The following is a 115343-nucleotide window of genomic DNA, read 5'->3' as shown; positions in this document are numbered from 1 at the left end:
CGGCGGGCCAGCACCTCGATCGCGGAGCGCTCGAGCACCCGGCGGGGCCGGGGCGCGTACGAGAAGATCCGAAACCACTCGATCCGGTCACCGCTGTACCGGGCGACGCCGTACACCCACCCCTTGCCGGAAGCATCGTGATCCTCCACGAGGTTCCAGCGCAGACTGCAGTCGAACGTACCGCCGGAGCGCTGGATCAGCCTCCTGCGCAGTCCGAAGACGAACAGTCCGATCAGCACCAGTGCGACGACAGAACCGCTCACAAGCAGAGCGAGGAACATCTCCACCGACCTCCTCGCATCGTCCCGTAACCGAATATCACGTGCACCTGCATCGCCTCAGCCGCGGCACGGCCCGAAGGAGATCCGGGCCGGCCGCGGCTGAGGGACAAACTTCTCGTGGGGCGCGACTAGCGCACCGCCACCGCACGCAGACGGACGTCGGCGCGCCGCTCGGCGGCGGCGTCCGTGTCCGACTTGGCGCGCTCCAGCGCCCGCTCGGCACGCTGGACGTCGATCTCGTCCGCCAGCTCGGCGATCTCCGCCAGCAGCGACAGCTTGTTGTCCGCGAACGAGATGAAACCACCGTGCACCGCGGCGACGACGGTCCCACCCTCGCTCGTGCGAATGGTCACCGGGCCCGATTCCAGCACACCCAGCAGCGGCTGGTGACCGGGCATGACGCCGATGTCGCCGGACGTGGTGCGCGCGACGACCAGGGTGGCCTCGCCGGACCAGACACTACGGTCGGCGGCGACCAGCTCGACGTGCAGCTCAGCAGCCAAGGTTGGCTCCTCGGGTCACCACCCGGCGGTCATGCCGGGTGTTGGGTCAATTCTAAGGGGCGTGAAGAAGGGGGCGGGACGTGCCCGCCCCCTTCAGCGAGTCATGCGACTCAGGAGACGCCGAGCTCCTTGGCGTTGGCCTTGAGGTCCTCGATGCCACCGCACATGAAGAACGCCTGCTCGGGGAAGTGGTCGTACTCACCGTCGCAGATCGCGTTGAACGCGGCGATCGACTCGTCGAGCGGCACGTCCGAGCCGTCCACGCCGGTGAACTGCTTGGCGACGTGGGTGTTCTGGGACAGGAAGCGCTCCACGCGACGGGCACGGTGGACAACCAGCTTGTCCTCCTCGCCCAGCTCGTCGATACCGAGAATCGCGATGATGTCCTGGAGGTCCTTGTACTTCTGCAGGATCCCCTTGACGCGCGTGGCGGCGTCGTAGTGCTCCTGCGTGATGTAGCGCGGGTCCAGGATGCGGGACGTGGAGTCCAGCGGGTCCACGGCCGGGTAGATGCCCTTCTCGGAGATCGGACGGGAGAGAACCGTCGTCGCGTCGAGGTGGGCGAAGGTGGTGGCCGGGGCCGGGTCGGTCAGGTCGTCCGCGGGGACGTAGATCGCCTGCATCGACGTGATCGAGTGACCACGCGTCGAGGTGATGCGCTCCTGCAGCAGACCCATCTCGTCGGCCAGGTTCGGCTGGTAACCCACCGCGGACGGCATACGGCCGAGCAGGGTGGACACCTCGGAGCCGGCCTGGGTGTACCGGAAGATGTTGTCGATGAAGAAGAGCACGTCCTGCTTCTGCACATCGCGGAAGTACTCCGCCATGGTCAGACCGGCCAGGGCGACACGGAGACGGGTGCCCGGGGGCTCGTCCATCTGACCGAAGACCAGCGCGGTCTTGTCGATGACGCCGGACTCGGACATCTCCTCGATGAGGTCGTTGCCCTCACGGGTACGCTCACCGACGCCCGCGAACACCGACACACCGTCGTGGTTGTTGGCGACGCGGTAGATCATTTCCTGGATCAGAACGGTCTTGCCGACGCCGGCACCACCGAACAGACCGATCTTTCCACCCTTGACGTACGGGGTGAGAAGGTCGATGACCTTGACGCCGGTCTCGAACATCTCGGTCTTCGACTCGAGCTGGTCGAAGTTCGGAGCCTTGCGGTGGATGGGCCACCGCTCACCGATGTTGGCGTTCTCCTCGGGGACGTTCAGCACCTCACCGAGCGTGTTGAACACCTTGCCCTTGGTGAAGTCACCGACGGGGACGGTGATGCCGTTGCCCGTGTCGGTCACCGGGGCCTGGCGGACCAGACCGTCGGTGGGCTGCATCGAGATCGCGCGGACCAGGCCGTCACCCAGGTGCTGGGCGACCTCGAGGGTCAGCGTCTTGAGCGCGCCCTCCAGAGCCGGGTCGGCGACCTGAACGGTCAGCGCGTTGTAGATCTCCGGCATCGCGTCGACGGGGAACTCCACGTCGACGACCGGGCCGATGACCCGGGCGACGCGGCCCGTGGCAGCGGCCGTCTCAACTGTCGTCGTCATTACTTGTCACTCCCCGCGGTCGCGTCGGCCAGGGCGCTGGCTCCACCGACGATCTCGCTGATTTCCTGGGTGATTTCGGCCTGGCGGGCCGCGTTGGCAAGCCGGGAGAGGCTCTTGATGAGCTCCCCGGCGTTGTCGGTCGCCGACTTCATCGCGCGGCGGGTGGCGGCGTGCTTGGAGGCAGCCGCCTGGAGCAGCGCGTTGTAGATCCGGCTCTCGACGTAGCGCGGCAGCAGGGCGTCGAGGACGTCCTCGGCCGACGGCTCGAAGTCGAACAGCGGAAGGATCTCGCCCTTCGTCGCCGTCTCCTCCTTCGCCTTCTCGAGGCTGAGAGGCAGCAGCCGCTTCTGAACCGGCGTCTGCGTCAGCATCGAGATGAACTCGGTGAAGACGATGTGGAGCTCGTCCACACCACCCTCGGCCGTGTCCTTCTCGATCGCCGCGATCAGCGGGGCCGCGACCATCTTGGCGTCCGCGTACGTCGGGTTGTCGGTGAAGCCCGTCCACGACTCCGTGACCTTGCGCTCACGGAAGCCGTAGTACGCCACACCCTTGCGGCCGACGATGTACGCGTCGACCTCCTTGCCCTCGCCGCGGAGCCGCTCGGTGAGCTGCTCCGCCGCCTTGAGGGCGTTGGCGGAGTAGCCGCCGGCCAGACCGCGGTCGCTCGTGATGAGCAGGATCGCGGCCCGGGTCGGGTTGTCCACCTCGGTGGTCAGGGCGTGGTTCGTCGTCGACCCCGTCGCCACCGCGGTCACCGCGCGGGTGAGCTCGGTCGCGTACGGCGTGGAGGCGGCCACCTGGCGCTGCGCCTTGACGATGCGCGAGGCGGCGATCATCTCCATCGCCTTGGTGATCTTCTTGGTCGCGGTGACGGATTTGATGCGACGCTTGTAGACCCGGAGCTGGGCTCCCATGAGTCAGGTCCCTTCCGTCGTCTACTTGGCGGTGCTGACCGGAACGTCCTCGCCCAGAAGCTTGCCGTCCGAGGTCTCGAACTGCTTCTTGAACGCGGCGATGGCGTCAGCGACGGACTGGAGGGTGTCGTCCGACATCTTGCCGCCCTCGGCGATGCTGGTCAGGAGCTCCTTGCGCTCACGGCGCAGGTACTCCAGCAGCTCGACCTCGAAGCGACGGATGTCCGCGACCGGGACGTCGTCCATCTTGCCGGTGGTGCCGGCCCAGACGGAGACGACCTGCTCCTCGACGGGCATCGGCTGGTACTGAGCCTGCTTCAGCAGCTCGACCATCCGCTTACCGCGCTCCATCTGCGCCTTGGAGGCCGCGTCCAGGTCGGAACCGAAGGCGGCGAACGCCTCCAGCTCGCGGTACTGGGCGAGGTCCACACGCAGACGGCCGGAGACCTGCTTCATGGCCTTGTGCTGGGCGGAACCACCCACACGGGAGACCGAGATACCGACGTTCAGGGCCGGACGCTGGCCGGCGTTGAACAGGTCGGACTCCAGGAAGCACTGGCCGTCGGTGATGGAGATGACGTTGGTCGGGATGAACGCCGACACGTCGTTCGCCTTGGTCTCGACGATCGGCAGACCGGTCATCGAACCGGCGCCCATGTCGTCGGAGAGCTTGGCGCAGCGCTCCAGCAGACGCGAGTGCAGGTAGAAGACGTCACCGGGGTAGGCCTCACGGCCCGGCGGGCGGCGCAGCAGCAGGGACACGGCGCGGTAGGCGTCGGCCTGCTTCGAGAGGTCGTCGAAGATGATGAGGACGTGCTTGCCGTCGTACATCCAGTGCTGGCCGATGGCCGAGCCGGTGTACGGGGCCAGGTACTTGAAGCCGGCCGGGTCGGACGCCGGGGCGGCGACGATCGTCGTGTACTCGAGCGCGCCGGCCTCTTCCAGGGCGCCGCGAACGGACGCGATGGTCGAGCCCTTCTGGCCGATGGCGACGTAGATGCAGCGGACCTGCTTCTTCGGGTCGCCGGAACGCCAGTTGTCACGCTGGTTGATGATCGTGTCGACAGCCAGAGCGGTCTTGCCGGTCTGACGGTCACCAATGATCAGCTGACGCTGGCCGCGGCCGATCGGCACCATCGCGTCGACGGCCTTGTAGCCGGTCTGCATCGGCTCGTGCACCGACTTACGGGCCATGACGCCCGGGGCCTGCAGTTCAAGGGCGCGCCGGCCATCGGTCGCGATCTCGCCGAGGCCGTCGATCGGGTTGCCGAGCGGGTCGACGACCCGGCCCAGGTAGCCCTCGCCGACACCGACCGAGAGGACCTCACCGGTGCGGGTGACCGGCTGACCCTCCTCGATACCGTTGAACTCGCCGAGGACGATCGCACCGATCTCGCGCTCCTCGAGGTTGAGGGCGAGACCGAGGGTGCCGTCCTCGAACTTCAGCAGCTCGTTCGCCATGGCCGAGGGAAGACCCTCGACCTTCGCGATACCGTCGCCGGCCAGGCTGACCGTGCCGACCTCCTCGCGCGAGGCCGCGTCCGGCTGGTACGACTGGACATAGTTCTCCAGCGCGTCCCGGATCTCCTCCGGCCGGATCGTGAGCTCCGCCATCTGGGTTCCCTGCTCTCCTTGTTGGGCCCGAAGTTTCTTTGGGGGTCTGGGGGCCGACCCCCAGGAATCTTCTGCAATCTCTGCACGGCCCAACCGGGCCGCTGGTCTTGCTGTTCTGTTCTGCGCTGCGCCGTCAGCCGGCCATGCGACGGGTCGCCTCTTCGAGGCGCTCCGCGATGGTGCCGTTGATGATCTCGTCACCGACCCGCACCGAGATCCCGCCGAGGACCGTGGGGTCCACTTCGAGGTTGAGGTGCATGTCACGGCCGTACATCCGCGCCAGACCCGCGCCGAGACGCTGCTTCTGCGCCTCGGTCAGCGGCACCGCCGAGGTGACGACGGCGACCATCCGGTCCCGCCGCGCCGCGGCGAGCTTGGACAGGGACTCGAGTCCCGACTCCAGGCTACGTCCCCGCGGGTGCGTGGCGAGACGGACGACCAGACGCTCGGTGATCGGGTCGGCCTTGCCGCCGAGCAGGCTGCTGAGCAGCTCGCCCTTGGCGGTCGCCGTGCCCGACCGGTCGGTCAGCGCCGACCGCAGGTCGTTGCTGGACGAAAGGATCCGGCCGAAGCGGAACAGCTCGTCCTCGACGTTGTCGAGCACACCGGTCTTCTGCGCCGCGGTGAGGTCGGCGGTGTTCGCCAGTTCCTCGAGCGAGTCGACCAGGTCGCGGGACTGCGACCAGCGGGACCGGACCATGCCCTTGACCAGGTCGGCGGTCTCGCCGCTGATCTGACCGGCGAAGATGCGTCCGGCCAGCTCGGCCTTGGCCCCGGCGGCCTGCGCCGGGTCGGTGAGGACCCGACGCAGCGACACCTCTCGGTCGAGCAGCGCGGTGACGGCGGCCAGCTCGCCGGCGAGCTTCGCCGCGTCGACCGACGTGTTGTCGGTCAGCGCGTCGAGCGACTCGTGCGCGGCGGCCAGCGCCTCGCGGCTGGCTCCGTTCATCGGGTGGCCTCGGCCTTCGAAGCGCCGTCCTCGAGCGAGTCGAGGAAGCGGTCGATGGTGCGGCTCTGGCGGGCGTGGTCCTCGAGGGACTCACCGACCAGCTTGCCGGCCAGGTCGGTGGCGAGCTTGCCCACGTCCTGACGCAGCGCCGCGGCCGCGGCCTTGCGGTCGGCCTCGATCTGGGCGTGGCCGGCCGCGATGATCTCCTCACGCTGCCGCTGGCCTTCCGCCTTCATCTCCTGGATGATCGCGGTGCCCTGCTCGGTCGCCTCCTGGCGCAGCCGAGCGGCCTCGTGACGGGCCTCGGCGAGCTGCGCCTTGTACTGCTCAAGGACGCTCTCAGCCTCGGTCTTGGCGGCGTCGGCCTTCTCGATACCGCCTTCGATGGCCTCGCGACGCTCTTCCAGAACCTTGTTGATGTTCGGGAGGAGCTTCTTGGCGAGGAAGCCGAAGACGATGACAAAGGCGATCAGACCGATGACAAGCTCGGGAATCGGCGGGATGAGCGGGTTTTCCGCACCTTCCTGCGCGAGCTGAACCAGGGGGTTCACATCAGTGCCTTTCGTCTGTTTCTACTGGACGGCCCGAGAATCAGGAGCCGTAGACGAACGGCATGACCAGGCCGATCAGGGCGAGCGCCTCACAGAAGGCGAAGCCGAGGATCTGGTTGGCGCGGATCAGACCGGCAGCCTCGGGCTGACGGGCAAGAGCCTGGGTGCCGTTTCCGAAGATGATGCCGACGCCGACGCCGGGACCGATGGCCGCGAGGCCGTAGCCGATGGAGCCGAGGGCCTTGAGGTCACCGGTGACGGCGGCAAGAGTCTGGGACATGCCAGTTCTTCCTTCTCTTTCAAGAACCGGTGGGGGTTGGCCACCGGCAGTCTGCGGGATACGGGGCGAGCGGAGCTCAGTGGTGCTCGGCGAGCGCGCCCTGGATGTAGGTGCAGGTCAGGAGGACGAAGACGTACGCCTGAACCGCCTGGATGAAGAGCTCGAAAGCCGTCATGACGACGACCATCACGAACGAGACGCCGGCGTAGGCGAAACCGATGCCGTTCAGCAGGTACCAGCTGGCGATCGTGAAGAGCAGCAGCAGGGTGTGACCCGCGAACATGTTCGCGAAGAGACGGACCGCGTGAGTGAACGGGCGGACCAGGAGGTTCGAGAACAGCTCGATCGTCGCGGCCAGGTAGGCAACCGGGCCGAGCGACTTGTCGAAGCCGGTGATGTTCTTCCACGCTCCGCCCCAGCCGTGGCGCTTGAACGTGAGGCTGACCCACAGGATGTAGACGATCAGCGCCAGGACCATCGGGTACGCGATGATCGACGTCACCGGGAACTGTGCCAGCGGGATGATCGACCAGAGGTTCATCACCCAGACGAAGAAGAACAGCGAGACCACGAGCGGAACGTACTTCTCGCCCTCACGCTTGCCGATCGTCTCGTAGACAATGCCACGGCGGATGAAGTCGTAGCCGGCTTCGGCGACCATCTGCAGCTTGCCGGGGACGACCTGGGGCTTGCGGAATGCAGCCCAGAAGAAGCCGACGATGATGATCGAACCGAGCAGGGCGAGCAACATCGTCTTGTTGAAGTACAGGTTGCTGTCCGCGTCGCCCCAAAGGGGCTCGAACAGGAACGAGTGCAGGCCCGGTGCCGGAAAGCCACAACCGTCAAAGATGTGGCAGTCGGTCTCGAAGGCGAGCACCTGCGTCGGGTCAGCACTCACCGCGGGCTCCTTCAGCGTGGCGCATAGGTACGGCAACCTCGTTGTGTCGGCGCGGCACGAAACCGCGGGTCGGCACTGGACTGGTGTTTCGAATGGTGGGGCGGCAGTGGGGCATCAAGCCTCGCGAATAAGCAGGCGTCAGCTCAGATGCCCGCGCCCGCGATGCCGCAGTTGGCACCGGACGATAGCAGGATCCCGAACGCGCCCTTATACCGGCCCTACCCCTCACGACGACGGCCCCTTGTTTCCGGGCTTGCTGCCGGCAGAGGAGTCGGGTTCGACGTAAAGGATCTTGGCCTTCATGTGTGCACGGGTCTGTGCACCGATCCAGACGAGGGTCAGCGCGACCAGCGTGATGGCGAAGGCCTTGGGGTTGAACAACGTGGTGTTCTTGAACATCGCAACAAAGATGAACAGCAACAGCAACTGTGCCGTATAGAGCATCAGACCCATGGCCTGGAACAGCTGCGGCAACGACTTCGCCACACGCTGCAGGACGTACAGCCCGATGCCCATGAAGAGGATCACCACCAGCGTGGCCACGATCGCCCCGAGCGCGCCCTTGCCACCCGCGACCACTGCGCTGACAACGGCGGCAACAGCGCCGGCGGCTGCGGTGGGTACGGCGGCATGAATAAGGATGCGTGCGTCGTTGGACGGCATGGCGGCATCTCCGCTTGCTGGTGGGGGCAAAGTGGTGTCGTCATGGACGAGCGTAGGCCCGGTCCCGAGATGGGCCTCGGGGGCCAACGAACCGTCGCACTACGGTCCTTCGGCGCTGTCTCCGGGTCTCGTGAACGGTATCACAAACTATTTGATGAGGTCTTTACCCAGTGGTGTGCCAACTCTCACACATGAGAGTGAACCCGCCCGTGTGTGCACGACAACCGTGCAGTTCGTCTGGTAATGAGCAGTTTGTCGGTCACTACTTCGGTTCCTGGCAGCCGTCAGCCCCAACTATTGGACGCCGCTCTCGAGGGTTGCCCGGTTGACGAGGCAAGCACGATTCTCCCCGAGCCCCGGCCCTCAGGGCAAAAAGGTGCGCCCCGCCGACAGGCAGGGCGCACCGAGATGATCTTGTGCGGACGGCTCAGTTGTGCACGGTGGCACAGGCCAGGTGACTCGTGAAGCTCCACCCCGTGCACAGCTTCGTGCCGTTCGGGTACCTCTTGGCGTAGCCGCCCCAGTCCTGGCTCACCGGACGACCCTGACGGGCGCTGTTGTTCGCCCAGTAGGTCCTCGCGGCCTGGCCGGGGACCTCCACCTTCAGCTTGGCGATCCGCCCCGACACCGTGCGAGGCGCCGGCGTGTAGCTGGCGGAGATGTCCGTGACATTGAGCCCGGACCCGTCAACGGTGATGCAGTTGCCCCCGCCCTCCGTGCAGTTGTGGGCGCGCGCGAAAGCAGGTCCCGCCCCCAGCGTGCCGATCACCAAGGCGGTGACTCCGACTACGCCAACACGCTTCAAAACAGGCGTCATTGCCATGAGAGTTCCCCATCTCTTCATCGAGCGGTTGGTCTGGCCGCTCAAGATCAGAGACTAGTGAGACCACACCTGTTCGTCATTGTGATTCTCCAAGTACGGACAGTGAAGCCGATCACGGCGATTACCCGCCAGGCAGGCGTGGCTCAATCGACGTGGGAACGGTGGCCGCGGTCCACCGCGGCCGCCGGCGCCTCGTAAACCTCGCGGCCGGACGGCCCAATCCGGCCGGCGCACGGCCGGGCGGCCCAGATCCGGTCAGCGGGCGGAGTCCGCCCTGCTCCGCTCCGGGAAACGGGCCCGTGCTCCCACGGCTGTCGCGCCGTTGACGCCGCTGACGCCCACGCCGACCGGGATCCGCGGACCCTCCTCGTGGTCGGGAGCCGCCGTGCCGTGCTGCTCCGAAGCGCCGGCCGTGGCCGCCGCGGACCTCGAACGGCGGCGGTAGCGCGGCGGCACGAGGCTCTCCGCCCACCGCGGCGCCCTCGGCGTGAAGCGCGGCAGCAGCAACAGCACCAGGCCGATCGCGCTCAGCACCACCACCGCCAGCACGATCCACATGGACTTCGAGTGGATGGAGTAAGCGACGACGCCGAAGGCGATCAGCGCCGACCAGAAGTACATGATCAGCACGGCCCGGCTGTGCGAGTGGCCGACCTCGAGGAGGCGGTGGTGGAGGTGGCCGCGGTCCGCCGCGAACGGCGACTGGCCCTTCCAGGTACGGCGGACGATCGCCAGCAGCAGGTCCGCGACCGGGATCGCGATGATGGTCAGCGGCAGCAGCAGCGGGATGAACACCGGCAGCGCCGCGTGCGTGGCCTGGCGGGTGCCGCCCTCGAAGATCCGCAGGGCGTCCATGTCCACCTGGCCGGTCACGGAGATCGCGGCCGCCGCGAGGACGAGTCCGATCAGCATCGAGCCGGAGTCGCCCATGAAGATCCTGGCGGGGTGCATGTTGTGGGGCAGGAAGCCCAGGCACATGCCCATCAGGATCGCGGTGAACAGGGTGGCGGGGGACGCCGCCTCGATGCCGTAGCTGAACCAGATCCGGTAGGCGTAGAGGAAGAACGCCGCGGCCGCGATGCACACCATGCCGGCCGCGAGACCGTCGAGGCCGTCGACGAAGTTCACCGCGTTGATGGTGATGACGACGAGGGCGACGGTGAGCAGGGTCCCCTGCCAGCTCGTCAGCGAGACGGTTCCCACACCCGGGACCGGGATCCAAAGGATCGTCAGGCCCTGTACGACCATGACGCCCGCGGCGATCATCTGGCCGCCCAGTTTGATCAGGGCGTCGATCTCGAACTTGTCGTCCAGGACGCCGATGATCCAGATCAGGGCGGCGCCGGAGAGCAGCGCACGTGGTTCGTTCGACAGCTCGAAGACGCTGTTCAGGTTCTCCAGATGGTCGGCGACCAGCAGCCCGGCGCACAGGCCGAAGAACATCGCGATGCCGCCCAGCCGGGGCGTCGGTTCGCGGTGTACGTCACGGGCGCGGATCTCCGGCATCGCGCCGGTGGCGATGGCGAACTTCCTCACCGGCCCGGTGAGCAGATACGTCACCGCGGCCGTGACACATAGCGTCAGCAGGTAATCACGCACGGGCTGCCCCACAGGAATCGCTGGCCATCTCAGCCCCACACCTTAGCTGTGGTAGCCACATGCTTGAGGACACGCGGGGCTCTGTGATGGTTGCACGGCGACGGCACAGCAATGCTGCTACCCCGCGAACGGCGGGAATCCCGCGACGAGACCCTGTACCTTTCCGCGGATGTCGTGCGGCTCGCTCTGCTCCCGCAGCGCCGCCGTGAACAAGGTCGCGATCCGGTCCATCTCCTTGCGGCCCATGCCCTGCGTCGTGACGGCGGCGGTGCCGAGCCGGATGCCCCGGCCGTCCCCGTACGGCAGCGCGCAGGTGTCCAGGACGATGCCCGCGGCTGCGAGCCGGCCACGGGCGACCCTGCCGTCGACGCCCAGGGGTGCCGGATCCGCGCCGACGATGTGGGTGTCCGTGCCGTCCGTCAGCACGGCGAAGCCCTCCGCCGCGAGCGCCCCCGCAAGTTCGCGCGCGTTGGCGACGACCTGATGCGCGTACGCGGTGAACGCGGGCGTCGCCGCCTCCCCGAATGCGACGGCCTTCGCGGCGATGGTGTGCATCTGGGCCCCGCCCTGCGTGAACGGGAACACCGCCCGGTCGATGCGCTCCGCCAGCTCGGAGCCGCACAAAATCATCCCGCCGCGCGGTCCGCGCAGGACCTTGTGGGTGGTGGCGCACACCACGTCCGCGTACGGCACCGGATTCGGCGCCGCGCCGCCGGCGACCAGACCGATGGGGTGCGCGGCGTCCGCGATCAGATAGGCGCCGACCTCGTCCGCGATGTCGCGGAACGCCTCGTAGTCGGGGTGGCGGGGATAGGAGATCGACCCGCAGACGATCGCCTTCGGCCGGTGCTGCCGGGCCAGATGGCGCACCTGGTGGTAGTCGATGAGCCCGGTCTCCGCGTCCACGCCGTAGGCGACGAAGTCGAACCACCGGCCGGAGAAGTTCGCCGGCGAACCGTGCGTGAGGTGTCCGCCGTACGGGAGCCCCATGGCGAGCACCGTGTCACCGGGCCGCAGCAGGGCCGCGTACGCCGCGAGGACCGCGGAGGAGCCGGAGTGCGGCTGCACATTGGCGTGGTCGGCGCCGAACAGGGCCGTCGCCCGCTCGATCGCGATGCGCTCGGCGGCGTCGACGAGCTCGCAGCCACCGTGGTGGCGGGCGCCCGGATAGCCCTCCGCGTACTTGTTCGCGAGCGGCGACCCGAGAGCTGCGAGCACCGCGGGAGAAGTGAAGTTCTCCGCGGCGATGAGCTGGAGGGTGGTCGCCTGCCGCTGCGACTCCCCGAAGAGGATGTCCGCGATCTGGGGATCCTGGCGGCGCAGTGCCTCGAACGACGTCGACGGCACGGAAGGCACTGCGCGGGCTGCATCGGTGACGGACATGACGGCTCCGGGGCCTCGGGGGGAGCTGCGGCACATCCAATGTAGAACCGGCGGGCCGTGGCCGCGCGGTGCGTGCGCAACACGGTTACGGGCGGGTTGTTCCGCTGCGCGGGCCCGTTCCCCACCCCGCCCCTTCCCGCTGTACCGATGTGCGGCTCCGCCGCGTGGGGCTCCGCCCGGACCCGAACACCGCGCTCTGCGCGGGGTTTCCGGGGGCTCTGCCACCGCACCCCCGCGCCTCACACGCCGGCGAGGCTGAAGTTGTCAGGACCGCGCCCGGACCCCCGTCAGCGCCGTGACCACCGGGTCCAGCGCCTGATGGATCTCGTCGCCGATCGAGCGGAAGAACGTGATCGGCGCCCCGTACGGATCGAACACCTCGTCCGCGTCCGGGCTCGGCGCCAGCAGCCATCCCCGCAGCGCCGCCGCGGCCCGCACCAGCGCGCGCGCACGTTCGACGACGCCGTCCTCGCGGGGGTCGGGCAGGGTCGCCGGATCTATGGCGCGTACGAGGCGGGTGAACTCCTTGAGCGTGAAGGTCCGCAGGCCCGCCGAGTGGCCCATCGAGATGACCTGCGCACGGTGGTCACGCGTGGCCGTCAGGACGAGGTCCGCGCGGATGACGTGCTCGTCGAGCAGCTCACGCCCGACGAACCCGCTCGCGTCCGCTCCGAAGTCCGCGAGGACGATCTCGGCGTTGGCCTCCATCGGGGCGCCCTCGTGGCCCCACGTGCCCGCGCTCTCCACGATCAGGCCGCCCGTGAGGGGATCGCCGAGGCGGTCGCTCAGGGCATGGCGGGTCAGCCGCTCGGTGATGGGCGAGCGGCAGACGTTGCCGGTGCTGACGTGGAGGATGCGGAAGGCCTGGCCCGTGCTGCTGGTTTCCGCTATGCCACGCCCCTCAGGGGCGGTCAATTGGCCACCTCGAGGTCTGGTACGACCTTGCGCAGCTCGTCCGCGGACAGGGCGCCCTCACGCAGCAGGACCGGCACCTTGCCGGTGACGTCGACGATCGACGACGGCACGATGCCGGGCGTCGGGCCGCCGTCGAGGTAGACGGAGACGGAGTCGCCGAGCATCCCCTGGGCGGCGTCGCAGTCCTCGGGCGAGGGGTGTCCCGTGAGGTTGGCGCTGGAGACGGCCATCGGGCCGACCTCGGTGAGCAGTTCGATGGCGACGGGGTGCAGCGGCATCCGGATCGCGACGGTGCCACGGGTGTCCCCGAGGTTCCACTGCAGGGACGGCTGGTGCTTGGTGACCAGGGTCAGCGCGCCGGGCCAGTAGGCATCGACGAGCTCCCAGGCCTGCTCGGAGAAGTCGGTGACGAGCCCGTGCAGGGTGTTGGGCGAGCCGATGAGGACAGGGGTGGGCATGTTCCGGCCGCGCCCCTTCGCCTCGAGCAGGTCGGCGACGGCCTCGGGGCTGAAGGCGTCCGCACCGATGCCGTACACGGTGTCGGTGGGCAGCACGACGAGCTCTCCGCGGCGGACGGCCGATGCGGCCTCGCGCAGACCGGTGGTGCGATCCGTCGCGTCGTTGCAGTCGTATCGCCGAGCCATCAGCGGGCCTCCTCGTACACGTGCTTGGTCATGGCATGGCCTTGCGGGCGGTGGCGAACCGCGGCCGCTTGTTCAGGTCGGGGTGGTCGGCTGCGTCGGCCCAGCCGGATTCCTCGTTGAAGATCCACGGCACCTGCCCGCCCTGGGTGTCGGCGTGCTCGATGACGACGAGGCCGCCGGGCCGCAGCAGCCGGTGCGCGGTGCGTTCGATGCCGCGGATGGTGTCCAGACCGTCCTCGCCGGAGAACAGGGCCATCTGCGGGTCGTGGTCGCGCGCCTCGGGCGCGACGTACTCCCACTCGGTGAGCGGGATGTACGGCGGGTTGGAGATGACCAGGTCGACCTGGCCGTCGAGCTCGGGCAGCGCGGTGAGGGCGTCGCCGTGGTGGACGGTGACGCGGGAACCCTCGGCGTTCTTGCGGGTCCACTTCAGGGCGTCCTCGGACAGCTCCACGGCGTGCACGCGCGAACGCGGGACTTCCTGGGCCATCGCGAGGGCGATGGCGCCGGAGCCGGAGCACAGGTCGACGATGAGCGGCTCGACGACGTCCATGGCGCGTACGGCTTCTATCGCCCAGCCGACGACCGACTCGGTCTCGGGGCGCGGCACGAACACCCCGGGGCCGACCTGGAGCTCCAGGTAGCGGAAGAAGGCGCGCCCGGTGATGTGCTGGAGCGGCTCGCGTGCCTCTCGGCGGGCGACGGCCTCCCAGTAGCGGGCGTCGAAGTCCGCGTCCTTGACATTGTGGAGCTCTCCCCGCTTCACGCCGTGCACGAACGCGGCGAGCTCCTCCGCGTCGAACCGCGGTGACGGCACGCCGGCGTCGGCCAGCCGCTGGGTGGCTTGGGCCACCTCGGCAAGCAGCAGGTTCACGTGCCTACCCTTCCTGTGACGCTCGTGCGGACGATTCTCTGACCTACGGGACTACGGGAACTGCACCGGCTTCGCCGGGTCGCGGGCTACTGGGCAGCCGCGAGCTTGGCGGCGGAGTCGGCGTCGACGCACGCCTGGATCACTGCGTCCAGGTCACCGTCGAGCACCTGGTCCAAGTTGTACGCCTTGAAGCCGACGCGGTGGTCCGAGATCCGGTTTTCCGGGAAGTTGTACGTACGGATCTTCTCCGACCGGTCGACCGTTCGGACCTGGCTGCGGCGGGCGTCCGCGGCCTTGCTCTCGGCCTCCTCCTGGGCTGCGGCGAGCAGCCTGGAGCGCAGGATACGCATGGCCTGCTCCTTGTTCTGGAGCTGGCTCTTCTCGTTCTGGCAGGAGGCGACGATGCCGGTCGGCAGGTGCGTGATGCGGACGGCGGAGTCGGTCGTGTTGACGGACTGGCCGCCGGGTCCGGACGAGCGGTAGACGTCGATGCGCAGGTCGTTGGCGTGGATCTCGACGTCGATCTCCTCGGCCTCCGGCGTGACCAGCACACCGGCCGCGGAGGTGTGGATACGGCCCTGCGACTCGGTGGCGGGCACGCGCTGCACGCGGTGCACCCCGCCCTCGTACTTCAGCCGTGCCCAGACACCCTGGCCCGGCTCGGTCGCGCCCTGGCCGCCCTTGGTCTTGACGGCGACCTGGACGTCCTTGTAGCCGCCGAGCTCGGACTCGGTCGAGTCGATGATCTCGGTCTTCCAGCCGACGCGCTCCGCGTAACGCAGGTACATCCGCAGCAGGTCGCCCGCGAACAGGGCGGACTCGTCGCCGCCAGCGCCGGCCTTGACCTCGAGGATGACGTCCTTGTCGTCGCTGGGGTCGCGCGGGACGAGCAGCAGCCGCAGCTTCTCGGTGAGCCCCTCGCGCTGCTTCTCCAGGTCCTTCACCTCGGCGGCGAACTCCGGGTCGTCCTGGGCCAGTTCACGGGCCGTCCCGATGTCCTCGCCGGTCTGCTTCCAGGCTCGGTAGGTGCCGACGATGGGCGTCAGCTCGGCGTAGCGCTTGTTCAGCTTGCGCGCGTTCGCCTGGTCGGCGTGGACCGAAGGGTCGGCGAGCTGCTTCTCGAGATCGGCGTGCTCGCCGATCAGTTCCTCGACCGCTTCGAACATCGATGGCTCCTGGTTTCGTACGCGAAGGGGTGGCTGCGGTGGCTGCTCAGAACGGACAAAGCGCCGGTCCCGGCCACCCTGGAGGGGGCGGCCGAGGACCGGCGCAGTGGCTCGCTACTTCTTGGCGGAGCCGGCAGCCTTGCCGAAGCGGGCCTCGAAGCGGGCCACGCGGCCACCGGTGTCGAGGATCTTCTGCTTGCCCGTGTAGAACGGGTGGCACTCGGAGCAGACCTCGGCGCGGATGTTGCCGCTCTGGATCGTGCTACGCGTGGTGAATGCCGCACCACAGGTGCAGCTGACCTGGGTCTCGACGTACTCGGGGTGGATGTCGCGCTTCAAGGTGTCTCCTAGGTTCGGGAGGGCGCCGGGTCGCACGGGCGGGGATGCTCGTACGTGAACCGGGGCCGACGTACCAGTCTGCCAGGACCGGCCGTATCTCCCAAAACCGGGGTGGTCGCCGAAGTATTCCTGGCGGTCGAAGTGGGTATTACGGGCTCTTCACGACGGTGGCGGCATCGCCCTTGTCGCCCGCCGAGTCCCGCACCGCGGAGGCAGGGATCGGCCTGTCCTGCTTGAGCGCCGTCCACACCTGCCGCGCGCCGGTCTCGACGGGCACGACGCGGTTGGGGTCTGCGGGGTCGTACTCCACCGGCATCGTGATCATGTGGACGTCCTCCGCGCCGAGGGCGCCGAGCCCTCTGGCGAAGCCCATCAGCTCGTTCACCGAGTCCAGCTCGGAGTCGGGCGTGATCGCCTTGGTGCCGGCGTCGGCGAGGTCGAGGAGCTTCTTCGGGCTGCTGAACACGCCCACGTCCTTGACCTGCTCGATGAACGCCTTCATGAAGGCCTGCTGGAGCTGGATGCGGCCGAGGTCGCTGCCGTCGCCGACGCTCTTGCGGGTGCGTACGAGGCCGAGCGCCTGCTCCCCGTCCAGGCGGTGGGTGCCGGGCCGGAGGCTCAGGTGGCTCTTGCTGTCGTCGATCGGCTGCGTGGTGGTGATGTCGACGCCGCCGAGCTCGTCGACGAGCTTCTTGAAGCCCGTGAAGTCGACCTCGATGTAGTGGTCCATGCGGATGCCGGACATCGCCTCGACCGTCTTCACGGCGCAGGCGGGTCCGCCGATCTCGTAGGCGCTGTTGAACATCGCCCGCTCGTCGCCGGGGACGTCGGTGCCGTCCCGGCCGGTGCAGTCGGGCCGCCCCACCATGGTGTCGCGCGGTACGGACACGACGCTCGCGGTCCTGTGACCCTGATGGACGTGGACGACCATCGCGGTGTCGGAGCGGGCGGCACCGTCGTCGTCGCCGTACCCGGAGTTCTCGCCGGAGCGTGAGTCGGAGCCGAGCACCAGGATGTCCATGGAGCCGTTGTCGACGTTCTTCGGGCGGTCCTCGCCCAGTGCCGTCTTGATGTCGACGCCCTGGAGGTTCCCGTTGAGCTTGAAGTAGAGAAGGCCGAGACCTGAGCCGCCCACGAGCACCAGGGTGGCCGCCACCCATGCCACGACCGTCCAGGTCCGGCGGGCCTTCGTGGGAGGCTTGCGGCGTCTGCCGCTCGGGGGTCCCCCCACGCCCCCTGGGCGTAGGGGGACTATTCGGCCGCCACGGCCGTTCCGCTCGCTCATGCTCTCCTCGGCTCTCGCTGCTCCCGCTACCCCCGCTGGTGGTGTTCAGGCGCGGTTTGTCGTAGTTGCTCAGACGTCGGAGCAGCGAGAAGCGTTGCACGGCCCGGTGAGAACTCCCTGAGAACGCCTCGGGCCCACCGCGCGGTACGCGGTGGGCCCGAGGGACAGCTCGAGGGACCTGGCCCGCCCTGTCACCAGCGGTTTCTGCCGGTGGCGGAGGGGGACCGGTGGTCCCGCGACGGGCCCGTGACGGGCCCGGCGGCTGTGGCGAAGCTCTCTCAGTCGTTGCCGTTGCCGGCGGACGGAGTCGTCTTCTGGATCTGAAGCAGGAACTCGCCGTTCGACTTGGTCTGCTTCATCTTGTCGAGCAGCAGCTCGATCGCCTGCTGCTGGTCGAGTGCGTGCAGCACACGACGCAGCTTCCAGGTGACGGCGAGCTCGTCGCTGCCGAGCAGGATCTCTTCCTTACGGGTGCCGGACGCGTCGACGTCCACCGCCGGGAAGATGCGCTTGTCGGCGAGCTTCCGGTCGAGCTTGAGCTCCGCGTTGCCGGTGCCCTTGAACTCCTCGAAGATCACCTCGTCCATCCGCGAGCCGGTGTCGACCAGCGCGGTGGCCAGGATGGTCAGCGAGCCGCCGTCCTCGATGTTGCGCGCGGCACCGAAGAAGCGCTTCGGCGGGTAGAGCGCGGTCGAGTCGACACCACCGGACAGGATGCGTCCGGAGGCCGGGGCCGCCAGGTTGTAGGCGCGGCCGAGGCGGGTGATCGAGTCCAGCAGGACGACCACGTCGTGACCCAGCTCGACGAGACGCTTGGCGCGCTCGATGGCCAGCTCGGCGACGGTGGTGTGGTCCTCCGCGGGACGGTCGAAGGTCGAGGAGATGACCTCGCCCTTCACCGACCGCTGCATGTCGGTGACCTCTTCCGGACGCTCGTCGACCAGGACGACCATCAGGTGGCACTCGGGGTTGTTGTGGGTGATCGCGTTGGCGATCGCCTGCATGATCATGGTCTTACCGGTCTTCGGCGGGGCCACGATCAGGCCTCGCTGGCCCTTGCCGATCGGCGCGACGAGGTCGATGATCCGGGTCGTCAGCACGCCCGGGTCGGTCTCGAGACGCAGCCGGTCCTGCGGGTACAGCGGGGTCAGCTTGTTGAACTCGGGGCGGCCGCGGCCCGATTCGGGCGCCATGCCGTTGACCGAGTCGAGGCGGACCAGCGCGTTGAACTTCTCGCGGCGCTCGCCTTCCTTGGGCTGGCGCACGGCGCCGGTGACGTGGTCACCCTTGCGCAGGCCGTTCTTGCGGACCTGGGCGAGGGAGACGTACACGTCGTTCGGGCCGGGCAGGTAGCCGGAGGTCCGGATGAACGCGTAGTTGTCGAGGATGTCCAGGATGCCCGCGACGGGGATCAGGACGTCGTCGTCGGAGACCTGCGGCTCGCCGGCCTGGAAGTCGTCACGGCCACGGCGGCCACGGCGGTCGCGGTAGCGGCCGCGGCGTCCGCGACGGCCACCGGCCTCGTCGTCGAAGTCGTCCTGGGGGCCGGTGCTCTGCTGGGCGCCCTGACGCTGCTGGCGCTGGCCGCCCTGCTGCTGGTCGTCGCCCTTGCCGCGGCGGTCACGCTGACGCTCACGGCGCTCGCCGCGGTCCCCGCGCTCGCCGCCCCGGTCGCCACGCTCGGCGCGGTCGCCGCGCTGGCGGTCACGACGGCCTTCGGCGGTGTCCACGGCGGTGTCCGCCTTGGCCTCGGGGCGCTCGTCGGTCTTGACGTCGGTCTTGACCTCGACGGCGGTGTCCCCGCGGGCCTCGGTGCGGGTGTCCGGGCTGCCCGCCTGCGCCGTGGCGCGACGGCGACGGCGCTCACCGGCCGGCTGGTCGTCTCCCCCAGAGCCTGCGGCCTGGGAGGGGCCGCCACCCGGCTGTCCCGGGATGTCGATCTGCTGCTGGGCGACAGCCTTCTCGGGCTTGTCGGCCTTCTCCGCCTTCTCAGCGGCGGGGGCAGCGGCCTCGTCACCCGTGCGGGTCTTGGACGTGGCGCGGCGCTTGGGCTTGGCGGGGGCCTCGGCGGCGCCCGCGTCGGCGCTCTTCGCCGGGGAGGTCCCTCCGGCCTGCGCCTCCTTGATGACCTCGATCAGCTGGCTCTTGCGCATACGCGCGGTGCCCCTGATGCCGAGGCCGGACGCGACCTGCTGCAGCTCGGCCAGGACCATGCCCTCGAGGCCGGTGCCGGAGCGGCGGCGCCGTGAGGTGGTGCCCGAGGCAGCACCTGTGGCGGGCGCGGCGTTGTCGACGTTGCTGTCGGCAGTCACGCCCATCAGATCGGTGGTGTCGCTCACGAAGGGTCCTTCCCTGGAGCGGACGTCGGCCTTCTGGCTCGGCGACCGGTTGTGCTGTCCGGCTTCGGTCCCGGGTGTGGGCCGTGCCGGAGCGGTGGTCCCGCCGGAGAATTGACGGCGGAGAGAGATACATGCATACGTGCAAGGTCCGGCCCGAGGTCCCCCTGCTCGGCCCACTCCTGGAAAAAGCGAGGGGTGTCGTGCCGGTTCCGGAGCGTGCTCGAAACTGCTCAGGCAGGCTGCTCAGGCAGTTTGGGGAGGCTCCCGGAAGAATGGTGGTCCCTATGAGGGACGCAAAGCGCCGCGTCGTGAGGACGACGACCGCTGACTTGAGGTTAACACTACCGGCTCCAACAAACATTCCCCCTCTCTCTCACCGGCAATCGTGTGGCAATCGTGTGTCCCTAGGGCGCGAGCGGCAGAACGCTCGCACCCGCGGCGTCGAAGGCGAGCCGGTTGGCCGCCCACCCCTCGCCCGCCAGCCGTGCGACCTTGTCGGCCGCACTGTCCTCGGCCAGCGCGAGCACCGTGGGGCCCGCGCCGGAGATGACTGCGGGGACGCCGTCGGCGCGCAGTCGGTTCACCAGATCGACGCTCTGCGGCATCGCCGGGGCCCGGTACTCCTGGTGGAGACGGTCCTCCGTGGCGGGCAGCAGCAGCTCAGGACGCCTGGTCAGGGCCTCGACGAGGAGAGCGGCCCGGCCGGCGTTGGCGGCGGCGTCGACATGCGGAACGGTGCGCGGGAGAAGCCCGCGGGCCGTCTCCGTGAGCACCGGCTTGGACGGAACGAAAACCACCGGAACGACGGAATCGGCGGGATCCATCCTGATCGCGCGCGCCGCTCCCGATTCGGTCCAGGCGAGGGTGAAACCGCCGAGCAGACAGGCGGCGACATTGTCCGGGTGGCCCTCGATCTCGGTCGCGAGCTCGAGCAGCGCCCCGTCGTCGAGCTTCGCGTCGCCCCCTATCGTCACGGCGCGGGCGGCGACGATACCGGCGCAGATCGCGGCCGAGGAGGAGCCGAGACCGCGGCCGTGCGGGATGCGGTTGGCGCAGACGACCTCGAGGCCGCGCGGCTGACCGCCGAGCAGGTCGAAGGCCGTGCGCAGGGCCCGTACCAGCAGGTGGTTCTCGTCCCGGGGCAGGGTCGACGCGCCCTCACCGGCGATGTCGATGTGCAGACCGGAGTCCGCGACCCGGACGACCACGTCGTCGTACAGACCGAGCGACAGCCCCAGGGCATCGAAGCCCGGACCGAGATTGGCGCTGGTTGCGGGGACGCGCACCCGGACGGCGGCGGCGCGGAACGCTGGACCGGCCATCGCTCGACGACTCTCCTTGGTTCTGAACTGCGGGATGTACACGATTGGTTCGAGAGGCAGGAATACCCGTGGGCCTCGGCGGTGGAAACACCGCGACGGCAACGACACCGCGCATATGCGGCGGGCCGGGTTCGGGTACAGCCTATCGAAGGAAGGTTCACCTGCGACATAGGGCGCACAGGAGGCGCACGATGCGTGTCGCGAGCCTCCTGTGCCTCTACGTGTGACGTTGTCCGGGTTGCCATACTTTCCAGTAGGGCAACCGGACGGGCGCAAGCGGTCTTCCGGCCGGATCAGGGCCGCGAGCAGCCCCGTTCACGCCAGGCGCCGCGCCGGACGGCTACGCGAGACCGAGGCGCTCCGCCGCGGCGGCCGCGTCGACCGGGACGGTGACCGGCTGGGGCGCTCCGGCGACCGCCCAGTCGGGGTCCTTCAGACCGTTGCCGGTGACCGTGCACACGATCTTCTGGCCCGGGTCGACCTTGCCCTGCTCGGCGGCCTTCAGCAGACCGGCGACGGACGCGGCCGAAGCGGGCTCGACGAAGACACCCTCCTGCGACGCCAACAGGCGGTAGGCGCGCAGGATCTCACGGTCCGTCACCTCATCGATGAAGCCGCCGGACTCGTCGCGTGCGGCGATCGCCTGCGTCCAGGACGCGGGGTTGCCGATCCGGATCGCGGTGGCGATCGTCGACGGGTCCTTCACGACCTCGCCGCGCACGATCGGCGCCGAACCGGACGCCTGGAAGCCCCACATGCGGGGAGTCCGGGAGGCCATCGCGTCCGCGGAGTACTCCTTGTACCCCTTCCAGTACGCCGTGATGTTGCCGGCGTTGCCGACGGGCAGCACATGGATGTCGGGGGCGTCGCCGAGCGCGTCGACGATCTCGAAGGAGGCGGTCTTCTGACCCTCGATCCGGTACGGGTTGACCGAATTGACCAGCGCCACGGGGTAGTTCTCCGAGAGGCTGCGGGCCAGGTTCAGGCAGTCGTCGAAGTTGCCGTCGACCTGAAGGATCTTCGACCCGTACACGAGGGCCTGGCCCATCTTGCCGAGGGCGATCTTGCCCTGCGGCACGAGGACCGCGCAGACCATCCCGGCGCGCACCGCGTACGCGGCGGCGGAGGCGGAGGTGTTGCCGGTGGAGGCGCAGATGACGGCCTGCGCGCCCTCCTCCTTGGCCCGGGTGATGGCCATCGTCATACCGCGGTCCTTGAAGGACCCGGTGGGGTTGGCGCCCTCGACCTTGAGGTGCACCTCGCAGCCCGTGCGCTCGGAGAGGACCTGCGCCGGGACGAGCGGCGTGCCACCCTCACGGAGCGTGACGACCGGCGTCGTGTCCGTGACCGGAAGACGGTCCCGGTACTCCTCGATGATGCCGCGCCACTGGTGGGTGCCGTTGGTGGTCATGGGTCCCTTACTCCCCTTCAACACGCATGATGCTGGCGACACCGCGCACGGTGTCGAGCTTGCGCAGCGCCTCGACGGTCCCGGAAAGGGCGGCGTCGGGCGCGCGGTGGGTGACGACGACGAGAGAGGCCTCGCCGTCCTTGCCCTGCTGGCGCACCGTATCGATGGATACGCCGTGCTCGGCGAAGACCGTCGCGACCTGGGCGAGGACGCCCGGCTTGTCGGCCACGTCGAGGCTGATGTGGTAGCGCGTCACCACGTCGCCCATGGGGCTCACGGGCAGTTGGGTGTACGCCGACTCGCCGGGCCCCGTTGCCTCGGCGAGCTTGTTGCGGCACACGGCGACGAGGTCGCCGAGCACGGCGGACGCGGTGGGCGAACCGCCGGCGCCGGGGCCGTAGAACATCAGCTGCCCGGCGGCCTCGGCCTCGACGAAGACGGCGTTGTACGCCTCGCGGACCGATGCCAGCGGGTGGCTGAGCGGGATCATCGCGGGGTGCACGCGGGCCGTCACCGACTGCCCGTCCGCCGCCCGCTCGCAGATCGCGAGGAGCTTGACGGTGCAGCCCATGCGGCGGGCGGAGGCCATGTCGGCGGCGGTGACCTCGGTGAGGCCCTCGCGGTAGACGTCGTCGAGCCGTACCCGGGTGTGGAAGGCGATCCCGGCGAGGATGGCAGCCTTGGCGGCCGCGTCGAAGCCCTCGACGTCGGCGGTCGGGTCGGCCTCGGCGTATCCGAGGGCGGTCGCCTCGTCCAGCGCCTCCGAGTACCCCGCCCCGGAGCTGTCCATCTTGTCGAGGATGAAGTTGGTCGTGCCGTTGACGATGCCGAGCACGCGGTTGACCTTGTCGCCGGCGAGGGACTCGCGCAGCGGCCTGATCAGCGGGATCGCGCCGGCGACGGCGGCCTCGAAGTACAGGTCGCGGCCGTGCTGCTCGGCGGCGGCGTACAGCGTCGCGCCGTCCTCGGCGAGCAGCGCCTTGTTGGCGGAGACCACGGAGGCGCCGTGCTCGAACGCGGTGGTGATGAGGGTGCGGGCCGGCTCGATGCCGCCGATGACCTCGATGACGACGTCGATGTCGCCGCGTTTGACGAGCGCGGTCGCGTCCGTGGTGATGAGCGCCGGGTCGATGCCCTCGCGCACCTTGGACGGCCGGCGAACGGCGACCCCGGCGAGCTCCACCGGGGCGCCGATACGCGCGGCGAGGTCGTCGGCGTGCGTCGTCATGATGCGCGCCACCTCTGAGCCGACCACTCCACAGCCCAGCAGCGCCACCTTCAGCGGACGCGTACGCATCATCCGACCTCGCTTCTCATTACTTCTTGGATGTGGACCAGTCTCACCCACCGAACCGGAGTTTCTGCCCTCCGTCCGGCATGCGAGACATCTATCTCAACTATCCGACGTCGAGACGCAGGAGATCTTCCTCCGTCTCACGCCGGACGATCACCCGTGCCTCGCCGTCCGCGACGGCGACGACAGGCGGGCGAAGTGCGTGGTTGTAGTTGCTGGCCATGGAACGGCAGTACGCGCCGGTGGCCGGCACGGCGATCAGATCGCCGGGCGCGAGGTCGGCCGGCAGGAACGCGTCCTTGACCACGATGTCGCCACTCTCACAGTGCTTGCCGACGACCCGGCTCAGCATCGGAGCGGCTTCGGAGGTCCGCGACACCAGGGCGACGCTGTACTCGGCGTCGTACAGCGCGGTGCGGATGTTGTCCGACATGCCACCGTCGACGCTGACGTACGTACGCAGTCCCTCGAGCGGCTTGACGGTGCCGACCTCGTACAGGGTGAAGGCGGTGGGCCCGACGATCGCACGGCCCGGCTCGACGGAGATGCGGGGCGAGCGCAGCCCGGCGGCCTCACACTCACGGGTGACGATCTCGGTCAGGGACTTCGCGATCTCGTGCGGCTCACGCGGATCGTCCTCGGAGGTGTACGCGATACCGAGGCCGCCACCGAGGTCGATCTCGGGCAGCTCGACGCCGTGCTCGTCCCGCACCTCGGCGAGCAGCTGCACGACCCGGCGGGCGGAGACCTCGAAGCCGGCCATGTCGAAGATCTGTGAACCGATGTGGGAGTGGATGCCGATCAGCTCGAGCCCGTCCAGCCTCAGCGCCCGCCGCACGGCTTCCGCGGCCTGACCGCCGGCCAGCGCGATGCCGAACTTCTGGTCCTCGTGGGCGGTGGCGATGAACTCGTGCGTGTGGGCCTCGACGCCGACGGTCACCCGGATCTGCACCCGCTGCCGCTTGCCCATGCTCTGGGCGATGTGCGCGACCCGGACGATCTCCTGGAACGAGTCGAGCACGATCCGCCCGACGCCGGCGCTCACCGCGCGCTCGATCTCCTCCACCGACTTGTTGTTGCCGTGGAAGGCGATGCGCTCCGCGGGCATCCCGGCGGCCAGCGCCGTCGCCAGCTCACCGCCCGAGCACACGTCGAGGTTGAGCCCCTCCTCCTTCAGCCACCTGACGACCGCCCGGGACAGGAACGCCTTGCCCGCGTAGAACACGTCCGCGTCCTTGCCGAAGGCGTCGGCCCAGGCGCGGCAGCGGGCACGGAAGTCGGCCTCGTCGAGGAAGTAGGCCGGGGTGCCGAACTCCTCCGCCAGCCTGGTCACTTCGATCCCGCCGACGGACACGACACCGTCGGCGTTACGGGTGACGGTGTCGGCCCACACCTTCGGGTCGAGGGCGTTCAGGTCGGTGGGCGGTGCCGTGTAGTGCCCCTCGGGGAGGACATCGGCATGACGGGGACCGGCGGGGTGTGCGGATCGGCTCATCGGAATCTGGTCTCTCTCACGTCTCACAGATGGTCGGGCGCGCTGATACCGAGCAGGGACAGGCCACCGGCGAGCACCGTCCCGGCGGCTTCGGCAAGAGCGAGCCGGGAACGGTGGGCGGCCGAGGGTTTCTCGTCACCGACGGGCAGCACGCTGTGCCGGCCGCTGCTCTGGAAGGAGAGAAGAGCGTCGGCGGTGACTTCCAGATGCCGGGCAAGCCGGTCGGGCGCCCTGAGCCGGGCGGCGTCCGCGAGAACGGCGGGGTGATCGCCGATGGCGGCGGTGAGAGCGGGGGCGTCCACATGCTCGTCCGGGCTGCCGGCGAACCCGAGCTGCGCGGCGTTGCGGGAGAGGGCGCGGGCGCGGGCGTGGGCGTAGCGCACGCGGAAGAGGGGGTTGCGCTCGTGCTGGAGGAGGAGGGGGTGAGGGGTGGGTCCGGCGGCCCTGCCGGCGTCGCGGTCGGCCGGGGTGGGGCGGTCGGCCGGGGACCCGTCTGTGGTGGGGCGGTGGGTCGGGAGGCGGTCCGCAGAGGACCCGTCCGCGGTGGGGCGGTCGGGGGTGGGGCTGTCGGTCAAGGGCCGGTCGTGGGCCGCGGGGGCGAGCAGTCCCCATCGGGTGGCGTCCACGCCGAGTCGCCGCAGGAGCGTGGCCGCGTCGTCGGCGGCGGGAACGGGCGCGACGTCTGTACGGAGCCGCCTCTGCGCGTGCTGGGCCTCGATACGGACGCCGAGGTCGGCCCAGACGGGGTCGGCGGCGCCCTCGCAGAAGGTCCGGCTCAGGGTGCCCTGCGAGAGCAGGATCCGGCGCAGAGTGTCGGCCATGACGGCTGCTCGTACGTCGGCGCGGTAGGTGGGCTGCTCGACGGCACCGGTCAGGTCGGTCCAGCCGTACTTCTCGCCGCGCTCCAGGACGTCCCGTACGAGCCGCTGCTGGGTGTCGGACTCGAGGGTGATGTTGAGGAAGCCGGGCCCGGTGATGTCGACCGCGGCGATTCCGGGGGTGGCGGCGATGCGGTGTCCCAGCTCCGCGGCCACTTCGGCGGCCGGCCGTCCCGCCTGCCGCGCCAGCCTCAGCGCGATCCCGGTGGCGTAGTCTCCGCGCCCACCGGGCCGGGGCCGCTCGATCTTGACGACTCCGGGGGCGTCGACGTGCAGCGCACCGTCCTCCACGGCACGGCACACGGCGTGCCGCACGGTACGGGAGAGCTCTGCGGGGGTCACGGGACAAGCGTATGGGAGGAAGGGGGGCACTCCGCGAACCGGTTTCGCGATGCGGTCACTGCGGGGGCGGGCGCGGTAGCGCGGACGGTGGTCGCGGGCGCGGAGGTGCGGGCGGCAGTCGCTGGCGCCGCCGGTCTCCGGAACGCCGTGGTCACGGGCGCGGTCAACCTCTGGCGCTCTCCGTCCGCCCGGCTTCGTGCCTTCCGTCGACGGCCGGCGGGCCACCCTCCCCGGACTCGCGGGCATCCCGGGGTCCCCTGGGGGCCCTGGGCTCCCGGTGCATCAACTGCCGCACGACCCGCACGAGCTCGGCCGGCTCGAAGGGCTTGGCGAGGAAGGCGTCGACCCCGGCGGCGACACCGCAGTCGACCTCGTACTGCGTACAGGCGCTGATGATCGCGAGGGGGATGTGCCGGGTGCGCGGGTCGTCCCGCAGCAGGGCGGCGGTCCGCAGGCCGTCGAGCCTGGGCATGACGACGTCCAGCGTGATGACGTCCGGCTGCACCTGATGCACCACATCCAGACACTCGGCACCATCGGCCGCGGTCACGACCTCGAAGCCCTCCAGCTCGAGGTTGACCCTGATCAGCTGCCGAATCACCCGGTTGTCATCGACAACGAGCACTCGGCCGGACACGCCGGACACAACTCGAGAGTAGGTCCGCGGACAGGGCTGCGTCCGGGTTTTGCCCACTTCCGACCCGTGCGGGCGAAGGGCGGGAAGGAGGGAGGCGGGTGGACGGTTGATCGTGTACGGGGGCGGGGCTCCACGCGGCAGGTCCGCAGGCGGATCGGATCGGGCTGCGGGAGGGCGCTGGGGGCGCTGCCCGGCCAGCCGGCCCGGACCGGGGAAACCCGTTCCGCGGCCCCTCGGAAACCTGTTCCCCAGGACCCGAAATACCTGTTCACGATGACCCTTCGGGAGCTGGTAGGGTTCTACCCGTCGCCACGCAGCAGCGCGGCGCACGCCCCCGTAGCTCAGGGGATAGAGCAACGGCCTCCGGAGCCGTGTGCGCAGGTTCGAATCCTGCCGGGGGCACCCTGTATGAGGTGCCCAAAGACCCCGTCACCAGCGGAAACGCTGAGGCCGGGGTCTTCTTGCGTGTGCAGCCGTATGCCGCTCGGAGCGGGCGTATGTCGGGGTCCGTGGACTATTCGTGGACAGGATCTTGCGGCATCGGCGCAGGTCATGCCCGGAAACGGCGAAGGCCCCCGGACAGGTCCAGGGGCCTCGATCCGTACCGCGCTGAGCGTGTCACTCGTACCAAGAGATCCTCAACGTGGAAGTCGCTCAGCCAGTGGCCTTGGCGATGATGCGGTCCATCTCCTCCCGGCCGAAGGCTCGCAGGGTCGTGCTACGAACGTTGCCCAACGCGCCGACCTGTAGGAGCACCGCGGTGGCAGTCTCGTCGTCTGGCGCCTCTACGACAGCCACGATGTCGTACGGGCCGACGGTCCAGAAGAGGTTCAGGACCTTCACCCCGAGCTTCTGCGCCGCTGCCGTGAAGGCTTCAGCGCGTTGCGGGGTGTCCTTGTAGCCGCGGACCCCCTGGTCGGTCCAGTTCAGCAGCGCAACAAACGTCGGCATGATCCTTTACCCCTGTGAGTAGACGCAACAAGTCGTGGTCAACTCTGAGCACCATGCGCGTAATGCGCATGAGAGGCGCATCTGAACGAGTGATAGAAGCCGGCCTGTTTTAAGGCATGGCGATGCCCCCGGAACAAGTCCGGGGGCATCGGAGCTCCCGTCGTCTGCGATCACTCGTATTCGCGCAACAGATCCTCAATACGCCGGTTGGCGACGTCTTGCCGTCCGTCGAGACACTTCGCGTAGCGGCTCAGCAGGACCTCAACGCTGTTGCCAGCGCGCTCGGCAACCTCGGTGGGGTCAACACCCGCGTTGAGCCGCGTCGAGAGCGCCGAGTGTCGAAGGTCGTACGGCCGACTCGCGAGCGGCGAGGCCGCGACGGCCGGCGGAAGCGCGAGGAGCCGGACCTCCTGCCACACGCGGTAGTAGGTCGAGGACGGGACGACCGAGCCCTTCTCGCTGAAGAAGAGCCGCCCGTCGTCCGCCGTACCGAAGGTGGCCAAGTGCTCACTGAACATGGCGACGAGATGGGGCGGGATAGGCACCCGCCTGACGTCCTCGGTCGGACGGTTCTTCAACCCGCGATCATCGTGGGTCTCCCCCGAGTCGGTCCACTGCTTGCCGACCGATGGACGCGTCCGGTGGAGCAGCGCCGAGCCCCAGCCTTGTCCGGGAAGGTTCAGGTCCGTCTCGACGAGGCCGACCGCTTCCGCCGGCCGAAGACCGCCGAAGCACATGGCGTTCTTTCACGACAAAAAGGATTCCGCTCACGGAAGAAACGCGGTCAGACCTTCCAGGCGCCGTCCATGGAGAACGACACCATCGTGCCCCCGAGAGGACTCGGCTCAGCACTCCACGAGCTGGCGAGCTCGTTCACCAGGCCCAGCCCCCGCCCATGCGCCTCGTCTGCGGCGGGCTGCCGCATGCGGACGTTCGCGGGGAATCCTGGGTTGTGCACATCCACCCGCAGAGACGCACCCACTCGCCACCACTCCACCCGCACCCGCCATGCCTCCTCCGCTTCCCCGTAAAGGATGGCGTTGGTGACCAGCTCCGAGATCATCAGCACACAGTCGTCCAGCGAGCAAGACAGGTCATACGGCTCCAAGAACTTCCGAAACCATCGGCGCGCCCGCGCGACCGACTCCGCTTCCGGGTAGAGGGTCATGCGGCCGACCGACACGGCCCGGGCCGCCGGCTCATCGCGTCGAGCTTCTGCTCCAGTCATGCGCTCCCTACTCCCTACCGGTGCCGTCACACTCGAGACAGCGCCGCTTGGATGTAGCGCGAGCACGACCCGCGGCCGCAGAGAGCGCCAAGGCGGAGCGGGAACTGACGCGCTTCCAGCCCCGCCCTCGACACCCACCACACGGCGCATGCGCAATGCGCCGTAACCCTGCGCCATCTCGGATCACGCTCGTGCCCCCTTTCCAAGTGGCCTTAGCCAGTTACTGGATAGTGGCATTGGCCACTTGGGCACGCAAGCGGTTCGGCGACAGAGCCTCGACTTTCTACGTGATCGGGTAACCCTGCCCGAAGGCCCAGCGCTCAGGGGGATAGGTCGCTTCGGCGAACTCCAGCGGACGATCCTGCAGGTCATAGACCACGTGGTGCACGATCAACACCGCAGATGCCGCTGGCAACTTGAGGTCATCGGCTTCATCGGCGGTGGCGGTACGCGCGCACATGCGGTCCTCGGCGTAACTGCCTTGACGCCCCGTCATGTTCTCCACGTACATCAGCGTGCCCTCGCGGATCCGGTCCGGCTCCAGGAGCTTCGGCGCTCGCTCCCCGACCTCAGCGCCGAACCAGGACGTAGACAGCGTGATCGGTCCTGACTCGTTGTTGGTCACGCGCCGGCGATGGACGGCCCTGCCGCCCGGCGCCAGGTTCAACGCCTCGGCAACATGCTCCGGAGCATCCAGCCAGCCCGCGGAAGTGATCACCGCGTACTCACCGGGGGTGTAGATCTTGCCCGTCTGCTTGGCGCGGCCGTACAACTCGCGGGCTCGTCTGTTCACTTCCAGGCCACGCACGTAGGTGCCTGACCCCTGCCGCTTCTCTACCAAGCCTTGATGGCTGAGCGCCTCCAGGGACCGCGCTGCCGTGGGCCGCGACACATTCCAGTCGGCCGCCAGCTGCCTTTCGGACGGAACCTCATCACCCGGCCGCAAGTCACCCCGCAAGATCTGATCGCGGATGTGATGCGCGATCTGCAGGTACTTGGGCTGGGTCTCTTCAATCTTCGGCATCCGAGCCCCTTGCCTAAGTGGCTATTACCTCTAGCCACTATAGGGTGAGTGGCTACGCCCGGAACCCGTACGCTGACGCGGGTGACGCGCTTGATCGTGGCTGCAGGTGGAGGAGGCGACGCTGTCGCCGCCGCAATGCTCGACGCTGCCCTTTACGGCGACGAGAGTCCAGCGCTCGTTCTCACGTACGCGTGGGACAGACTGCTGATCGACCCCGTACCAGGTCCACGAGGCCCGGCCGGCTTCAAGGGCCTTCGCCCCATCACCCGAAGCGTCCAGGCCGTGCCGGCTGATGCGGCGGCAATCGCCCCCGCAGGATCTACGCTTCCTCGACTCGCCGCAGAGCTTCCGCAGCCTCTCGCCTTGATCGACCCGCACCATGGCGCCGAGGGCATCACGCGCCAGCTCGAAGAGCTCGTCCAGCACCTGGCCCCCGAGTCCATCGACCTTCTGGACGTCGGCGGAGACATCCTCGCCAAGGGTGACGAGCCAACGCTCCGCAGCCCACTCGCGGACGCCCTCACTCTCGCCGCATGCTGCCAACTCAATGCGCCGGTACGGCTCCTGGTCGCCGGCCCCGGCCTGGACGGTGAAGTCCCAGCCGAGGATCTGCGCGACCGCCTGGGCGCGTCAGTCCTGACGCTCACTGCGGAGCACGTCCAGCCGGTTAACTCCGTACTGGAGTGGCATCCCTCCGAAGCCACGGCGATGCTCGCGGCGACGGCCCGAGGCATCCGCGGTCTATGCGAAGTCAGGGACGCCGGCCTTCCAGTGCCCCTCACCAGCGAGGGGCCCACCGTCCACGAAGCGGACCTGGACGACGCCCTCGAACGGAACGAACTCGCACGCGCCCTTCTCTCGACGGAAACTCTCGACGAGGCCGAGCAGTACAGCCGCGAGATCTGCGGGTACTCGGAGATCGACTACGAGCGCAACAAGGCAAGTTGGCTGGCCAGCCAAGCTGAGCAAGAGCTCGATCCGGAAGCCACGCTCCGCCGACTCGACCAGTTCGAGGCCGAAGCCCGATCCCGCGGAGTCAGCCACACAACGTTCCGCCGGATCACGGAGGCCCTTGGGCTCAGCGGCAAGCAGCGCGAGGACTTGAGAGCTCTCCTGATCAACTGCCGCCCGGAGCAGTACGCAGCACCACTTTGGCGCATCCCATCCGAGGTTGAGTAACAACTTTCTTTACGGGTTCAAGGCGGCTCGCTCCGCTCACCGCGCGCGGCCCGGGCGCCGGCCGGGCCTGCGCTCCTGTCTCCGCCCCGCTCCAGCCCGGCCGGCGCCCGTGCCGCGCTCAAAGCAATCAGTCGTCTGATGCCAGAGAATGGGTACGTCGTGGCTGGGGCGGTCGGCTCCACGGCTTTACGGAGCCACTTTGGCGCGAGCCTCGAAGATCATGGCCCCAACGTCGTGCTTTACCGGGCAGGTCCACAGACTGCCCGACGCGCCGGAAGCTTACGGGGCCATGATCACTCGCGCCAAAGCAGCGCCACCCCAAAGCCGTTCCACCGACCTCAGCTTGCGACGTATCCGCGTTCAAAATCACGGCAGGCGGCGCCGTCGCCGTCACATGCCGAGAGCCTGACTAAGCGCAGCTGCCGCCACCGATGTCCCGATCTGGCTAGCTACGTCGAGGGCCCACCGGCCCGCATTGGCCAGGTGCCGGCCGACACGGCCCTCGTCTCCCTCATCTGCAGCTTCCCTTGCGGCTTGAATTTCAGCTACGGCTTGGTAATCCGATGAACTGCTTGCCACGAGGACAAGCTGTTGCTTCAGCCTCTCAAGCTCTAGGGCCAATGCTGGCATGTCAACAGCCAGCTGACGCTGATCTGCCTGCTGAGTGAAACCTTCGGCTTTTGCATTAGGCCCTTGAGCGCCCACCTGATTCTGGGTGTTCTGAAAGTATCCGCCCGAATATTCGTTCGCCATGACAACCTTTCCTATGTTTACCGGGAAGCCCTGACTGATGAGCTGCTCAAGCTTCTCTATCCGATCGACCAGCTCTGGCTCTCCCCGAGCACTTAGCTCTCCAGAGATGCTAGCCATTTCCTTTTTCATGTTACTGGCCAGCCGACGCATTTGCGCCAGAGTGGCTTCACGCTCCTCCAAGAGTGACTCGTTTTCCCGTACAAGCTCCTCCTGGATCATCCGCTCAAATGCTCCGTCCCGCCTATCGGCGTCTTTCACTCGTGACATAAGCAAATCATTTGCAAGAAGCTTTGTCGCGGTCTCCTCTGGCAAGTCTGCATAGGTTGCAAGATAGGCGGCAACTCTGCTAACGATCTCGTTTCGGTCCTGCCCAATTCCGCGAAACTCCGGCATGGCGAAAATTTGGGAAAACGCAGCATCAGACTGTCGACTGGAAGCCAGAAACAGACGCAGCGCCCGCGCCAATGTGTCGGGCCGCGTGACGACCCACGTACCCGATCCGTACACTGACGAGAGGATATCCCGATCAAATCTACGGAACATATTGTCTGCGCTAACGAGGAGTGCACCCGAGAATATCGGACCCTTACCCTTAGGCTTTTGCCGATTAGCTGTTGCTAGCCAAATAGCGACGTCATGGTCCAGAGTGGCGTATGGCTTCTCTCTGTGGGATGGGTACTTATCGGCAATGTAGGCCTTGTACTCCGCCACTAGCTCGGCCCGCTTGCGACTTTCTTCCTGCGACGTGTCCGACTCGCGAAAGATAGTGAATCCCTGCTGCGCCAGAAGAAGAGGAAGGTTCGAATAACGCCCGAGGAAAATATCTACGGAGGTGGCGACTTCACTGTTGAGCTGATGGTACCTCATCTCGATACTAGACATTGCTCGCGGGTAGCTCAGGCGCGCCCGACTGAGAGCGGGAGTGTAATGCAGTTGGCGCAGCCGATCCCCGGCGGCCGACATGGTCTTTTCCAGTTCATTCAGCGTCTTTTCGTGATAGAACACCTTGAATGGGAGTTCATTTTCTTGGAGCAGGCTAAATAGCTCTGCCGAAATTGCATCATGGGGATTCGCATGCGCCCCAATTATGCTGTAGATCACATTGGTGTCTACGAAAATAGTCAGCGCGGGAACATTCTCAATAAGGCTTCCGCGCGTCTCATCATCAAGACCGAGCGCCAAAAAACTAAACGTACTGTTTACAAGTTCTGAGACGTAATCCACGCGATCAGAATTACGCCCGTCAAAGAATACTGCAATCGCTTGAGATATCTCTGGAAGAAGACTGTCGGCTAGGCCAGATTCGGATAGTGCCACCTTAAGCAGGGCTTCTGGTGCATCGCCGCCTGTTAAATCGGCAAATTCACCAGCAGATGGGTCGAGGAGTTTCACGGCGTCCATTCCGTGGCTCAAAAATGCTTTCCCCGCGTACGCGAGCAGGCAAGACCACAGAGCATCGCTCGACTGATCTGAAACAAAATGTTCCACCTCTGCAAGCCAGGATGCCTGTGCTCTACGTTCCAGATTTTCGCCCGACTGGATCTGGTCCATCGTGGCACTCTGCGCCTGCGAGCTCAGCACGTATTGGCTGCGAAAGGTGTTGTAGCTCAAAATCTTTGTTTGGACGGCACGATCGCGCGCAGCCAAAACATCAGCCTCTGATAGAGACAAACCAAACAGCGACTCAATGGCGCTGATCCAGTCTTCCGGCTCCCGCCATGGCCCGTCGCCATAGACCATGGCAACGGGTAGGAGGCCATCCACCACCTGCTGGCTTCGTCCGGTTCCGGATATGGCAGCAACTTGGCACAAGCGACGAAAACGTTTAGTAAAGCGCGGGGCAACGAGCGGTGCCACTTCAGTCGCGCCTCCCCTCGTATGCACCTATGAGACACGGCTGCAACCTATGTCCACCCAGTCCCAGTCTAGGGCTTAAGTGAACGGCCGTCAGCTGGACTGCCGCGTTTCGATGACCGTTGAGCGCGATGGGACACGGAGCTGTGCCGCCCGGCCGAGAGTTCGGGACGGAAAGCCGTGCCAGAGTTGCGGGGAAGCACGGGAACGCCGAGGAACCAGTCAACCGTCCACCAGCCCCCAGCCCCGCTCGGCCTCAGGTCAGCCCTGGAGCAAGCCGCAGTTGCCATTAGCTTTCCAGGCTGAGGGCCCCGGCCCATCGTCACAAGCCGGCCGTCGCGGCTTGCTCTGGTCGACGGCAACAGCAGCGTGGCTGAGGTCGGTGGGGTGCAGCGAGGCACACGCGCACCTGATGGGTCGACGCACCCGCCGTCGTGGCTGACTGTCGTGGCTCGAGTTCAGACGGGTCGCATTGAAAGCGCGAGCACCAGCCCGAACGCCGAGCTGGGCCGTCTCTGGGCCGTCTAGGCAACTCGCGGCGGCCGTTGACGAAGTACGACGACCACCAGGGGGCACGAGCCAACCGCTCCTGAGCGGGGAGGACGCGGGTCACCAAGGGGCTCCGACAAGACGCAGGGCGAGAAGACTGGTCTGAATCGCCCATTGAGACTTCGAGGACCGCTCGGAAAACCTAACGTTCGTCCACATCAGCGGCCGAACACGACAAGCGAACGTCATGACATGGGAAGTAGAATCTCATCGATGGGCCGGAAGCCGACTGGATTCTCAACTACCAATCTCCTTCCAGTGCCGTGATTCACCTCTCCATCCACGATGACCACTCGGCGAGCACGGTGCCAAATGACGGCCTCTTGGTAAGCTTCATAGGGAAGACGAACCCGGATTTCTGACCTCCTCCCCCTGCGTACTGTTGCTTGACGGACGTGTGGACTGGCGAGGTCGCCGCTGAAGTCTAAGAGTTTGAGTGGAGGGGTCTGATGTCTGCGGGTGTCGACCCGGTCGTCAGTGCGCGTATGTCCCGAATCCGGGGGCGCGACACCGCACCCGAGATAAAAGTGCGCCGAGAGTTGCATCGGCGCGGTCTCCGGTACCGGGTGAACTTCAAGCCCGTGTCCACATTGAAGCGGACAGTCGACGTTGCCTTCACAAGGCAGCGAGTCGTTGTCCTGATCGACGGGTGCTTCTGGCATGGCTGTCCGGAGCACTTTCGGCCGGCAAAGGGGGACCGGAAGGAGTTTTGGGCGGCCAAGATCGCTGAGAATCAACGCCGTGATCAGGACTCCACCAGGGAGTTCACGTTGGCGGGATGGACCGTTCTTCGTTTTTGGGAGCACGCTGACCCGGTCGAGGTAGCCGACAAGATCGAGGACGAAGTGATCAGACGGTCCGTGAGTCGGCGGTCGCCTTCCGAGATACCGCGTAGGTGATCTGCTCGCATCGTGCTCTCAAAATGGTGGCTAGCGAGAGCGAGAGGCGCCAATCGTCGTCGGGCAGCGGTGCGGTGTTGGGCTTGGTGACGGCGATGGTGATCAATTGCGACTCGGACTCCGCCCGGCGTAGGCAAGCGTGCCAGACCATGCCCTGCAGGCTGCTCATTGGGCCCCAGGTGATGAAGGCCGACTCACTATCGGGGCCATCGGCGAGGCAACGCATCGGTTTCACGTCCAGTGTCTGCGCGCGGAGGGTCCACCCCGAGCCCATGGCGAGCCGAACGACCGACTGCGGACCGGGGTACTCGCGTGTCGTCATCTGAGCCATCGGCCCGACACCTTCGAGCGCCCGACGGTACTGCTTCGCCGGTCCGTCCTTGATCCACGGGCGTATCTTCTCCGTGGGCATGAACCTAGCGAGTCGCCCGCCGATCTTGGGATCCTTGACGAACCGGTCGTACATCTCCGTCGCTGCCTGCGAAGAGACCTCCTCCCAACGCATGGCGTCGAAGTGGCGGGCTAGCTCCGCGAAGATCTCCAAGCGGATCGGTTCCGGCAGGGTCGCCATCAGCCCCCCTCGACGGGCGGGAACTCCAAACGGACGCTGTCGTCGGCTCCCCCGAGGTCACCCACGTCGGCCATCCATTGGTCCAGGAGTCCCTTTACCCTCAGGTCCTCGAACTCGAACTGGTTCCGTCCGACTGATACCTGCTCGATCTCGCCCTCGGATACCTGTTCTCGCATGTCGTATACCTCGGCCAACCGTCGGATGTCGCTGACGAAGTCCAGTACCTCCACGTGGGTCTTTCCCTTGCGAAGGCGGAGTCCGCGGCCGAGCTGCTGCACGAAGATGCGTCGACTGTGGGTCACCCTGGCGAAGCAGAGAATGTTGACGTCGGGCACGTCGACGCCTTCGTTGAGGATGTCCACGGCGACGAGGATAGGCACTTCTCCTGTACGGAAGTTGAGCAGCCGTGCCCGCCGCTCCCGTGTTTTCAGCCTGGCGTGCAGCGTCTCGGACCGCTCCCAGCCGGGCCGTCGGGCGAGCAGGTCGCGCATCCGCTCGGCGTGCTCGATCGTCTGGCAGAAGACGATGGCCCGCGGGTTCGTGGTCTGGTCCCAGACCTTCTCGAGGTGTCCCCGAACCGACTCATCCCGCTCGGGGATGAAGAGACGCTTGTTCAGGTCCTTGATGGAATAGCCGTGCTCGGAGGCGTGGCGGACGAAGTCCCAGTCAATGTTGTCGGCGAACACGCGGTACTTCACGTCAGCGAGGTAGCCCAGTCTCATGCCCTCCGAGATGGACACCCGCTCAACTGGTTCGCCGAAGGTCCGCTCAATATCGTACCGGTCGCCTCGCCAGGGCGTGGCCGTCACACCCATCCGTTTGGCCTTGGGTAGCAGACCCATCATCGTGGCGTAGTTCCCGGTCTCCCCCACGTGGTGCGCCTCGTCCACGATCACCAGCTCGGGGGCGTAGCCCGCTTGGATGTAGTCACGTGCTGTGTTCGATACGCCGAAGGTGACGCCTGGCAGGGAATCGGGTTTCGAATCGCCGTGCAGCAGACGGGTCGGTACGTCCTTGGGGATGTCCCGCCACATCGCCCGTTCGAGTTGTTCCACGAGGTCGATCATGTGCGCGGTGACCAGCACCTTGGCTCCTGGGTTGGCGAGGAGGAATCGTCGCAGCAACCTGCCGGCGACGACCGTCTTGCCAAGGCCCGTAGCGAGGTAGATGAGTGCCTCACCGGTGTCCTCTAGGGCGGCCCAGGCCGCTTCCACGGAACGGTCCTGATAGGGGTGGAGGTCGAACGGTGTGACTCTCTCCGGAGCGCGATCGTAGATCGTCGCCAGCCGTCGGCCGTCCCAGAGGGTCACGTTGACTCCGACGTCCCTCAGTGCGTCCGCCCGGTTCTTGGCCTTCTGGGTGAACGCCCGATTGGTGACCACGACCGCTCGGTGTATCGCGTAATGCCGCATCGCCGCGTGGGTTTCGTCCACGGCATCGCGATCCACATTGCCCGACTTCTTCCATTTCGACTGGAAGATCCAATCCTCACCGTTGAGTCGGCCAAGGAGGTCAGCACCTTTATCCCCGGGACCATCGATGTTGACCACATCCGTGAACGAGATCAGGCCGAGCAACCGCTCCAGCTGGCGCGTGAAGCCCTTCGGGCCTTCCTCAACGAGGAAGGCCGGCTCTAGGAATGATCTGTTCATGCCTGGACGATCTCCGCGTCCAGTAGGTCCGCGGTAAGGAGCAGGCGGGACAGTTCCAAGGTGTTCTGCAGGGGTGGGCCCATCACCATCCGCTTAAGGTCGGTGAGGAAGGCGCTAACACGGGCCACTTGGTCCGCCTGCGTCTCCTCGCCGAGCGCAGAGTAAGTGGTGCGGAACAACCCGCCGTCCAGTACCAGTTCGGGACCGCTCGTAACGAGGTCGAGGACGCCCTCGACTCCCAGGTAGCGCGCGAATTCTCCGTTTTCCACCGCTGCCTTCCAATCGACGTCCGGTGCCACCGCGATGGCGTACGACTCGGCGGCCCGCTTCGACTGACCGGACAGGGCGGACCAGAACGTGGCCGCGTCCTTCGAGGTGAGATCGGCGAGCCGATCTCGCAAGCCCTCCAGCAGCATCTCCGCGCGACTACGCACCGCGCTGGAGTCCACCCGCCGGTCCGGGAACTGCTCGAGGATCGAGGTCACCAATCCGTCAATGGAGCCCGATACGGAGTACACGCTCTTCAACTGCGGTGCCGCGCAGACGAGCGCGACGTTCAGTGGGGACCACCCGTACCGCGCGATCAGCGTGGTAGCGGAGTCCACGTAGATCTCTACCTCGCCAGCTACGATCCGAACCACGGCCGGCTGCCGGTGGCCGTCCTTGAGCAGTTCGACTCCGGAGGTGACGTAGACGCGAAAGACCGCCTGAGCGGTACCAAGGCGAACTTCGCGGTCAGTGTCGGGAAGCAGCGTCGCGTGCTCCCTGTACCTCGCGAAGCGCTGCTCCTCGGTCTCCGGCCGTGTCTCTGCGGCTGGCTCCGGCTGCTTCTGATCTTGGGACGATGAGTGGCCGTCGGCCGCCCCCGTCCCCAGATGTCCAAGCCCCTCCCCGTTGAGCCAGTCATCCTCGTCGGACGGCGGTGCCGGCTCCGGCGGTGGCCCATTCTTGACCCGATCATGATCGGCCGCAGCCTCGTACCACTTCTCGTCGGTCTGATACTCCGGATCCCCGCTGCGGAACTTCTGTGCCCATCTCTTCGCCTCATTGTGGATGGCGGTACTGCCGTTGCCCGGCATGAGGTACCGGAGACCCGGTTTGTTCTCCCGGAAGGCGTTGAAGAACCTACTCATCGGAGAGTCGTTCTCGCGATTGAACAGGCGCTTGGCGAGCTGCGGACGCAAGGGCAGGTCGCCTCGCACCTTCTCGACCATGTATCGCCACTCCGGCGACGACGTGTCGAAATTGGTCTTGCGGACGTTGACCGGCGCGTGGTCGAGATGGATCTCGCCGACGATGCGGCCCATACCGAGTTCGATCGGATACTCCAGCTCAATGTCTCCGTCTGGCCCCTCCCAGTCGAACAGAGACCTGTCCCTTGTCGTAATCGCGCGCCCGCTCCGGAGAAACGTCAGACCGAAGTCGGACTTATCAGCGAACCTCTGCACGCCCAGCCAGCCCACGATCCGGCGCTCTCGCTCCTGGATGTCAGTGCTCTCACAATCGACGCATCGGTCATACCTTGAGGTGTACCAGCGCCCACAGTTCATACAGGCGAAGGCGTTGGTGAGTGGCACGTGGATTTGTTTCGCAGCAGGCGCCTCCGCAGCCTTGTACATGACCGACCGGGTCGGGTCCCAGATACACGGAACGAGAGGGGGCACCTGGCGGGAGTTGACGTACAGGCGCTGGTTCAAACCGCCCATCAGCTGCGCCCCCGAATGAGGGCCATCGGGATCACGCAGCATGTACGTGTAGATCCGCCCTAGGTTCTTGCTGACCTCCCGGATCGAACTCGCCGACTTCAACTTGACGACTACGTCTTCGCGGAGGTTCGTCACCGAGACGAGAGTGCCGTGCTCGTCGGGATCCTTCCGCTCGTAACGAAGGGGCACCTCATACGACGACCGTCGCTGCATCTCTCTGAGATCGATGGTGGCAGTGATCCATTGGTCGTCGCCACGCCGTCCCGAACGGACCTCCGTTACCGTGCCAAGGCGGGCCGTGGCGATGTTGAAGCCCATGCCGAACAGGCCGAGGCTGCCGAACCGTTGCTTACCCGACGTGCCGGCGCTCAGGGCATACCGCAACTCCGCCGGAGACATCCCCCGGCCGTTGTCGCTCACAACAACCTTGGCAGCCCGGTTCACCTTGCCCGCCGTGGGCAGGGTGATGTCTATTCGAGGTTCCAACGTTTCATCGACACGGGTGGCCTCGACGAGTTCGTCGAGACAGTTGTCGATCAACTCGCATAGGCACTGGTGAAGTTGGAGGTCGACCTCCGCGATCATCTCCAAGATCCGGGGGGAGGGCGTCAAATTGAGGGTGCCGGGTCGCGTCTCCGTCTCCGTCATGCTTCGGATCCCTCCGCGCGCAGGGCGGCGTGGACGCTGTCGGCCACGACCCGCGCCAACTCGACTGGGACCGCGTTGCCGAGCTGGCGCATCGCCTTGCCCCAAGGGCCATGCAGCTCGTAGTCATCCGGGAAGGTCTGCAAGCGAGCACTTTCCCTGACCGTGAAGTAGCGAATGGAGCCATCCGCCTCACGCAGCATGTTCTCGCCGCCGGGGACCCCGTGATGCCCTGCTTTCAACGTCTTCGCCGGCCAGTCCATCGGGCTACCAGTGTGACCAGGGTAGGAACGAGCTCCGGGTTGAAAGACGTGGTTGAGGACGCCCGCAGTACCTGTCAGCTTTGGCTCGGGAAGTCCGGCCAGCGCGTCGCGTATGGTGCGCCAGCGCTCATGGACCTCGTCCGGCCGCAGTTCCGCAGGTATGGGGACGTTAGGCCGTTCCGGGCGTTTCGCCTTGGGCACTTCATGTTCCTGCCAGTACTCGCCAGTTGTCCACTGAGCATGCAGAAGCGCGCGCCTCGAATGTGTAACATGCGGGAATTCCCAGGTCACGTCCAGATCGTTTCGGAAACCGACCAGGAAGACGCGCTGGCGCTGCTGCGGCACGCCGTAGTCCGCCGCGTTAGCGAAGGCGGGGGTGACCCGATAGGCCAACTCTTGGTTGCTGACGTCCTTGCCTGCCGCCCGGAGCCGCAGCAGGTGATCCCCCCACAGTTCGTCAGGTTTCGCGGCGAGGAGGGGCAGCGAAAGCCTGGCCTGGATGTACTGGAAATAATCGGCGAACCTCGGGCGCGCCAGACCCCTCACGTTCTCGATGATGAACGCACGGGGCCTCAGATGGGCGATCGCCTCCGCCGTGGCCGGGAACATGTCACGCTCATCGTCGTCCGCCTTACCGCGGCCGCCAATGGAGAACGGCTGGCACGGCGGGCCAGCGGCGACGAGATCCACCTCGTCAGTGATGCGGGACCAGTTGAAGTCCCGCACGTCGCCCTCCTCAACGTGCCAGTTCGCGACGAGCTCGTTCCCCCGGGCCTGGTTCTGTCGCACCGTGTCACAGGCCCACTTGTCCAACTCCAGGGTCGCCAGCGGGTCGAAACCGGCCTCCTGACAACCCAGCGCGAGCCCGCCAGCGCCAGCGAACAACTCCACGCTCGCGAGCCGGGCGGGCGTGTTCCTCATCAATAAGAGGGAGGGGTGGCGAACGGTAACGCTCGCAGGAACGACCGCAGTCTCAGACATGCACTTCTTTCCAACCATAGCCCTAGTCCGAACATCATGATGCCGCACAATCCGACGACCTCGCCAGGACCTACGGGTCTCTTGATCGCCTTCCGGGCTGTGGCTACTTGGCGCCACGGTTGAGGCGACGTCGCCGAGATAGCCAGCGACTGGATGCGCGCGGTCGCCTCCGCGCCGCCCACCGACCTGGCTGACGCCTGCCGCGCTTGGTGCGAGCAAGACAACAACCGGGCCAGCATGTTGCCAACGGCGTAGTTCAACGTGCTGCCCAGGAGGCAACCAACCTCTGACGCACAGCGTCGGCGACGTCCCGCTGCCCGCCTTCTCGCCGAGCACCGCGTGCGGCCGTGTGGAACCGATGACCCTGAGACACCTGCTCGACCGTCACCTCTGAACTACGGTCCTCGCGTTTCGCACGACGTCCTCCCGAGACTCCCCGGATAGGGCTTGGGCGCAGCGACATGCTTCCCACCCGCCCCATAGGGCACGCCAGTTCAGATGTCATCCGTTCGTGCGGCAGACTCGAACGGGCGGGATATGGCCGCTGGTGCGCGTGCGCTGGACTACTGGGTGGTCAAGACTCAGCGAACACCATCGGCCAGCAAAGGCTTCGGCGGAACCGCACTCTGCGCTGTTGACTTCGGCGCCCTTGTGTTCGCGGAGTACAGACGGCCCGTGGACCAAACGTGGACGGAGAGCGCACTGTCTGTCGCCTATAGACCCGTGAACTGCATGAACGTCGGAACACGCAAGGCCCTCCGGAGCCGTGTGAGCAGGTTCGAACCCTGCCGGGCACAGCTCCAACTCGCTGTGCCACATGGGACATCACGCGGACCGCCGTGCCCTGGACACGGGTGGCGAAGGCTCCACAGCCCGGGCAGCCCGCGCCGCCTCGTCCGCCGTCCCCGACGGTCCCATCGGCGAGCCGCTCGACCCGCACGACAGACACCCCCGGCGAGGTCGAGCAGCAACATCATGTCGTTGACCATGTCCGTGGCTCTTGCACGATCGTTCTGCGTAGAGGACACGAATAATCACTCAGGGCCGCAGGCATCCTGGACCCGTCGCCATGCCCGAATGCGTCACGACGATCGGCCGGGTGTGGTTCGCTGCCGGGGTGACTCAGGACTTGGAGATCGTCGCATTCGAATCCGCCGAGGCGTTCGAGGCATGGCTCGGCGAGAACCACGCCGTCTCGCCCGGCATCTGGCTCAAGCTGCGCAAGAAGGGCCCCGGGGTCGTCGCGCTGGACTACGCCCAGGCGCTCGACGGGGCACTCTGTTACGGCTGGATCGACGGCCAGAAGGCCAAGTTCGACGACCAGTGGTGGCTCCAGCGGTTCACCCCGCGCAGGCCGAGCAGCAAGTGGTCCAAGATCAACCGGGACAAGGTGACCACCCTGATCGAGCAGGGCCGGATGCGTCCACCGGGGCAGGCCGAGGTCGACCGGGCCAAGGCGGACGGCCGCTGGGAGGCGGCGTACGACGGCGCGAGCACCGCCACGGTGCCGGACGACCTCGCAGTGGCCCTGACCGCCGACCCGGCTGCGGCGGCCTTCTTCGAGACGCTGGACCGGCAGAACCGCTACGCGATCCTGTACCGGATCCAGGACGCCAAGAAGGCCGAGACCCGGGCGCGCCGGATCGAGAAGTACGTAGCGATGCTGGCAGAGGGCGAGAAGCTGTACCCGTAGTCGCGGAGAGGGCCCACGACTCGCGGGGTGCCCTGGGCTCCCGGCACGCCTACGGCCCCGGCAGCAGTCACCCGGCGCCCTCGCCGGATCTCGGATCCCGGCGCTTGACCACCTCCCTCCATGCCGAACTCACCGACGCCGTGGCGTAGTCGTGCTTTTCCAGCCCGAAGCCGGCACGTCATACATGTCGCCGACCAGCCGGGCGCCAGCTGAGGATCAACCGCTTCCCGGTAGTCGCGGACCGCGGCAGCGTGCCCCGCTCATCTGCCGAACCGCCCCGGCTGCGCGAGACCGCACGCAACGCCCTCGGACCCGGCGTCGTCACGGCACCGTGAACCAGCAGACGTCGCCTGAGTCGGGCAACCGGGAATGCGACCCGACCCCTGCCGCGATCCGGGCGTGGACCTCGGCCTTCTCCAGCCGCCACAGCAGGAACGGCCCTTGGGCGGACCCCGTCAGATCACCCGCTCGCGCTCCGGCGTCGTACAGGTCGTCGACGATCCGCAGGAGCAACGTCAACTGCTCCTGGAACGAGGCGCCGCGTCCGAGGAGGCTGCCCACGGAGCCGGTGATGACGGAGAAGCCGAGCCAGTCGTCGTGGGCGTACTGGACCAGATACTCCAGCTCGCGGCGGTACGCGTCCTGATGCATCATCTTCCGTGTTCCAGGCGGAGGTTCACGCGCGCGGCCGTGATCCCCTCCGGCTCCGTCATGCGCGCGGTCGCTTCCTGCCGGACCTGAGCCGCCAGTGCCATCCGGCTGCCGCACTCCAAGGCGTAGTCCGCGTTCATGACGAGCGTGATCGCATGCGAATATCGCTGACACGATCTCATACGTGCGGATGCAAGGCTGAAACGAGTGAGACGCACGGGGCGCGTGCCCCGTGGCCGGGGCCGATGGACGAGTTCGGCCCCGCCCCCGGTCGTCGGGGGCGGGGCCGAAGCCGCTACGAGCGGTTCTGCGGTGGGGCTACTCCTGGCCGGCGGTGCGGCGGCGCTTCCACCACACCAGGCCTCCGCCCATGGCAGCGAGGGCCGCGGCGAGTCCGGCGATCAGTCCGACCGGCGTGCTGGAGCCGGTGTCGGCGAGATCGCCTCCCGGGCCCTTCCCGCCGGTGCCGCCGCCGTTCCCGCCGGTGGCCGGCGGCGTGCTGGGCGCGGTGGGCTTGTCCGTCGGCTCACCCGGCCCGGTCGGCGTGGGAGTCGGCGTCGGTGTGGGAGTCGGCGTCGGGTCCGGAGTGTCGCCGCCGCCGGAGACGTCGGAGGCAACGGTGTTGCCGCCCAGGAGCAGCAGGTTCGCGTTCCCGTCCTTGGCGTTGTCCGTCAGCGTGCGCACCGATGACTTCGTCTCCCGGGGGAGGTAGGGGTGCTCGGTGTCGAAGCGGGCCTTGACCATGTTCTGCTTGGGCTGCTTGGAGAAGTCCACCCCGCCCACGCTCATGGTGTAGGGGCCGCCGCCCGCGTCGTGCTCCCACTGCTGCTCGCCCTCACGCAGCGACTTCAGGTACGCCTGGAACACGCTCTCCCGCGTCCAGTCCTTGTTCTCGCCGCGCAGCGGCCATGAGGAGACGTCGTTGCTGTTGATGACCTTGTGGTAGTCGGTTGCTGCCTTGGTGTCCTGCTGGCGGATGAACTCGGCCGCGACACGGGCCGTGTAGACGCGGCGCAGGTCGGCGTAGCGCGGGTCGTTGTTCACGCGCCGTTCGACCTCGGGCATGATCAGCCGGTTCATACGGTCCTCGGTGGCCTTCTTCTCGGCCTCGTCGAACTCGCACAGGTAGGGGTCGCCGGGCATGTTGTCGATCTTCAGGTACTGCGCCTTGACCTTCAGCGGCGTGTCCAGGATGTGTATGCCGCCGTTCTCCTCGCGGACGACAGCGGTGTCCGGCTCGATCCAGTTGCGGACCTGGAACCAGCAGGGGATGCCGTCGGCGTTGCGGGGCAGCGACTTCCAGTACTGGTCCGCCTCCGGGCGCTTCTTCGGGTTCATCGCATCGGCGAAGTCCCTCTTCAGCTCCAGGTCGGCTTCCAGCAGGACCCGTCCGGCGTCGGTCTTCCCGAACGCGCTGTCCATGATCTTGTCGGGCTGGTCCGGGTTGAGGTTGACCCAGAACTTCTCCGGGGTCAGGGCGAGCCAGGTGAAGAACGCGTCGTTGATGAGCTGCGCCTTCTCCTTGCCTCCCCAGCCGGCGGTGTCCTCGGCGACTTCCTTCGCGGAGAAGCTGTAGTCGACGCCCTGGCCCTTGACCGGCTTGCCGATGTACCGCAGTTCCAGGGTGGTGAAGTCCACTCCGCCGGGCCCCTTGGGCTGGAGCCGGTTGGGGTCGGCCGCGTTCTTGCGGTCCAGGAACTCCTTCATGTCCTTCGGGTTCGGGCGCGACTCGCGGATCAGGTCCTGCGCGCCACCGCCGGTGACACCCTTGGAGCCCGGGGGCTGCATCGTGGTCGTCTTGTCCCGTACGCCGCCGCCCGGAGCCAGCTCCACCTTCTTGGAGCGGTAGTTGTACTCGGTGACCTTGCCCGGGGCGTTCTTCCTGAGTTCGTTCAGGTGGTCCCTGGCGGACTTGTCCTGCGGCTCGGCGAAGACGTACTTCAGGGACTTGACCGGGCTTTCCTTCTGCTTGGACCAGGCGATGTCGCCGGGCTTCTGCTTGGGGTCCGGGTGGCCGTTGGACTTGATCTCCAGCGATTCGCCGGTGCGCTTGTTCCAGGCGTCCGCCTGGCGCCGGTGGGTCTTGCCGGTGTCAGGGTCGGTGAAGTCGAACTCCTTCTGGCAGATCCAGTCGTCGCCGACGAGCCCGTGATCCTTGATGATCTTCTTCTCGAACGCCTTGCCCCGCGGGTCGTTTCCGGCGTTCTTGATGAGGATGATGTCGCGCCAGTAGGTGAAGTCACCGTAGGCGTTCGGGTTCTTCTTGCTGGCCCTGATCCACTTCCACCAGACCCGGTCGACAGCGCGGGACTTCGGCGGCTCCTTGGGCTCCTTCTCCAGCCGCGCCACGTCCTCCGCGGACGGCGGGCCGAGGCCGTCCCACTTCTTGCCCGGGTTCTCGTACTCGTATTCGTCCCAGTGCGCCTTGGCCCGCGAAGCGTCGCCGTCGGGCAGCTCCACGATGGCCACGAGATCCTCGGCCAGGTCGAAATAGTCCCTGCAGAGCATCCCCGGGTTCGGCGGCTTGGCCGGCGCGGCGTCCGCGCTGGAGGTGAGGCCCGGCAGGCCGGTGAGCGCGAGGGTCGCCGCGGCGGCGACCGCTACGGCGGACGCCAGACGGGCCCTCACGCGTGAACGTATGGATTGCAACTTTTTGTCCCCTACCTGCGGGGGCTTGAGGGACAGGTAAGAGCGGTGTGAGCCCCCGTGACATGACACCGCCAACGGCAGAGTCTGTATCGCAACTCGACGTGACTGCAAGCTGATTGGGCCGCGACACGCCGCCCGCGCCCCGCCGGCAGAGGGACCGGTAAGGTCGGTCGGCATGGAGATGACCGAGGACGAGTACCAGGAACTGGCCGAGCTGGATCGGATTCGCTCGAGCAACCCCGTCCTGGACGCCTGGCTCCAGATCCAGCGGCAGGAGTTCCCCGCGTGGGCCCGGCGGCACGAGGGGGACTGGGACTTCACCCCCGGCTCGCTGGAGCGCCTGGAGGCTCTCGTCCGGTCCCGCTACACCGGCAGCGACGAGGCATGGGAGGAACGCGGCGGCGACTTCCTTCAGACGGCCGCCTGGTACGTCGGCGAGGTCCACAACCGCACCTGCGGTACCCAGTGGCAGTACCATCCCGACTCCGCCGCGGCCGACCCCGCCGTGTGGCCGTTCGTCACCGTGCCGTTCGACCGGCTCTTCGACTTCGAGGACGAGGACGGCATCGAAGCCGACGCCAGGCCCTTGTACACGCCGGTCAACCGCCTGTGCGGAATCCTCGACGCGGACGGCGGAAGCCTCGTCTCAGACCTCGACCTCCACACACCTTCGCGGTAGCCCCGCGCCGCGACCGTCGCCCTCGTGGCCGTCGCCCTCGTGGCCGTGCCCCCGGCGGCTCGTTCTACCGCTCCCCCGAGGGCGCGCAGGCACCGCACCCGGTTGTCTCGCAAGCAGCTCCGTCGATCGGAGATTCGTCCGTCCCGGCACGGGGCGGCCCCTGACGTGGCGGAACCCGGGAGTCGTATCCAGCTCCCGGGTCCCTGGGGATGCCACCCAATTGCGCACGCCAGTGGCGTTTAAGAGTACGGATCAGTCATAAGGCCGACGTGTTCTTCCTTTGAACTACCGCACCGTGTGAGAGGTGCAGGCTGGATTCGAACCCGCATCCGCCGGCGTTCGTCCGTACCCGGTCGATCTGGCGATCGGTGGCGATGCTGAAGCTGGAGCGAGAGTCTGAGTTTGATCACGGCTGCCTCTGCCAAGTTGGGCCACCCCGGCGCGTAGTGCCGGGGGAAGGACTCGAACCTTCACTGTCACCGTGTCGTCAGGCTGAACCTCAGTTTCAGCTTGCGCCCATCACGCGAACCGGTCCTCATTCCGGCCCGCGCCTGTTGCGCACCCCCGCGCTCGCACGCGGGGGCGATCGTGGGGCCGACGCCCGGGGCGTCGGCCGGTGTGCCCTCAGCCGAAGAGGTAGCCGAACACCGCGTCGCCGACCCGCTGGTCGGAGACTTCGGCGCTGTTGGCCTCCTCGCGGGCGAACTTGACCGCGGTCTGGAGCTTCTCGACCCGTTCCAGGAGTTCGTTCACCCGCCGTGCGGGAAGCGCTCCGGAGAACTTGACCGTGGTCCAGTACCCGATCGGGACGTCCTCGTAGTAGACCTCGACCTGCGCCGGGTGCTTGTCCGTCGCCTCGGCCTTGACGTGGTTCCGCGGAACCTTCTTCGTCCGGATCGTGCGTACGGGGTCCGTCTTCCACCAGTCCGTCGACGGGTCGAGCGACCAGGACTCGGCGGCGTCCAGTACGGGCAGCTTCTTCACGAAGGTGTGCAGGTCGACGAGCTGCTTCTCCAGGAAGAGCAGGTAACTGACCGGGGCCTCGGCGACGATCGTCCGCCCGTCGACGACGACGTCCGCGCGGGCAGAGCAGTTGGCCCAGTCCTTGGTGGCGGTCACGTCGAACAGCCGGGTCAGCGACGCCGACATCTCGCGGAGCACGTCCTCGGCCTTGACCTGGACCCTGGTGGACTCGGGCGGCAGCTGCTCACCCTCCTCGTCCTTGGGCTGGTACGTACGCGAGATTCCGGCCAGCAGTGCGACCTTCTGCACTCGCTGGTGAGCCGTGGTGATGTCCTGGAACGACTTGCTCTTGACACCCTTTTCCACGGCGATGATCTGATTGAGCTTCGCCACTTCTCCCCCTTCGAACAGCAGTGAACGTACCCGAGGAAGTGGCGCCTGGTCCCCTGTTTTTCGGCGACACCGTCGGGCGGGGGGCGGTTCGCTGTCGCGAGGGCCGCCGGCCGGTCGACCGTCAGAGGGCGACGTGCGCGAGGTCGGAGGGCGGCCGGCGGAAGGCGGCCCGGCCGGTTCGCCGTCGCGAGGCGGCTGCCGCCGTCGACCGTGGCCCGACGTACGGGCGCCCTCCCGAGCAGCAGGGCTCGGCAGGGCTCCCGTCCGGTCCGCGTCCGGTCCGCCGTCGGTTCGGCGACAGGTCTCGTCAGGCGCGGGCCGACGCCTCGGACGGCGTCGCCGTCGGCGGGGCCGATGCTTCCTGCGGGCCGGCCGCACCCCGTCCCACCGGGATCAGGAACGCGACCACCGCCGCCGCCACGCCCACGCCGCAGCCGATCAGCATCGCGGCGCGGAAGCCGTCCTCGGACGGGAGGGCGAAGCCGCCGAAGTCCGTGGTCATCTGGGCAAGGACCACGCCGATCACCGCGGCCGACACCGAGCTGCCGATCGAGCGCATCAGGGTGTTGAAGCTGTTGGCGGAGGCGGTCTCCGACTGGGGCACCGCGCCCATGATGAGGGCCGGCATCGCGCCGTAAGCGAAGCCGATGCCCGTGCTGCCGACGATGGTCACGACCAGCAGGCCCCAGGTGGAGCCGAGGAGCGGCAGGGAGATGCCGTAGCCGAGGGCGATGATCAGGCTGCCCACCGCGAGAGTGGTCTTCGGGCCGTACGCGGCCGACAGCTTCGCGCCGAGCGGCGACACGACCATCATCATCAGGCCCGCCGGGGCCATCCACAGGCCCATCGCCAGCATCGACTGGCCCAGGCCGTAGCCGGTGGCCTCGGGCAGTTGCAGCAGCTGAGGGACCACCAGGGACTGGGCGTGCATGGCGAATCCGACGAGGATCGAGGCCGCGTTCGTCATCAGGATCTGTGGGCGGGCGGTCACGCGCAGGTCGACCAGGGGCTCGCTGCTGCGCAGCTCCCAGCGGCCCCAGGCCAGCAGGATCACGACCGTCGCGGCGAACAGCCCGAGCGTGGTGCCGCTCGACCAGCCCCAGTCGGCGCCCTTGGAGACGGCGAGGAGCAGGCAGACCAATACCTGCTGCATGGCGGCCTCCACGGGACCGGAGGCGAGCCGGGAGCCGAAGGAACCTCGCGTGGACAAGCCCGTCGACCTGATCGAGTTCGAGACCATGCTGCTCGGGCGGTACATGCATCTGCTGGCGCCCCGCGACCGGCGGGAAGGCGAGCGGCTCGACCGCAGCGCCTACATCCTGCTCAGCCGCATCGAGGCGGAGGGCCCGATGAGCATCGGCCAACTCAGCGCCGCCTTCGGACTCGACGCGTCGACCCTCAACCGGCAGACCGCCGCGATGCTGCGCGCCGGGGTGGTCGAGCGCATGCCGGACCCTGAGGGCGGGATCGCCCGCAAGTTCGCGATCACCGACGAAGGGCGGCGGCGGCTGGACGCCGACCGCGCCAGGAACATCAGCGGTCTTCAGAAGGTCATGGCCGAATGGACGCCCGACGAGGTCGCCGACTTCGCCGCCCACCTCAGCCGGTTCAACCGCGACATCGAGCGGCTCGACGGCCGTCCGTGGCCGCGCGACTGACCCTCGCAGAGGGCGTGCGCACAGCGGGTGCCGAAGAAAGCCGGACCCGGCGCTCGGACGGGGCGCACGGTCGGAGCGGTGCAGCCACGGGCCACCGCCTCCGTGCCCCCGGGCTACGGACGGCGCTGATCCCCCTTGTGACAGGAGCTTCACGGCCGCGTCCCGGTTGCGTACTGCCCGGCCACCGGCCGGAAACCGACGGTTAGTGTGACCGGGCTCGAGACGTCCGAGGGGGCGTCGGAAACATCCGGGCGCAACGGGGACGGGGAAGCGACATGGGCGGACGTGACGGGAACGCGATGTCACGCAGGCAGGCGCTCAGGCTGGCCGGTACGGGGCTCGGGCTGGCCGTGCTGGCGGCAGGCTCATGGGGATGCACCCCCGAGGAAGAGGCCGGCGTCCCGGGCGGCGGGGCCACAACTCCCGGCGGGGACAAAGGCGGTGACACCTTCACCACCCCACCGCCGGGCACCGCGCCGAAGCCGCTGTGGCAGCAGAACGCCGCCAACGACGACCTCGCGGGGATGCACTCGCTCGCGGTGATCGGGGACACGGTCGTGGTGTCCGGCGACCCGCTCGTGGGGCGTGACGTCGTCACCGGCGAGGAGCGGTGGTCCCGGCCGGGCATCACCGTCCCCGGCGCGAGGCTGATCATCGGCGGCGGGACGCTCTATCTGGCCAGCGCCGAGTACGACGGCGACGTGGTGGGCATCGATCCCGCCACCGGCAAGGAGACCTGGCGCAGCCGCCTGGGCAAGGAGTACGAACAGCCGCGCCCCATCGCGGCCGACGACCGTCATGTCTACGTCCTCGCCGGAATCCTGGAGGAGGACTTCTCGACGCCGACCAACGTGATCGCCGCGATCGACACCACGTCCGGCAGGATCGCCTGGCGTGAGCAGCGCGACAAGGGGACCGAGGAGTACGGCATCACCGCCGCGGTCGTCGACGAGCGCCTCGCGTACACCGACTTCCGGGAGAACGTCACCGTCCGTGACACGACGACGGGCCGGCAGCTCTGGACGAAGAAGATCGGCAGGTCCAACCACCGCCGCTTCGCCGTGCACGAGGACCTGATGATCGTGGCCGACGGGCAGCGGCTGCGGGCGTTCGCACTGGCCTCGGGCACGGAGCGCTGGTCCCTCGCGACGGAGGAGTTCAGCGCGTTCAACGATCCGCAGGTCCTGGACGGGGTGCTCTACGCCTCCGACAGCGTGCGCGGCATGTGGGCGGTCGACCCCGGTACGGGCAAGAAGATCTGGCACAACGAGGACCTCCTGGAAACGGCGGCGGAGGCGTGGCAGTTCACCAAGGCGGGCGGCACGCTGTACGGCGCGACCGAGCACGACGAGGACGGCGGTGTGCACGCCTTCGACGCCGCGACCGGGAAGCTGCGCTGGACGTACAACGACAAGACCGGGGCCATCCAGCAGTGGTACGTGGTGGGCGCGGGCAAGCGACTGGCCGTGATGCACGCCAAGCGGCTGTACGCGCTGCCGGCCGTCTGAGCCGACCGGCGGAGGGAACCCGGTCCGGGCCTGCCCCGGAGCGGCGGGACGGGACCGGGCCGGACCCCGCCCCGGTGCCGGTGGCGGGATCGTCCGGGAACGCTCATCCCAGCAGGTTGCCGAGGGCTGTCGCCAGCGCCTGGCCGCCCTCCTGGACCGCCGTACCGGCCACCAGGGCCGGCAGTGCCTGGGCGACGGAGCGCAGCGGCCCCTCGTTCCGGGCGGTCGGGTCGTCGAGGCCCACGTCGACCACGGACGTCATGGCCCGCAGGGTGTCCGCCATCGGGATCTCGGCCTGGTGGAGGGCGAGTTCGGCCCGGAACCCGCTCAACAGGGCCCGGACGTCCTCCACGTCGGCCGCGGTGATGTCCCCGGTGGTGGCCGACTGGCTCACACGGGAGACATGGTGGCCGGTGACATGCTGGATCGTGCCGTAGTTCGCGCCGCCCACACTGACCCCCGAGGTGGGCGCCCGCGGTGGAGGCGCGGCCGGTGAAGGGGCGTTCTCCGCGGGGTCCGGGGCGTTCCGCCCGTCGGTCCCGTCCGGGTCGTGTTGCCGGGGTTCCGCCGCCGGTTCCCGCCTGCGGCGGCCGAACAGGCCGGGTGCGTCGCTCACTCGGCATTCCTCCTCGTCGCCCCTCGGCCGGCACGCGCCGCGCCATTGGTTCCCGCGTGCTGGCTCGAGCCGGTCACCTGCGCTCCCGTGATGCTCTGGATGGGTACCAGATTGTCGCCGAACACCTGGATGTTGTTGATGATCACGGAGACCTGCTGGTCGAAGTTCCCGGAGTCGATGCCGTGTTCCTTGAGGAAGGACGAGACGGCGTCGAAGACACAGGACTCCATCAGCACCACCAGCCGGCGCTCGTCGTCGCTCTGGTGCATGTCGGAGATCTCGGCCATCGAGAAGTGCTCCCGCACGCTGACCGGGTCCTGCACCCTGCCGTGCTGTTCGCGCCGGCGGTACCAGGGCGCCAGCGCCCCGGTGAACGAGTCGAGGAGCGACTCCCCCAGCCCCGACAGCACCACCTGGTACAGCGGGAGCATCTCGCGCAGGACATTCAGGATCAGCCGGTTGTGCAGGGGCGCCATGACGTGCGGGCGCAGGGTGAGGCGCAGCCTGCCCGCCTCCAGCGCCACGTTGACGAACATGGTCACGGTGACCTGGCCCTGCCAGGTCACGCACCGCGCCCGGAGGTAGAGCCGCTCGGGGCGGCCGGAGGGTGCGTACCGGCTGTCGTGGAGGTCGGGTTCCTTCTGCTTCGAGCCGCGAGCCCGGATCAGCCACAACGGGGCCTGGATGCCGACGACCTGGGTCACGGAGAAGCCCGGCAGGGGCTCGGTGAGACCCTCGGCCTCCTCGATGCGGAGGAGGGCGGCGCCTATGTGCTCCAGCAGTTCGGCCTCGCCGAACGGGCGTGCTGCACCCTCTGCCTCGCCGCCGTCACCGGCGCCCGTCGTCCTCAGGGACGTCGTGGGGACCGCCGGCGCCCACAGGTCCAGGCCGGCTCCGACGAACCGCTGCTGCGCGTCGTAAGGGTGCTCCGGTCTGAGCTGGCCCTCGGCCAGTTCCGCGGCCCGGCGCCTCCTGTGACGTCCGAAGGCAGGTGTCCAGCGGGCGGCTGCCTCGCCCAGCGGTGGGCAGGTGCCCTCGTCGGCCAGGAAGACGGTCCGCCGACGGCCGCGCCAGGTCCGGCCCGCCCGTTCACGGCGGAGGCGGCGTTCCAGCAGCCGCTTGCCGATCCGGCTGGGCCGTACGTAGAGGGCCGAGCACAGCAGCCGCGTCACCAGGTCCGGTGCGCCAGGATCCGCCGAAGGCCCGGCCCGGAGGTCAGGACCGGCATCCCCGCCGGCACCCGCATCGGCGCCGGGTCCGGGGTCCGTTGCGGCGGCCGAGCCCGAGCGGGCGCCCGGGTCGTCGAGGACACCCGGATCGGGGCCGTCGTTCATCGCGATGCGCATGATCAGCGCGTCGACATCGTCCTTGCCCGCTCTCTCCCGGACGTTCGTCCACCACTGACTCGCCATGCCGAGCCCGTGTCGTCCGCCCCATGATGCTCGCAGCACAGGACCGGACAACAGAAGGCATCGCCCCCAACTGGCGTGTTCTGTACGGAGATCGGGGCCGGCAGCGGCTCGCCTCCAGTCGTGCGCTACACCTCCAGCCAGACCTCCGCGAGACGGGCGACGTCGTGGACGCGGTCCGCCTCGCGGGCGGTGAGTTCGCCCGACAGCGGGGCCAGGGCCGAGACCTGGCGTTCGCGGTAGACGCGTACGTCGGTCTGGGTGGCCGCCACGTCGAGGGACGCGGCGTCCACGAACACCAGCACGGGCTGGACACGGACCGGGAAGTCGCAGTGGCTCTCCAGGACCTTCCGGACGAGGGCGGCCTCGGCCCGGCACTCGGCGATGTACGGGCGCGGTTCGCCGTCGTCGATGCGGACGGTGTCGTCGTCGGCCCGTACGGACTGCTGCGGGTGGTACTCGGTCCGGACCGTGAACACGCCGCCGGGGCCGATCAGCAGATGGTCGATGTCCGCACCGTCGGCGAGTGGGATCGAGTGCAGGACGCGCCAGCCGTGGCGGGTGAGGCGGCCCAGTTCGGCGCCGGTCCGGCGTTCGCCGAGCAGTTCCCTGCGACGCGACTCGTCCATGGGGCGGCGGCGCAGGAGACGGGAGCTGAGGCGTTCGAGCCGGCCGGAGTCGGGGGTGGCGGCGGAATCCCCGGACGAGGAGTTCGCGCGCAGCGTCGCGCCGGGCCGGCGGGAGGCGAGGTCGTTCTCCGGGGTCAGGCGGGGCAGCCGGTCCCCAGGACCGTGGCGTACGAACGGCTCCGCCCCGCCCGGTTCCGGGAAGCCGCGCGCGGCGGGGGCCGCAGGCGGCGGCGAGACGACCGTACGGTGCGCCTCGGCGGCTCCGCCGGTGACGGCGGGTCCGACGACGTCGGCGCACGTGTCACCGCGGGCGTACACGTCACCGCGGGCGTACGCGTCGGCGTTCACGTCACCCTCCGCGTCCGCGTCGGCGAGGGCGCCCGGGTGGACGAACACCTGCGGCTCCGCGCGGGTCAGCAGTTCGGGAGCTCTGCGGGCCAGCGCGTCGGTCACGTCGTCGCGATAGCGGGCGTGCACCACGGTGATGCCGCCGGTCCTGCGGTCCGCCCAGCCGATGGGCGTCCCATCGGGCAGGTTGACGTACAGGCGGTCGTGCCCGAAGTACTGCCAAGCGGTGACCGTCAGTTCCTCGAGCATGCCCTGCCTCCTTCGCCCCTGAGTGGAGCTCGACCCTGCGGTGATGTCCGGTGCCGCCGGACGGCGGCACCGGCCCCCGTACGACACAGACTCACCCGTGCGTCCGTCGCGCAGAAGGGCGCAGACCGGGCGCATTGGTCGACGGGGTGTCACTCAGAGGCCGGACCTGGGTCTATGCCGTCGGTACGTGCCCTGAGCGCCTGGCCGACGGCGCGGCGGGGCGCACGGGCGAAGGAGGTGGCGAGGGCCACCCGGGCCGGCATCGACGCCCTGACCGCATGGCGGCGCCCGCCTCCCCTCACGGGGAGACGGGCGCCGTCGTGTCACTGTCAGGACCTGCCGGCCTCCTCGTTCGAGTAGCACCGGGCGATCACGTCGGCGTAAGGACGTGCGAACGCCTCGCTGCGGGCGAGCATGGCCGTGACGTCGATCCCGGTTCCGTCCGGCCCGGCCGAGGAGAGGGAGCGGATGTCGGCCGTGCGGGCCTCGGACTCGAGGGTCGCGAAGTCGACCTCCTCCCACTCACCCCCCGGATAGTCCTCGGTGCCCATGTCGTACCGCGCCTCGGCCAGTTCGTCCGCTCGCTCGAAGGCGTGCACGAGGTGCTCGGTCGCCTCCGGTTCCTGAAGGGCGTCGAGCACCTCGGTGGCGAACACCAGGTGGTCGACGACCTCGGTCTCGAAGGGCGGCCCGTCGGGGTCGCTGTCCTCGAGCACCCCTTCCAGCCTGCCCCGGAGCCCGTCGAGTTCTTCGTCGGACACCGCGGACCGGTCCGTGGCGGCATCCTGTCGGCAGATCCGCAGCGCGATGTCCCGCGCCGCGGCGAGTGCGTCGTGGTGCCGCTCGAACCAGGGAGCGAACTTGGGATCCTCCAGGAATCCGCAGTAGCGGACGAGCAGCAGCGCGGCCACCCGCCTACGGTCCTGCGGCGCCAGCAGTGACGCCTGTTGCACGTCGTCGTCCGCGCTCATCTGCGGAACATCCTCTCGCCGAAGAACTGGAACCTACCAGCGAGCGTCTGCACGAAGCCCGGGAAGGTCGGCCCGGAGAGCTTGAGACCCCGGCCCCGCACCGCATTCTCGCAGTACGCGCAGACGTTGCGGTTGGCCGCTCCGCCCAGGAACTCCCAGCCCTGGTTGTCCATGTACTGCAGCGCGGTCATCTCCGCGTGCCCCTTGCCGTTGGCGAACACTTCACCCGCGGACTCGTCCAGCTTGCTCTTGATGGCCTTCGGGACGTAGCGGCGGTTGGAGGCGACGATGGTACGGATGTTGCCCGCCTGGTCACGCGCCATGACGACGGCGGTGGTGTCGTTCTTGTAGGCGTAGCCGCCGTCCTTCTTCCCCGGGACCTTCAGGTTCTCGTGGAGGGCGCCGGCCTTGTCACTGGCCGCCTGGTCGTAGTCGGGACCGCACTCGTTGTGGACGAGGAGGCTGCGGCCGCCGGCGACGACGTAGTAGTCGTGGTCGGCCGCGACCGTGAGGTTGTGGACCCGCTTCCTGGCGTGGTCGTGGTCGACCGCTGTGATCTGGACCCACGTGCCGGACGAGGTGCGCAGCCACATCCCGGGCTCGAGCTGCTCGGCCTTGGCCCAGCGGCCCGAGTCGGGCAGCCAGTAGTGGTGGCCCGCTGTCGAGGTGATCTCGCCGGTGGCGTGGCCCTTTGTGCCGTCGACGTCGACCGTGAGGGTGACCAGGTGCTTGTCGCCCTCGTGGCTGCGGGTGTCGGTGACCTGCCGGCCTCGGGTCTCGCCGCTCTCGACGTCCGTCGCGAGGACGTGGTCGCCCTCGCGCAGGTCCTCGATGGCCTTGGTGGAGCCGTCGGCGAGCACGACCTGTGTGCCCGGTACGAAGCTGTTGACCTTGCAGGTCTTGGCGTCGGTCTTGGCCGGGGTGCTGGGGGCGTCGCCGTCCGCCTTGCGGACGTCGTTGCCCGCGTCGGCCGCGTCCCCGGCACGGTCGGTGGTCTTGCGGGCGTCGTTGGCCGAGTCGAGGGCGTCCATGCCCTTCTTGGCGTACCTGCCCGCCTTGACGGCGGATGCGCCGTAGCCGACGAGCGGGATCGCCGACGACATCGAGAGTGCGGCGTCGACGTAGTTGCCTTCCGCCGCGTACCAGATGCCGTTGGCGACGTCGGCGACTTCACCGACGACCGGGATGAGGCCGACCACGTCGAGGGCCGCGTGGCCGATGTCGGACAGCGAGAGCCCGAAGAGGTGTCCGTCGAGTTCGACGAAGCTGATCGGGTTGCCGCCGGCGAAGGCGTAGCGGTTGCCGGTGAACGGGTCCGTGGCGAGCGACATGTCGGCGAGCGCGCCGCCGTACGAGTCGCGGGTCAGGAAGCGGTTCAGGCCCGGGTCGTAGTTCCGGAAGCCCATGTCGTACGTGCCCGACGCCTTGTCCCAGCGGGACGAGTTGTAGCGGAAGGCGTTGTACGACTCCTTGTCGGGGTTCTGTGCGTCGGGCTTGTCCTCGCCGGTCATCTGCGACTCGTCGTCGCTGCCGTAGGCCGTGTAACCGTACGTGGACCGGGTCTTGCCGTCCTCCTTCGTGATGGCCTCGACGTCACCGCGCGGGCTGGTGGTGTACTGCGAGTACTCCTTGGCCCCGTCGTCCTTGTGCTTGATCTGCGTGGCCCGCTTGCCGGACGCCAGGTACTGGTACGACTTGTCGGCCTTGCCGTCGATCTCCTCGCGCAGCAGCGTGCTGTCGAGGCCGAGGTAGGTGAAGGCCGTGGTCCTGGGATCGGTGCCGGAGGTCGACTGCGAGACGGTCCGGTCGAACGGGTCGAAGACGTAGCTGGTGGTGGTGGCCGCGGCGCCGGTTCCGGAACGGGTCTTCACCGTCCGGTCGAACCCGTCGTAGTAGTACTTCTCCAGGCTCTGCCCGCCGGTGCTCGTGGTGTCGAGCCGGCCCAACGGGTCGTAGTTGTAGGTGGAGGCGACCCCCGCGGTGGTCGACGACAGCAGGCGGTTGCGGTCGTAGCGGTGGGTGGTGGTGACGCCCGCGACCGACTGCTCGGTGATGTTGCTGTTGGCGTCGTAGCTGTAGGTCTCCGTGGACGGCGAGTCGCCGGCCTTGCCGACCTTGGTGACCCGGTCCTGCGGGTCGTAGTCGAAGGAGTAGGTGTTGTTGATGTACGCCGTGCTGTCGTCGGCGTTCATCAGCTTGAGCACGTCCTTGGAGCGGTGCCCGTTGGGCGAGTACTCGAGGTCGTGCTGGGAGACGACCGCGCCGCCGGACGTCTTCTCGACGGACTGCTTGACCGAGCCGTCGAGGTAGTAGGTCAGGTCGAGCGTGTTGCCGTTCGGCTTCGTCTGCCGTAGCAGCTGTCCGCGCCCGGTGTACGTCAGCGTGGTGATCTGCTGGTTGCCGGCCGTCGGCGAGTCGGCGTTGGTGACCTTGGCGACAAGGCCGCGCGCGTCGTACTCGATCTTCGACCAGGTGAGGTCGTGGGTGGAGGTGAGCGGGTTACCGTTCTCGTCGTAGGTCAGTGCGGAGGTGTTCTTCACCGCGCCGGCCGCGAGCTCCTCGACCTTGCTGACCCGGTTGATCCCGTCGTAGGCGATCCGGTAGGTGTCGATCTTCGCGCCGGGGCTGTTGTCCTTCACCTCCACCTTGTTGGCGTTGGCGTCGTAGGCGTAGGTGAAGTCCTTCTGCTCGGTGTCGCTCTCGCCCGTGTTGTCGCGGACCAGCTTCACCGCGTCGGCGAGAACCGTGCCGTTGGCCTTGTCGGTGAGGGTGACCTTCTGCGGCCCGTCCTCGACGAAGGCGTGCTTTCCGAGCGAGATCCAGGTCCCGGGATCCTGGGTCTGGTCGACGGTCCGGCTGGTGGTGCCGCCGTCGTGCGTGACCGCGAATGTGGTGTCGGTGGCCGCCCCGGAGACCTTCGGGTGGCGTACGAAGACCTCGTACGTGCCGTTCTGCGGGATGTTCAGCTGCCACACGAACTGTGCGGTGCCCGTGCCCGCGGGGTGCGAGGCCATGTCGTGGCCGTACTGCTGCTCGGCCTGGCCGCGGGTCCAGGTGCCCTGGGTCGCGGTGTTGTGGAAGTCCGAGCTGTCGACGAGCACGGCCTGCCGGCCCACCGGCACTCCGTTGTCGAAGAACGCCCTCTCATTGCCGGACCGGTAGAAGTCCCAGCTCAGCGTGCGCTGCTGGGAACCGCCGGCGGAGGTGATGGTGTTCTTCGTCTGCTGGCCGAGTTCGTTGTAGTCGTAGGACGTGGTGATGTCCCACGGGTCCTTGGACGTCCTCGCCCAGCCGTTGTCGTAGTAGGTGTACCGGGTGGTGTTGCGGACCGTCTGACCGTCGGACGGGGGCGCCGAGACGGACTCCAGGTTGCCGACGTCGTCGTAGGCATAGACGGTCGTGTCCGGAGTCGTGTACCCGGGGGTGTCCTTGTCGAACGGGGAGCGTTCCTCCTTCACCCGGTTGAGCTCGTCGTAGACCGTCTCCGACGTGAAGTCGTCCGGATCGTCGGCGGTCGCCACTCCGCGCGGGGTGATCGTGCGGGTCTTGTTGCCGACCGGGTCGTACTCGTACCTCGTGGTGTGGTACTTGATCGTGCCGCCGGCGTCCTTGCTCACCGGGACACGGGACTCCACCAGGGCACCGCGCTCGTCGTACGAGGCGAGCGACTCGTTGCCCTCGGCGTCGGTACGGCCGATCGCGAGTCCGTCCTTGTCGTACCGGCCGGAGGTGGTCCAGCCGAGGGCGTCGGTGGTCCGTGTCACCCGGTGGTTCAGGTCGTACTCGTACTTGGTGCTGTAGTCGTCGGGGTCGGGTGTGGCGTTCGTCCTCGGGTCGGTTTCCTTGACGATGTTGCCGACGCTGTCGTATTCCGACGTGGCCCGGCCGCCGTTCGCGTCGACCACCGCGACGGGCTGATAGATCGCGTCGTAGGTGGTCGTGGTGGTGTGGTCGCCCGCCGTCGCCGTCTCGTTGCCCTTCGGCGAGGTGGTCGTCAGGACGTTGCCGACCTTGTCGTAGGTCGTGGTGGTCCTGCGGGGCGCGTCGGTCGCGAGGTCGCCCGGCACGGTGGACTCGGTGACCTGGTCGGCCGTGTCGTACACCGCGGTCGACACGGCACCGTTGGGAGCCGTGACCTTGGTGATGTTGTCGTTGGCGTCGTAGACCGGCGCCGGGGTCGTGATGAACACGCCCGCGGCCTGGTCCTTGGGCTCCTTCTTCTCCAGCGGCCGGCCGAAGGCGTCGTAGGTCTGGGTGACCTCCGCGCCCTTGGCGTTGGTGACCTTGAGGACGTTGCCGCGCGCGTCGTAGGCGAAGGCCGAGGTGCCGCCCGCGGCATCGGTGATCTCGGCCGGGTAGCCGACCGGCTGGAAGCCGCTGTTGACGGTCGCGTGGCCGTTGGCGTCGATCGACCGTGTGACCTGGCCGTAGGTGTCGTACTCGGTGCGCGAGGTGTAGTCGCCCTCGACGGCGGACGCCACGCCCTTCGGGTCGGTCACCGAGGTGACGTTGCCGCGGGTGTCGTAGCCGAACTGCCAGGTGCGGCCCTCGGGGGACTTCTTCCGGAACAGGTCGGCGATGTGGCCGTTCAGGCCGGTGGAGTAGGTGAACGTCTGGGCCTCGGTGCCGTTCTTGTTGGCCTCGGCGTCCTTCTGCTCCAGCGGGTAGCCGGTCTTCGGGTCGTAGGCCCAGGTGGTCACCGCCCCGTTGGCCTCTTCGAGGCGCGTGACGTTGTTGTCCGCGTCCCAGGCCAGCTTCGTCGTCTCCGACTTGGCGTTGGTGATGGTGTTCGGGCGGCCGTAGCCGTCCAGGGACTGCTTCGTGGTGTGGTTCTCGGCGTCCGTCACCTTGGTCTCGATGAACGAGCCCGCGGTGGCGTCCGGGTCACGGTAGACGTAGCCGGTGGTGCCGCCGATGCGGTCGGTGATGGTCTGGGTGTTCCAGTGGAACTTCGGGTCGTCACCCTCGCTCGGGTAGTAGTAGTCGAGCGAGGTGGAATTGCCGCGCGGGTCGGTGACCTTGACCAGCTTGGCGTTCTTGTTGCCCTGCTCGGCGTCGTAGACGAAGCCGAACACCTTCGGCTGGGACGAGCCCGCGCCGTCGGTGAGCTTGGTCAGCAGACCCTTGTCCGAGTACTCGAAGGCGACCTTGCGGCCCGAGATGTCGGTCATCGACCTGACGTGGTCGATGATCTTCGGGCTGGTGGTGTCGGCCTTCGTCCAGTAGTCGACGGTCAGGCTCTGCCGCCCGGCCGGGTCGGTGATGTACCGCAGGAACTTGACCGGCTTATTGTTCGACTTCCGCTCTTCGTACGTGTAGGTCTGCGTGTTGCCGTTCTTGTCGGTGATCGACGTCAGGTAGCCGTCGCAGTCGAAGAAGAACTGCGTCCGGTCGGGACGGGTCAGCGACCAGGCCTTCGGGTCGCCGTCCTTGTTCGGGGTGCAGTCCACGCCCTCGCCCTGCCGCAGCAGGTAGTGGACGCCGGCGGGGGCCTTCCACGTGCCGTCGTCCTGCTTGCGGAAGGTGTGCTCGGTGCCGTCGCCGTCGGGCAGCGTCACCTCGGTCGGGTTCGGGTTGGGGTGGAAGTCCAGCGCCGTGCCCAGCCGCAGCGGCATGGCGGCCTGCGCCGACCAGCCGTGGCCGAGGACGGTGTCGGAGGTGTCCTGCGAGTTGTAGGCGAAGCGGGCGAACGTGGTCAGTCCGCGGCCCGGGTTGGAGAAGGCGTTGTACTGCCAGACCGTGTTGCCCGCGTACAGGTTCGTCATCATGGACGACCCGCCGCCGGTGTTCTTGCCCGCGTACGAGTAGAACTTCTCCAGGCCGAGCTGGTTGGACGTCGGATCCTCGACGCGGACGTTCTGCGCGAGCGGCGGAATGGACTCCGTCGCCGACAGCCAGGTGCCCGCCGTCCGGTTGCGCAGGTCCCACTTGAGAAGGTAGTCGAGGCGCTTGTTGCCCGAGTCCGAGTTGATGGGCGCCTGCAGCACCGCCTTGACGGTGGCCGACTGGCCGGGCAGCAGGTCCTCCGGCAGCGCCGTGAAGAGCTGGTTGCCGCCGGTGGTGGCATCGGTGCCGTCGGGCAGCGACCAGGTGTAGGAGAGGGCCTGGTCGGCCGCCTTCCACACGCTGGTGGTGGTGTTGGTGACGGTGACGTCGACGGTGTACCGGTCACCGGGCGTCATCCGGGCGGGGGTGTAGGGCGAGAAGTACGTCGAGTCCGTGGACCTGGCGAGGTAGGTGACGACGAGCTGCGGTCGCAGCTGCGGCTCCTCGGCCTCCGAGGACAGGAAGAGCGTCCGCTCCTGCGGACCGGTGGCCGACTCGTCCCGGAGCTTGATCGCGAGGCCCTTGTCGGATGCCGGGTCGCTCACCCAGGACTGGGCGAGCGAGGTGACGTTCCAGGACTGGCGGGCGGGGTCGTTGGTGACCGTGCCGACGGTGTCCGCGACGGCCGGGTCCATGTCGCCGCCGGGCGTGGCCCACGCGGTGGTGGCGTCCGCCTTGCTCCAGGAGGCGTCGGTCTCGGCGAAGTCCTTGTTCAGGGCGTGGACCTCGTAGACGGCGCCGTCGCTGCCGGTGGTCGTGGTGGTGCCCCACAGGTCCAGCTGGGCGTCGATGACGCGGGAGGCCGACGGCACCTGGCTGAGCGCCGGGAACTTCATCAGCGCCCGGGTCGTGCCGTACGTCGACGAGTTGTTGCCGACGGACAGCCACGGGTGGGCGGTACCGGCGTCGGTGATGGCGTCGTGACCGGTGGCGGGCCGGGCACTGGAGAGCGTGGTGTCCGCCGCGTCGCCCTGCAGGACAAGGGTGGTGCGGCCCGCCTTGGGCAGCTTCACGATCCGTGTCGGGGCGGGGACGACCTGGCCGTCCTTGGTCTTGACGGCGACCATGTAGTAGAAGACGTTGCCGAACGCGTCCACCGAGTCGGCCGGGGTCGGCGTCGCGGTGGTGTCGGTGTACGAGGTGGTGTCCCCGGGGACGGGCGCGATCAGCGTCTGCGGTGACGGCGTGAACGTCTGGAAGACGCTGCGGTGCACCTGGTACTCGACGATGTCGTCCCGGTCGCTGATCGGGTCCTGGTCCTGGTACGCCGCCCAGTTCAGCTCGGCCCCGGTGGCGTGGATCACCGTCGGGGCGTGCAGCGTGGTGCCCGGCCGGCCCCAGGTGAGCACCAGCTTGGGGTGGTTGGCGACCTCACCCTTGTAGGCGTACTCGGCGGCCTCGTAGCGCGGGCCGCCCTTGGGCGCGTTCGCGCTCTCGTCGCCCGCCTTGACCACGAAGCCGTGGTTGGAGTGCGTGCCGTCGATCCAGGACTGGACGGTCCTGGTCACCGGGAAGCTGTGCCAGGTGTTGGCCTCACCGGGCTTCTTGGTGACGACACCGCCCTTGGTGAAGCGCACGGCGTCGGCCAGGACGGCGGTCGAGGTCGACGCGGGGCCGTCGCCGAGCACCACCTTGCCCGCGGTGCCCGCCTTGAACGGGTGGGTGCCCAGCGTCTTCCAGACACCGCCGCTGCCGGCCCGCTGGTCGACGGCGTACGTCGTGCTGCCGCCGTCGTGGGTGACGGTGTACGGGGCGTTCCCGGCGCGGTCGGAGGCGGGCACGTAGTGCGCCTCGACCTGATAGTCGCCGTCCTCGGGGAGGTTCGGCTGCCAGGTGTACGTGTCCCCCGAGACCGAGTCCTTGTTGTACAGGTAGTCCTGGTTCACCGCGTACTGCGTAAAGGCGGTGTTGCCGGACGCCGGCCAGGAGCCCTTCGCCGCGGTGGTCCCGCTGTCGCGGTCGTCGACGAGGACGGAGGTGCCGGACAGTTCGCCGGTGATGCCGGAGGCGTTGTCCCACGTCGCGGTGGTCTCGTCCCAGGCGGCGGTGGCGCGGTGCGCCTCGAGCCGGACCTCGCTGTCGCCGGTGGTGTGGATCTGGTCGAAGTACAGCTTGAGGTCGGCCGAGTCCAGCTTCGTGCCGGCCGGCACGGCCCCCAGCGGGAACCTCAGCAGGGCGCGGGAGGAACCGCTGGTGGTGTTGCCGACGGACAGGCGCCAGTTGCCGTCGTAGTTCGACGCCGGGCCGTCGGAGCTGATCATCACGTCCTGGGACTGCGAGACCGTGGGCGCGATGGAGATGGTCGGGTCGACGATCACCGGGTAGCGGCGCTCGGGCGCCTTGAGCCACGCTTCGTCGGGCCGCAGCGTGAGCGTGTACGAGGTGCCCTTGCCGCGCAGGGTCTGCTCGACCCGGTCCGTGCCGGCGACCCCGTACGGCGACTCGCCGTCCTTCTTGGCGTCCGTCATGAAGGGGGCGGGGATGACCAGCGCGGGGCGGGTGGGGCCGACGCTCTCGCTGTAGAGGGCGATCGAGCCGCCGGCCCGGCGTTGGGCCTTCAGGCCGCCGGTGGTCAGGGTGAACTCGTAGGACGGCGCCGTGGTGGGCGCCGTGTTGAGGACGATGCCCTCCTTCACGGTGCCGTTGCCGACGGTGTAGGTCAGATCGGCGCCCTGGCCGAGGGCGTTCTTGTACGTGACGGTGGACCCGTCGGCCTCCGGTTTCAGGCTGCCGGTGGCGCCCTTGACGCCGATGGCGGCCCAGCGGCCCTCGTCGAGCTCGAAGCGGACGAGCTCTCCGGGACGCTCACCGAAGTAGGTGCGCGCCACGTTGGTGGTGTTGGCCAGGGTGAAGCCCTTGCGGTCCGCCGGCTTCACGGTGGGATCGATGGCCTGCCAGCTCTTGCCCGCGTCGTAGTGCGTGGGCACGGCGGAGACCTCGGACTGGACCCGGCCGTCGGACAGCTGCCAGTGCCGGGAGGTGGGGGTGCGCCGGTCGGTGAGCTCCTTGACCCGCTCGGGCTTCGGAGCGGCCCTGCCCTTGGGCAGTTGCTCGTTGCTGGGCACGGCGGTGTCCGGCAGCTTCGGGGGTTTCGCTGCCGGCTTGTCGTCGTCGAGGCCGAAGAAGTCCTTCAGCCCTTCTGTGAAACCGGAGCCGCCGCCGGGTGGCGCGGCGAACGCCGGTTGCGGTACGCCCGTGAGGGCCACCGCCACGACGCAGCTGATCACCAGCGAGCGTCGCATCCGTCTCTCTGACATCGTCTCTCCTCACTCAACAGAGGCGTTACAGAGGCGAGTTGTAGCGATGTTGGCCTTGTTCATGTCAAGCAAAGAGACAATTGGCACACAGGGCGCGAGACGGACGAAAGGCGGTGACGGACCGGCGCCCGGCCTGGTGGAGAGCCCCCTGGCCGTCCCGGCGGGACCGCGCGTCGGAGCAGGGCGCGGGACGAGTGGTTCACCAGGCCGGTCGGGGGCGGCAGGTACTCCGGGTCGGTCCACGGGTCATTCCCCGCCCGCGCGGCGACCCGCCGGAAGAATCAGCCCGACGGCATGGTGCGCCGTCCGTCCTGCGCGGGAAGAATGGGCGGTCGTCCCCCGATCCGCGACAGGGGAGAACATGTCACAGCGCAGTGACCTCCGGCGGCGCAGGGCCGCCCTGGAGGACGAGTGGTCCCGGTGGGTGCCCGGATTGAAGGCGGCCAGGTGGTCGCCGGGTGGCGGCGGGACGTTGCGGCCCGAGGTCACGGAGTCCTGGGTGCGTTCCCTCAGCAGCGTCGATCCGGGCCGGGACAGCGCCCCCGTGTCGGACGGCGGCACGGTGCATCACCGTTGGGCGGGGTCACCGCTGCGCGGCCCCGTCGAGGGCCTGACGGACGAGCTGCACAGCATCGCCGACGACGCCGGGTTCGTCACCGCGGTCACCGACGAGTGCGGCACCATCCTGTGGACGTGCGGCGGCCGGACCATGCAACGTCGCGCGGAGCGGGTCAACTTCGCGCCGGGCGGCCGGTGGGACGAGCAGGCCATGGGGACCAACGCGCTGTCGCTGGCGCTGCGTACGGGCCGCCCGAGCACGATCTTCTCCGCCGAGCACCTGGTCACCGCCCTGCACGGCTGGGTCTGCTACTGCGCGCCGATCCGCGACCCCGGCGGACGGATCCTCGGCGTGCTGGACCTGTCGACCACCTGGGACCGCTCGCACCCGCTGGCCATGTCCACGGTGCGCACGCTGGTCTCGACGATCGAGACCCGGCTGCGGTCGGAGCCGCCGGGTCCGCGCGGCACCGGCGTGCGGCTGCGGTGCCTGGGGGCCGAGGACGCCGTGCGGGACGGTACGCCGTTGCCGTTGCGGCCGCGTCAGCTGGAGATCCTGACCCTGCTCGCACTGGAGCCCGACGGCTTCCCGCCGGAACGGCTGCGTGAGGCACTGTACGGCGAGAGGCCCGTCACCGCCTCGACCTTCAAGGCGGAGATCTCCCATCTGCGCCGGGCCCTGTCCGGCGGCATCGCGACCCGCCGCTACGCGCTGACGACGCCCGTCGCCTGCGACGCCGTCGATCTGCTGCGCGCGCTGGAGACCGGCGACACGGCCGCCGCGCTGCGCCACTACCGCGGCCCGCTGCTGCCCCGGTCGGAAGCGCCGGGGATCGTGGAGTGGCGGGTCCAACTGGAGGTCGCCGTACGGGAGGCGGTCCTCGCCTCCGCCCGCCCGGAACACGCCCTCCGCTACGGCGAACGGGCCCCGTACGACGCGGAGGTGCACCAGCACGCGCTGCGCCTGCTGGGACCGGGCGACGCCCGCCGGGCGCTCGCGGCCGGACGGCTCAGCACCGCCCTGCGCGACGACTGACGACGGGCGGGCGATCGGGCCGCACGAACGCTCACCCGTCGGAGGCGGACATGCCGCGCCAACCCCGCACCAACCTCGCGCGCTCACAGTGTGCTCAGCACGCGGCGTGGCCGCCGCGTGCCACCGCACTCGCCATCCACCGAGGAGAGCCGCCATGGTGTACGCGCAGCCAGGTTCCGAGGGCAGCATCGTCGACTTCGCCCGGCGATACGACAACTTCATCGGAGGCGACTGGGTCGCCCCCGTGGAGGGCCGGTACTTCGACAATCCGACGCCGGTGACGGGCAAGGTCTTCTGCGAGGTCGCCCGGTCTACGGGCGCGGACATCGACCTGGCCCTGGACGCGGCCCACGCCGCGGCCGGCAAGTGGGGCCGGACGTCCGCCACGGAACGGGCCAACATCCTCAACCGCATCGCGGACCGGATCGAGGAGAACCTCGAGAAGATCGCCGTGGCGGAGACATGGGAGAACGGCAAGCCGGTGCGCGAGACGCTCGCGGCCGACATCCCGCTGGCCGTGGACCACTTCCGGTACTTCGCCGGCGTCGTCCGCGCCCAGGAGGGCAGCATCGCGGAGATCGACGCGGACACCGTGGCGTACCACTACCACGAGCCGTTGGGCGTGGTCGGTCAGATCATCCCCTGGAACTTCCCCATCCTGATGGCCGCCTGGAAGCTGGCGCCCGCGCTCGCCGCGGGCAACTGCGTCGTCATCAAACCGGCCGAGCAGACGCCGGTCAGCCTGCTGTTGGTGGTCGAGCTGATCGCCGACCTGCTCCCGCCGGGTGTGATCAACGTCGTCAACGGCTTCGGCGTCGAGGCCGGCAAGCCGCTCGCCTCCAGCCCGCGCGTCGCGAAGGTGGCGTTCACCGGTGAGACCACCACCGGGCGCCTGATCATGCAGTACGCGAGCGAGAACATCATCCCCGTCACGCTGGAGCTGGGCGGCAAGAGCCCGAACATCTTCCTGCCCGACGTGACCGCCGCCGACGACGACTACCTGGACAAGGCCGTCGAGGGTTTCGTGATGTTCGCGCTCAATCAGGGCGAGGTCTGCACCTGTCCGTCCCGGGCGCTGATCCACTCCTCCGTCTACGACGAGTTCATGGCCCGCTGCGTCGAGCGCACCAAGGCGATCGTCAGCGGTGACCCGCTGGACCCGGCGACGATGATCGGCGCTCAGGCGAGCAACGACCAGTACGAGAAGATCCTTTCGTACATCGACATCGGCACCCAGGAAGGCGCCGAGATCCTCACCGGCGGCGGGCCGCGCACGGTGCCAGGACTCGAAGGCGGCTACTACGTCGAGCCGACGATCTTCCGCGGCAGGAACGACATGCGGATCTTCCAGGAGGAGATCTTCGGTCCGGTCGTCTCCGTCACGACGTACGACTCGGTCGACGAGGCGCTGAAGATCGCGAACGACACGTTGTACGGCCTGGGTGCGGGCGTATGGACCCGGGACGGGAACACGGCGTACCGCCTGGGCCGGGAGATCAAGGCCGGTCGGGTGTGGACGAACTGCTACCACGCCTACCCGGCGCACGCGGCGTTCGGCGGCTACAAGAAGTCCGGCATCGGCCGGGAGAACCACAAGATGATGCTCGACCACTACCAGCAGACGAAGAACCTGCTGGTGAGCTATTCGGCGAAGAAGCTCGGTTTCTTCTGATGACCGAGCGGGCGAGGCGGGTGGAACTGTCGGACGCCGCCGAGGAACTGGTGGGACGGCTCGCCGCGCGGCACGGGCCGGTGATGTTCCACCAGTCCGGCGGCTGCTGCGACGGCAGCGCGCCCATGTGCTACCCGCGGGGCGAGTTCCGGGTCGGCGGTTCCGACGTGCTGCTCGGCGAGGTCGCCGGCGGCGCCCCGTTCTGGATGAGCGCGGACCAGTACGCGTACTGGCGGCACACGCACCTCACCGTCGACGTGGTGCCCGGACGGGGCAGCGGTTTCTCGCTGGAGGCGCCGGAGGGGGTGCGGTTCCTGCTCCGGTCCCGGCTTCTCACGGACGAGGAGCTGGCCCGGATCGAGGCGGAGCCGCCCCTGCCGACGGGTGACGAGGTGACCGGCTGACCGATCCACCGGCCGAGGGGCTGACCACCGGCTGAAGGTTGCGCGGCGGGCAGCCTGCCGGACGCTCCGCGGCCTCGACGTCACGGGAGCCGGACCCGTACTGCCGGGTCCGGCTCCCGTGAGTCCGTCTGTGCGCGGCTCGGTCAGCTGTTGGGGCGCTTTCCGTGGTTCGCGCCCTTCTTCTTGCGGGCGCGCCGCTTGTTGCCTCGCTTGGACATGCGCGTCTCCCTCGAATCGGAACTTTCCGGACGCCGCCAGTCTAGGAACCGCTCCGTGGGGCCGCATCAGTTCGCCGGGGCCAGCACACGCTCCAGGTCCGCCAGGTCCTTGCCGATCGAGCCACGTACCTTGCGCGCCATCAGCGGAGTGGCGAGGCGGTAGTAGCCGCCCGCCTCGCCGCGCACCCGGATGCGGGCCAGGGTGCCGTTCTGCCGTGGCGCGAAGGACCCGCCACCGAGACCATGTCGAGCAGCCGGAGCGGCTCGTAGGCGGCCACCCGCAGCACGTAGTCGATCCGCTTGCCCAGGAAGTAGGCCGTCCGGGTCACCTCGGCCCCCACACCGAAGCCGCCGCCCTCGGCCTCCCGCGTCAGTGCGGCGCGGCGGATGCCCTGGGTCCACCCGTGGTCGTGGCGCCAGTCCATGGCGTAGGACGCGACGCGCTCGGGCGGCAGCGGGATCAGACGCTCGGCCGTCTCGTCGATGCTCATACCGCTCACCCGCTCTTCTTCCCGCCGGACCCGCCGCCCTGCCTGCGCCCAGAATCGCGACGACGGACCCGTGCCGCGACCGGCCGGCCGGTCTTGGTGGTGGCGGCGTTACGGCTCACTTCGACCGGCGGCTGCGCCCGGGCGCCGTATCCGTCAGCGCGGGGCCGGTTCGGCCGGGCGAAGAGGTGCGGGCGCTGCCCGGCGGGCCAGCCGGCGGCGGGTGCGGGTGAGCATCAGACGGGCCGCCGGAGGATGGATGCGGCGCACCAGGGCCCAGTACAGGCGGCCGCGCAGGTTGTGGAGTCTGACGACGGTCGTGAGGGTGGCCGCGTCGTCCTCGATCAGGAGCGAGGCCCGGAAGTCGAGGTGTCCCGCGTCCTTGCCCAGGAGGATCTCGTTCGGCGCGGTCGCTCGGGCGGGGAACGGGAGGACGGTGCGCCAGGCGCCGGGGTCCCGGGGCATTCCGGGATTCAGCGGGATCCGGCAGGCGTCCATGAAGTCCGGCTGTCCGTAGGCCTGTCGGGCCAGGGCGGCCGACGCCGGCGGCGGGACTGCCTTCGCCCGGTCGCCGACGGCGCTGAGCAGGAGGCGCGCCCTGCGGGTCCAGCGGGTGGGCCGAAGCGGGGCGCCGGGGGTGGCGGCGCGGACGGCGTTGTCGAGCAGTTCCTCGATCATCGTGTCGTGCAGGGGCCCGATCACGAACGCCCACTGCAGGGTCTCCCGGACGTTCTGCCGCTGTTCGAGCACATGCCGCACCAGGCACCTGCCGGGGCCGAGGGGTTCGATCTCCAGTGCGTGGAAGCCGTTCTCCGGGGGCGGGAAATCGAAGCGTATGCGGCGGCCGGGCTCGTACTCCCCGACCGAGTAACGGACGAAGCCGTGGCCGCCGTCGGCGCCGACGCCGAGCGGACGGTCGAAACGGATAGGCGGCCACACCGGCGTGGGGCTGAGAGGGTCGTCGGGAGCCGAGAGGCGGTCCAGCAGGGCCCCGACGGTCTCCGCCGGGGCGTCGATGATCCGTTCGTGAACGTTCCGCAGCGTGCGCATCACGCACCTCCATACGGTGGCGTACGTTTCTCCGTACGGTACCGTATGGAGATGCGGAAAGGCGAGGCGGAGAAGAACCGGGAACGCAAGCGGCTGACCGCCGGCGACTGGGCGGACGCCGCTCTCGCGGCCATGGCCGAGCGCGGGCTCGCGGGGGTAGCCGTGGAGCCGCTCGCCGCCCGGCTCGGCACCACGAAGGGCAGCTTCTACTGGCACTTCACCAACCGGGACGCGCTGGTCGCCGCGGCGCTCGAGCGCTGGGAGGAGATCTGCACCGAGCAGATCATCGTCGCCGTCGAGGCCGAGGCCGACCCGGAGAAGCGGCTCCGCACCCTGCTGCACCACGCGACGACGTCGGCCGCGGACGATCCGCTCGAGGTGTCACTGCTCGCCACCGCCGCCGACCCCCGGGTGGCCGCGGTCCTTCAGCGGGTGACCGAGCGCCGCATCGAGTACCTGGCCGGGCTCTTCGAGGAGTTGGGCTTCGACGCGCAGGAGGCAGCCCGGCTCGGCCTGCTGGCCTACAGCAGCTACCTCGGGCACACCCAGCTCAGCCATGCCGTCCCCCACGTCCTGCCGACCGGCGCGGGGCGGGACGCCTACCTCGAGTCGCTCATCGACACCCTGCTCCGCCGGTAGCCCGCGCGCCGCCCCGGCCGGGCCGTCATCCCCGCGGCCCGGCAGCAGGCACACCGCCTCCCGTCCCGGCCCGCACCGGACGCGCCCGGACCAGCCGAACCCCGGCGGCGCCACCACCCCGAACCCACGCCTTGCCCACCCCGCCCCGACGGGCACCGCCCCGTCCGACCGCAGCCCGGCACCGCACCCCCGGCACTGCCGGACCCTGGCAGCCGCGCCCGCCTCCGCCTTCCGGCACCGCACCGCACCGGCGAGCCACACATCGTCCCGGCCGGCACCGCCGACGCCCGGCGGCCCGCCACCACCCCCGAACGCCTGCCCACGCCGCCCCGGCCGGCCCCGCGACACCCAGGCCGAAGAAGGCTAGGCCGAGGAACGCTTCCGCTGCGTGGACTTCTTCGCCGCCGGCTTCTTCTCCCCTGAGGACGTCGACTTCGCCGTGGACCTGGACGCCGACTTCTTCGCCGCGGTGGAGGTCGACTTCGCCGCCGTCTTCTTGGCGGCCGTCTTCTTCGCCGCCGTCGAGGTCGACTTCTTCGTACCGCCGGACGACTTCGGCGACGACGCCGCGCGCCGCCCCTTGATCGGCGTCACCCGCGCCTCCTCGCCGGAGGGCTCCTCGGCCCCCTCGCCCCGCGCCTCCCGCGCCGCCCGCACACTGCCTTCCAGCGCCGCCATGAGGTCGATGACCTTGCCGCCCTCGCCTTCCGCAGGTGCGTGCTCGGGGAGCTCACCGCCTCCCTCCACCTTCGCGGCGATCATCGACTCGACCGCCTCCCGGTAGTCGTCGTGCAGCGAGTCGAGATCGACCTCGCCGAGGGTGTTCATCAGCGCGTCGGCGAGGTCGAGTTCGGCTTCCCGTACGGCCACGTCGGTCTGCGGCGCCACACCCTCCGGCTCTCTGATCTCGTCCGGCCACAGCAGCCCGTGCATGGTGATCACTTCGTCCACGACCCGGAGCATGCCGAGCCGTTCCCGGCCGCGGAGCGCGAACTTGGCGACCGCCACCCGATCCGAGCGCTTGAGGGCTTCGCGCAGCAGGGTGTAGGGCTTGGCGGCCGGCGCGCCGTTGACGGAGAGGTAGTAGGCCGTGTCCATCTGAAGCGGGTCGATCGCGGAGGCGGGCACGAAGGCGACGATCTCGATCGTCTTCGTGGTCGGCAGCGGGAGGGCCGCGAGATCGTCGTCGGTGATCGGGATCATCGATCCGTCGGCGTCCTCGTACGCCTTTCCGATCTCGGACTGCGTGACCTCCTTCTCCTCCAGTTCGCAGACCTTGCGGTAGCGGATCCGGCCGCCGTCGGCGGCGTGGACCTGGCGGAAGGAGACGGAGTGGTTCTCGGTGGCGTTGACCAGCTTGACCGGGATGCTGACCAGCCCGAAGGAGATCGCGCCGTTCCAGATGGATCGCACGTTTCATCCCTTTCATCCGAAAAAATCCGGGTTCCGTGGGATTCTCATCGTATGACGCCGATCACAGAGGTGGAGGGGCGGCGCCTGGCGCTCACCAACCTGGAGAAGGTCATCCATCCCGCCACCGGGACCACCAAGGGCGAGATCGTGCACTACTACGCCGTCACGGCGGAGGCGATCCTCCCCCACCTCGTGGACCGCCCGGTGTCCTTCCTGAGATATCCGGACGGGCCGGACGGGCAGCTGTTCTTCACCAAGAACCCCCCGCCCGGCACCCCGGACTGGGTGCGCACGGCTCCGGTCCCCCGCTCGGAGGACCCCAAGGCCCGCCAGGTCGTGATCGACGACCTCCCGTCACTCGTATGGGCGGCGAATCTGGTGGTCGAGTTCCACACCCCGCAGTGGCGTGCGGACGAGCCGGCCGTGGCCGACCGCCTCGTGTTCGACCTCGATCCCGGCGCGCCCGCGACCATCGCCGAGTGCTGCGAGGTGGCTCTGTGGCTGCGCGAGCGGCTCGCGCGGGACGGGCTGGAGGCGTACGCCAAGACGTCCGGCTCCAAGGGCCTGCATCTGGTCGTACCGGTGACCCCCACCCCCTCCGAGCAGGTCTCCGCCTACGCGAAGTCGCTGGCCGTCGAGGGCGAGGCCGCGTTGCCGAAGCTGGTGCTGCACCGGATGGCACGCTCGCTGCGCCCGGGCAAGGTCTTCGTCGACCACAGCCAGAACGCCGCCGCGAAGACGACCGCCACCCCGTACACACTGCGGGCCCGCACGGAGCCCGCCGTCTCCGCACCGGTCACCTGGGAGGAGGTCCAGGAGGGCCGCGCGGACGGGGCCGGCCTCGTCTTCCGCCTTCACGACATCGCGCCCCGGCTGGAGCGGTACGGGGACCTCTTCGCCTCCGTGGACGACCCCGCCGGCGCCGGAAGCCTGCCGTGACACTGCCCCGGCCGCCCCTGAAGGTCGCGCTCGCCGAGCCGGTGAACGCGCTGCCGCGGGGCGCCGGGCTGGCGTACGAACCGAAGTTCGACGGGCACCGCATGGTGATCTTCCACATCGGCGGCGAGGTGCTGCTGCAGGCGCGTTCCGGGCGGATCGTCACGGCCGCCTTCCCCGACCTTGCCGCCGCGGCGCGGAATCTGCCCGAGGACACGGTGCTCGACGGCGAGGTCGTGGTGTGGCGGAACGGGCGCACCGACTTCGCCGCCGTGCAGAGACGCGCGGCGGCCACACCGGGCAGGGCGCCCGCGCTGGCGCGCGCCCTGCCCGCCTCGTACGCCGCCTTCGACCTGCTCGCGGAGGGCGGGGTGGACCTGCGCCCGCTCGCGTACGAGAAGCGGCGGGCGCGGCTGGTGGCGGTGGCCGGGCCGCTGGGGCCGCCGCTCCAGCCCGTGCCGATGACGCGGGACCGGGCGGAGGCGGAGGGCTGGTACGAGACCCTGCCCGGGATCGGCGTCGAAGGGCTGGTGATCAAGCGGCTGGACCAGTCGTACCGGGGCGGTGTGCGGCTGTGGCGCAAGCTGCGGCACACCCGCACCCATGACGCGGCCGTCGTCGGCTTCACCGGCAGCGGGGAGCGTCCGGCCGCCCTCGTCGTGGTGCTGCCCGACGACGACACACCGGTGGTGTCCGGCCCGATGACGCCGGCGCTGCGGACGCAGGCGGGGGCCCTGCTCGCCGGGCGGGCGGGCGGCGGGAGCGGCACGGCGGTGGCGACCGGGTTCGGCGAGGTCACCTACCGGGCGGTGGAGCCGGGGGTGACGGCGGAGGTGGAGCTGGGCACGACGCGGCACACCGTGACGACGGTGATGAGGCTGCGGTCACCCGAAGAACTCGATTAATCAAGTTTGACTAATCGGCACTGGGGGCAGTACCTTCTGCGACGCACACGCGTGGCCCCAGTTGATGAACGGCAAGGAGAAAGTGTGACCTTTCTGCCCGACACCGGATACACCCCGAGCGCGGAGGAACTGGCGAGCATCCAGGAGTGGTTCGCCGCCTACGACGCGCACAGCACCAAGCGCGACGTCGGGCGTATGGCGGACATGGCAGTGTTCCCGCTCAACCTGATCAGCGACGACTCCGCGGGCAACGGCGCCTCCGCCCAGTGGGACCGCCGGCAGTTCGTCGAGACCATGAGCCATGTGATGGGCGAAGGGAGCGACGACATCTCCTTCGAGTCGGTACGGACTCCGGTGTTCCTCTCCCCCGCGATGGCCGTCGTCTTCACGGACTCGACCATGACCATGGACGGCCGGACCCAGCAGCTGCGGTACGCCGACATCCTGATCAAGCAGGACGGCAAGTGGGCGTTCCAGACGATGATGCAGGGCGGCTGGGGGGACAACCTCCGCTAGAAACGGCCCTGCCGGCCGGGGGGCGTCACCCCCCGGCATCTCCCCGGCCGGCAGGGCGCGAGCACCACGGGCACCGCCTCGCGGCGCCGGTCCGCAGGCGTCGCGGACCGGCCCGCGACGGCGGCAACAGGCCTGGATTCAACAACCCCGAGACAACCCCGTCGGATACCGGTCAGGATGTCGGATCCTTGGGGCACACTTCCCCCAGACACAGGGTTGAGACCCAAGGTTTCTTGGGAGGGGGACAATCGTGTTCGCGGGAATCGACGAGGTCGAGTGGGCCTCTCTGGAACACGCCTACGGCCCGGCCGACGATGTGCCGGAGCTGCTGCGCCAACTGGCCTCCGGGGATCCCGCCGAGCGCGAGAGCGCACTCGACGCCATGTACGGGGCCGTGCACCACCAGGGCGACGTGTACGACTCGACGCTGGCCTGCATCCCGTTCCTGATGGAGCTGGTCGCCGACCCCGCGGTCGAGGACCGGGGAGGCATCGTCGAGCTGCTCACCAGCATCGGCAGCATCGATTTGGACGGCGACGACGAACTCGACCCGGAGGACGAGGAGTTCGAGGACGCCGCGAACTACGCCATGGCCGCCTCCGCGGTGACCGCGGGGGCCGATGTGTTCCTCGGCCTGGTGGACGACCCGGACCGCGGTGTGCGGCTCGCCGCGCCGCTCGCGCTGGCCACCCTGCACACCGACCCGGTGCGCGTCCTGCGCCTGCTGCGGGCCCGGCTGGACGCCGAGCAGGACCCCGAGGTGCGGCTCGCGTGCGTGGAGGCCACCGGGCGGATAGCGCTGCGGCACCAGGGGCTTCTGCCCGAGGTCGTGGAGTGGCTCACCGGGCTGTCCGGGATGGCGTACGGAGCGGGTCTACGGCTGGCCGCGATCGCGCAACTGGCCCGCTGCGCCCCCGGGGCGCTGCCCTCCGACGTGGTGCCAGGGGTGACAGGGCTGCTGCGTGAGCTGCGCACGGAACCGGTGGCGGCGGTCCCGGCGGCCGAACGGCTGCCGTCGCCGACGCTGCTCGGCCAGCTGCGCCAGGTGCGCGCCGCCGACACCGTCGGCCGTCCCGCGCCCTGGACGGCCGACCTGCTGCGCACCCTGCACTCGGGCCTCGGCGACCGGGTCGAGGACCGGATAGCGCTGCTGGCGGACCAGCTGTGCAGCCCGGACCGGGCGCAGCGGATCGACGCCGTACGGATGAGCAGCGCGCTGCTGCGGACATGGCGGGGCGCGTACGGGGAACTGGTCGGCCTGATCGGCGACCAGCTCGCGGACCCGGAACCGCGCCTCGCCGCGGCGGCGGCGTACGCACTGGGGGACCTGTTCGGCCTGGCGGAGCCGGCGGCGGACGCGCTGGTGCGGCGGCTGGCCGCCGAGCCGGGCAGTTGGGTGCGCGAGTGGGAGAGCGGGCCGCCGACGCTGGGCCCGGCCGTCCTCGCGCTCGCACGGGCCGGCGACGCGCGGGTGGTGCCCGTGCTGGCACGGCTCCTGGAGCGGCCCGACGCGCCACGGGACCTCGCGTATGCGCTGGACCGGCTGGGCGGGGCCGCCGCCGCCCTCGCCCCGGCGCTGCGGGAGCGGCTGGACGCGCTGGAACTGGACGACCGGTCCTCCGACGGCGCCGTGGCGCTGCTGCACGGCCTGTCCGTGCTGGGGGCGGACACGGCTGCGGGATCGGTGCCCGCCGTGCTGCGTGTACTGCGGGACGCGCCCGGCGAGTGGCGCGGCTGCCTGACCGACGCCGCGGTGCGGACGCTCACCGCTCTCGGGCCCGCCGCGCGCGAGGCGATGCCGTATCTGTGGGGGCTGCTGCGCGAGGCGGGGTACGAGCGGGGGGCGGACCGGCGGTCGGCGTGCGGTGCCGTGGCCTGCTTACCGCCGGCGGCCGCCGCACGGGCCGCGGGCGCCCTGTGGGCGATCGAGGGTGACGCCGCCGCGGTGGTGCCGGTGCTGTGCGCGGTCCTGAACGCGCCCGAGCAGGCGGCCCGCCGGTCCGCGGCCTCCGTGCTCGCCTCCATGGGGACGTCCGGCGCGCCGGCGGCGCCGCAGCTCGCCAGGCTGCTGCGGTCGATGGAACCGTGGACGCGGGTGCGGGCGGCGGAGGCTCTGTGGCGGGTGACGGGGGACCCCGAGGGCGCCTGGCCGGTGCTGCGCGCGGCCTGGGAGACGATGCCGCGCACCCGGGTGCCCGTCGCGGCGTGTCTGGCGGACATGACCACGGCGGGCGCCGAGGGAGCGGTGGGTCTGCTCGACCGTGAGCTGCTGTCCGCAAGACGTCATAACGCGATCGACAACGGGGCGGACAGTCATGACATCGTGGAGGACGAGAGACTGCTGGCTCTGTGCCGGCGGGCGGTTCACCGCAGGCCATGACTTCGCATGCCGAGCGGAGCGTGACGGCGGACCATGAACGGGGAGGACCCGACAGCATGATCATCTTCGGTACCAAGGGTTACATCTACCAGCTGGCGATACTGACGCTGGTGTGCGGCCACTGCGGCAACCCCTCCGCGCACACGCTCAGGAAGCGGGTCACGAAGTTCACGCTGTTCTTCGTGCCGCTGTTCCCCTTCTCCACGAAGTACGCCACCCAGTGCACCTTCTGCGGGGCCGAGCAGCAGATCTCCTCCGAGCAGGCGCAGCAGCTCCAGGCGCAGTCCGCGGGCAGCGGCCAGGGCGTGCAGGGCGGTCAGCCGTACGGGCAGGCCCAGCAGGGGCAGCAGAACCCCTACCAGCGTTGAGCCGTCGGCGGCGCGGGCGCGGCGGGCGGAGCGTGCCTCCGCCGCCGGCCGACGCTGCGTGACGGCCCATCTGTTCGACGTCGGCGCACCCTGACATAAAGGGACAAACAGACGGGCCACTTGCTACGTTGCGTGACATGACCGCAACGACAGCGGGCACTTCGGGGCCCGAGCCGTGTCCCGCGCCCCGTCCGCCCAAGCGGCGGGGCGTCGAACTGTCGCTCCTCCTCGGCGCCGTCGTCATCTGCCTCCACGGCTACGTCGCCGTCGGTCTCGCCAGGAACGGCGCCGTGCCGCCGGACGCCGCCGGCTACGGAGCGGGCCTCGGCGTCCTGGCACTCCTCGCACATCTGGCCGTACGCCTCCGCGCCCCCTACGCCGATCCCCTGCTGCTGCCGATCGCCGTCCTGCTCAACGGCCTCGGCCTGGTGCTGATCTACCGGCTGGACCTTCAGACCCCGCTCGACCGGGCGGCCCCCACCCAGCTCGTCTGGTCCACCTCCGGGGTCGCCCTGTTCATCGTGGCGGTCGTCGTCCTGCGCGACCACCGGATCCTCCAGCGGTACGCGTACATCAGCGTCACGGCCGCGCTCGCGCTGCTCTGCGCCCCGATCTTCTTCCCCGCGGTCAACGGGGCCAGGATCTGGATCCGGGTGGGACAGCTGTCCTTCCAGCCGGGCGAGTTCGCGAAGGTGCTGCTCGCCGTCTTCTTCGCCGCGTACCTCGCCGCCAACCGGGGCGGCCTCACCCACGCCAGCCGGCTGATCCGCCGGCTCCAGCTCCCCACCGGCCGGGTGCTCGGACCGATCGTGGCGGTGTGGCTGGTCAGCGTCGGCGTCCTCGTCCTCGAACGGGACCTCGGAACCTCGCTGCTCTTCTTCGGTCTCTTCGTCGTCATGCTCTACGTGGCGACCGGCCGGATCGGCTGGATCGCGGTGGGTCTGCTGCTCGCGTCGGCGGGCGCGTACGCCGTCGGCTCGCTCGAACCGCACGTCCACAGCCGGGTCGAGGACTGGCTCGACCCGTACGCCGGCATCGAGTCCGGGCAGGGCCCCGGCCAACTGGCCCAGTCCCTCTTCGCCTTCGCGGCCGGCGGGATGCTGGGCACCGGTCTGGGGCTCGGCCACTCCGTGCTGATCGGCTTCGCCACCAAGTCGGACTTCATCCTCGCCACCGCGGGCGAGGAACTGGGGCTCGTCGGCCTCAGCGCGATCTTCCTGCTGTACGGGCTGATGGTCGCCCGGGGGCTGAGCGCCGGGCTCGCGGTGCGCGACGCGTTCGGCCGGCTCCTCGCGGTCGGCCTCTCCTCCATCGTCGCGCTCCAGGTGTTCGTCATCGCGGGCGGTGTGACGGGCCTGATCCCGCTGACCGGCATGGCGATGCCGTTCCTCGCGCAGGGCGGCTCCTCCGTGGTCACCAACTGGGTCATCGTGGCGCTGCTGATCCGGCTCAGCCACTCGGCCCGCATGCCGCCGCCCGTGCCCGTGGAGGTGGGCGTCCACGCCCCGGCACCGGCGGTGCGGCGGTGACCAGATGCATCCGGCACGCCGCCGTGTTCAGCCTGCTGCTCCTGCTCGCGCTGCTGGCCAACGCCGCCCGCGTGCAGGTGCTGGAGGCGTCGGCCCTCGAGAAGAACCCGGCCAACCGCCGGGCGGCCATCGCCCGTTACGCGGAGCCCCGAGGCGACATCCTGGTCGACGGGAAGCCGGTCACCGGGTCCGAGGACACCGGTGAGCAGCTCCGCCACGAGCGCACTTACCTCGACGGGCCGCTGTACGCGCCGGTAACGGGGTACTCGTCGCAGATCTACGGGACCTCGTTCGTCGAGCACGCGCAGGACCCGGTCCTCAGCGGCAGCGATCCTCTGCTGGCGCCGTTCCCCTTCTGGGGCGACCTGAGCCGCAGCCGGCCCTCCGCCGGGGACGTCGCCACCACCGTGAAGGCCGCCGTGCAGCAGGCCGCGTACCAGGGTCTCGGCGGCAGGCGGGGCGCCGTCGCGGCGATCGAACCCTCGACCGGGAAGATCCTGGCCCTGGTCAGCAGCCCGTCGTACGATCCGGAGCTGCTCTCCGGCAACGGGCCGGATGCCTCCCGGGCCTGGGCCCGGCTCAACGGCGCGGACACGCAGCCGATGCTGAACCGCGCGATCCGCCAGACCTATCCCCCCGGCTCCGCGTTCAAGATCGTGACCGCCGCCGCGGCCCTGGAGAGCGGCGTCGTCGACGACGTGGACGCGCCCACGCGCACACCGGAGCCCTACCAGCTGCCCGGCACCCGCACCCCGCTGCCGAACGCGACCAAGGGATGCGAGGACGCCTCGCTGGCCTACGCGATCCAGTGGTCGTGCAACACCGTGATGGCGAACCTCGGGGCGCGGGTCGGACTGCGGGACATGGTCGCCACCGCCCGCGGGTTCGGCTTCAACGACCCCGGACTGCGGATCCCTTCGGTCGTGACGGTCTCCAACTTCGACACCGACATGTCGCCCGACCAGCTGGCGCTGTCCTCGATCGGGCAGTTCAACACGACGGCCACACCGCTTCAGATGGCGATGGTCGCGGCGGCCGTCGCGAGCGGCGGCGACATCCACACTCCGTACCTGGTGGAGCGGGTGACCAGGGCGAACGGCGACCTGATCGCCCAGAACGGCCCCCGCGCCTACCGGCAGCCGATGACCCCGGTCACCGCGCAGCGGCTGCGGCAACTGATGGTGCGGGCGGTCGAGGAGGGCACCGGCGACAACGCGGCGATCGCGGGCGCCACCGTCGGCGGCAAGACGGGCACCGCGCAGCACGGTATCGACAACTCGGGGCTCCCGTACGCCTGGTTCATCGGATGGGCGCAGGCCCACGACGCGCCCCGGCCGGAGGTCGCGCTGGCCGTGGTCGTCGAGGACGCCTCCGCGGTACGGGAGGACATCAGCGGCGGAGGCAGTGCCGCCCCCGTCGCGCGGGCCGTGATGAGGGCGGCACTCTGGGGCCCATGAACATCGCAGCGTCGCTGGACGCCATCGGGCGACTGGACCCGGAGACGAGCGCCTTCGTCGAGGTGTGGGCCGAGGAGGCGCTCGCCCGTGAAGGCTCGCTGGACACCGGACTCCCCCTGGCCGGACTGCCGTTCGCGGTGAAGGGCCCCTCGGGCGTCCGGTCCTGTGCCGCGCGGCGGCTCACCGCGGCGGGCGGCGTGGCCGTCGGCTCGACATCGGTGCCCGGCCCCGGTACCCCCTGGCAGACCTGGGGTCTCGGCGCGCACGGCCCGACCCGTAACCCCTGGCGGCCGGACCGCACTCCCGGCGGGTCCTCCGCGGGGTCGGCCGCGGCGGTCGCGGCCGGCATGGTGGGCCTGGCGACCGGCAGCGACGGTGCGGGGTCCGTACGGATCCCGGCTGCCTGGTGCTCGGTCTTCGGACTGAAGACGACGAACGGGCTGCTGCCCTCGCCCGACCGCACGGGCCTTGCCTCCGCGGGTGTCCTGACGCCGACGGCGGCGGACGCCCGGGCGTATCTGCGCTGCGTACTGGACACCTACGAGCCGGCCGCCCCGGTCCTGCCGCTGCCGGCGGTCTGGTCGGCGGGCCTGGGCTTCGCGGACACGGAACCGGAGGTGGCGGCGGTCGCGCTGGCGGCGGTGGAACGACTGGAATCCGCCGGTGTCGTACGGCTCACGGACGCCCGCCCGGTACTGCTGGACCCGTGCGACGCGTGGACGGCGGTACGGGGCGGCCGGCCGGCGCGGGGAGCGGCCGTGCGGGCCGAGAACGACCGTCGCCTGGACGCCCTGTTCGCCGGCGCGGCCGTCCTGCTGACCCCCGCGACCCCCAACCGGCCGCACGGTCACGACGGCCCCGGGGCGGACGTCTACTCGACGGCGCTGACCTGGGCGTTCAACCTGAGCGGCCATCCGGCGGCCAGCATCCCGGCGGGCTTCACGAGCGACGGCTGCCCGGTAGGGCTTCAACTGGTGGCCGAGCGGGGGGCGGACGTCTCACTGGTCGAAATGGCGGTGGCGGCGGAGAAGGGCCTGATTACTGTGCGGCCATGACCTCCTACGAGCTCGCCCAGGTGAACATAGCCCGCCTCAAACACCCCCTGGATTCCCCGCAGTTGAAGGACTTCGTGGACAACCTCGCCCCCGTGAACGCGGTCGCGGACGCCGCCGACGGCTTCGTCTGGCGGCTCCGGACCGAGGCCGGTGACGCGACCGACCTGCGGGTCTTCGGCGACGACTGGCTGATGGTGAACATGTCGGTGTGGCGTGACACCGACACTCTGACAGCCTTCATGTACCAGGGCATGCACCGGGAGCTGCTGGCCCGGCGCCACGAGTTCTTCGAGCGGATGCACGAAGTGATGTCGACGCTGTGGTGGGTCCCCGCCGGTCACCGGCCGACGGTCCGCGAGGCGGAGGAACGTCTGCTGCACATCCGTGAACACGGGCCGACACAGCAGGCGTTCACCCTTCGCAAGTCCTTCCCCGCGCCCGCGGTGTGACCGGCGGCGTCGGCCGGCCCCGACGCTCGCCGCACGTGGTCCGGTCGACTTCGGGCGGTCCGCGCGGACGGCGGCCCGGGAGCGGGCCCGTGACGCCGTCCTGCCGTGCCCGGCGGGACGGCGTCCCCCTGCCTTACGGTGCGTCCGCGCCTTCCGCGATCGCGTCCGCCACCTCCGCCACCCGCTCCTGCTCCTCGGCCGCGAACCGCTCCCGGTCGAGCTGTTCCGCGATCTCCTCGTCCTGGGACATCAGCAGGTCGAGGCTGGCGTCGCCCATCTCGAAGACGCCCATGTCGAGATACGCCTTCTGCAGCCGCTCGCCCCAGAGCCCGATGTCCTTGACGCACGGCACGATCCGGCTGAAGAGCAGCTTGCGGAACAGGTGGAGGAACTCCGACTGCTCCGAGTACTCCTCCGCCTCCTTCTTCGAGACGCCGAAGTTCTCCAGGACCTCGATGCCGCGCAGCCGGTCGCGCATCAGGTAGCAGCCCTCGATCACGAACTCCTCGCGTTCGCGCAGTTCCGCGTCGCTCAGCTGCTTGTAGTAGTCGCGCAGTGCCATCCTGCCGAACGCCACATGACGTGCCTCGTCCTGCATGATGTACGCGAGGATCTGCTTCGGCAGCGGCTTGGTCGTGGTGTCGCGGATCATGCCGAAGGCCGCGAGGGCCAGGCCCTCGATGAGGACCTGCATGCCGAGGTAGGGCATGTCCCAGCGGGAGTCGCGCAGGGTGTCGCCGAGCAGGGACTGAAGGTTGTCGTTGATCGGGTAGAGCATGCCGATCTTCTCGTGGAGGAAGCGGCCGTAGATCTCGGCGTGCCGGGCCTCGTCCATGGTCTGGGTGGCGGAGTAGAACTTGGCGTCGAGGTCCGGGACCGATTCGACGATCCTGGCCGCGCAGATCATGGCGCCCTGCTCGCCGTGGAGGAACTGGCTGAACTGCCAGGACGTGTAGTGCTTGCGCAGCTCGCCCTTGTCCCTTTCGGTCATTTTCGCCCAGTGCCGGGTGCCGTACAGGGTGAGCGCCTCGTCGGGTGTGCCCAGCGGGTCGTACGGGTCGACCTCGAGGTCCCAGTCGATGCGCCTGGCGCCGTCCCACTGCTTGTCCTTGCCCTTCTGGTAGAGGGCGAGGAGACGGTCGCGGCCGTCTTCGTACTCCCAACTGAAGCGGGCGGCTCCCGAGGCAGGGACCTGCCAGAGCGGGTTGTCCGGTGCGTGTGTGTAGCGGTCGTGGGTCGACACTTCCGGCTCCTTCGCCTCGTACTCCTGGGTACGCAAGGCCAGTTGGCAGGCTCACACGCTGATAGACGCTCAGTCAACAAGTCGTGCACAGGGGATTGACGAGCTTACTGACGGGGAGTCTCATAACACCGACGCCGGTAATCCGACTCGCGAGGTGCCCTCAGCCATGACGACAGTGACCGACCGCGACGTGCAGCTGCTCCGCGACGCACTCGGCCCGCTCCGGGACCGCGAACAGGTCGCCGCGCGCCTGCTCGAGTCCTCCGCCAAGCACTCCTTCGACCCCGACAAGGAGCTCGACTGGGAGGCGCCCATCGAGGAGGGCAAGTGGTTCTGGCCCCCCGAGCTGGTCTCCCTCTACGACACCCCGCTGTGGCGGAAGATGTCCGAGGAACAGCGGATGGACCTGGCCAGGCACGAGGCCGCCTCACTGGCCTCGCTCGGGATCTGGTTCGAGATCATCCTGATGCAGCTGCTGGTGCGCCACATCTACGACAAGTCCGTGACCAGCAACCACGTCCGCTACGCCCTCACCGAGATCGCGGACGAGTGCCGGCACTCGATGATGTTCGCCCGCATGATCCAGAAGGGCGGGGCGCCCGCGTACCCGGTGCCGCGCGTCTACCACAACCTGGCCCGCGTGCTGAAGACCGTCTCGACCACGCCCGGCTCGTTCGCCGCCACCCTCCTCGGCGAGGAGATCCTCGACTGGATGCAGCGCCTGACCTTCCCCGACGAGCGGGTGCAGACGCTGGTGCGCGGCGTCACCCGCATCCACGTCGTCGAGGAGGCCCGCCATGTGCGGTACGCCCGCGAGGAGCTGCGCCGCCAGATGGTGACCGCGCCCCGCTGGGAGCAGGAGTTCACCCGGCTCAGCTGCGGCGAGGCGGCACGCGTCTTCAGCGTCTGCTTCATCAACCCGCAGGTGTACGAGAACGTCGGCCTCGACCGCCGCGAGGCCGTCGCCCAGGTGAAGGCCAGTGGGCACCGGCGCGAGGTCATGCAGACCGGCGCACGCCGGCTGACCGACTTCCTGGACGACATCGGCGTGCTGCGCGGGGCCGGCCGCAGGCTGTGGAAGAGTTCCGGCCTTCTCGCGTGATCGCATGAGGGGCGCCGCGCGGGCTGCGGTTACGCTGCGGAGCATGACCAGTCCCGCTCCCGCGACCCGCGCCTACCGACGGCTCAGCGTCGAGGAGCGCCGCACGCAACTGCTCGCCGCGGCGCTCACCCTCTTCGCGCACCGGCCGCCGGAGGAGATCTCGCTCGACGACGTGGCGGAGGCGGCCGGGGTGTCGAGGCCGCTCGTCTACCGGTACTTCCCCGGCGGCAAGCAGCAGCTCTACGAAGCGGCCCTGCGCTCGGCCGCCGACCGGCTCGAGCTGTGCTTCACGGAACCGAAGGCGGGTCCGCCGACCGAGCGCCTGACCCGGGTGCTGGACCGCTATCTGGCCTTCGTGGACGAGCACGACGCGGGGTTCAGCGCGCTGCTGCGGGGCGGCAGCGTCGCCGAGACCTCCCGTACGACGGCGATCGTCGACGAGGTGCGGCGGGCCGCCGCCGAGCAGATCCTCGTCCACCTCGGCGTGGACGGCCCGGGGCCGCGGCTCCACATGATGGTCAGGACCTGGATCGCGGCGGTCGAGGCCGCCTCGCTGATCTGGCTGGACGAGGACAAGCAGCCGCCGGCCGACGAGCTGCGCGAATGGCTCGTCGACCATCTGGTCGCGCTGCTGACGGTGACGGCGGCGACCGACGAGGGGACGGCCGACGTGGTCGCGGACCTGCTCGCGCAGGAGACCGCGGCCGGCCCCGTCGGCACGCTGGTGCGCAGGCTGGGGCCCGTCGTGGGCGGCGCCGCCCACCTGCTGTGAGACTGGTGGGGTGAGAAGCGAGAACACCCCCTTCGAGGGCGGTCCCCTGGACGGGCGGGTGCTCCCCGTCCTGGTCGGCCCCACAGGCCACCCCCCGAAGTGGTACAAGGTACCCGTACCGAACGACGACGGCTCCCCGCCCACCGTGTACGCGTACCGCCGGGCCCCCTCCGGTCACACGAAGCGCCTCGGGCTCCAGCGTGGCTGGAAGTACGAGTACGCGCCCGAGGGCGTCGAGCGGCGCGAGATCAGATGGCCCTGGTCCAAGCCGGGGGGCGGCGCGTAGGGCGTCTGCGTGCCCGCGACCGGGCCGCTGCCCGGCTGCGGTCCGCCGGAGGGCTGCTCGCGTCGCTCTCCACCGAGCAGCTCACGGCCCTCGCCACCACGCCCGGCACGCCGCCGGCCCCGCCCCGGCCGCCGTCCGGCGCGACGGCCGGCGGCGCGGGCGAGGACGACGGTTCGGGCGGGGCATCGGCCGGCGGCCCGGACGGGAGCGAGGCGGCGGACAGCGGTCAGGCTCCGGAGACCGACGCCAGGTAGGCCTCGGCCTTCTCCGGCTCGTAGAAGAAGTTCTCGAAGTCCGCCGGGTCGTTGAAGCCGTTGGCGAACCGGTCGGCCACCGGCTGGAGCACGCCGCCCGCGCCGATCAGATTGAGCACGTGCTCCGGCGGGACACCCAGCATCGCGTTCGTCCACTTGGTGACGTGCTGCGCCGTGTCCCAGTAGCGGTCGAAGGTGCTCTGCATCCACTGCTCGTCGAACGGCCGGTCGCCGTGCTCGGTGATCGACGCGAGGTAGGAGGCGGCGCACTTGGACGCGGAGTTGGAGCCCTGGCCGGTGATCGGGTCGTTCGCCACGACGACGTCGGCGACGCCGAGCACGAGCCCGCCGCCGGGCAGCCGGCCGATGGGGTTGCGGACGGTCGGGGCGTACCGGCCGGCGAGCGTGCCGCCCGCGTCGGTCAGCTCGACCTTGGTGGCCCGCGCGTACTCCCAGGGCGTGAACTTCTCCATGAGTTCGAGCGTCAGGGCGAGGTGCTCCGCGGGGTCCTTGACGCCCTGGAAGACGTCCAGCGGCCCACCGGGGACGCCCTCCCAGAAGAGGATGTCGGCCCGCCCGGAGGTGGTGAACGTCGGCATGACGAACAGCTCGCCGACACCGGGGACCAGGTTGCAGCGGACCGCGTCGTAGTCGGGGTGCTCGGGGCGCGGGCCGAGACCGTGGACGTACGCCACGGCGAGCGCGCGCTGCGGCTCGGCGTACGGGGAGCGGGAGGCGTCACGGCCGAACATCGAGACCAGTTCGCCCTTGCCGGCCGACACCAGCACCAGGTCGTAGGTGCGGGAGAAGTAGTCGAGGTCGGAGACGGCGGCGCCGTGGATGACGAGCTGACCGCCGCGCTGGGCGAACGTCTCCATCCAGCCGGCCATCTTCACGCGCTGGTCCACCGACTGCGCGTAGCCGTCGAGCTTGCCGACCCAGTCGACCGCGCGGCTCGCGTCGGGCGCGGCGACCGAGACGCCGAGGCCCTCGATCTTCGGGGCCTGCGACTCCCAGAAGTTGAGGCCGAGGTCGCGCTCGTGCTCGAGGGCGGTGTGGAACATGCACTGCGTGGACATGACCCGGCCGGACCGGATCTCGTCCGCCGTGCGGTTCGACATCAGGGTGACCTCGTAGCCCTGGGACTGGAGGCCGAGGGCGAGCTGGAGGCCGGACTGACCGGCACCGACTATGAGTATCTTCCGCATGGCGGGTTCTCCGTGGTTCTGCGTCGCGGTTCGGGAGGCTATTCGGGGGTGGCGTCGAGGGCGTGGGCGACAAGCGCCAGTAGCGACTCGATCACCGTGATCCGGTTACGGGCGTCCATGATCACAACCGGTACGTGCGGCGGCACCGTCAGGGCCTCCCGTACGTCCGCCGCCTCGTACGCGGTAGTTCCCTCGAAGTGGTTGACGGCCACGATGTACGGCAGCCCGCAGCTCTCGAAGTAGTCGAGGGCAGGGAAGCAGTCGGGCAGCCGGCGGGTGTCGGCGAGCACGATCGCGCCGATCGCCCCGCGCACCAGGTCGTCCCACATGAACCAGAAACGCTGCTGGCCCGGCGTGCCGAAGACGTACAGCACCAGGTCGTCGTCGAGCGTGATCCGGCCGAAGTCCATGGCCACCGTGGTGGTGACCTTGTCGGGCGTGGCGGTGAGGTCGTCGGTCTCCTCGCTCGCCCGGGTCATCAGCGCCTCCGTCTGGAGCGGCGTGATCTCCGAGACCGAGCCGACGAACGTAGTCTTGCCGACGCCGAAACCACCCGCGACGACGATCTTCGTCGCGGTGGGCGCACGAGTGGTGTCCAGCTGCCAGGCCTGCACGGCCTCTTCGGTGCGGGCCTCGGGCTCCGTACCGTGGGACGTGTCGAGGGGCGCGGCGTCGGGCCGTGCGAGCGTGTCAGAGGCGGCGGAGTCCACTCAGCACCCTTTCCAGCAGTGCGCGGTCGGGCTGGCCGGTGCCGTGACCGGTCCCGTACACACGGATCTTTCCCTGGTCCGCCAGGTCGCTGAGCAGCACCCGGACGACACCGAGCGGCATCTTGAGCAGCGCCGATATCTCGGCGACGGTACGCATACGGCGGCACAGTTCGACGATCGCCCGCAGTTCGGGCATCACCCGGGCGAGAGTGCCGCCGGGCAGTTCCTTGCGCTCGGGCGGCGCCTCGAGCGCGGCGACGAACGTCTCGACGAGCAGCACGTGCCCGAAGCGGGTACGGCCGCCGGTCAGGGAGTACGGGCGGACCCGGGCGGGACGTTTGCCGTCACCGCGCACGGGAAGTCGGGGGCCGGTCATCACAGACCACTCTCCATCGATTTGCGCAGTTCACTGCGGACTTCGGGGGTGAGTACGTGTCCGGCGCGGCCTACGAACAGCGCCATGTGGTACGCCACGACGCTCATGTCGCAGTCGGGGGTCGCGTGCACCCCGAGCAGGGAGCCGTCGCTGATCGACATGACGAAGAGGCTGCCCTCCTCCATGGCGACCATCGTCTGCTTGACGCCTCCGCCGTCCATCAGGCCGGCGGCCCCGACGGTGAGACTGCCGATGCCGGAAACGATCGTGGCGAGGTCCGCGCTGGAGCCCTTCGGGCCCTCGCGCGGGGCTACGGCGGCCGGGGCTGCGTTGAGCTCCGCGTCGGAGGACAGCAGGAGCAGTCCGTCCGACGAGACGACGGCGACGGAGCGCACACCTGGCACCTCCTCCACCAGATTGCCCAGCAACCATTGAAGGTTGCGGGCCTCCCTGCTCAGGCCGAACGTGCCGGTCGCAGTCAACTGCGTGCCTCCTCGACTGTGTCCCCCGTCTCCGCTTCGGTCTCCCGCCGGCCCGTCCGGTGTGCCGGGTCCGGCGGTTCCGTCTGTGCTGTGGTCTGCGCGAGTTCGGCCTCCGCGTCACGGCGGCCGTCCTTGGCGCCCTGGTGGAAGCCGCCGAGCCGGCGGCGCAGGGCCTCCGCGTCGACGCTTCCGGTGCGCCCGGAGGGGGCGGCCGCGGGCTGGACGGACTTCGGCGTGCGCTTGGGCAGGCCCTTGTCCGTGACCCGGTCCCAGGCGGCGGGAGCATCCGGCGCGCTTCCGCCGGCGGGCTCCTGCTCCGGTTCCGGACCCTGCTCGGGCTCCCCCGGTTCCTCGGGCTGCCTCGGCAGCCGCATCGTGAACGTCTCCTGGTCGACGCCGGTGGTCACCGGGTCGCCGTCGGCCGTCCGCTCGTGTGTCTCCGGCTCGGCGGCGGCGGCAAGGATCGCCCGCTCCGCGGCCTCGACGAACGGGTCGGGCTCGAGCCGCTGCTCGGCCTGCGGGTCCGGGCCGTGGCCGTACGCGTGGCCGTGCCGGTGGTCCTGCGCGAGGTCGTCGCCGTCGTGGCCGTCCTCGTGGTCCTGGGCGAGGTCGTCGCCGGGGGCGGCCGGGCCGTCGTCGAGCACGTCGGCGCTGTCGAACCCCGTGAGGAGGTCGGCGTCCGGCGCCGTGGCTCCGGCAGGTGCGGCCGGTGCGGTCTGTCCGGCCGGTGCCGTCGCTTCGGTCGCTTCTGCCTGTGCGGCCGGCTCGGCCGGCTCCGCCACCGGGGCGCTGCCCTGAGCGGGGTGCACGGGCTCGTGCTGCGCCGGCTCGCCGCCCGCCGGCGACGCGAAGGGCTCCGCCGGCTCCTGACCGGCCGCTTCCGCATCGTGGCCCGTCACGCCGGAGTCCTCGACCGGCTCCGTTCCGTCGGAGGGGACGTTCTCGGAAACGTCCGGGCCGGCGCCGTCGGCGTCCGCCGGGTCCGTGTCCTGCCGCCGCGGGCTCTTGGGCAGGGCGTTGGAGTTCGCCTCCGCCACCGAGCCGGGGAGGTTCAGCGCCGGGGCGGCCCCCGGCACCGGTACCTGGCGTCCCGCCGTCGCGGGCGGTCCCGTCGGCAGCAGCGCCTGCGGCACCACGACCACGGCGGTGATCCCGCCCTGCTTGTGCTCGCGGAGCTGGATCCGCACTCCGTGGCGTGCGGCCAGCAGCGCGGCCACGCGCAGTCCGAGGCCCTCGCCCTCACGGCCTGCCGGGGGCTCCGTCTCGTACGACTCCGGGTCCTCGAGCCGGGCGTTGATCTCGGTGATGCGGCCCGCGGTCATACCGATGCCGGCGTCCTGGACGGAGAGCATCACCTCGCCGCTCTCCAGCAGCCAGCCGGAGAGCTCCACCTGGGCGTCCGGCGGCGAGAACGACGTGGCGTTCTCGAGGAGTTCGGCGACCAGGTGGCTGAGGTCGTCCGCGGCGAAGCCGGCGACCTGGGCGTGCGGCGGGAGGGACTGGATGACCACCCGCTCGTAGCGCTCGATCTCGCTGACCGCGGCGCGCAGCACGTCGACGAGCGGGACGGGGCCGACATGGCCGTGTCCGTGGTCGGTGCCGGCGAGGACCAGCAGGTTCTCGCTGTGCCGGCGCATGACGGTGGCCATGTGGTCGAGCTTGAAGAGCGTGGCGAGGCGCTCCGGGTCCTGCTCGCGTTCCTCCAGCTTCTCGATGACGCCGAGCTGGCGCTCCACGAGTCCGAGGGTGCGCAGCGAGAGGTTCACGAACGTGTGGTGGACGGTGTGGCGCAGCCGGTCCAGTTCGCGGGCGGTCTCCTCGGTGCGCTGCCGCAGTTCCGCGCGCGCCTCGGTCAGCTCGGCCTCGAGCGCGGCGCGCGAGCCGAGGAGTTCGCCCCGGTCGGCGTCGAGCTGCGCGGCACGTGTCCCGAGGTCACGGAGCCTGTCGTGGAGGCTGTTGAGGGACCGTACGACCTGGGCGAACTCGTCGTTGCGGCCGGTGAAGCGGACCGGTTCCTCGCTCTGCGGGACCGGGGCGTCGGCGAGCCTGGCGGCGCCGATCCGCAGGACGGCGAGCGGGCGGGTGAGCGTGCGGGACACCGCGGCGAGCACGCCGACGGTGACGACGACCAGGCCGCCGAGGAGGGCGATACGGATCTCGAGCGCGGTGAGGTCGTCGTCGCGCAGCTGCTCGAACCGTTCGGTCCGTTCGGTGGCGAGGGAGGACTCCGCGCCGCGCATCTGCTCGATGCGGGCGGTGAGCGCGGCCTCCAGTTCGGCGGGGTCGGTGCCGCGTTCCGCGTCGGAGAGCTTGGGCTGGTCGGTCAGGCGGGTCAGGTAGGTCTCGGCGGTCTTGACCTCGGGCCCGGTGACGGTGGCGGCGAACTTGTCCCGGGCGGTCGGTCCGGCGGCCTGGTCGAAGTCGGCGAGGGCGGCCAGTTCGCGTACTCGTGCCTGCTGTGCGGCGGCGGTGAGGGCGTTGCGGGTGCGGGCGTCGGCGCCGGTGTCCTCGCCGGCGCTCTCCACGGGGAGCCCGGTGACGGGGTCGTAGGAGAGGACGGGGTCGGGCTGGGGCACGGCGAGCGCGGCGAGCAGCAGCCCCCGGGCGGCGGACGCCTGTTCGACGGCGAGGCTGAGCTCGGCGGGGGCCCTGGTGGCCTCGGCGGCGCGGGGCGGCGTCCGGTCGGCGAGCTCGCCGGCCAGGGCGTGCAGCGCGGAGATGACCGCGGTGTAGGCCTGGTGGGTCTCCATCGCGGTGCCCTCGCCGGACAGCGCGGTGCGGCGGACCGAGGGTACGGACGCGAGCGAGCGCCGCAGCTCCGCACGGTCGGTGGCCAGGGCGTCGCGCATCTCGTCGAGCTGCCGGTCGACGCGGTTGCCGAGGCTGTCGGAGACCTCGCGGCGGTCCTTCTTGTCGCCCTCCTGCTCCTCCCCGCCGGCCGCGATGTACGCGGTGAGCTCGTCGCGTTCGTCGGCGAGCGAGTGGGCGAGGGTGACGGCCTGCCGGTCGAGCGCGGCCAGGGTGACCAGCCGCTGGGACTCGGTCAGGTCGCCGGAGGCGGCGAGGATGCCGGGAGTGCCCGCGGCGACGACGACGAGGCCGGCGACGGCGACACCGGCGACCAGCCGGTTGCGTACTCGTCGGGAGCGGCCGGCCGGCGCCTGCGCGGTCATGGTCTGTTCGGGCGGGTCCTGCGCGGCCGTGTCCTGGGCGCGGGGCGCCGGGATCTGCTGGGGAGGGGCCGGGGCCTGGGGGTCGCCCGGTGCTCCCGTGGACGGGATTCCAGTGGGCCTGCCGCCGTTGCCCCGAGGCCGCTTCTTCTGCACCGGTGCTCGCAATCTTGCTTGACTCGTCCACCCATGAAGCAGAGATGACGACCGGTCACGCGCGTAAGCCCCACCCCTGGTACGGCTTCCGACCATTCCAGTGCCTTTGGGAGGGAGGCGCGCATCGGCCGCTCCGCCACCCGAACGAGTGAACAACACTCGCGAGTTGGCGAACAACTTCCCCGCGCGGCCCGCCGGGCCGCGCGGAGCCCGTGGGTTGGACCTTCCGGCCCCCCTTTGGCACTATGTGCGCCCGCAGGTTCGCACAGCCGCCCATTCGGGGCGAAGCACACCGTCTGACCTGCTGGTACGGGCCAAGCGCCGCTCTGCGAGGGCCTTGTGAAGGTCTCATGCAGACTGGGTCCATGCGCATCGATCTGGCCACCTCCCCCGGCTCTCCCGAACGCCCCAACGAGGACTGGGTGTCCGTCGCCCTGCCCGCCTCGGGCCAGGGTGGAACCGTCGTCGCGCTCGACGGCGTGACGCCTCCGAGCGGGGACGCGGGCTGCGTGCACGGTGTGCCGTGGTTCACAGCCCGACTGGGCGGTGCTCTGGTCGAACTGTCCGGTTCGCGGCGTGACCTGACACTTCGGGAGGTGCTCGCCGAGGCAATCCGGCGCACCGCGGACGCCCATCGCGACACCTGTGACCTTTCTCACGTGCGCACTCCTCAGGCGACGGTGGTGCTGGCGCGTTGGGGCGGGCCGGAGGGGGAGGTCGAGTACCTGGTGCTCTCCGACTCGACGCTGCTGCTCCGCTCGCCCGACGGGACGGTGTCCGCGGTGCTGGACGACCGGCTGGACCGCCTGCCGCGTGAGGCGCTGCGGACCCACGCCTCGGCGGACGCGCTGCGGAACGCGGAGGGCGGGTTCTTCACGGCGGCGGCGGACCCGGCGGTGGCCCTGCGCGCGGTGGCGGGCAGCGTTCCGCGCGAGCGGGTGAGCGCCGTCGTGGCGCTCACCGACGGCGCCTCACGCTGGGTGGACATGTTCGGCGCGGGCGACTGGGCGAAGTGCGTGGCGCTGCTGCGCGAGGAGGGCGCTCAGGGACTGATCGACCGGGTGCGGGAGCTGGAGGCGGAGGCGGGAGCCCGTACGGCGGCGATCCGGTGGAAGCTCCACGACGACGCGTCCGCGGTCTTCGCCGAACTGTGAGCCCGCCGGGGCGCGCCGGCGCCGTCCGTCAGCTCTCCGCGCGGGCGTTGAGCTGGTGCAGCAGCCGTGCCAGCTCCGCGACCTCGTGACGGTCCCAGCCGGCCAGCTTGTTGCGGTACCGGTCGCGGCGGGCGTCGCGCACATGGCGGAACCGGGCCGTTCCGTCCTCCGTGAGCCGTACGAGGGAGGCGCGGCCGTCGGCGGGGTCCGGTTCGCGGGTCACCAGGCCCAGTTCCTCGAGGGCCCGCAGCTGCCGGCTCATGGTCGCCTTGCCGACGCCGAAGTAGCCGGCCAGTTCGGTGGCCCGCTGGGCCCCGGCCTCGTCCAGCCGTACGAGGAGCCCGTAGGCGGCGGGCTCGAGTTCTGGGTGGACCTCGCGGGCCATTTCACCCGAGGAGGCCCTGGCGCGGCGCAGAAAGACGGACAACTCCCGCTCGAGCGCGAGGAATTCCTGGTCCACACCACTTCCGCCGTTCGGGCCCGCTCCACCCGCCGTACCGCCTTCGTGCACGTCAGCACCCCTCGTACGCTTTCCGGGTCGTGAAAGTTTCTTACGGCGGCCGGTATCGCCGCAGCTCCGCCAGTATTTCGCAGGCGTAGACCAACGGCGGCGCCGAGGCCCCCTTCCTACGGCGGGTCTACGTGCGTAGCGTGTTCATGACATGTCCACACCATTCACTCCGCCACGACATGTCGACACGTCGTCAGTTCCCCCCACCGAGGCCTTCGGAGGCACGCAATGCCCGTGCACAGATCCGGAACGACCGGTCGTCGGCGCCTCGCCGCGGCCGGCACTCTCCTCGCAGTCCTCTCCCTCCTCCTCACGCTTCCCGGCACCGCCACGGCCGATCCCAAGCCAGAGCGCGGCTCCGCCCACATGGGCATGGGCGTCGTCGCCCACGACGGCCAGGGCGGTCCCCCGCGCGACACCCGTGCCGTCCAGACGGAAGGCGTCGACGTCTCCAGCCACCAGGGGAACGTCGACTGGTCGGCCCTGTGGACCAGCGGGGTCAAGTGGGCCTACGTGAAGGCCACCGAAGGCACGTACTACAAGAACACGTACTTCACGCAGCAGTACAACGGCTCGTACAACATCGGCATGATCCGGGGCTCGTACCACTTCGCCACCCCGAACACGACGACGGGCACCGCCCAGGCGGACTACTTCGTCGACAACGGCGGCGGCTGGTCCCGCGACGGCAAGACCCTTCCCGGCGTCCTCGACATCGAGTGGAACCCCTACGGCGCCGCCTGCTACGGCAAGTCGCAGGCCGGGATGGTCACCTGGATCCGCGACTTCCTGAATCGCTACAAGGCACGGACCGGCCGTGACGCGGTCATCTACACGGCGACCAGCTGGTGGACGCAGTGCACCGGCAACTACGCCGGCTTCGGGGCCACCAACCCGCTGTGGATCGCCCGCTACAACACCACGCCGGGCACCCTCCCGGCCGGCTGGCCCTACTACACGATGTGGCAGTACACCTCGTCCGGGCCGATCGTCGGCGACCACAACAAGTTCAACGGCGCGTACGACCGCGTCCAGGCGCTCGCCAACGGCTGACCCCGGCTCACGGGGCCCGTCCCGCCGCGCCGGTCGTCACGACCAGTGCGCGGGGCGGGTGAACCCGTCGGGGAGCCGGGTGGCCGCGTCGCCCCTGGCCGCGTTGAGCTGCGGCTGGGTGAGGAAGATGCAGCCGGTCAGATCCGCGCCCGACAGATCGGCGTCCCTCAGGTCGGCGCCGATGAGGTCGGCCAGCCACAGATCGGCACCCGTCAGGTCGGCCGCGATCAGATACGCGCCGCGCAGACTGACACCCCGCAGATCCGCGTTCCTCAGCCGGGCGCCCATCAGGTCCGCTCCCCTGCGGTCCTTCTTCTTCCGCCCGGTCCCCGCTCCCGCGCGCACGAGTTCGCTGGCACGCAGCAGCAGGACGTTGACCTGCTCGCGTTCGGCGCCGACGTCCAGCTTCAGCAGCGCGCCGGGAGCGAGCCGGGTCAGCTCCTCGATGTGCTCCTGGCGCCGGCGCAGCTTCCCGTGGAGCTCACGGGCAGCGTCCAGCGTCAGCGCCTGGGCCACGTACCAGAGCAGTTCGTGCAGCTGCCGTACGACGGGGAAGACCTCGAACATCTCCCGGGCCGTGCCCGGGGCCTCACGCCAGCTCGTCCCGCCGTAGGTGATCTGCGAGACCTGCTGGCCCGCGCCGAAGCAGTCGTAGACGGTGCAGCCGGAGTAGCCGCTGTCCCGCAGGCGGGCGTGGATGCCGCAGCCGAAGTCGGTGCGCAGGTTCGCGCAGGGCTTGCCGGCGTCCTTGCTCACGGCGAAGTCGGCGGAGGCGGCGAAGGGCAACGCCACACAGCACAGGCCGAAGCAGTTCTCGCAGTCGGCACGCAGGGTCTTCATCCGTCCATTGTGCGGGACCTGCGGAACGCCTCGGTGTGCGGCGGCCGAGGGGCAGCGAAGCGCCCGGTGCTGCGGGCGAAGGCAGGCGCAGGAGCCCCGCTGTGCGGCGGCAGGCGGGCCGACGGAGGGGCCCGGCGCTGGATCACCAGACGCTGTTGGTCAATTCGGGCCCTGGTTGCTTCGCCCGTCGTTATGCGGCGGGGCGAAGTGCTGCGAGGGAGCTGGTGCGGGTGCGGGCGTGGGGTTTGCCGACGAGCCGGGCGTCGATGCGGATGAGGTTGACCGCGGCACCGGTGAGCTGGTGCTGGAGGCTGGTCTTGGCCAGGCCGCGGTAGCGGGATCCGCGCAGGCCGCAGGCTTGTAGTGCCTGGGAGATGGTGCCTTCGACCCCGGCACGGATCTTGTAGTGGTCCTTCCACTCGTCGGTCCGCTGGAGCTTGCGTGCGTGCTGGAGCGCTTCGTATTCCCCGCGGGGTTTGAGGTTGATCTCCCGACGTTGGGCCTTCCGGGAGTTGACGCATGCCCGCAGCTGAGGGCAGGTGCGGGAGTCGGCAGGAGAGAACGGCGCTTCCTCGGCTGCAACGACACCCGCACCCACCCCACACGACAACGTCGGCCTTCAAGACCACAACCAGGTCTTGAAGGCCGACGTCACGCGAGGGCCCGAATTAACCAACAGCGTCTGGTGATCCACCGCCGGGCCCCTCCGCGCCGCGCGGGTCAGGCCGCCGCGGTCACCGGCACGTCCGCCGAGGACAGCGCGATCTCGAGCACCTGCCGGACATCGGTCACCGGGTGGATCTCGAGCTTCTCGAGGATCTCCGCCGGGACGTCGTCCAGGTCGGGCTCGTTGCGCTTCGGGATCACGACCGTGGTGATGCCTGCCCGGTGGGCGGCGAGCAGCTTCTGCTTCACGCCGCCGATGGGCAGCACCCGGCCGGTGAGCGAGACCTCGCCGGTCATCGCCACGTCCGTACGCACCTGGCGTCCGGAGAGCAGCGACGCGAGCGCCGTGCTCATGGTGATGCCCGCGCTCGGCCCGTCCTTGGGCACCGCGCCCGCCGGGAAGTGGATGTGCACGCCCCGGTCCTTCAGGTCGGCGACCGGCAGTTCGAGCTCGGCTCCGTGCGAGCGCAGGAAGCTGAGCGCGATCTGCGCGGACTCCTTCATCACGTCGCCGAGCTGACCGGTCAGGGTCAGCCCCGCGGCACCGGTCTCCGGGTCGGCGAGCGACGCCTCCACGAACAGGACGTCGCCGCCCGCGCCGGTCACGGCCAGCCCGGTGGCCACGCCGGGCACCGCGGTGCGGCGCTCGGCCGGGTCCTGGGCGGACTCGGGCACGTGGTGGGGCCGGCCGATGAGCCCGCGCAACTCCTCGTGCGTGACGGTGAACGGCAGCTCCCGGTCCCCCAGCTCGTGCTGCGCGGCGACCTTCCGCAGCAGCCGCGCGATGGACCGCTCCAGGTTCCGGACACCGGCCTCGCGGGTGTACTCGCCCGCCAGCTTGCGCAGCGCGGAGTCGTCGAGCGTCACCTCGCCGGTCTCGAGTCCCGCCCGTTCCAGCTGGCGCGGCACGAGGTGGTCACGGGCGATGACGACCTTCTCGTCCTCCGTGTAGCCGTCCAAACGCACCAGCTCCATACGGTCGAGCAGCGCCTCCGGGATGGCCTCCAGCACATTGGCGGTGGCGAGGAAGACCACGTCGCTGAGGTCGAGCTCTACCTCGAGGTAGTGGTCGCGGAAGGTGTGGTTCTGCGCGGGGTCGAGGACCTCGAGCAGGGCCGCCGCGGGGTCGCCGCGGAAGTCGGAGCCGACCTTGTCGATCTCGTCGAGCAGGACGACCGGGTTCATCGAGCCGGCCTCCTTGATCGCACGCACGATCCGGCCGGGCAGCGCGCCGACGTACGTACGCCGGTGGCCGCGGATCTCGGCCTCGTCCCGTACGCCGCCGAGCGCGACGCGGACGAACTTGCGCCCCATGGCGTGCGCCACGGACTCGCCGAGGCTGGTCTTTCCGACACCGGGCGGGCCGACGAGCGCCAGCACCGCGCCCCCGCGCCGCCCGCCGACCACGCCCAGCCCCCGCTCGGCGCGCCGCTTGCGCACCGCCAGGTACTCGGTGATCCGCTCCTTCACGTCCTGCAGACCCGCGTGCTCGGCGTCCAGGACGCCCTTGGCGCCCTGGATGTCGTACGAGTCCTCCGTACGCTCGTTCCACGGCAGTTCGAGGACGGTGTCGAGCCAGGTGCGGATCCAGCTGCCCTCGGGGCTCTGGTCGGAGGCCCGCTCCAGCTTCTCGACCTCCTTGAGCGCGGCTTCCCTGACCTTCTCCGGCAGGTCGGCCGCCTCCACGCGGGCGCGGTAGTCGTCGGACTCGTCCTCGCCGTCCTGGCCGTTGAGCTCGCGCAGCTCCTTGCGCACGGCGTCCAGCTGACGGCGCAGCAGGAACTCGCGCTGCTGCTTGTCGACGCCTTCCTGGACGTCCTTGGCGATGGACTCGGCCACGTCCTGCTCGGCGAGGTGCTCGCGCAGCTGCTCGGTGGCGAGCTTCAGACGGGCGACCGGGTCGCTGGTCTCCAGCAGCTCGATCTTCTGAGCCGTGGTCAGGAAGGGTGAGTAGCCGGAGTTGTCCGCGAGCTGCGAGATGCCGTCGATCTGCTGGACGCGGTCGACGACCTGCCAGGCGCCGCGCTTCTTCAGCCAGTCGGTGGCGAGTGCCTTGTACTCCTTGACCAGTTCGGTCACCGCGCCGGGCAGCGGGTCGGGCACGGTCTCCTCGACCACGGTCCCCTCCACCCACAGCGCCGCGCCGGGTCCCGTCGTGCCGGCGCCGATGCGGACGCGGCCGACGCCGCGGATCAGCGCACCGGGGTCGCCGTCGGAGAGCCGGCCGACCTGTTCGACGGTGCCGAGCACACCGGTCGCGGCGTAGGTGCCGTCGACGCGGGGAACGAGCAGCACCTTCGGCTTGTTGCCGGAGGGCCGGGCGGCAGCCTGGGCGGCCTCGACCGCGGCCCGCACCTCGGTGTCGGACAGGTCGAGCGGCACGACCATGCCGGGCAGCACGACCTCGTCGTCGAGCGGCAGGACGGGCAGTGTGAGCGGTGAGTTCGCCTTGATATCGGCAGCCATGATCTCCCCTTAGGCAGTCAAGTTGAGCTGTACCGACTCAATGGTTATGAGCCCTTGATTGTTCCCCGACAGTTGTTCGCTCTGGGCGATCGGCGAAATCCGGTGGGCGACAGGACCCGGGCGCGGCCACAGTGACCCGATGGAGAGCAAAGGGCTGAACCCTGACGGGACCATCGCACGCGAGGGTGCGCTCGACCGCATCACCCCGGCCTTCGCGCCGGTGGTGGCCGCCGCCCGCAAGGAGATCGCCGGCCGCTTCGGCGACGGCAGGCTGCACGGCGCCTATCTCTACGGGAGCATCCCGCGCGGCACCGCCGTCCCCGGAGTCTCCGACCTCGACCTGCTCCTGGTCCTGCACGCGGAGCCCACGACCGGGGACCGGGCGGACGCGGGCGCGGCGGAGGCGGTGCTCGACGGGGAGTTCGACGCGATCGACGGCGCCGGCATCCTGCTGGTCGGCGCCGATGCGGCACTCGCCGAGGCCGAGCGGTACGACCTGGGATTCTTCATCTCCTGCCTGTGCACCCCGCTGACGGGCGAGGATCTCGCCGCCCGCCTTCCGGCCCAGTACCCGACGTCGCTGCTGGCGCGCGAGACCAACGGCGACCTGGCCCTCGTCCTGCCGCGCTGGCGCACCCGGCTGCGGGACGCCGCGACGGACGCCGATCGGCGCGCTCTGTGCCGGAGGGCCGCACGGCGGCTCGTACGGTCGGGGTTCACGCTGGTCATGCCCCGCTGGGGCGGCTGGACCAGCGACCTGGAGGCGCAGGCGGAGCTGTTCGCCGGCCATTACCCGCAGCGGGCCGCCCAGATGCGGCTGGCCGCCGCGGCCGCCCGCCGTCCGACGCCGGACAAGGCGGTGATCCGCACGCTCGTCGAGGACCTGGGGCCTTGGCTGGCCGCGGAGTACACGGCGGCGCACGGGACCAAGGCGGACCGGCCGGCACCGTGACCGCGCGTGACCCACGTCACCCCGGAATCAGGTCGCGATCACCCGCCCCCTCATTATGTAATGACCACAAGAGCAGTTCATCTATTACCGACTCGCTTGAGGAGTTCCCGGATGCCGTTCCGGTCGACCGCGGAAATCGTCCACGCATGGGTCCACGGCTGGGTCGTCTCGCGCGGCGCGGCCGACCCCGTGCCCAGACCGTGGGGCTTCACGGTGGACGTCGGACAGGTCAAGCACGCCACCCGCCACGTCCTCACCGCGGACGACGAGGCAACCGTGCGCAAGGTCGCCGCGGAGGTGGCCGCGCCGACGGTCTGGCTGAAGGTCTTCGCCGATCCCGACCGCGTCCTCGAATGGGCGGGCCCCGAGTGGGCCGTCGACGAGCCCGGCTGGCTGATGTCCGCCGAGCTGCGCCGCACCCCGACCACGGTGCCCGCGGGCTACACGTTGAGGACATGGACGCGCGGCGGTGTCGTGCGGACCCTGGTCGTGGGGCCCGACGGGTCGTTCGCGGCCCGTGCCCAGATCGCCCCGACCGGGCGCACGGCCGTCGTCGACCAGGTGGAGACCGCGCCCGAGCACCGCCGCAAGGGCCTCGGCCGGCTGGTGATGCACACCCTCCACAACGCCGCCCTCGACCACGGGGCCCGCGTCGGCGTACTGGGCGGCACACCGGACGGCCGGGCGCTCTACGAGTCCCTGGGCTGGCACACCCACGCACCGCTGGTCAGCCTGTACCACCGGCCGGCCTGACCACGTCCCGCCCCGGGGCGGAGGCTTCAAGAACCCGCACCGGCGCGGGCGGGCCCGCCCCCGCGGCCGCCAATCGGTTTGTCCGCCTCACATCGGCCCGGCCAAGATGGGGTCCGATCCGTGTCGTCCCGCACAGCCGCCCGGAGGTCGAGAACCATGCCGTTCCCCGCCGCAGACGCCCCTGTCACCGTCGACCGACGGGAGGGATCCTGTGGCGAGATCGTGCTGCGCAGGCGGGGGTCCGGTGAAGAGTCGGTGTACGAGATCATCGCGAACGGCTGCTTCCTGATGGACACCTCCGACGGGAGGTCGGAGCGGCTGCTGGTCGACGCCGCATGCCAGGCGATCGGCACCGGGAACGTGGCGCCCCGCCTCCTCATCGGCGGCCTCGGGGTCGGCTTCTCGTTCGCCCACGCCGCCGCCGACCCGTCCTGGCGGCGGATCGCCGTGGTGGAGCGGGAGGAGGCCGTCATCGACTGGCACCGCGGCGGCCCGCTCGCCGCGATCTCCGGCAACGCCCTCGGCGACCCGCGCTGCGTGATCCTTCACACGGATCTCCTCGAGTACCTCCGCTCGACCACGGACCGTTATGACGCTCTGTGCCTGGACATCGACAACGGGCCCGACTGGACGGTCACCGAGGACAACGGTGATCTCTACTCGCCGTCCGGACTCGAGGCCTGCAAAGGCGCGTTGGACCCCGGCGGGGTGCTGGCCGTATGGTCCGCGAAGCCGTCCACCAGCTTTGAGGACGCGTTGCGGAATGCCGGGTTCACTGGGGTAAGGACCGAAGAGATCCGCCTTGCCCGGGGCGTACCGGACGTGGTCCACCTCGGCGTTCGCCCTGCGTAGCCGGGACGCCGTCGCTGCCTTTACGCTGCTGGACTACACACGGGATCTACCTTCGAACCGGATCCACATGCAGCTCGCAGAGAACGCGTACAAGGGCGGGGCGATGGAGCAGACACACACCACGCAAAACGGCGTCGCGGCCACACCCGGGGCCCAGCGCCGGGTGCTGGTGGTCGAGGACGACGCCACGATCGTCGACGCCATCGCCGCACGGCTGCGGGCCGAGGGCTTCCTGGTGCAGACGGCACTGGACGGCCCCGCCGCCGTCGACGCGGCGGACGCCTGGCAACCGGACCTGATGGTCCTCGACGTGATGCTGCCCGGCTTCGACGGGCTGGAGGTCTGCCGCCGGGTCCAGGCACAGCGGCCCGTTCCGGTGCTGATGCTCACGGCCCGTGACGACGAGACGGACATGCTCGTCGGGCTGGGTGTCGGCGCCGACGACTACATGACCAAGCCGTTCTCCATGCGGGAGCTGGCGGCCAGGGTGCACGTCCTGCTGCGCCGCGTGGAGCGGGCCGCGCTCGCCGCGGTGACGCCGCGCAGCGGCATCCTGCGCCTCGGCGAGCTCGAGATCGACCACGCTCAGCGCCGGGTAAGGGTCCGGGCGGAGGACGTCCATCTGACGCCCACCGAGTTCGACCTGCTGGTGTGCCTCGCGAACACGCCGCGCGCCGTCCTCTCCCGTGAGCAGTTGCTCGCCGAGGTGTGGGACTGGGCGGACGCCTCCGGGACCCGCACGGTCGACAGCCACATCAAGGCGCTGCGCCGCAAGATCGGCGCCGAGCGCATCCGCACCGTCCACGGGGTCGGCTACGCGCTGGAGACGCCGGCGCCATGAAACGGCGGCCGGCGGGCGGTGGACCGGGCAGGCGGCTGAGTACCGCGTCCATCACGATATCGATCAAGACCAAGCTCAGTACGCTCGTCGTGGTCTCGGTCTTCATCACCACCGGTCTGATGCTGATGGCGTTCCACAGCAAGACCGAGGTACGTTTCATCACGGTCTTCACGATCATCGCAACCCTGCTGATCACGCAGTTCGTGGCGCACGGCCTGACCGCCCCGCTGGACGAGATGAACACGGTCGCCAAGGGCATCTCCCACGGCGACTACACCCGCCGGGTGCGCGGCGCCGACCGGCGGGACGAGCTCGGCGACCTCGCCTCCACGATCAACCGCATGGCCGACGACCTCGAGGCCGTGGACCGGCATCGCAAGGAGCTCGTCGCCAACGTCTCGCACGAGCTGCGCACCCCCATCGCCGCGCTGCGCGCCGTGCTGGAGAACGTCGTCGACGGGGTCTCCGCCGCCGACCCGGAGACGATGCGCACGGCGCTGAAGCAGACGGAGCGCCTCGGCCGCCTGGTCGAGACACTGCTCGACCTGTCCCGGCTCGACAACGGCGTGCTGCCGCTGAAGGCCCGGCGCTTCGAGGTCTGGCCGTATCTGTCCGGGGTGCTGAAGGAGGCCAACCTCGCCTCCTCGCGACGCAACCTCGCCTCCGGATCGGGCCATCACACCCGCACCGACGTCCATCTCCACCTGGACGTCTCCCCGCCGGACCTGACCGCGCACGCGGACGCCGAGCGGCTGCACCAGGTGGTGGCGAACCTCATCGACAACGCCGTGAAGCACTCGCCGCCGCACGGCCGGGTGACGGTACGGGCCCGGCGCGGCCCGCACCCCGAGTCGCTCGACCTCGAGGTGCTGGACGAGGGCCCGGGCATCCCCGAGCAGGAGCGCCACCGGGTCTTCGAGCGTTTCAACAGGGGAGGCGTCCCCTCACCGCACGGTCCGGGCAGCGACGGCGGCACGGGTCTGGGCCTGGCGATCGCGCGCTGGGCGGTCGATCTGCACGGCGGCCGCATCGGGGTGGCCGAATCCGCACACGGCTGCCGCATCCGGGTCACTCTTCCGGGGCTCAGGACGGCACGCCCTTGACGTAGGGTTCGAACCGGAAGCGCAGATTCTCCGTGTAAGTGTTCGGTACACGGGAAGTCGATGTGCACAGCTGCGGAAAGCAGCCGGTCAGCACGTCGCCGGGCACCGTCAGGGGTGCGGGCCAGAGGCCCGTAGCCGCCGTCAGGCGTACCCCCACCCGACCGAACCATGCTTGTTTCCCGCCATTAACAGCCCCGAAACGCGCCGTTCGGTGTGACTTGCGCGACGTTGACCGGCCCGGTCTGCACCTCCCGGCCAGGGAGGCGTAGCCTTTATTTCCGCTGTCCATCACCTTGTGAAGCGGAAGAGGGCGGTTCTCGCCGTGTCGTCTCAGTCCCCCAGTAACTCGAGCATCTCGACCGACCAAGCCGGGCAGGGTCAGAACCCTGCCGCCGCCTTCGGTGCCAATGAGTGGCTCGTCGACGAGATCTACCAGCAGTACCTCCAGGACCCGAATTCGGTCGACCGTGCCTGGTGGGACTTCTTCGCCGACTACAAGCCGGGAGCGGCCGCCACGGCGGACACCCCCGCCGCCGGCGCGAAGCAGACTCAGAGCGACGCGGCCGCGGGGGCCGCGGCCGCACCCGCCCCGGCCGCCGCCGCTCCGGCCCGGCCCGCGGCCCCGGCGCAGCCCGCGCCGGCCGCCCCGGCCCCGGCCGCCCCCGCCGCTCCGGCTCCGGCTCCGGCTCCCGCCAAGGCGGCCCCCGCGGCCGCCCCGGCGAAGCCCGCCGCCAAGCCGGCGCCGGCCGCGAAGGCCGACGGCACGCAGGCCGACGGCCCCGAGTTCGTGACGCTGCGCGGCCCGGCCGCCGCGGTCGCGAAGAACATGAACGCCTCGCTGGAGCTGCCCACGGCCACGTCCGTGCGCGCGGTGCCGGTGAAGCTGCTCTTCGACAACCGCATCGTCATCAACAACCACCTCAAGCGCGCCCGCGGCGGGAAGATCTCCTTCACGCACCTCATCGGGTACGCGATGGTGCAGGCCATCAAGGCCATGCCGTCGATGAACTGGTCCTTCGCGGAGAAGGACGGCAAGCCGACCCTGGTCAAGCCGGACCACGTCAACTTCGGTCTGGCCATCGACCTGGTGAAGCCGAACGGCGACCGCCAGCTGGTCGTCGCGGGCATCAAGAAGGCCGAGACGCTGAACTTCTTCGAGTTCTGGCAGGCCTACGAGGACATCGTCCGGCGCGCCCGCACCAACAAGCTGACGATGGACGACTTCACCGGCGTCACCGTCTCGCTGACCAACCCCGGCGGCCTCGGCACCGTCCACTCCGTGCCGCGTCTGATGCCCGGACAGTCGGTCATCATGGGCGTCGGCTCCATGGACTACCCGGCCGAGTTCCAGGGCACTTCGCAGGACACCCTGAACAAGCTGGGCATCTCCAAGGTGATGACCCTCACCTCGACGTACGACCACCGCGTCATCCAGGGCGCCGCGTCGGGCGAGTTCCTGCGGATCGTCGCCAACTTCCTCCTCGGCGAGGAGGGTTTCTACGACGAGATCTTCGAGTCGCTGCGCATCCCCTACGAGCCGGTCCGCTGGCTCAAGGACATCGACGCCTCGCACGACGACGACGTCACCAAGGCCGCCCGCGTCTTCGAGCTGATCCACTCCTACCGGGTCCGCGGCCACGTCATGGCCGACACCGACCCGCTGGAGTACCGCCAGCGCAAGCACCCCGACCTCGACATCACCGAGCACGGGCTCACCCTGTGGGACCTGGAGCGCGAGTTCGCCGTCGGCGGCTTCGCCGGCAAGTCGATGATGAAGCTGCGCGACATCCTCGGCGTGCTGCGTGAGTCGTACTGCCGCACCACCGGCATCGAGTTCATGCACATCCAGGACCCGAAGCAGCGCAAGTGGCTCCAGGACCGGGTCGAGCGCGCCGCCACCAAGCCGGAGCGCGAGGAGCAGCTGCGCATCCTGCGCCGGCTGAACGCCGCCGAGGCGTTCGAGATCTTCCTGCAGACGAAGTACGTCGGCCAGAAGCGCTTCTCGCTGGAGGGCGGCGAGTCCGTCATCCCGCTGCTCGACGCGGTCATCGACTCCGCCGCCGAGTCGCGCCTCGACGAGGTCGTCATCGGCATGGCCCACCGCGGCCGGCTGAACGTGCTGGCGAACATCGTCGGCAAGTCGTACGCGCAGATCTTCCGCGAGTTCGAGGGCAACCTCGACCCGAAGTCGATGCACGGCTCCGGCGACGTGAAGTACCACCTGGGCGCCGAGGGCACCTTCACCGGGCTGGACGGCGAGCAGATCAAGGTCTCGCTCGTCGCCAACCCCTCCCACCTGGAGGCCGTCGACCCGGTCCTGGAGGGTGTCGCCCGCGCCAAGCAGGACGTCATCAACAAGGGCGGCACGGACTTCACCGTCCTGCCCGTCGCCCTGCACGGTGACGCGGCCTTCGCGGGCCAGGGTGTCGTCGCCGAGACGCTCAACATGTCGCAGCTGCGCGGCTACCGCACCGGCGGCACGGTCCACGTCGTCATCAACAACCAGGTCGGCTTCACCGCCGCCCCGGAGTCCTCTCGTTCGTCGATGTACGCGACCGACGTGGCCCGCATGATCGAGGCGCCGATCTTCCACGTGAACGGCGACGACCCGGAGGCCGTGGTCCGCGTCGCGCGGCTCGCCTTCGAGTTCCGCCAGGCGTTCAACAAGGACGTCGTGATCGACCTCATCTGCTACCGCCGCCGCGGTCACAACGAGGGCGACAACCCCTCGTTCACCAACCCTCAGATGTACAACCTGATCGACAAGAAGCGCTCGGTGCGCAAGCTCTACACCGAGTCGCTGATCGGTCGCGGCGACATCACCCTGGAAGAGGCGGAGCAGTCGCTCCAGGACTTCCAGGGCCAGCTGGAGAAGGTGTTCGCGGAGGTCCGCGAGGCCACCAGCCACCCGGCCCCGGCCCATGTCCCGGACGTCGAGGCCGAGTTCCCGGTCGCGGTCACCACGGCGGTCTCCCAGGAGGTCGTCAAGCGGATCGCCGAGTCCCAGGTCAACATCCCCGACAACATCACCGTGCACCCGCGGCTCATGCCGCAGATGCAGCGCCGCGCGGCGTCCGTCGAGGACGGCACGATCGACTGGGGCATGGGCGAGACCCTCGCCATCGGCTCGCTGCTGATGGAGGGCACCCCGGTCCGGCTCTCCGGCCAGGACACCCGCCGTGGCACGTTCGGCCAGCGCCACGCGGTGCTGGTGGACCAGGAGACCGGCGAGGACTACACCCCGCTGCTCTACCTGTCCGAGGACCAGGCCCGCTACAACGTCTACGACTCGCTGCTCAGCGAGTACGCGGCGATGGGCTTCGAGTACGGCTACTCGCTGGCCCGCCCGGACGCGCTGGTCATGTGGGAGGCCCAGTTCGGTGACTTCGTCAACGGCGCGCAGACCGTCGTCGACGAGTTCATCTCCTCCGCCGAGCAGAAGTGGGGCCAGCACTCCGGCGTCACGCTGCTCCTGCCGCACGGCTACGAGGGCCAGGGCCCGGACCACAGCTCCGCGCGTCCCGAGCGCTTCCTCCAGATGTGCGCGCAGGACAACATGACGGTCGCGATGCCGACCCTGCCGTCGAACTACTTCCACCTGCTGCGCTGGCAGGTCCACAACCCGCACCACAAGCCGCTGATCGTCTTCACCCCGAAGTCGATGCTGCGTCTGAAGGCCGCGGCGTCCAAGGTGGAGGAGTTCACCACCGGCGGCTTCCGCCCGGTGATCGGCGACGACTCGGTCGACCCGAACGCCGTCCGCAAGGTCGTCTTCTGCTCCGGCAAGGTCTACTACGACCTGGAGGCCGAGCGTGAGAAGCGCGGCGTCACGGACACGGCGATCATCCGCCTCGAGCGTCTGTACCCGCTGCCGGGTGCGGAGGTCCAGGCCGAGATCGCCAAGTACCCGAACGCCGAGAAGTACCTGTGGACGCAGGAGGAGCCGGCGAACCAGGGTGCCTGGCCGTTCATCGCGCTCAACCTGATCGACCACCTCGACCTGGCCGTCGGTGCGGACATCCCGCACGGCGAGCGCCTGCGCCGCATCTCGCGCCCGCACAGCTCGTCCCCGGCGGTGGGCTCGGCGAAGCGCCACCAGGCGGAGCAGCAGCAGCTGGTCAACGAGGTCTTCGACGCGTAGCCGGCAGCCCGGCTGCCTCGGCGAATGCCCGGCCCGGCCCCGCGAACACCTCGCGGGGCCGGGCCATATTCTGTTCGTATGTACTTCACCGATCGCGGTATCGAGGAGCTGGAGAAGCGGCGCGGCGAGGAGGAGGTCACCTTCGAGTGGCTCGCCGAGCAGCTTCGGACCTTCGTCGATCTCAACCCGGACTTCGAGGTCCCCGTCGAACGCCTCGCCACGTGGCTGGCCCGCCTGGACGACGAGGACGACGAGGAGTAGGTCCGCCGCGCGGGGCCCGTCCCCGCGCCGCCCGCTTCCCGGGCCTGGAGTGTGTACCGCGGCCGGTCAGGACCGCAGGCGCTCCCGTACCGGCGGCACCAGCCCGTGCACGATGAGCACCGCCCCCGCCGCCGCCCATCCCCCGCTGCGCCGTCGCGCCCCGAGCACCACCAGTGCCAGCCCCGCCGCAAGCTGCACCGCACCCGCCGCACGGAGCCAGGAGGCGCGACGGCCGGCCGGCGGTTCGGGCTGGCCGGCGGAGTCGGTCTCCTCGACGGCCGCCGCGTGCGCGGCGGTGCGGAGAGCGTCCGCCGGGGTGCCCGGAGCCAGACCGCCGGGGAGGTCGAGGCCGTGGCGGGTGAGCACGGCCGTCAGGCCGACCAGCCTGGTCCTCGCGTCGGACTCGGGGTCGGGGAGCATCAGCCGTTCCAGGGCCTGGAGGTCGAGGACCGGGTCGAGCCCGAGCCGTGCGGCGAAGGTCCGCATCGCCTCGTCCTCGCCGACGGGGGTGCCGTCGGCGAGCCAGACGTATCCGACCGGGCGGCGGAAGCCGGATGCCATGGTGAACCCGGCCCCGTCGTCGTCCCACCAGAGCGCCAGGACGGGACGGCCGGTGCCGATCGACAGTGCCGCGGCCCAGCCGCCGAGCACCGCGTCCACCGCCTCGCCGCCCTCCCGCCAGGGGCTGCCCTCGGGGACGAGCACGCTCCACTCCTGCCCGGCGGGGGCGAGGACCATCGGTTCGCGCAGCAGGCGGGCCGGGAGCCGGACGGCCGCGGGTTGGGCACGGCAGAGCAGCAGGGCTCCCACGGGTGTCGCGTTCATGTCCCCACGCTAGGGCAGTTTGTCCCGTAATCGTCGCCAACGGGGCGCGCCGCCCTGTCGAGAGGCCGCCCGACGGAAAGGCGCTGGCGCTTGACATCGCAACACCGCGATATATCGTGTTGCCATCGAGACGCGATATGTTGCGTCGTGGCCGGCCCCGGGAGGTCAGCACCATGGCAGAGACGACGTGGGAAGTCGCCGAGCCCCAGAAGCTCACCTTCGACGACCCGCTGACGACGCTCAATGTGCGTGTCGTCAACGGGACGGTCAACGTCGTGGGCACGGACGAAGGTTCCACCCGCCTCGAGGTCTCCGAGATCGAGGGCCCGCCCCTCGTCGTGACCAGGAACGGGTCGACCCTGACGATCGCGTACGAGGACCTGCCCTGGAAGGGGTTCCTCGAGTGGCTCGACCGCAAGGGCCCCCGCCGCAGCGCCGTCGTCTCGATCGCGGTACCCGCGGCAACGACCGTGGAGGTCGGCGTCGTCGGCGCGGGCGCCGTCGTCTCCGGCGTGCGGGGCACGACCGTGGTGCGCGGTGTCAGCGGTGACACCACCCTGGTGGGGCTGGCGGGCGCCGTCCGCGCCGACACCGTCACCGGAAACGTCGAGGCCCAGTCGGTCACCGGCGACCTGCGCTACAACTCGGTCTCCGGCGACCTGACGGTGATCGACGGCGCGGGCGCCGGCGTGAAGGCCGACTCGGTCAGCGGCGACATGGTCATCGACCTCGACCCGGGCGGCAAGCCCACGGACATCCGGCTGACCACGGTCTCCGGCGAGATCGCGGTCCGGCTGCCGCACCCGGCGGACGCCCGGGTCGACGCGAACACGGCCGGCGGCGCGATCTCCAACGCCTTCGACACCCTGCGGGTCAGCGGCCAGTGGGGTGCCAAGCGGCTCACCGGAACCCTGGGCGCGGGCACCGGCACGCTCAAGGCGACCACCGTCTCCGGTTCCATCGCCCTCCTCCGCCGGCCTCCGTCGGAGGAGGATCCCCACGGGGAAACACCCGCGGACGCCCCGAGTGGGAAGGTGCTCTGACATGCCCCCCGTCTTCGCCCACGGCCGGCTCCGTCTCTACCTGCTGAAGCTGCTCGACGAGGCGCCGCGCCACGGCTACGAGGTCATCCGCCTGCTCGAGGAGCGCTTCCAGGGCCTGTACGCGCCGAGCGCCGGCACCGTCTACCCGCGGCTGGCCAAGCTGGAGGCCGAGGGGCTCGTCACCCACGCCACCGAAGGCGGCCGCAAGGTCTACTCGATCACCGACGCCGGCCGGGCGGAACTGGCCGGCCGCAGCGGCGAACTGGCCGACCTCGAACTGGAGATCCGCGACTCCGTCTCCGAACTGGCCGCCGAGATCCGCGACGACGTCCGGGGCGCGGCGGGCAAGCTGCGCAGCGAGATGCGCGCGGCGGCGACCCGGACCGGCAAGAGTGGCACCGGCAAGGGCCAATGGGGCCCGGGCCGGGGGACCTTCGGCGACCTCGGGGATTTCGGCGACCTCGCGGACAGCGAATCATGGCGGGCCGCGAAGGAGGAGCTGAAGCGCGCCAAGCAGGAGTGGAAGGAGCAGGCGCGCCGCGCGAAGGACGAGTCGCGCCGGGCCCGCGAGGACGCACAGCAGGCGCGCCGGCAGGCACAGGAGGCTCAGGAGACCGCCCGTGCCGAGATGCAGCGGATCGCCCGGCAGGTCCAGGAGCAGGTCCAGGACCACTTCGCCCGCGGCGACTGGCCGACCGGCGTGCGGGAGGGCCTCTCGGAGCTGACCGGTCAGCTCGGCGGACTGGCGCGGGGGACGGCCTGGCCGCCGTTCGTCAAGCCCGAACCCGCGGGCGCGGACGCGGACTGGGCGAAGGACACCGTGGACCCGGAGGACTCGGCCGACCCGGCCCGTGACCTGGAGCGGCTGCTCGACCGCTTCCGGGACGACGTACGGGACGCGGCACGGGACCACGGTGTGACGGCGGAGCAACTGGGCGAGGCCCGCCGCCATCTGTCGACGGCGGCGGCCCACATCGTGGCCCTGCTCCGCGGCGGCAAGGACTGACCGGCGGACCGGGGCGGGCGCGGCCGCGTCAGCCGAAGCGGCCGGGTAGCGGGCGCGGCCGGCGCAGACGCGTCAGCCAAAGCTGCCGGGTAGCGGGCGCGGTCGCGTCAGCCCGAGCGACCGGGTCAGCCGGCCCGCGCCGCGCCGCCGTCCGTCCCGCCGAACATCGCCCGTTCCAGCGCGCCGTACGTCACCCCGTGTTCGGCGAGGACCTCCGCGACGACGCCGCGGCCCGAGGCGAGGGCCAGCAGGATGTGCTCGGCGCCGATGGTCCGGTCGCGCCGGCCGAGGGCGATCCGCAGCGACTTCTCCAGGGTCGACTTCGCCTCACGGGTGAAGGCGCGGTGGCCCGACCACCAGCGCCGGTCCTTGCGGTCGCCGGCCAGCGCGCCGGCCCCGTGGGTCTCCTCGACGCTGGCGACGATCGCGCCGACGTCGATGCCCAGGCCGGCCAGGGCCTCCTCGTCCGCCTTGGTCATGCCGCCGCGCCGGCGTACGTCGGCCAGGGACGCCTCGAGGGCGGCCCGCCGGTCCATGACGCCGAGGGCCGTGAACGCGAAGGCGGTGCGTGAGCCGCCGAGGTCCAGCAGGGCGAGGAGCAGATGCTCCTCGGTGACCGTGGACGAGTCGGCCCGCTCCGCGTGTGCGGTGGCGCCGGTCACCACCGCACGGGCGTCCTTGGTGAAGCGTTCGAACATCACAGCCTCCCGTGCTTCTTGTGGACCGCCTGGCGGCTGACGCCCAGCTCCGCCGCGATCTCCTGCCACGACCAGCCCTGGTTGCGGGCGCTTCTGACCTGTACGGCTTCCAGCTGCTCGAGCAGCCGCCGCAGCGCGGCGACCGCCCGCAGCCCGACGCGCGGATCGCGGTCGCCCGCGCGCTCGGCGAGTTCTGTTGCTTCGGTCATGCCTGTCAACCTACATTGACAGGCACGCAGTGTCAACCACGGTTGACATCAGGGGCAGGGATGCTTCTCCGGCCCCCAGACCTCGCGCACGTCACCGCGCGCCACCGTCCCGCAGAGCAGCACCGTCCGCGACCCCTTCGCACCGCCCTGCTCCACAGCCGTCAGCTTCTTCTCCGTCAGCCGGCCGGCGCCGGCCGCCCCGTGCGCCTCGATCCGTCCGGTGGCCCCGTCGAAGCCCCCGCCGCCGAGCCCCTGGTAGAGCACCGCCTGGAGCAGCCCGCGGTCGAGTCGCTCGTCGTTGCCGCCCGTTCCGCGCCACGCCTGATCGACGCCCTCGGCCAGATAGCGCATCGCGTCCCAGGCGAGCGCCACATGGGCGTCCTGCCGCATCCCGCCGGTACGGGCGCCGTGGTCGTCCGCGTAGGTGCGGTCGTACGCAGAGAGAAAGGCAGCGGCCTCACCGCTCGCTCCGGACAGGGCGGGCGCCCTGCCGTGCGAGACGTAGTACAGCGTCAGCCCGGCGAACACCTCCCACGGACGGTGCTCCTCCGTCAGCGCGTTGGTGACGTCGTCGCCGCCGAGTACAGCGACCTTCGGGCAGTCGCGCGAGTCTCGCGCCAGCTCCCCCAGGAACAGCTGCAAGTGGCTGCCCCGCCCCGCCCACACCACCGCCGTGCGCGGCTCGGCCGCCACCGCACGGCAGACCTCCCGCGCCAGATCCTCCATGGCCTGGACCGAGGGCCCCACCGGGCCGCCCGGCACCGGCGAGGGCTCGGGCGCGTCCGTCGGCGTGTAGAGCAGCATGTCGGTGCGTTCGTCGCCGTACGCCGACCGGAACGCCGTCGCCAGGCTCGCGCTGTACGCGTCCGAGGGGTCGGCGATCAGCCGCACCCGCAGCGCGGTCCGGCCGTCCACCATCGCGGCGTGCTCGGCGAAGGACGCCATCACCTGGCCGGCCCGGGTGTCCGTCGGCGCGGTCTGGTAGTAGTGCTCGCCCTGGCGGAGCAGTTCGTCGGCGGTGCCGGAGGTGCCGACCATCGGCAGGCCCGCCTCGTCGAGGATGACCATCGCCTCGTAGGTGCGCCGCCGGCTCTGGCCGAAACCGACGACCCCCACGATCGAACGGTCCTTCTCCGCGAGGTCGACGATCCGCCGTGCCACCGCCGGGGCGTCCTTGAACCGGTCGCCCGCGTTCGCGGCGAGCACCCGCAGCGGCACCCGCTCACCGGTGCGCAGCGCCTGCGCGTTCACATACGCCTGAGCGAGGGCGAGACCCCGCAGTTCGGCGAGCGTGCCGCCGCGCACCGGGTCCTCCGCGTCCTTGCCGCCGCTGAGCGGCCCGAAGTACACGACGGTCCGGGAACGCGGGCGCGGGTCGTCGGCTTCCCGGCCGGAGAGCTCCTGCTCCACCTGCTCGTTCTGCTGCTCTATGCGCTGCAGCACGTCCCGTACGGCCCGCTCGCTGTCGCCCGTGCCGAAGCCCGCGGCACCCTCCGCGACACCGACGCACTGCCCGTCCGTGCCGAGGAAGGTGGAGCCGAGGCACGGGTCGGGCCCGACGTTGGTGAACGGCACACCGGCGAGCAGCCCGGCGGTGACCGCGAGGGCCAGCACCCCGGCGCCGAGCGCGCCGGCCACCTCCACGCCAGGCCCCCAGCGGTGCGTGGGCGGGGCGAGCGTCGGCCAGCGGCCCAGCCAGTATGTGGCCGCCTGGTCGTCCTCCGGGCCCTCCTCGACGGGGACGACCATGCCGGAGGGACGGCCCGGCGGGGTGCCGCGCTGGGCGATGTTGGCCAGGTCCGCCCCTGCGGCGGACAGTCCCGGGACCTCGATGTCGGGGATCCGGCTGGCGAGGGTGCGCACCCCGGCGGCCACGGCCACCACCGAGGTGCACCTCAGGTCCTCCATGGCCGAGCGCAGTTCCCTCAGGAAACGCTGGATGCGCGACTCGGCGGGTCCTGCCTCCTCCACCAGGAGCACGAAGCGGCTGACCCGGCGCCGCCGCCACGGGTCGAAGGGCCGTTTGCGACCGGCGGCCTCCAGGTCGGCGAGCAGCGCGTGCACCAGGATCCGGTCGAGCTGCTCCGGATCGCCCTCCGGGCCGCCGCCCACCAGGTCGAGGGCGGAGCGGAAGAACTCGGAGGGCGGGGTCCCCTGCTGCTGCCGTACCCACTCCGCGTACCACCGGCGGCCCCCGGACCGGCCGCGGCCCAGCATCCGGCGGTTGGCCCTGCGGCCGTACAGGGCTCGCGGCAGTCGCTGGAACAGCGGGCCGGCGATGAAATTCCACAGCAGCTCGAGCAGTGTGCCGCCGTTGGCCTGGTCCCGGCCGCCCAGCCACCACAGACCCCGGGCGAGCGCGGAGACCTCTCGGTGCTGGGCGTAGCAGTGGTCCCGCAGCTCCCCGGGACGCCGTTCCATCAGGCCGCCGGCGGCGGGGGCGCAGACGACGGCGCGCAGCAGCCGGTAGGAGGGCAGCCGCAGCCGCCCGGTGCCCGGCGGCATCGAGGCGTCGAGCTGGAAGGCGATCTGTTCGAACAGGTCGAGCGGCGGCTCCGCCGGGTCGGCGGGCACCGCCGGTACGCAGGCATGTGGGGCGAGCCGCCCCTCCCGGCCGCGTAACCGGGTGCGCAGCCCCGCGACGATCCGGCGGCCGGCCTGCCCGTCGCCCGGCTCGCTCAGGAGCACGACGGGCACCCGGCTGCGGCTTCGCCGCGGCTGGACGACGAGCTTGTCGAAGGCGTCGACGAAGCGTTCGACGCCCGGGTACGCCGGAATCCGGCTCTGCTGATCCCCCGTTGACACTGTTCCTCCCCCTTCACGCGCGACCGCGTGGTGTCAGTGCTCGTGCCCCGCATCAGAGGGCCGCAATCGTCACGGCGGCCCTCCCCGGCCGGCCGGAGGGCCGCGTACCGTGGGCCACGTGATCGACTTCCGTACAGACGCTCCTGTCGCCGGCAGCCTCGATGTCCGGTGGCACGCCGGCAGTCCGGCGCCCGGGGACGACACCGCGCCCGCGATCCAGGTCCACGCGTACAGCGAGCACACGCTGATCCTGCGTCAGAACAAGGCGGTGCACTTCGAGGCGCCGTTCCTCTACCTGCTGTTCGGCAACGAACGGGCGCTGCTGCTGGACACCGGCGCGACCGCCGACCCGGCGGCGATGCCGCTGCGCGCCACCGTCGACACGCTGATCGGTCAATGGCTCGCCCGGCACCCGCGGGAGCGGTACGGGCTGTTCGTCGCCCACACCCACGGGCACGGCGACCACATCGCGGGCGACGCGCAGTTCGCGGACCGTCCGTACACCGAGGTCGTGGGGCCGTCCCTCGACGCGGTGACGGCGTACTTCGGCTTCGAGCAGTGGCCGCTGCGGCCCACGGAACTGGATCTCGGCGGCCGGGTACTGGACCTGCTGCCCGGACCCGGCCACGAGGAGGCCGCCGTCGTCTTCCACGACCGGCACACCGGTCTGCTGCTGACCGGCGACTCGCTCTACCCGGGCCGGCTCTACGTCCGGGACATCCCTGCCTTCGCCGCCACGGTCGACCGGCTGCTGGCCTTCTGCGGGACGAACCGGGTGACCCATGTCCTCGGCTGCCACATCGAGATGACCCGCACGCCGGACAAGGACTACCCGCGCGGTACGACACACCAGCCGGACGAGCCGCCGCTCGAGCTGACGCCGGACCATCTGCGCCGGCTGCGCGACGCGCTCGCCCGCCGCCAGGGTCCGAGCGGCGACTTCATCGTGGTGTACGAGGGCTGACCCGGACGGTGACGTGTTCGCCGGTGCGGGCGTGGACACGCACCGTGGCCGTCCGGCCGGCTTCGACGGTACGGACCCGCGGCCAGGCACGGCCGGTCACCTCGATCCGCCAGCCGCTCGCGCGGGGCGGCACCGAGACCTCGGTGACGCCGCGCGCCGAGCGGTACTCCAGCCGGTACGTCCCGCTGTCCGGCGCGTATCCCTCGGCCGTCACCCTGCCCGCCACGGCCGGCGCGTACGGAGCGGCCGTCTGCTCCTTGTTGGTGCGGAAGCGGCCTTCCGCGTCGACCGCGCAGTAGCCGCCGCCGTAGCACCAGACGTAGCCGGCCCAGCCGGAGCCGTAGCGGTTGAGGGAGGCGAGTGCTTCCCGGTAGAAGCGGCCCATGTTCGGCAGCGCGTTGTTGAGCGGGCCCCACTCGCCGACCACGACCGGCATCCGGTACCGCGCGGGGTACTCGGTCACTGCGCGCTCGTACGCCTCGATCCAACCCGCCGACGGGTCGTAGTCGGCGCCCGCCTCCATGGCGGTGTTGTAGAAGTGCGGAGCGTAGACCGTCTTCGGATCGTCGATCCGGCCCAGTCCGGTCGGCACGCCTTCGCCGACGATCGGCGTCGGCTCGACGAACAGCCAGGTGTCCCGGTCCACGGAACGGACCGCG

At 69.8% G+C, this 115343-nt stretch carries 94 protein-coding genes, 1 tRNA gene and 4 pseudogenes (2 of these 99 cut by a window edge); 36 read left to right on the top strand and 63 right to left on the bottom strand.

The features are described 5' to 3' along the window. The 26 genes from ACTMTU_RS16525 to ACTMTU_RS16400 all read right to left on the bottom strand — a co-directional run. Nucleotides 1–281: the 5' portion of a DUF2550 domain-containing protein gene (locus tag ACTMTU_RS16525; RefSeq protein WP_441264213.1), read on the bottom strand. Its footprint begins 166 nt before the window's first position; 281 of the gene's 447 nt are visible here — the first part of the coding sequence; its start codon is at nucleotides 279–281; the stop codon falls past the left edge of the window. Nucleotides 282–409: 128 nt separating this feature from the next. Further along, the gene (locus tag ACTMTU_RS16520) at nucleotides 410–784 is read right to left on the bottom strand and encodes a F0F1 ATP synthase subunit epsilon (RefSeq protein ID WP_005311845.1); all 375 of its coding nucleotides are present in this window, start codon (nucleotides 782–784) and stop codon (nucleotides 410–412) included. Nucleotides 785–894: 110 nt separating this feature from the next. Beyond that, on the bottom strand, nucleotides 895–2337 hold the full coding sequence (atpD, locus tag ACTMTU_RS16515) for a F0F1 ATP synthase subunit beta (RefSeq protein WP_189887562.1): 1443 nt from the start codon (nucleotides 2335–2337) through the stop codon (nucleotides 895–897). Then, complete coding sequence (locus tag ACTMTU_RS16510) at nucleotides 2337–3254, bottom strand: F0F1 ATP synthase subunit gamma (RefSeq protein ID WP_441264212.1); 918 nt, start codon at nucleotides 3252–3254, stop codon at nucleotides 2337–2339. The genes atpD and ACTMTU_RS16510 overlap by 1 nt, the downstream gene beginning before the upstream one ends. Before the next feature lie 21 nt (nucleotides 3255–3275). Then, nucleotides 3276–4868 (bottom strand): F0F1 ATP synthase subunit alpha, encoded by a 1593-nt coding sequence (gene atpA / locus ACTMTU_RS16505; RefSeq protein WP_441264211.1) that lies wholly within the window; start codon nucleotides 4866–4868, stop codon nucleotides 3276–3278. 133 nt (nucleotides 4869–5001) lie between these two features. Beyond that, nucleotides 5002–5817: a F0F1 ATP synthase subunit delta gene (locus ACTMTU_RS16500; RefSeq protein WP_441264210.1), complete on the bottom strand. Its 816-nt coding sequence runs from the start codon at nucleotides 5815–5817 to the stop codon at nucleotides 5002–5004. Then, on the bottom strand, nucleotides 5814–6368 hold the full coding sequence (locus tag ACTMTU_RS16495; protein ID WP_189471071.1) for a F0F1 ATP synthase subunit B: 555 nt from the start codon (nucleotides 6366–6368) through the stop codon (nucleotides 5814–5816). The genes ACTMTU_RS16500 and ACTMTU_RS16495 overlap by 4 nt, the downstream gene beginning before the upstream one ends. Before the next feature lie 40 nt (nucleotides 6369–6408). After that, nucleotides 6409–6648, bottom strand: a complete 240-nt coding sequence (locus tag ACTMTU_RS16490; RefSeq protein ID WP_005311859.1) for an ATP synthase subunit C — start codon at nucleotides 6646–6648, stop codon at nucleotides 6409–6411. Nucleotides 6649–6724: 76 nt separating this feature from the next. Further along, nucleotides 6725–7546 carry a F0F1 ATP synthase subunit A gene (atpB, locus tag ACTMTU_RS16485; protein ID WP_037773738.1) on the bottom strand — a complete coding sequence of 274 codons (822 nt, stop codon included), beginning with the start codon at nucleotides 7544–7546 and terminating at the stop codon, nucleotides 6725–6727. Between the two features lie 225 nt (nucleotides 7547–7771). Further along, on the bottom strand, nucleotides 7772–8209 hold the full coding sequence (locus ACTMTU_RS16480; protein WP_441264209.1) for a hypothetical protein: 438 nt from the start codon (nucleotides 8207–8209) through the stop codon (nucleotides 7772–7774). Between the two features lie 427 nt (nucleotides 8210–8636). Continuing rightward, the gene (locus ACTMTU_RS16475) at nucleotides 8637–8981 is read right to left on the bottom strand and encodes a hypothetical protein (protein WP_441264208.1); all 345 of its coding nucleotides are present in this window, start codon (nucleotides 8979–8981) and stop codon (nucleotides 8637–8639) included. A 306-nt stretch (nucleotides 8982–9287) separates the two neighbouring features. Continuing rightward, nucleotides 9288–10631, bottom strand: coding sequence for an MraY family glycosyltransferase (locus ACTMTU_RS16470; protein WP_441264207.1), 1344 nt, complete (start codon nucleotides 10629–10631; stop codon nucleotides 9288–9290). Between the two features lie 117 nt (nucleotides 10632–10748). Beyond that, complete coding sequence (gene glyA, locus ACTMTU_RS16465) at nucleotides 10749–12014, bottom strand: serine hydroxymethyltransferase (RefSeq protein ID WP_441264206.1); 1266 nt, start codon at nucleotides 12012–12014, stop codon at nucleotides 10749–10751. A 264-nt stretch (nucleotides 12015–12278) separates the two neighbouring features. Beyond that, nucleotides 12279–12929, bottom strand: a complete 651-nt coding sequence (locus tag ACTMTU_RS16460) for an arsenate reductase/protein-tyrosine-phosphatase family protein (RefSeq protein ID WP_005311870.1) — start codon at nucleotides 12927–12929, stop codon at nucleotides 12279–12281. After that, the gene (locus tag ACTMTU_RS16455; RefSeq protein ID WP_005311872.1) at nucleotides 12926–13573 is read right to left on the bottom strand and encodes an L-threonylcarbamoyladenylate synthase; all 648 of its coding nucleotides are present in this window, start codon (nucleotides 13571–13573) and stop codon (nucleotides 12926–12928) included. The genes ACTMTU_RS16460 and ACTMTU_RS16455 overlap by 4 nt, the downstream gene beginning before the upstream one ends. A gap of 28 nt (nucleotides 13574–13601) precedes the next feature. After that, nucleotides 13602–14447, bottom strand: coding sequence for a peptide chain release factor N(5)-glutamine methyltransferase (gene prmC, locus ACTMTU_RS16450; RefSeq protein ID WP_005311874.1), 846 nt, complete (start codon nucleotides 14445–14447; stop codon nucleotides 13602–13604). Between the two features lie 86 nt (nucleotides 14448–14533). Further along, the gene (gene prfA / locus ACTMTU_RS16445) at nucleotides 14534–15613 is read right to left on the bottom strand and encodes a peptide chain release factor 1 (protein ID WP_441264205.1); all 1080 of its coding nucleotides are present in this window, start codon (nucleotides 15611–15613) and stop codon (nucleotides 14534–14536) included. Nucleotides 15614–15727: 114 nt separating this feature from the next. Then, complete coding sequence (gene rpmE, locus ACTMTU_RS16440; protein ID WP_441264204.1) at nucleotides 15728–15952, bottom strand: 50S ribosomal protein L31; 225 nt, start codon at nucleotides 15950–15952, stop codon at nucleotides 15728–15730. Nucleotides 15953–16100: 148 nt separating this feature from the next. Continuing rightward, nucleotides 16101–17237, bottom strand: a complete 1137-nt coding sequence (locus ACTMTU_RS16435; protein WP_441264203.1) for an LCP family protein — start codon at nucleotides 17235–17237, stop codon at nucleotides 16101–16103. 278 nt (nucleotides 17238–17515) lie between these two features. After that, a complete protein-coding gene (gene rho / locus ACTMTU_RS16430; RefSeq protein ID WP_441264202.1) occupies nucleotides 17516–19576 on the bottom strand; it encodes a transcription termination factor Rho in 2061 nt (686 codons plus the stop codon). A 404-nt stretch (nucleotides 19577–19980) separates the two neighbouring features. Next, the gene (gene thrB, locus ACTMTU_RS16425; protein WP_441264201.1) at nucleotides 19981–20898 is read right to left on the bottom strand and encodes a homoserine kinase; all 918 of its coding nucleotides are present in this window, start codon (nucleotides 20896–20898) and stop codon (nucleotides 19981–19983) included. A gap of 340 nt (nucleotides 20899–21238) precedes the next feature. Then, nucleotides 21239–22309, bottom strand: a complete 1071-nt coding sequence (thrC, locus tag ACTMTU_RS16420; RefSeq protein WP_441264200.1) for a threonine synthase — start codon at nucleotides 22307–22309, stop codon at nucleotides 21239–21241. A gap of 7 nt (nucleotides 22310–22316) precedes the next feature. Next, complete coding sequence (locus ACTMTU_RS16415; protein ID WP_037776291.1) at nucleotides 22317–23606, bottom strand: homoserine dehydrogenase; 1290 nt, start codon at nucleotides 23604–23606, stop codon at nucleotides 22317–22319. A gap of 100 nt (nucleotides 23607–23706) precedes the next feature. Further along, on the bottom strand, nucleotides 23707–25098 hold the full coding sequence (gene lysA / locus ACTMTU_RS16410; protein WP_441264199.1) for a diaminopimelate decarboxylase: 1392 nt from the start codon (nucleotides 25096–25098) through the stop codon (nucleotides 23707–23709). Nucleotides 25099–25121: 23 nt separating this feature from the next. Then, nucleotides 25122–26318, bottom strand: coding sequence for an ArgS-related anticodon-binding protein NrtL (gene nrtL / locus ACTMTU_RS16405; RefSeq protein ID WP_441264198.1), 1197 nt, complete (start codon nucleotides 26316–26318; stop codon nucleotides 25122–25124). Between the two features lie 163 nt (nucleotides 26319–26481). After that, nucleotides 26482–26955 (bottom strand): response regulator, encoded by a 474-nt coding sequence (locus ACTMTU_RS16400; protein WP_441264243.1) that lies wholly within the window; start codon nucleotides 26953–26955, stop codon nucleotides 26482–26484. A gap of 330 nt (nucleotides 26956–27285) precedes the next feature. Here ACTMTU_RS16400 and ACTMTU_RS16395 point away from each other — a divergent pair. Next, nucleotides 27286–27357 (top strand) — tRNA-Arg (locus ACTMTU_RS16395). Nucleotides 27358–27609: 252 nt separating this feature from the next. On the opposite strand, the gene ACTMTU_RS16390 is transcribed toward ACTMTU_RS16395, so the two are convergent. From ACTMTU_RS16390 to ACTMTU_RS16375, 4 genes and pseudogenes are all read right to left on the bottom strand, one after another. Then, on the bottom strand, nucleotides 27610–27906 hold the full coding sequence (locus ACTMTU_RS16390) for a GYD domain-containing protein (RefSeq protein WP_031077045.1): 297 nt from the start codon (nucleotides 27904–27906) through the stop codon (nucleotides 27610–27612). A gap of 170 nt (nucleotides 27907–28076) precedes the next feature. After that, a pseudogene (locus ACTMTU_RS16385) lies at nucleotides 28077–28643 on the bottom strand (tyrosine-type recombinase/integrase); the annotation flags it as partial. Nucleotides 28644–28690: 47 nt separating this feature from the next. After that, a complete protein-coding gene (locus ACTMTU_RS16380) occupies nucleotides 28691–29134 on the bottom strand; it encodes an ATP-binding protein (protein ID WP_441264197.1) in 444 nt (147 codons plus the stop codon). A 283-nt stretch (nucleotides 29135–29417) separates the two neighbouring features. After that, on the bottom strand, nucleotides 29418–30158 hold the full coding sequence (locus ACTMTU_RS16375) for a GntR family transcriptional regulator (protein ID WP_441264196.1): 741 nt from the start codon (nucleotides 30156–30158) through the stop codon (nucleotides 29418–29420). Between the two features lie 135 nt (nucleotides 30159–30293). Here ACTMTU_RS16375 and ACTMTU_RS16370 point away from each other — a divergent pair, with 135 nt between their 5' ends. After that, complete coding sequence (locus ACTMTU_RS16370; protein ID WP_441264242.1) at nucleotides 30294–31337, top strand: DUF1152 domain-containing protein; 1044 nt, start codon at nucleotides 30294–30296, stop codon at nucleotides 31335–31337. A gap of 390 nt (nucleotides 31338–31727) precedes the next feature. On the opposite strand, the gene ACTMTU_RS16365 is transcribed toward ACTMTU_RS16370, so the two are convergent. Beyond that, nucleotides 31728–33947, bottom strand: a complete 2220-nt coding sequence (locus ACTMTU_RS16365; protein WP_441264195.1) for a hypothetical protein — start codon at nucleotides 33945–33947, stop codon at nucleotides 31728–31730. Between the two features lie 995 nt (nucleotides 33948–34942). Here ACTMTU_RS16365 and ACTMTU_RS16360 point away from each other — a divergent pair. Beyond that, nucleotides 34943–35392 (top strand): very short patch repair endonuclease, encoded by a 450-nt coding sequence (locus ACTMTU_RS16360; RefSeq protein ID WP_441264194.1) that lies wholly within the window; start codon nucleotides 34943–34945, stop codon nucleotides 35390–35392. On the opposite strand, the gene ACTMTU_RS16355 is transcribed toward ACTMTU_RS16360, so the two are convergent. From ACTMTU_RS16355 to ACTMTU_RS16340, 4 genes are read right to left on the bottom strand one after another with little or no spacing between them, the layout of a single operon-like run. Further along, nucleotides 35343–35963: a hypothetical protein gene (locus ACTMTU_RS16355; RefSeq protein WP_441264193.1), complete on the bottom strand. Its 621-nt coding sequence runs from the start codon at nucleotides 35961–35963 to the stop codon at nucleotides 35343–35345. The two genes, ACTMTU_RS16360 and ACTMTU_RS16355, sit on opposite strands and share 50 nt — an antisense overlap. Then, entirely contained in the window at nucleotides 35963–37615 is a 1653-nt protein-coding gene (locus ACTMTU_RS16350; protein ID WP_441264192.1) for a helicase-related protein, read from the bottom strand. Before ACTMTU_RS16350 ends, ACTMTU_RS16355 begins: the two co-directional genes overlap by 1 nt. Next, a complete protein-coding gene (locus tag ACTMTU_RS16345) occupies nucleotides 37612–39969 on the bottom strand; it encodes an ATP-binding protein (RefSeq protein WP_441264191.1) in 2358 nt (785 codons plus the stop codon). The genes ACTMTU_RS16350 and ACTMTU_RS16345 overlap by 4 nt, the downstream gene beginning before the upstream one ends. Further along, nucleotides 39966–41150 carry a DNA cytosine methyltransferase gene (locus ACTMTU_RS16340; protein WP_441264190.1) on the bottom strand — a complete coding sequence of 395 codons (1185 nt, stop codon included), beginning with the start codon at nucleotides 41148–41150 and terminating at the stop codon, nucleotides 39966–39968. Before ACTMTU_RS16340 ends, ACTMTU_RS16345 begins: the two co-directional genes overlap by 4 nt. A gap of 1159 nt (nucleotides 41151–42309) precedes the next feature. Between ACTMTU_RS16340 and ACTMTU_RS16335 the strand changes: the two genes are divergently transcribed. Continuing rightward, entirely contained in the window at nucleotides 42310–42903 is a 594-nt protein-coding gene (locus ACTMTU_RS16335; RefSeq protein WP_441264241.1) for a YdeI/OmpD-associated family protein, read from the top strand. A 321-nt stretch (nucleotides 42904–43224) separates the two neighbouring features. Here ACTMTU_RS16335 and ACTMTU_RS16330 read toward each other — a convergent pair whose 3' ends face one another. Together ACTMTU_RS16330 and ACTMTU_RS16325 are read right to left on the bottom strand one after the other, a co-directional pair. Then, nucleotides 43225–43557 (bottom strand): hypothetical protein, encoded by a 333-nt coding sequence (locus tag ACTMTU_RS16330; RefSeq protein ID WP_441264189.1) that lies wholly within the window; start codon nucleotides 43555–43557, stop codon nucleotides 43225–43227. 315 nt (nucleotides 43558–43872) lie between these two features. Then, entirely contained in the window at nucleotides 43873–46182 is a 2310-nt protein-coding gene (locus ACTMTU_RS16325; protein ID WP_441264188.1) for an LAETG motif-containing sortase-dependent surface protein, read from the bottom strand. 196 nt (nucleotides 46183–46378) lie between these two features. On the opposite strand from ACTMTU_RS16325, the gene ACTMTU_RS16320 reads away from it, so the two are divergent. Further along, a complete protein-coding gene (locus ACTMTU_RS16320; protein WP_441264187.1) occupies nucleotides 46379–46882 on the top strand; it encodes a hypothetical protein in 504 nt (167 codons plus the stop codon). Between the two features lie 624 nt (nucleotides 46883–47506). On the opposite strand, the gene ACTMTU_RS16315 is transcribed toward ACTMTU_RS16320, so the two are convergent. Both ACTMTU_RS16315 and ACTMTU_RS16310 read right to left on the bottom strand, forming a co-directional pair. Next, nucleotides 47507–48238, bottom strand: coding sequence for a DUF7873 family protein (locus ACTMTU_RS16315; protein ID WP_307708280.1), 732 nt, complete (start codon nucleotides 48236–48238; stop codon nucleotides 47507–47509). Nucleotides 48239–48545: 307 nt separating this feature from the next. Next, nucleotides 48546–49379, bottom strand: a pseudogene (locus tag ACTMTU_RS16310) (MFS transporter); the annotation flags it as partial. A 61-nt stretch (nucleotides 49380–49440) separates the two neighbouring features. Here ACTMTU_RS16310 and ACTMTU_RS16305 point away from each other — a divergent pair. Both ACTMTU_RS16305 and ACTMTU_RS16300 read left to right on the top strand, forming a co-directional pair. After that, complete coding sequence (locus ACTMTU_RS16305; protein WP_441264186.1) at nucleotides 49441–49896, top strand: MarR family winged helix-turn-helix transcriptional regulator; 456 nt, start codon at nucleotides 49441–49443, stop codon at nucleotides 49894–49896. 275 nt (nucleotides 49897–50171) lie between these two features. Further along, nucleotides 50172–51404 (top strand): outer membrane protein assembly factor BamB family protein, encoded by a 1233-nt coding sequence (locus ACTMTU_RS16300; RefSeq protein WP_441264185.1) that lies wholly within the window; start codon nucleotides 50172–50174, stop codon nucleotides 51402–51404. Nucleotides 51405–51507: 103 nt separating this feature from the next. Here the strand turns inward: ACTMTU_RS16300 and ACTMTU_RS16295 are convergent, their stop codons facing one another. The 5 genes from ACTMTU_RS16295 to ACTMTU_RS16275 form a co-directional block, all read right to left on the bottom strand. Then, nucleotides 51508–52020, bottom strand: coding sequence for a hypothetical protein (locus ACTMTU_RS16295; protein WP_441264184.1), 513 nt, complete (start codon nucleotides 52018–52020; stop codon nucleotides 51508–51510). Further along, a complete protein-coding gene (locus ACTMTU_RS16290) occupies nucleotides 52017–53432 on the bottom strand; it encodes a hypothetical protein (protein ID WP_441264183.1) in 1416 nt (471 codons plus the stop codon). The genes ACTMTU_RS16295 and ACTMTU_RS16290 overlap by 4 nt, the downstream gene beginning before the upstream one ends. 125 nt (nucleotides 53433–53557) lie before the next feature. Further along, nucleotides 53558–54655, bottom strand: a complete 1098-nt coding sequence (locus ACTMTU_RS16285) for a nuclease-related domain-containing protein (RefSeq protein ID WP_441264182.1) — start codon at nucleotides 54653–54655, stop codon at nucleotides 53558–53560. Nucleotides 54656–54984: 329 nt separating this feature from the next. Continuing rightward, nucleotides 54985–55626 carry a hypothetical protein gene (locus ACTMTU_RS16280; protein WP_441264181.1) on the bottom strand — a complete coding sequence of 214 codons (642 nt, stop codon included), beginning with the start codon at nucleotides 55624–55626 and terminating at the stop codon, nucleotides 54985–54987. Next, nucleotides 55623–64709, bottom strand: a complete 9087-nt coding sequence (locus ACTMTU_RS16275) for a golvesin C-terminal-like domain-containing protein (RefSeq protein ID WP_441264180.1) — start codon at nucleotides 64707–64709, stop codon at nucleotides 55623–55625. Before ACTMTU_RS16275 ends, ACTMTU_RS16280 begins: the two co-directional genes overlap by 4 nt. A 361-nt stretch (nucleotides 64710–65070) precedes the next feature. Here ACTMTU_RS16275 and ACTMTU_RS16270 point away from each other — a divergent pair, with 361 nt between their 5' ends. The 3 genes from ACTMTU_RS16270 (at nucleotide 65071) to ACTMTU_RS16260 (ending at nucleotide 68379) form a co-directional block, all read left to right on the top strand. After that, nucleotides 65071–66303, top strand: a complete 1233-nt coding sequence (locus tag ACTMTU_RS16270; protein ID WP_441264179.1) for a GAF domain-containing protein — start codon at nucleotides 65071–65073, stop codon at nucleotides 66301–66303. 154 nt (nucleotides 66304–66457) lie between these two features. After that, the gene (adh, locus tag ACTMTU_RS16265; protein WP_441264178.1) at nucleotides 66458–67975 is read left to right on the top strand and encodes an aldehyde dehydrogenase; all 1518 of its coding nucleotides are present in this window, start codon (nucleotides 66458–66460) and stop codon (nucleotides 67973–67975) included. Continuing rightward, nucleotides 67975–68379, top strand: a complete 405-nt coding sequence (locus tag ACTMTU_RS16260; RefSeq protein WP_441264177.1) for a DUF779 domain-containing protein — start codon at nucleotides 67975–67977, stop codon at nucleotides 68377–68379. Before adh ends, ACTMTU_RS16260 begins: the two co-directional genes overlap by 1 nt. A gap of 143 nt (nucleotides 68380–68522) precedes the next feature. Here the strand turns inward: ACTMTU_RS16260 and ACTMTU_RS16255 are convergent, their stop codons facing one another. The 3 genes and pseudogenes from ACTMTU_RS16255 to ACTMTU_RS16245 all read right to left on the bottom strand — a co-directional run bounded on the left by ACTMTU_RS16255 (nucleotide 68523) and on the right by ACTMTU_RS16245 (nucleotide 70135). Continuing rightward, nucleotides 68523–68597 (bottom strand): 50S ribosomal protein bL37, encoded by a 75-nt coding sequence (locus ACTMTU_RS16255; protein ID WP_403856427.1) that lies wholly within the window; start codon nucleotides 68595–68597, stop codon nucleotides 68523–68525. Between the two features lie 66 nt (nucleotides 68598–68663). Beyond that, nucleotides 68664–69088: pseudogene (locus tag ACTMTU_RS16250) on the bottom strand (SRPBCC family protein). A 153-nt stretch (nucleotides 69089–69241) separates the two neighbouring features. Continuing rightward, nucleotides 69242–70135, bottom strand: a complete 894-nt coding sequence (locus tag ACTMTU_RS16245) for a DUF2867 domain-containing protein (RefSeq protein WP_441264176.1) — start codon at nucleotides 70133–70135, stop codon at nucleotides 69242–69244. A gap of 45 nt (nucleotides 70136–70180) precedes the next feature. Here ACTMTU_RS16245 and ACTMTU_RS16240 point away from each other — a divergent pair, with 45 nt between their 5' ends. Next, the gene (locus tag ACTMTU_RS16240; RefSeq protein WP_441264175.1) at nucleotides 70181–70774 is read left to right on the top strand and encodes a TetR/AcrR family transcriptional regulator; all 594 of its coding nucleotides are present in this window, start codon (nucleotides 70181–70183) and stop codon (nucleotides 70772–70774) included. A gap of 363 nt (nucleotides 70775–71137) precedes the next feature. Here the strand turns inward: ACTMTU_RS16240 and ku are convergent, their stop codons facing one another. Then, nucleotides 71138–72187, bottom strand: a complete 1050-nt coding sequence (ku, locus tag ACTMTU_RS16235) for a non-homologous end joining protein Ku (protein ID WP_441264174.1) — start codon at nucleotides 72185–72187, stop codon at nucleotides 71138–71140. Between the two features lie 51 nt (nucleotides 72188–72238). Here ku and ligD point away from each other — a divergent pair, with 51 nt between their 5' ends. The 9 genes from ligD to ACTMTU_RS16190 all read left to right on the top strand — a co-directional run bounded on the left by ligD (nucleotide 72239) and on the right by ACTMTU_RS16190 (nucleotide 81782). Continuing rightward, complete coding sequence (ligD, locus tag ACTMTU_RS16230) at nucleotides 72239–73126, top strand: non-homologous end-joining DNA ligase (protein ID WP_441264173.1); 888 nt, start codon at nucleotides 72239–72241, stop codon at nucleotides 73124–73126. Then, nucleotides 73123–74028, top strand: coding sequence for an ATP-dependent DNA ligase (locus ACTMTU_RS16225; protein WP_441264172.1), 906 nt, complete (start codon nucleotides 73123–73125; stop codon nucleotides 74026–74028). Before ligD ends, ACTMTU_RS16225 begins: the two co-directional genes overlap by 4 nt. Before the next feature lie 84 nt (nucleotides 74029–74112). Continuing rightward, nucleotides 74113–74544, top strand: a complete 432-nt coding sequence (locus ACTMTU_RS16220; protein ID WP_441264171.1) for a DUF4440 domain-containing protein — start codon at nucleotides 74113–74115, stop codon at nucleotides 74542–74544. A 250-nt stretch (nucleotides 74545–74794) separates the two neighbouring features. Next, nucleotides 74795–76924: a PBS lyase gene (locus ACTMTU_RS16215; RefSeq protein WP_441264170.1), complete on the top strand. Its 2130-nt coding sequence runs from the start codon at nucleotides 74795–74797 to the stop codon at nucleotides 76922–76924. 56 nt (nucleotides 76925–76980) lie between these two features. Further along, entirely contained in the window at nucleotides 76981–77292 is a 312-nt protein-coding gene (locus tag ACTMTU_RS16210) for a zinc-ribbon domain-containing protein (protein WP_441264169.1), read from the top strand. A gap of 137 nt (nucleotides 77293–77429) precedes the next feature. After that, a complete protein-coding gene (locus tag ACTMTU_RS16205) occupies nucleotides 77430–78821 on the top strand; it encodes an FtsW/RodA/SpoVE family cell cycle protein (RefSeq protein WP_441264168.1) in 1392 nt (463 codons plus the stop codon). Continuing rightward, nucleotides 78818–80278, top strand: a complete 1461-nt coding sequence (locus tag ACTMTU_RS16200) for a penicillin-binding transpeptidase domain-containing protein (protein ID WP_441264167.1) — start codon at nucleotides 78818–78820, stop codon at nucleotides 80276–80278. Before ACTMTU_RS16205 ends, ACTMTU_RS16200 begins: the two co-directional genes overlap by 4 nt. Next, on the top strand, nucleotides 80275–81333 hold the full coding sequence (locus tag ACTMTU_RS16195) for an amidase family protein (RefSeq protein ID WP_441264166.1): 1059 nt from the start codon (nucleotides 80275–80277) through the stop codon (nucleotides 81331–81333). The genes ACTMTU_RS16200 and ACTMTU_RS16195 overlap by 4 nt, the downstream gene beginning before the upstream one ends. Further along, on the top strand, nucleotides 81330–81782 hold the full coding sequence (locus tag ACTMTU_RS16190; protein WP_441264165.1) for a DUF3291 domain-containing protein: 453 nt from the start codon (nucleotides 81330–81332) through the stop codon (nucleotides 81780–81782). The genes ACTMTU_RS16195 and ACTMTU_RS16190 overlap by 4 nt, the downstream gene beginning before the upstream one ends. Nucleotides 81783–81915: 133 nt before the next feature. Here ACTMTU_RS16190 and ACTMTU_RS16185 read toward each other — a convergent pair whose 3' ends face one another. Continuing rightward, complete coding sequence (locus ACTMTU_RS16185) at nucleotides 81916–83025, bottom strand: ferritin-like domain-containing protein (protein WP_441264164.1); 1110 nt, start codon at nucleotides 83023–83025, stop codon at nucleotides 81916–81918. 166 nt (nucleotides 83026–83191) lie between these two features. Between ACTMTU_RS16185 and ACTMTU_RS16180 the strand changes: the two genes are divergently transcribed. Genes ACTMTU_RS16180 through ACTMTU_RS16165 form a run of 4 tightly spaced genes read left to right on the top strand, consistent with a single transcriptional unit; the run spans nucleotide 83192 to nucleotide 85439 of the window. Then, nucleotides 83192–84127, top strand: coding sequence for an AurF N-oxygenase family protein (locus tag ACTMTU_RS16180; RefSeq protein ID WP_441264163.1), 936 nt, complete (start codon nucleotides 83192–83194; stop codon nucleotides 84125–84127). Between the two features lie 43 nt (nucleotides 84128–84170). Further along, the gene (locus ACTMTU_RS16175; protein WP_441264162.1) at nucleotides 84171–84899 is read left to right on the top strand and encodes a TetR/AcrR family transcriptional regulator; all 729 of its coding nucleotides are present in this window, start codon (nucleotides 84171–84173) and stop codon (nucleotides 84897–84899) included. Nucleotides 84900–84909: 10 nt separating this feature from the next. Then, nucleotides 84910–85185, top strand: a complete 276-nt coding sequence (locus ACTMTU_RS16170) for a hypothetical protein (RefSeq protein ID WP_441264161.1) — start codon at nucleotides 84910–84912, stop codon at nucleotides 85183–85185. After that, nucleotides 85152–85439: a hypothetical protein gene (locus tag ACTMTU_RS16165; protein WP_441264160.1), complete on the top strand. Its 288-nt coding sequence runs from the start codon at nucleotides 85152–85154 to the stop codon at nucleotides 85437–85439. Before ACTMTU_RS16170 ends, ACTMTU_RS16165 begins: the two co-directional genes overlap by 34 nt. Here ACTMTU_RS16165 and ACTMTU_RS16160 read toward each other — a convergent pair. Genes ACTMTU_RS16160 through ACTMTU_RS16140 form a run of 5 tightly spaced genes read right to left on the bottom strand, consistent with a single transcriptional unit; the run spans nucleotide 85412 to nucleotide 91541 of the window. Then, nucleotides 85412–86647, bottom strand: a complete 1236-nt coding sequence (locus tag ACTMTU_RS16160; protein ID WP_441264159.1) for a styrene monooxygenase/indole monooxygenase family protein — start codon at nucleotides 86645–86647, stop codon at nucleotides 85412–85414. The genes ACTMTU_RS16165 and ACTMTU_RS16160 overlap by 28 nt on opposite strands. Before the next feature lie 38 nt (nucleotides 86648–86685). After that, nucleotides 86686–87357 (bottom strand): GTP-binding protein, encoded by a 672-nt coding sequence (locus ACTMTU_RS16155; RefSeq protein WP_441264158.1) that lies wholly within the window; start codon nucleotides 87355–87357, stop codon nucleotides 86686–86688. Next, a complete protein-coding gene (locus ACTMTU_RS16150; RefSeq protein ID WP_441264157.1) occupies nucleotides 87338–87733 on the bottom strand; it encodes a DUF742 domain-containing protein in 396 nt (131 codons plus the stop codon). The genes ACTMTU_RS16155 and ACTMTU_RS16150 overlap by 20 nt, the downstream gene beginning before the upstream one ends. After that, the gene (locus ACTMTU_RS16145; protein ID WP_441264156.1) at nucleotides 87733–88215 is read right to left on the bottom strand and encodes a roadblock/LC7 domain-containing protein; all 483 of its coding nucleotides are present in this window, start codon (nucleotides 88213–88215) and stop codon (nucleotides 87733–87735) included. The genes ACTMTU_RS16150 and ACTMTU_RS16145 overlap by 1 nt, the downstream gene beginning before the upstream one ends. Then, nucleotides 88212–91541 (bottom strand): nitrate- and nitrite sensing domain-containing protein, encoded by a 3330-nt coding sequence (locus tag ACTMTU_RS16140; RefSeq protein ID WP_441264155.1) that lies wholly within the window; start codon nucleotides 91539–91541, stop codon nucleotides 88212–88214. Before ACTMTU_RS16140 ends, ACTMTU_RS16145 begins: the two co-directional genes overlap by 4 nt. A gap of 365 nt (nucleotides 91542–91906) precedes the next feature. Here ACTMTU_RS16140 and ACTMTU_RS16135 point away from each other — a divergent pair, with 365 nt between their 5' ends. Then, the gene (locus ACTMTU_RS16135) at nucleotides 91907–92695 is read left to right on the top strand and encodes a hypothetical protein (RefSeq protein ID WP_441264154.1); all 789 of its coding nucleotides are present in this window, start codon (nucleotides 91907–91909) and stop codon (nucleotides 92693–92695) included. Nucleotides 92696–92723: 28 nt separating this feature from the next. On the opposite strand, the gene ACTMTU_RS16130 is transcribed toward ACTMTU_RS16135, so the two are convergent. Next, nucleotides 92724–93206 carry a MarR family winged helix-turn-helix transcriptional regulator gene (locus ACTMTU_RS16130; RefSeq protein WP_441264153.1) on the bottom strand — a complete coding sequence of 161 codons (483 nt, stop codon included), beginning with the start codon at nucleotides 93204–93206 and terminating at the stop codon, nucleotides 92724–92726. A gap of 228 nt (nucleotides 93207–93434) precedes the next feature. On the opposite strand from ACTMTU_RS16130, the gene ACTMTU_RS16125 reads away from it, so the two are divergent. Further along, complete coding sequence (locus tag ACTMTU_RS16125; protein ID WP_441264152.1) at nucleotides 93435–94259, top strand: lysozyme; 825 nt, start codon at nucleotides 93435–93437, stop codon at nucleotides 94257–94259. Between the two features lie 36 nt (nucleotides 94260–94295). Here the strand turns inward: ACTMTU_RS16125 and ACTMTU_RS16120 are convergent, their stop codons facing one another. The 3 genes and pseudogenes from ACTMTU_RS16120 to lon all read right to left on the bottom strand — a co-directional run bounded on the left by ACTMTU_RS16120 (nucleotide 94296) and on the right by lon (nucleotide 98231). Further along, the gene (locus tag ACTMTU_RS16120) at nucleotides 94296–95099 is read right to left on the bottom strand and encodes a pentapeptide repeat-containing protein (RefSeq protein ID WP_441264151.1); all 804 of its coding nucleotides are present in this window, start codon (nucleotides 95097–95099) and stop codon (nucleotides 94296–94298) included. A gap of 190 nt (nucleotides 95100–95289) precedes the next feature. Then, nucleotides 95290–95661 (bottom strand): annotated as a pseudogene (locus ACTMTU_RS16115) (transposase); the annotation flags it as partial. 158 nt (nucleotides 95662–95819) lie between these two features. Beyond that, nucleotides 95820–98231, bottom strand: a complete 2412-nt coding sequence (gene lon, locus ACTMTU_RS16110; protein ID WP_441264150.1) for an endopeptidase La — start codon at nucleotides 98229–98231, stop codon at nucleotides 95820–95822. Nucleotides 98232–98370: 139 nt separating this feature from the next. Here lon and ACTMTU_RS16105 point away from each other — a divergent pair, with 139 nt between their 5' ends. The 7 genes from ACTMTU_RS16105 to ACTMTU_RS16075 all read left to right on the top strand — a co-directional run bounded on the left by ACTMTU_RS16105 (nucleotide 98371) and on the right by ACTMTU_RS16075 (nucleotide 107134). Next, nucleotides 98371–99183, top strand: coding sequence for a nucleotidyltransferase (locus ACTMTU_RS16105; RefSeq protein ID WP_441264149.1), 813 nt, complete (start codon nucleotides 98371–98373; stop codon nucleotides 99181–99183). Nucleotides 99184–99294: 111 nt separating this feature from the next. Beyond that, the gene (locus tag ACTMTU_RS16100; RefSeq protein ID WP_441264148.1) at nucleotides 99295–99936 is read left to right on the top strand and encodes a GNAT family N-acetyltransferase; all 642 of its coding nucleotides are present in this window, start codon (nucleotides 99295–99297) and stop codon (nucleotides 99934–99936) included. 156 nt (nucleotides 99937–100092) lie between these two features. After that, a complete protein-coding gene (locus ACTMTU_RS16095) occupies nucleotides 100093–100788 on the top strand; it encodes a spermidine synthase (protein ID WP_441264147.1) in 696 nt (231 codons plus the stop codon). Between the two features lie 103 nt (nucleotides 100789–100891). Continuing rightward, on the top strand, nucleotides 100892–101629 hold the full coding sequence (locus ACTMTU_RS16090; protein WP_037776309.1) for a response regulator transcription factor: 738 nt from the start codon (nucleotides 100892–100894) through the stop codon (nucleotides 101627–101629). Then, nucleotides 101626–102732, top strand: a complete 1107-nt coding sequence (locus ACTMTU_RS16085) for a HAMP domain-containing sensor histidine kinase (protein ID WP_441264146.1) — start codon at nucleotides 101626–101628, stop codon at nucleotides 102730–102732. Before ACTMTU_RS16090 ends, ACTMTU_RS16085 begins: the two co-directional genes overlap by 4 nt. 322 nt (nucleotides 102733–103054) lie before the next feature. Next, nucleotides 103055–106873, top strand: a complete 3819-nt coding sequence (locus ACTMTU_RS16080; RefSeq protein ID WP_441264145.1) for a multifunctional oxoglutarate decarboxylase/oxoglutarate dehydrogenase thiamine pyrophosphate-binding subunit/dihydrolipoyllysine-residue succinyltransferase subunit — start codon at nucleotides 103055–103057, stop codon at nucleotides 106871–106873. Nucleotides 106874–106951: 78 nt separating this feature from the next. Beyond that, complete coding sequence (locus ACTMTU_RS16075; RefSeq protein WP_005312030.1) at nucleotides 106952–107134, top strand: DUF6104 family protein; 183 nt, start codon at nucleotides 106952–106954, stop codon at nucleotides 107132–107134. 66 nt (nucleotides 107135–107200) lie between these two features. Here the strand turns inward: ACTMTU_RS16075 and ACTMTU_RS16070 are convergent, their stop codons facing one another. Further along, nucleotides 107201–107959 (bottom strand): hypothetical protein, encoded by a 759-nt coding sequence (locus ACTMTU_RS16070; RefSeq protein WP_441264144.1) that lies wholly within the window; start codon nucleotides 107957–107959, stop codon nucleotides 107201–107203. A gap of 173 nt (nucleotides 107960–108132) precedes the next feature. Between ACTMTU_RS16070 and ACTMTU_RS16065 the strand changes: the two genes are divergently transcribed. Both ACTMTU_RS16065 and ACTMTU_RS16060 read left to right on the top strand, forming a co-directional pair. After that, the gene (locus tag ACTMTU_RS16065; protein ID WP_441264143.1) at nucleotides 108133–109002 is read left to right on the top strand and encodes a DUF4097 family beta strand repeat-containing protein; all 870 of its coding nucleotides are present in this window, start codon (nucleotides 108133–108135) and stop codon (nucleotides 109000–109002) included. Between the two features lies 1 nt (nucleotide 109003). Continuing rightward, nucleotides 109004–110008 (top strand): helix-turn-helix transcriptional regulator, encoded by a 1005-nt coding sequence (locus ACTMTU_RS16060; protein ID WP_441264142.1) that lies wholly within the window; start codon nucleotides 109004–109006, stop codon nucleotides 110006–110008. Between the two features lie 125 nt (nucleotides 110009–110133). On the opposite strand, the gene ACTMTU_RS16055 is transcribed toward ACTMTU_RS16060, so the two are convergent. Genes ACTMTU_RS16055 through ACTMTU_RS16045 form a run of 3 tightly spaced genes read right to left on the bottom strand, consistent with a single transcriptional unit; the run spans nucleotide 110134 to nucleotide 113720 of the window. Then, entirely contained in the window at nucleotides 110134–110706 is a 573-nt protein-coding gene (locus ACTMTU_RS16055; RefSeq protein WP_441264141.1) for a Clp protease N-terminal domain-containing protein, read from the bottom strand. After that, a complete protein-coding gene (locus ACTMTU_RS16050) occupies nucleotides 110706–110915 on the bottom strand; it encodes a helix-turn-helix domain-containing protein (protein ID WP_159687353.1) in 210 nt (69 codons plus the stop codon). The genes ACTMTU_RS16055 and ACTMTU_RS16050 overlap by 1 nt, the downstream gene beginning before the upstream one ends. 48 nt (nucleotides 110916–110963) lie before the next feature. After that, nucleotides 110964–113720 (bottom strand): ABC transporter substrate-binding protein, encoded by a 2757-nt coding sequence (locus ACTMTU_RS16045; protein ID WP_441264140.1) that lies wholly within the window; start codon nucleotides 113718–113720, stop codon nucleotides 110964–110966. Nucleotides 113721–113838: 118 nt separating this feature from the next. On the opposite strand from ACTMTU_RS16045, the gene ACTMTU_RS16040 reads away from it, so the two are divergent. Beyond that, nucleotides 113839–114684: an MBL fold metallo-hydrolase gene (locus tag ACTMTU_RS16040; protein WP_441264139.1), complete on the top strand. Its 846-nt coding sequence runs from the start codon at nucleotides 113839–113841 to the stop codon at nucleotides 114682–114684. On the opposite strand, the gene ACTMTU_RS16035 is transcribed toward ACTMTU_RS16040, so the two are convergent. After that, nucleotides 114662–115343: the final stretch of a cellulase family glycosylhydrolase gene (locus tag ACTMTU_RS16035; RefSeq protein ID WP_441264138.1), read on the bottom strand. It continues 722 nt past the right edge of the window; the window shows 682 of its 1404 coding nt (coding positions 723–1404); its start codon lies off the right edge, out of view — the gene reads right to left on this strand; the stop codon is at nucleotides 114662–114664. The genes ACTMTU_RS16040 and ACTMTU_RS16035 overlap by 23 nt on opposite strands.

The organism is Streptomyces sp. OZ13 (assembly GCF_052068155.1).
In the GTDB taxonomy this organism is placed as follows: domain Bacteria; phylum Actinomycetota; class Actinomycetes; order Streptomycetales; family Streptomycetaceae; genus Streptomyces.
The sequence above is the reverse complement of the archived record's forward strand: the minus strand, read 5'-3'. Positions and strand labels throughout refer to the sequence as shown.

What these genes read in the sequence shown, in the direction of transcription:
- ACTMTU_RS16320 (WP_441264187.1), top strand. Translation starts at nt 46,379, where the DNA reads ATGGAGATGACCGAGGACGAGTACCAGGAACTGGCCGAGCTGGATCGG.
- ACTMTU_RS16355 (WP_441264193.1), bottom strand. Translation starts at nt 35,963, where the DNA reads ATGGCGACCCTGCCGGAACCGATCCGCTTGGAGATCTTCGCGGAGCTA.
- ACTMTU_RS16190 (WP_441264165.1), top strand. Translation starts at nt 81,330, where the DNA reads ATGACCTCCTACGAGCTCGCCCAGGTGAACATAGCCCGCCTCAAACAC.
- ACTMTU_RS16340 (WP_441264190.1), bottom strand. Translation starts at nt 41,150, where the DNA reads ATGAGGAACACGCCCGCCCGGCTCGCGAGCGTGGAGTTGTTCGCTGGC.
- ACTMTU_RS16060 (WP_441264142.1), top strand. Translation starts at nt 109,004, where the DNA reads ATGCCCCCCGTCTTCGCCCACGGCCGGCTCCGTCTCTACCTGCTGAAG.
- adh (WP_441264178.1), top strand. Translation starts at nt 66,458, where the DNA reads ATGGTGTACGCGCAGCCAGGTTCCGAGGGCAGCATCGTCGACTTCGCC.
- ACTMTU_RS16415 (WP_037776291.1), bottom strand. Translation starts at nt 23,606, where the DNA reads ATGCGTACGCGTCCGCTGAAGGTGGCGCTGCTGGGCTGTGGAGTGGTC.
- ACTMTU_RS16345 (WP_441264191.1), bottom strand. Translation starts at nt 39,969, where the DNA reads ATGACGGAGACGGAGACGCGACCCGGCACCCTCAATTTGACGCCCTCC.
- ACTMTU_RS16360 (WP_441264194.1), top strand. Translation starts at nt 34,943, where the DNA reads ATGTCTGCGGGTGTCGACCCGGTCGTCAGTGCGCGTATGTCCCGAATC.
- prfA (WP_441264205.1), bottom strand. Translation starts at nt 15,613, where the DNA reads ATGTTCGAAGCGGTCGAGGAACTGATCGGCGAGCACGCCGATCTCGAG.
- ACTMTU_RS16455 (WP_005311872.1), bottom strand. Translation starts at nt 13,573, where the DNA reads ATGGCTCGGCGATACGACTGCAACGACGCGACGGATCGCACCACCGGT.
- ACTMTU_RS16210 (WP_441264169.1), top strand. Translation starts at nt 76,981, where the DNA reads ATGATCATCTTCGGTACCAAGGGTTACATCTACCAGCTGGCGATACTG.
- ACTMTU_RS16175 (WP_441264162.1), top strand. Translation starts at nt 84,171, where the DNA reads ATGACCAGTCCCGCTCCCGCGACCCGCGCCTACCGACGGCTCAGCGTC.
- ACTMTU_RS16240 (WP_441264175.1), top strand. Translation starts at nt 70,181, where the DNA reads ATGGAGATGCGGAAAGGCGAGGCGGAGAAGAACCGGGAACGCAAGCGG.
- ACTMTU_RS16090 (WP_037776309.1), top strand. Translation starts at nt 100,892, where the DNA reads ATGGAGCAGACACACACCACGCAAAACGGCGTCGCGGCCACACCCGGG.
- ACTMTU_RS16065 (WP_441264143.1), top strand. Translation starts at nt 108,133, where the DNA reads ATGGCAGAGACGACGTGGGAAGTCGCCGAGCCCCAGAAGCTCACCTTC.
- ACTMTU_RS16280 (WP_441264181.1), bottom strand. Translation starts at nt 55,626, where the DNA reads ATGAGCGCGGACGACGACGTGCAACAGGCGTCACTGCTGGCGCCGCAG.
- ligD (WP_441264173.1), top strand. Translation starts at nt 72,239, where the DNA reads ATGACGCCGATCACAGAGGTGGAGGGGCGGCGCCTGGCGCTCACCAAC.
- ACTMTU_RS16085 (WP_441264146.1), top strand. Translation starts at nt 101,626, where the DNA reads ATGAAACGGCGGCCGGCGGGCGGTGGACCGGGCAGGCGGCTGAGTACC.
- ACTMTU_RS16195 (WP_441264166.1), top strand. Translation starts at nt 80,275, where the DNA reads ATGAACATCGCAGCGTCGCTGGACGCCATCGGGCGACTGGACCCGGAG.
- ACTMTU_RS16270 (WP_441264179.1), top strand. Translation starts at nt 65,071, where the DNA reads ATGTCACAGCGCAGTGACCTCCGGCGGCGCAGGGCCGCCCTGGAGGAC.
- ACTMTU_RS16380 (WP_441264197.1), bottom strand. Translation starts at nt 29,134, where the DNA reads ATGACTGGAGCAGAAGCTCGACGCGATGAGCCGGCGGCCCGGGCCGTG.
- ACTMTU_RS16370 (WP_441264242.1), top strand. Translation starts at nt 30,294, where the DNA reads ATGCTCGACGCTGCCCTTTACGGCGACGAGAGTCCAGCGCTCGTTCTC.
- ACTMTU_RS16275 (WP_441264180.1), bottom strand. Translation starts at nt 64,709, where the DNA reads ATGTCAGAGAGACGGATGCGACGCTCGCTGGTGATCAGCTGCGTCGTG.
- ACTMTU_RS16075 (WP_005312030.1), top strand. Translation starts at nt 106,952, where the DNA reads ATGTACTTCACCGATCGCGGTATCGAGGAGCTGGAGAAGCGGCGCGGC.
- ACTMTU_RS16205 (WP_441264168.1), top strand. Translation starts at nt 77,430, where the DNA reads ATGACCGCAACGACAGCGGGCACTTCGGGGCCCGAGCCGTGTCCCGCG.
- ACTMTU_RS16125 (WP_441264152.1), top strand. Translation starts at nt 93,435, where the DNA reads ATGCCCGTGCACAGATCCGGAACGACCGGTCGTCGGCGCCTCGCCGCG.
- atpA (WP_441264211.1), bottom strand. Translation starts at nt 4,868, where the DNA reads ATGGCGGAGCTCACGATCCGGCCGGAGGAGATCCGGGACGCGCTGGAG.
- ACTMTU_RS16435 (WP_441264203.1), bottom strand. Translation starts at nt 17,237, where the DNA reads ATGAGCGAGCGGAACGGCCGTGGCGGCCGAATAGTCCCCCTACGCCCA.
- ACTMTU_RS16135 (WP_441264154.1), top strand. Translation starts at nt 91,907, where the DNA reads ATGCGCATCGATCTGGCCACCTCCCCCGGCTCTCCCGAACGCCCCAAC.
- atpD (WP_189887562.1), bottom strand. Translation starts at nt 2,337, where the DNA reads ATGACGACGACAGTTGAGACGGCCGCTGCCACGGGCCGCGTCGCCCGG.
- ACTMTU_RS16290 (WP_441264183.1), bottom strand. Translation starts at nt 53,432, where the DNA reads ATGGCGAGTCAGTGGTGGACGAACGTCCGGGAGAGAGCGGGCAAGGAC.
- ACTMTU_RS16105 (WP_441264149.1), top strand. Translation starts at nt 98,371, where the DNA reads ATGGAGAGCAAAGGGCTGAACCCTGACGGGACCATCGCACGCGAGGGT.
- ACTMTU_RS16350 (WP_441264192.1), bottom strand. Translation starts at nt 37,615, where the DNA reads ATGAACAGATCATTCCTAGAGCCGGCCTTCCTCGTTGAGGAAGGCCCG.
- ACTMTU_RS16070 (WP_441264144.1), bottom strand. Translation starts at nt 107,959, where the DNA reads ATGAACGCGACACCCGTGGGAGCCCTGCTGCTCTGCCGTGCCCAACCC.
- ACTMTU_RS16510 (WP_441264212.1), bottom strand. Translation starts at nt 3,254, where the DNA reads ATGGGAGCCCAGCTCCGGGTCTACAAGCGTCGCATCAAATCCGTCACC.
- ACTMTU_RS16500 (WP_441264210.1), bottom strand. Translation starts at nt 5,817, where the DNA reads ATGAACGGAGCCAGCCGCGAGGCGCTGGCCGCCGCGCACGAGTCGCTC.
- ACTMTU_RS16160 (WP_441264159.1), bottom strand. Translation starts at nt 86,647, where the DNA reads ATGCGGAAGATACTCATAGTCGGTGCCGGTCAGTCCGGCCTCCAGCTC.
- ACTMTU_RS16375 (WP_441264196.1), bottom strand. Translation starts at nt 30,158, where the DNA reads ATGCCGAAGATTGAAGAGACCCAGCCCAAGTACCTGCAGATCGCGCAT.
- glyA (WP_441264206.1), bottom strand. Translation starts at nt 12,014, where the DNA reads ATGTCCGTCACCGATGCAGCCCGCGCAGTGCCTTCCGTGCCGTCGACG.
- ACTMTU_RS16165 (WP_441264160.1), top strand. Translation starts at nt 85,152, where the DNA reads ATGGCCCTGGTCCAAGCCGGGGGGCGGCGCGTAGGGCGTCTGCGTGCC.
- ACTMTU_RS16050 (WP_159687353.1), bottom strand. Translation starts at nt 110,915, where the DNA reads ATGACCGAAGCAACAGAACTCGCCGAGCGCGCGGGCGACCGCGATCCG.
- ACTMTU_RS16300 (WP_441264185.1), top strand. Translation starts at nt 50,172, where the DNA reads ATGGGCGGACGTGACGGGAACGCGATGTCACGCAGGCAGGCGCTCAGG.
- ACTMTU_RS16120 (WP_441264151.1), bottom strand. Translation starts at nt 95,099, where the DNA reads ATGAAGACCCTGCGTGCCGACTGCGAGAACTGCTTCGGCCTGTGCTGT.
- ACTMTU_RS16330 (WP_441264189.1), bottom strand. Translation starts at nt 43,557, where the DNA reads ATGATGCATCAGGACGCGTACCGCCGCGAGCTGGAGTATCTGGTCCAG.
- ACTMTU_RS16180 (WP_441264163.1), top strand. Translation starts at nt 83,192, where the DNA reads ATGACGACAGTGACCGACCGCGACGTGCAGCTGCTCCGCGACGCACTC.
- thrB (WP_441264201.1), bottom strand. Translation starts at nt 20,898, where the DNA reads ATGGCCGGTCCAGCGTTCCGCGCCGCCGCCGTCCGGGTGCGCGTCCCC.
- ACTMTU_RS16245 (WP_441264176.1), bottom strand. Translation starts at nt 70,135, where the DNA reads ATGCGCACGCTGCGGAACGTTCACGAACGGATCATCGACGCCCCGGCG.
- ACTMTU_RS16095 (WP_441264147.1), top strand. Translation starts at nt 100,093, where the DNA reads ATGCCGTTCCCCGCCGCAGACGCCCCTGTCACCGTCGACCGACGGGAG.
- ACTMTU_RS16490 (WP_005311859.1), bottom strand. Translation starts at nt 6,648, where the DNA reads ATGTCCCAGACTCTTGCCGCCGTCACCGGTGACCTCAAGGCCCTCGGC.
- ACTMTU_RS16390 (WP_031077045.1), bottom strand. Translation starts at nt 27,906, where the DNA reads ATGCCGACGTTTGTTGCGCTGCTGAACTGGACCGACCAGGGGGTCCGC.
- ACTMTU_RS16285 (WP_441264182.1), bottom strand. Translation starts at nt 54,655, where the DNA reads ATGCTCGAGGAACTGACGGTCACCGCTTGGCAGTACTTCGGGCACGAC.
- ACTMTU_RS16150 (WP_441264157.1), bottom strand. Translation starts at nt 87,733, where the DNA reads ATGACCGGCCCCCGACTTCCCGTGCGCGGTGACGGCAAACGTCCCGCC.
- ACTMTU_RS16055 (WP_441264141.1), bottom strand. Translation starts at nt 110,706, where the DNA reads ATGTTCGAACGCTTCACCAAGGACGCCCGTGCGGTGGTGACCGGCGCC.
- lon (WP_441264150.1), bottom strand. Translation starts at nt 98,231, where the DNA reads ATGGCTGCCGATATCAAGGCGAACTCACCGCTCACACTGCCCGTCCTG.
- lysA (WP_441264199.1), bottom strand. Translation starts at nt 25,098, where the DNA reads ATGAGCCGATCCGCACACCCCGCCGGTCCCCGTCATGCCGATGTCCTC.
- thrC (WP_441264200.1), bottom strand. Translation starts at nt 22,309, where the DNA reads ATGACCACCAACGGCACCCACCAGTGGCGCGGCATCATCGAGGAGTAC.
- ACTMTU_RS16480 (WP_441264209.1), bottom strand. Translation starts at nt 8,209, where the DNA reads ATGCCGTCCAACGACGCACGCATCCTTATTCATGCCGCCGTACCCACC.
- ACTMTU_RS16100 (WP_441264148.1), top strand. Translation starts at nt 99,295, where the DNA reads ATGCCGTTCCGGTCGACCGCGGAAATCGTCCACGCATGGGTCCACGGC.
- ACTMTU_RS16260 (WP_441264177.1), top strand. Translation starts at nt 67,975, where the DNA reads ATGACCGAGCGGGCGAGGCGGGTGGAACTGTCGGACGCCGCCGAGGAA.